Annotated in this window: 97 protein-coding genes, 4 tRNA genes, 6 rRNA genes and 1 riboswitch (2 of these 108 cut by a window edge); of the genes, 30 read left to right on the forward strand and 77 right to left on the reverse strand. The window is 56.9% G+C overall.

What is annotated here, in order from left to right:
* Window positions 1-460, forward strand: the end of a protein-coding gene (locus B9Z42_RS02285) for a tripartite tricarboxylate transporter substrate binding protein (protein ID WP_100131699.1). It extends 515 nt beyond the left edge of the window; the window shows 460 of its 975 coding nt (coding positions 516-975); the start codon falls outside the window, past its left edge; the stop codon is at window positions 458-460.
* Between the two features lie 12 nt (window positions 461-472).
* On the opposite strand, the gene B9Z42_RS02290 is transcribed toward B9Z42_RS02285, so the two are convergent.
* The 10 genes from B9Z42_RS02290 to B9Z42_RS16255 all read right to left on the reverse strand — a co-directional run bounded on the left by B9Z42_RS02290 (window position 473) and on the right by B9Z42_RS16255 (window position 10,749).
* The gene (locus B9Z42_RS02290) at window positions 473-1,081 is read right to left on the reverse strand and encodes a methyltransferase domain-containing protein (RefSeq protein ID WP_100131700.1); all 609 of its coding nucleotides are present in this window, start codon (window positions 1,079-1,081) and stop codon (window positions 473-475) included.
* 22 nt (window positions 1,082-1,103) lie between these two features.
* On the reverse strand, window positions 1,104-1,979 hold the full coding sequence (locus tag B9Z42_RS02295; protein ID WP_100131701.1) for an SAM-dependent methyltransferase: 876 nt from the start codon (window positions 1,977-1,979) through the stop codon (window positions 1,104-1,106).
* 74 nt (window positions 1,980-2,053) lie between these two features.
* Window positions 2,054-2,629: a DUF1415 domain-containing protein gene (locus tag B9Z42_RS02300; RefSeq protein ID WP_233203489.1), complete on the reverse strand. Its 576-nt coding sequence runs from the start codon at window positions 2,627-2,629 to the stop codon at window positions 2,054-2,056.
* The gene (locus B9Z42_RS02305) at window positions 2,619-3,854 is read right to left on the reverse strand and encodes a CynX/NimT family MFS transporter (protein ID WP_100131702.1); all 1,236 of its coding nucleotides are present in this window, start codon (window positions 3,852-3,854) and stop codon (window positions 2,619-2,621) included. Before B9Z42_RS02305 ends, B9Z42_RS02300 begins: the two co-directional genes overlap by 11 nt.
* 8 nt (window positions 3,855-3,862) lie before the next feature.
* On the reverse strand, window positions 3,863-4,996 hold the full coding sequence (locus B9Z42_RS02310) for a deoxyguanosinetriphosphate triphosphohydrolase (protein WP_369806818.1): 1,134 nt from the start codon (window positions 4,994-4,996) through the stop codon (window positions 3,863-3,865).
* Complete coding sequence (gene aroB / locus B9Z42_RS02315; protein ID WP_199171958.1) at window positions 4,993-6,093, reverse strand: 3-dehydroquinate synthase; 1,101 nt, start codon at window positions 6,091-6,093, stop codon at window positions 4,993-4,995. Before aroB ends, B9Z42_RS02310 begins: the two co-directional genes overlap by 4 nt.
* A gap of 18 nt (window positions 6,094-6,111) precedes the next feature.
* Entirely contained in the window at window positions 6,112-6,648 is a 537-nt protein-coding gene (locus B9Z42_RS02320; RefSeq protein WP_100131703.1) for a shikimate kinase, read from the reverse strand.
* Between the two features lie 8 nt (window positions 6,649-6,656).
* The gene (locus B9Z42_RS02325) at window positions 6,657-8,228 is read right to left on the reverse strand and encodes a type IV pilus secretin PilQ (RefSeq protein WP_158235887.1); all 1,572 of its coding nucleotides are present in this window, start codon (window positions 8,226-8,228) and stop codon (window positions 6,657-6,659) included.
* A 251-nt stretch (window positions 8,229-8,479) separates the two neighbouring features.
* Window positions 8,480-9,439, reverse strand: coding sequence for a pilus assembly protein PilP (locus tag B9Z42_RS02330; protein WP_158235888.1), 960 nt, complete (start codon window positions 9,437-9,439; stop codon window positions 8,480-8,482).
* A 74-nt stretch (window positions 9,440-9,513) separates the two neighbouring features.
* The gene (locus B9Z42_RS16255; RefSeq protein ID WP_158235889.1) at window positions 9,514-10,749 is read right to left on the reverse strand and encodes a hypothetical protein; all 1,236 of its coding nucleotides are present in this window, start codon (window positions 10,747-10,749) and stop codon (window positions 9,514-9,516) included.
* A gap of 125 nt (window positions 10,750-10,874) precedes the next feature.
* Here B9Z42_RS16255 and B9Z42_RS02335 point away from each other — a divergent pair, with 125 nt between their 5' ends.
* A complete protein-coding gene (locus B9Z42_RS02335; RefSeq protein WP_100131706.1) occupies window positions 10,875-13,244 on the forward strand; it encodes a penicillin-binding protein 1A in 2,370 nt (789 codons plus the stop codon).
* 73 nt (window positions 13,245-13,317) lie between these two features.
* Here B9Z42_RS02335 and cyaY read toward each other — a convergent pair whose 3' ends face one another.
* Window positions 13,318-13,647 carry an iron donor protein CyaY gene (cyaY, locus tag B9Z42_RS02340; RefSeq protein WP_100131830.1) on the reverse strand — a complete coding sequence of 110 codons (330 nt, stop codon included), beginning with the start codon at window positions 13,645-13,647 and terminating at the stop codon, window positions 13,318-13,320.
* A gap of 13 nt (window positions 13,648-13,660) precedes the next feature.
* On the opposite strand from cyaY, the gene B9Z42_RS02345 reads away from it, so the two are divergent.
* Both B9Z42_RS02345 and lysA read left to right on the forward strand, forming a co-directional pair.
* Complete coding sequence (locus B9Z42_RS02345; protein WP_100131707.1) at window positions 13,661-13,927, forward strand: lipoprotein; 267 nt, start codon at window positions 13,661-13,663, stop codon at window positions 13,925-13,927.
* Window positions 13,928-13,955: 28 nt separating this feature from the next.
* Window positions 13,956-15,233 carry a diaminopimelate decarboxylase gene (gene lysA / locus B9Z42_RS02350; protein ID WP_100131708.1) on the forward strand — a complete coding sequence of 426 codons (1,278 nt, stop codon included), beginning with the start codon at window positions 13,956-13,958 and terminating at the stop codon, window positions 15,231-15,233.
* 46 nt (window positions 15,234-15,279) lie between these two features.
* On the opposite strand, the gene B9Z42_RS02355 is transcribed toward lysA, so the two are convergent.
* The 3 genes from B9Z42_RS02355 to B9Z42_RS02365 all read right to left on the reverse strand — a co-directional run bounded on the left by B9Z42_RS02355 (window position 15,280) and on the right by B9Z42_RS02365 (window position 17,742).
* Window positions 15,280-15,900, reverse strand: a complete 621-nt coding sequence (locus tag B9Z42_RS02355) for a sulfite oxidase heme-binding subunit YedZ (RefSeq protein WP_369806820.1) — start codon at window positions 15,898-15,900, stop codon at window positions 15,280-15,282.
* Window position 15,901: 1 nt separating this feature from the next.
* Window positions 15,902-16,930: a protein-methionine-sulfoxide reductase catalytic subunit MsrP gene (msrP, locus tag B9Z42_RS02360; RefSeq protein ID WP_100131709.1), complete on the reverse strand. Its 1,029-nt coding sequence runs from the start codon at window positions 16,928-16,930 to the stop codon at window positions 15,902-15,904.
* A gap of 182 nt (window positions 16,931-17,112) precedes the next feature.
* The gene (locus B9Z42_RS02365; protein ID WP_100131710.1) at window positions 17,113-17,742 is read right to left on the reverse strand and encodes a cytochrome c; all 630 of its coding nucleotides are present in this window, start codon (window positions 17,740-17,742) and stop codon (window positions 17,113-17,115) included.
* Window positions 17,743-17,958: 216 nt separating this feature from the next.
* On the opposite strand from B9Z42_RS02365, the gene yihA reads away from it, so the two are divergent.
* Both yihA and B9Z42_RS02375 read left to right on the forward strand, forming a co-directional pair.
* Window positions 17,959-18,561, forward strand: a complete 603-nt coding sequence (gene yihA / locus B9Z42_RS02370) for a ribosome biogenesis GTP-binding protein YihA/YsxC (protein ID WP_100131832.1) — start codon at window positions 17,959-17,961, stop codon at window positions 18,559-18,561.
* Window positions 18,558-19,565 (forward strand): alpha/beta fold hydrolase, encoded by a 1,008-nt coding sequence (locus B9Z42_RS02375; RefSeq protein ID WP_100131711.1) that lies wholly within the window; start codon window positions 18,558-18,560, stop codon window positions 19,563-19,565. The genes yihA and B9Z42_RS02375 overlap by 4 nt, the downstream gene beginning before the upstream one ends.
* Window position 19,566: 1 nt before the next feature.
* On the opposite strand, the gene B9Z42_RS02380 is transcribed toward B9Z42_RS02375, so the two are convergent.
* Window positions 19,567-20,433: a lysophospholipid acyltransferase family protein gene (locus tag B9Z42_RS02380; RefSeq protein ID WP_100131712.1), complete on the reverse strand. Its 867-nt coding sequence runs from the start codon at window positions 20,431-20,433 to the stop codon at window positions 19,567-19,569.
* 3 nt (window positions 20,434-20,436) lie between these two features.
* Window positions 20,437-21,303: a lysophospholipid acyltransferase family protein gene (locus B9Z42_RS02385; protein ID WP_369806821.1), complete on the reverse strand. Its 867-nt coding sequence runs from the start codon at window positions 21,301-21,303 to the stop codon at window positions 20,437-20,439.
* Between the two features lie 198 nt (window positions 21,304-21,501).
* On the opposite strand from B9Z42_RS02385, the gene metK reads away from it, so the two are divergent.
* Window positions 21,502-22,686, forward strand: a complete 1,185-nt coding sequence (gene metK, locus B9Z42_RS02390; protein WP_100131713.1) for a methionine adenosyltransferase — start codon at window positions 21,502-21,504, stop codon at window positions 22,684-22,686.
* 68 nt (window positions 22,687-22,754) lie between these two features.
* On the opposite strand, the gene B9Z42_RS02395 is transcribed toward metK, so the two are convergent.
* Window positions 22,755-24,569, reverse strand: coding sequence for an ABC transporter ATP-binding protein/permease (locus tag B9Z42_RS02395; RefSeq protein ID WP_100131714.1), 1,815 nt, complete (start codon window positions 24,567-24,569; stop codon window positions 22,755-22,757).
* A gap of 38 nt (window positions 24,570-24,607) precedes the next feature.
* Between B9Z42_RS02395 and B9Z42_RS02400 the strand changes: the two genes are divergently transcribed.
* Window positions 24,608-25,018 carry an acyl-CoA thioesterase gene (locus B9Z42_RS02400; protein ID WP_100131834.1) on the forward strand — a complete coding sequence of 137 codons (411 nt, stop codon included), beginning with the start codon at window positions 24,608-24,610 and terminating at the stop codon, window positions 25,016-25,018.
* Window positions 25,019-25,021: 3 nt separating this feature from the next.
* Here the strand turns inward: B9Z42_RS02400 and B9Z42_RS02405 are convergent, their stop codons facing one another.
* Genes B9Z42_RS02405 through B9Z42_RS02425 form a run of 5 tightly spaced genes read right to left on the reverse strand, consistent with a single transcriptional unit; the run spans window position 25,022 to window position 29,341 of the window.
* On the reverse strand, window positions 25,022-25,531 hold the full coding sequence (locus B9Z42_RS02405; protein ID WP_100131715.1) for a thioesterase family protein: 510 nt from the start codon (window positions 25,529-25,531) through the stop codon (window positions 25,022-25,024).
* Window positions 25,532-25,557: 26 nt separating this feature from the next.
* Complete coding sequence (locus B9Z42_RS02410; protein WP_100131835.1) at window positions 25,558-26,322, reverse strand: enoyl-CoA hydratase; 765 nt, start codon at window positions 26,320-26,322, stop codon at window positions 25,558-25,560.
* 11 nt (window positions 26,323-26,333) lie between these two features.
* On the reverse strand, window positions 26,334-26,783 hold the full coding sequence (locus B9Z42_RS02415) for a DUF2147 domain-containing protein (RefSeq protein WP_100131716.1): 450 nt from the start codon (window positions 26,781-26,783) through the stop codon (window positions 26,334-26,336).
* A 37-nt stretch (window positions 26,784-26,820) separates the two neighbouring features.
* A complete protein-coding gene (locus B9Z42_RS02420; protein ID WP_100131717.1) occupies window positions 26,821-28,617 on the reverse strand; it encodes an acyl-CoA dehydrogenase C-terminal domain-containing protein in 1,797 nt (598 codons plus the stop codon).
* 10 nt (window positions 28,618-28,627) lie between these two features.
* On the reverse strand, window positions 28,628-29,341 hold the full coding sequence (locus B9Z42_RS02425; protein WP_100131718.1) for a TetR/AcrR family transcriptional regulator: 714 nt from the start codon (window positions 29,339-29,341) through the stop codon (window positions 28,628-28,630).
* A 57-nt stretch (window positions 29,342-29,398) separates the two neighbouring features.
* On the opposite strand from B9Z42_RS02425, the gene B9Z42_RS02430 reads away from it, so the two are divergent.
* Complete coding sequence (locus B9Z42_RS02430) at window positions 29,399-30,076, forward strand: histidine phosphatase family protein (protein WP_100131719.1); 678 nt, start codon at window positions 29,399-29,401, stop codon at window positions 30,074-30,076.
* 38 nt (window positions 30,077-30,114) lie between these two features.
* Here the strand turns inward: B9Z42_RS02430 and ruvB are convergent, their stop codons facing one another.
* Both ruvB and ruvA read right to left on the reverse strand, forming a co-directional pair.
* Window positions 30,115-31,176, reverse strand: a complete 1,062-nt coding sequence (gene ruvB, locus B9Z42_RS02435; RefSeq protein ID WP_100131720.1) for a Holliday junction branch migration DNA helicase RuvB — start codon at window positions 31,174-31,176, stop codon at window positions 30,115-30,117.
* A 3-nt stretch (window positions 31,177-31,179) separates the two neighbouring features.
* Window positions 31,180-31,752, reverse strand: coding sequence for a Holliday junction branch migration protein RuvA (ruvA, locus tag B9Z42_RS02440; RefSeq protein WP_100131721.1), 573 nt, complete (start codon window positions 31,750-31,752; stop codon window positions 31,180-31,182).
* Between the two features lie 27 nt (window positions 31,753-31,779).
* Here ruvA and B9Z42_RS02445 point away from each other — a divergent pair, with 27 nt between their 5' ends.
* Window positions 31,780-32,739 carry a PhoH family protein gene (locus B9Z42_RS02445; protein ID WP_100131722.1) on the forward strand — a complete coding sequence of 320 codons (960 nt, stop codon included), beginning with the start codon at window positions 31,780-31,782 and terminating at the stop codon, window positions 32,737-32,739.
* Between the two features lie 66 nt (window positions 32,740-32,805).
* Entirely contained in the window at window positions 32,806-33,258 is a 453-nt protein-coding gene (ybeY, locus tag B9Z42_RS02450) for an rRNA maturation RNase YbeY (protein WP_100131723.1), read from the forward strand.
* A gap of 69 nt (window positions 33,259-33,327) precedes the next feature.
* On the opposite strand, the gene dbpA is transcribed toward ybeY, so the two are convergent.
* Genes dbpA through tyrS form a run of 4 tightly spaced genes read right to left on the reverse strand, consistent with a single transcriptional unit; the run spans window position 33,328 to window position 37,439 of the window.
* Window positions 33,328-34,740, reverse strand: coding sequence for an ATP-dependent RNA helicase DbpA (dbpA, locus tag B9Z42_RS02455; RefSeq protein ID WP_100131724.1), 1,413 nt, complete (start codon window positions 34,738-34,740; stop codon window positions 33,328-33,330).
* Entirely contained in the window at window positions 34,737-35,183 is a 447-nt protein-coding gene (dtd, locus tag B9Z42_RS02460; protein ID WP_100131725.1) for a D-aminoacyl-tRNA deacylase, read from the reverse strand. Before dtd ends, dbpA begins: the two co-directional genes overlap by 4 nt.
* 34 nt (window positions 35,184-35,217) lie before the next feature.
* On the reverse strand, window positions 35,218-36,171 hold the full coding sequence (locus B9Z42_RS02465; protein ID WP_100131726.1) for a cation diffusion facilitator family transporter: 954 nt from the start codon (window positions 36,169-36,171) through the stop codon (window positions 35,218-35,220).
* A gap of 35 nt (window positions 36,172-36,206) precedes the next feature.
* Entirely contained in the window at window positions 36,207-37,439 is a 1,233-nt protein-coding gene (gene tyrS, locus B9Z42_RS02470) for a tyrosine--tRNA ligase (protein WP_100131727.1), read from the reverse strand.
* A gap of 121 nt (window positions 37,440-37,560) precedes the next feature.
* On the opposite strand from tyrS, the gene B9Z42_RS02475 reads away from it, so the two are divergent.
* Entirely contained in the window at window positions 37,561-38,898 is a 1,338-nt protein-coding gene (locus tag B9Z42_RS02475) for a M23 family metallopeptidase (protein ID WP_233203490.1), read from the forward strand.
* Complete coding sequence (locus B9Z42_RS02480; protein ID WP_100131728.1) at window positions 38,899-40,011, forward strand: anhydro-N-acetylmuramic acid kinase; 1,113 nt, start codon at window positions 38,899-38,901, stop codon at window positions 40,009-40,011.
* Between the two features lie 25 nt (window positions 40,012-40,036).
* Here the strand turns inward: B9Z42_RS02480 and erpA are convergent, their stop codons facing one another.
* The 3 genes from erpA to rplM form a co-directional block, all read right to left on the reverse strand.
* Window positions 40,037-40,402, reverse strand: coding sequence for an iron-sulfur cluster insertion protein ErpA (gene erpA / locus B9Z42_RS02485; RefSeq protein ID WP_100131729.1), 366 nt, complete (start codon window positions 40,400-40,402; stop codon window positions 40,037-40,039).
* 161 nt (window positions 40,403-40,563) lie between these two features.
* Complete coding sequence (rpsI, locus tag B9Z42_RS02490; protein WP_100131730.1) at window positions 40,564-40,956, reverse strand: 30S ribosomal protein S9; 393 nt, start codon at window positions 40,954-40,956, stop codon at window positions 40,564-40,566.
* Between the two features lie 9 nt (window positions 40,957-40,965).
* Complete coding sequence (gene rplM, locus B9Z42_RS02495) at window positions 40,966-41,394, reverse strand: 50S ribosomal protein L13 (protein WP_100131731.1); 429 nt, start codon at window positions 41,392-41,394, stop codon at window positions 40,966-40,968.
* Window positions 41,395-41,604: 210 nt separating this feature from the next.
* Here rplM and B9Z42_RS02500 point away from each other — a divergent pair, with 210 nt between their 5' ends.
* Window positions 41,605-42,492 (forward strand): 23S rRNA (adenine(2030)-N(6))-methyltransferase RlmJ, encoded by an 888-nt coding sequence (locus B9Z42_RS02500; RefSeq protein ID WP_100131837.1) that lies wholly within the window; start codon window positions 41,605-41,607, stop codon window positions 42,490-42,492.
* 11 nt (window positions 42,493-42,503) lie between these two features.
* Here the strand turns inward: B9Z42_RS02500 and B9Z42_RS02505 are convergent, their stop codons facing one another.
* A complete protein-coding gene (locus tag B9Z42_RS02505) occupies window positions 42,504-43,208 on the reverse strand; it encodes a haloacid dehalogenase type II (protein ID WP_369806826.1) in 705 nt (234 codons plus the stop codon).
* Window positions 43,209-43,345: 137 nt separating this feature from the next.
* Here B9Z42_RS02505 and paaA point away from each other — a divergent pair, with 137 nt between their 5' ends.
* Genes paaA through paaE form a run of 5 tightly spaced genes read left to right on the forward strand, consistent with a single transcriptional unit; the run spans window position 43,346 to window position 47,184 of the window.
* A complete protein-coding gene (gene paaA / locus B9Z42_RS02510) occupies window positions 43,346-44,377 on the forward strand; it encodes a 1,2-phenylacetyl-CoA epoxidase subunit PaaA (RefSeq protein ID WP_100131838.1) in 1,032 nt (343 codons plus the stop codon).
* Entirely contained in the window at window positions 44,374-44,679 is a 306-nt protein-coding gene (gene paaB, locus B9Z42_RS02515; protein WP_100131733.1) for a 1,2-phenylacetyl-CoA epoxidase subunit PaaB, read from the forward strand. Before paaA ends, paaB begins: the two co-directional genes overlap by 4 nt.
* Complete coding sequence (paaC, locus tag B9Z42_RS02520) at window positions 44,679-45,461, forward strand: 1,2-phenylacetyl-CoA epoxidase subunit PaaC (protein ID WP_100131734.1); 783 nt, start codon at window positions 44,679-44,681, stop codon at window positions 45,459-45,461. Before paaB ends, paaC begins: the two co-directional genes overlap by 1 nt.
* A gap of 41 nt (window positions 45,462-45,502) precedes the next feature.
* On the forward strand, window positions 45,503-46,075 hold the full coding sequence (gene paaD, locus B9Z42_RS02525; protein WP_100131839.1) for a 1,2-phenylacetyl-CoA epoxidase subunit PaaD: 573 nt from the start codon (window positions 45,503-45,505) through the stop codon (window positions 46,073-46,075).
* A gap of 20 nt (window positions 46,076-46,095) precedes the next feature.
* Window positions 46,096-47,184, forward strand: a complete 1,089-nt coding sequence (gene paaE / locus B9Z42_RS02530) for a 1,2-phenylacetyl-CoA epoxidase subunit PaaE (protein ID WP_100131735.1) — start codon at window positions 46,096-46,098, stop codon at window positions 47,182-47,184.
* A gap of 96 nt (window positions 47,185-47,280) precedes the next feature.
* On the opposite strand, the gene metF is transcribed toward paaE, so the two are convergent.
* From metF to ahcY, 3 genes are read right to left on the reverse strand one after another with little or no spacing between them, the layout of a single operon-like run.
* Window positions 47,281-48,129: a methylenetetrahydrofolate reductase [NAD(P)H] gene (metF, locus tag B9Z42_RS02535; protein ID WP_100131736.1), complete on the reverse strand. Its 849-nt coding sequence runs from the start codon at window positions 48,127-48,129 to the stop codon at window positions 47,281-47,283.
* A gap of 22 nt (window positions 48,130-48,151) precedes the next feature.
* On the reverse strand, window positions 48,152-48,907 hold the full coding sequence (locus B9Z42_RS02540; protein WP_100131737.1) for a TlyA family RNA methyltransferase: 756 nt from the start codon (window positions 48,905-48,907) through the stop codon (window positions 48,152-48,154).
* 27 nt (window positions 48,908-48,934) lie between these two features.
* Window positions 48,935-50,368 carry an adenosylhomocysteinase gene (gene ahcY / locus B9Z42_RS02545; protein ID WP_100131738.1) on the reverse strand — a complete coding sequence of 478 codons (1,434 nt, stop codon included), beginning with the start codon at window positions 50,366-50,368 and terminating at the stop codon, window positions 48,935-48,937.
* Between the two features lie 97 nt (window positions 50,369-50,465).
* Window positions 50,466-50,592, reverse strand: a riboswitch (S-adenosyl-L-homocysteine riboswitch).
* Between the two features lie 62 nt (window positions 50,593-50,654).
* On the opposite strand from ahcY, the gene B9Z42_RS02550 reads away from it, so the two are divergent.
* Window positions 50,655-52,499: an ATP-binding protein gene (locus B9Z42_RS02550; protein ID WP_158235890.1), complete on the forward strand. Its 1,845-nt coding sequence runs from the start codon at window positions 50,655-50,657 to the stop codon at window positions 52,497-52,499.
* A 39-nt stretch (window positions 52,500-52,538) separates the two neighbouring features.
* The gene (locus B9Z42_RS02555; RefSeq protein WP_100131740.1) at window positions 52,539-54,170 is read left to right on the forward strand and encodes a peptide chain release factor 3; all 1,632 of its coding nucleotides are present in this window, start codon (window positions 52,539-52,541) and stop codon (window positions 54,168-54,170) included.
* A 3-nt stretch (window positions 54,171-54,173) separates the two neighbouring features.
* Here the strand turns inward: B9Z42_RS02555 and B9Z42_RS02560 are convergent, their stop codons facing one another.
* From B9Z42_RS02560 to B9Z42_RS02610, 12 genes are all read right to left on the reverse strand, one after another.
* Window positions 54,174-55,385: an MFS transporter gene (locus B9Z42_RS02560; RefSeq protein WP_100131741.1), complete on the reverse strand. Its 1,212-nt coding sequence runs from the start codon at window positions 55,383-55,385 to the stop codon at window positions 54,174-54,176.
* Window positions 55,386-55,387: 2 nt separating this feature from the next.
* Window positions 55,388-61,294, reverse strand: coding sequence for an excinuclease ABC subunit UvrA (locus tag B9Z42_RS02565; protein WP_100131742.1), 5,907 nt, complete (start codon window positions 61,292-61,294; stop codon window positions 55,388-55,390).
* Window positions 61,295-61,449: 155 nt separating this feature from the next.
* Window positions 61,450-61,623 carry a hypothetical protein gene (locus B9Z42_RS16320; RefSeq protein WP_199171960.1) on the reverse strand — a complete coding sequence of 58 codons (174 nt, stop codon included), beginning with the start codon at window positions 61,621-61,623 and terminating at the stop codon, window positions 61,450-61,452.
* A gap of 83 nt (window positions 61,624-61,706) precedes the next feature.
* Complete coding sequence (locus B9Z42_RS02570; RefSeq protein WP_100131743.1) at window positions 61,707-63,470, reverse strand: MFS transporter; 1,764 nt, start codon at window positions 63,468-63,470, stop codon at window positions 61,707-61,709.
* A 265-nt stretch (window positions 63,471-63,735) separates the two neighbouring features.
* Window positions 63,736-64,368 (reverse strand): 2-hydroxychromene-2-carboxylate isomerase, encoded by a 633-nt coding sequence (locus B9Z42_RS02575; RefSeq protein ID WP_100131744.1) that lies wholly within the window; start codon window positions 64,366-64,368, stop codon window positions 63,736-63,738.
* Window positions 64,365-64,634 carry a DUF1289 domain-containing protein gene (locus B9Z42_RS02580; protein ID WP_100131745.1) on the reverse strand — a complete coding sequence of 90 codons (270 nt, stop codon included), beginning with the start codon at window positions 64,632-64,634 and terminating at the stop codon, window positions 64,365-64,367. Before B9Z42_RS02580 ends, B9Z42_RS02575 begins: the two co-directional genes overlap by 4 nt.
* Before the next feature lie 65 nt (window positions 64,635-64,699).
* Entirely contained in the window at window positions 64,700-65,425 is a 726-nt protein-coding gene (locus B9Z42_RS02585) for a DUF4197 domain-containing protein (RefSeq protein ID WP_100131746.1), read from the reverse strand.
* 63 nt (window positions 65,426-65,488) lie between these two features.
* Window positions 65,489-66,400 carry a hydroxymethylglutaryl-CoA lyase gene (locus B9Z42_RS02590; protein WP_100131747.1) on the reverse strand — a complete coding sequence of 304 codons (912 nt, stop codon included), beginning with the start codon at window positions 66,398-66,400 and terminating at the stop codon, window positions 65,489-65,491.
* Between the two features lie 21 nt (window positions 66,401-66,421).
* A complete protein-coding gene (locus tag B9Z42_RS02595; RefSeq protein ID WP_100131748.1) occupies window positions 66,422-67,342 on the reverse strand; it encodes a glyoxylate/hydroxypyruvate reductase A in 921 nt (306 codons plus the stop codon).
* A gap of 4 nt (window positions 67,343-67,346) precedes the next feature.
* Window positions 67,347-69,446, reverse strand: a complete 2,100-nt coding sequence (locus tag B9Z42_RS02600; protein ID WP_100131749.1) for an acetyl/propionyl/methylcrotonyl-CoA carboxylase subunit alpha — start codon at window positions 69,444-69,446, stop codon at window positions 67,347-67,349.
* A gap of 86 nt (window positions 69,447-69,532) precedes the next feature.
* Window positions 69,533-70,327, reverse strand: a complete 795-nt coding sequence (locus B9Z42_RS02605) for an enoyl-CoA hydratase/isomerase family protein (protein ID WP_100131750.1) — start codon at window positions 70,325-70,327, stop codon at window positions 69,533-69,535.
* A 16-nt stretch (window positions 70,328-70,343) separates the two neighbouring features.
* On the reverse strand, window positions 70,344-71,966 hold the full coding sequence (locus B9Z42_RS02610; RefSeq protein ID WP_100131751.1) for a carboxyl transferase domain-containing protein: 1,623 nt from the start codon (window positions 71,964-71,966) through the stop codon (window positions 70,344-70,346).
* A gap of 88 nt (window positions 71,967-72,054) precedes the next feature.
* On the opposite strand from B9Z42_RS02610, the gene B9Z42_RS02615 reads away from it, so the two are divergent.
* Window positions 72,055-73,098: an AraC family transcriptional regulator gene (locus B9Z42_RS02615; protein WP_100131840.1), complete on the forward strand. Its 1,044-nt coding sequence runs from the start codon at window positions 72,055-72,057 to the stop codon at window positions 73,096-73,098.
* Between the two features lie 19 nt (window positions 73,099-73,117).
* On the opposite strand, the gene B9Z42_RS02620 is transcribed toward B9Z42_RS02615, so the two are convergent.
* From B9Z42_RS02620 to B9Z42_RS02705, 18 genes are all read right to left on the reverse strand, one after another.
* A complete protein-coding gene (locus tag B9Z42_RS02620) occupies window positions 73,118-73,774 on the reverse strand; it encodes an HAD family phosphatase (protein ID WP_100131752.1) in 657 nt (218 codons plus the stop codon).
* Between the two features lie 56 nt (window positions 73,775-73,830).
* Window positions 73,831-74,235: a YchJ family protein gene (locus tag B9Z42_RS02625; RefSeq protein WP_100131753.1), complete on the reverse strand. Its 405-nt coding sequence runs from the start codon at window positions 74,233-74,235 to the stop codon at window positions 73,831-73,833.
* A 9-nt stretch (window positions 74,236-74,244) separates the two neighbouring features.
* Window positions 74,245-75,120 carry a plastocyanin/azurin family copper-binding protein gene (locus B9Z42_RS02630; RefSeq protein ID WP_100131754.1) on the reverse strand — a complete coding sequence of 292 codons (876 nt, stop codon included), beginning with the start codon at window positions 75,118-75,120 and terminating at the stop codon, window positions 74,245-74,247.
* A gap of 68 nt (window positions 75,121-75,188) precedes the next feature.
* Window positions 75,189-76,319 carry an acyl-CoA dehydrogenase family protein gene (locus tag B9Z42_RS02635; protein WP_100131755.1) on the reverse strand — a complete coding sequence of 377 codons (1,131 nt, stop codon included), beginning with the start codon at window positions 76,317-76,319 and terminating at the stop codon, window positions 75,189-75,191.
* A 35-nt stretch (window positions 76,320-76,354) separates the two neighbouring features.
* On the reverse strand, window positions 76,355-77,020 hold the full coding sequence (locus tag B9Z42_RS02640) for an SDR family oxidoreductase (RefSeq protein ID WP_100131756.1): 666 nt from the start codon (window positions 77,018-77,020) through the stop codon (window positions 76,355-76,357).
* A gap of 9 nt (window positions 77,021-77,029) precedes the next feature.
* Window positions 77,030-78,223: an acetyl-CoA C-acyltransferase gene (locus B9Z42_RS02645; protein WP_100131757.1), complete on the reverse strand. Its 1,194-nt coding sequence runs from the start codon at window positions 78,221-78,223 to the stop codon at window positions 77,030-77,032.
* A 43-nt stretch (window positions 78,224-78,266) separates the two neighbouring features.
* Window positions 78,267-78,935, reverse strand: a complete 669-nt coding sequence (can, locus tag B9Z42_RS02650; protein ID WP_100131758.1) for a carbonate dehydratase — start codon at window positions 78,933-78,935, stop codon at window positions 78,267-78,269.
* A gap of 29 nt (window positions 78,936-78,964) precedes the next feature.
* Complete coding sequence (locus tag B9Z42_RS02655) at window positions 78,965-80,146, reverse strand: isovaleryl-CoA dehydrogenase (RefSeq protein ID WP_100131759.1); 1,182 nt, start codon at window positions 80,144-80,146, stop codon at window positions 78,965-78,967.
* 19 nt (window positions 80,147-80,165) lie between these two features.
* Window positions 80,166-80,615, reverse strand: a complete 450-nt coding sequence (locus B9Z42_RS02660) for a PaaI family thioesterase (protein ID WP_100131760.1) — start codon at window positions 80,613-80,615, stop codon at window positions 80,166-80,168.
* Complete coding sequence (locus tag B9Z42_RS02665; RefSeq protein WP_100131761.1) at window positions 80,612-81,037, reverse strand: MerR family DNA-binding transcriptional regulator; 426 nt, start codon at window positions 81,035-81,037, stop codon at window positions 80,612-80,614. The genes B9Z42_RS02660 and B9Z42_RS02665 overlap by 4 nt, the downstream gene beginning before the upstream one ends.
* A 63-nt stretch (window positions 81,038-81,100) precedes the next feature.
* On the reverse strand, window positions 81,101-82,003 hold the full coding sequence (locus B9Z42_RS02670) for a M48 family metallopeptidase (protein ID WP_233203492.1): 903 nt from the start codon (window positions 82,001-82,003) through the stop codon (window positions 81,101-81,103).
* A gap of 22 nt (window positions 82,004-82,025) precedes the next feature.
* Window positions 82,026-82,772, reverse strand: a complete 747-nt coding sequence (locus B9Z42_RS02675; RefSeq protein ID WP_100131841.1) for a 1-acyl-sn-glycerol-3-phosphate acyltransferase — start codon at window positions 82,770-82,772, stop codon at window positions 82,026-82,028.
* Window positions 82,772-83,380, reverse strand: a complete 609-nt coding sequence (gene gmhB / locus B9Z42_RS02680) for a D-glycero-beta-D-manno-heptose 1,7-bisphosphate 7-phosphatase (protein ID WP_100131763.1) — start codon at window positions 83,378-83,380, stop codon at window positions 82,772-82,774. Before gmhB ends, B9Z42_RS02675 begins: the two co-directional genes overlap by 1 nt.
* A 41-nt stretch (window positions 83,381-83,421) precedes the next feature.
* Complete coding sequence (gene glyS, locus B9Z42_RS02685) at window positions 83,422-85,575, reverse strand: glycine--tRNA ligase subunit beta (protein WP_100131764.1); 2,154 nt, start codon at window positions 85,573-85,575, stop codon at window positions 83,422-83,424.
* 17 nt (window positions 85,576-85,592) lie between these two features.
* Complete coding sequence (glyQ, locus tag B9Z42_RS02690) at window positions 85,593-86,498, reverse strand: glycine--tRNA ligase subunit alpha (RefSeq protein WP_100131842.1); 906 nt, start codon at window positions 86,496-86,498, stop codon at window positions 85,593-85,595.
* Between the two features lie 64 nt (window positions 86,499-86,562).
* On the reverse strand, window positions 86,563-88,209 hold the full coding sequence (gene lnt, locus B9Z42_RS02695; protein ID WP_100131765.1) for an apolipoprotein N-acyltransferase: 1,647 nt from the start codon (window positions 88,207-88,209) through the stop codon (window positions 86,563-86,565).
* A complete protein-coding gene (locus tag B9Z42_RS02700; protein ID WP_369806822.1) occupies window positions 88,209-88,991 on the reverse strand; it encodes an HlyC/CorC family transporter in 783 nt (260 codons plus the stop codon). Before B9Z42_RS02700 ends, lnt begins: the two co-directional genes overlap by 1 nt.
* A gap of 179 nt (window positions 88,992-89,170) precedes the next feature.
* On the reverse strand, window positions 89,171-89,923 hold the full coding sequence (locus B9Z42_RS02705; protein WP_233203493.1) for a GNAT family N-acetyltransferase: 753 nt from the start codon (window positions 89,921-89,923) through the stop codon (window positions 89,171-89,173).
* Window positions 89,924-90,026: 103 nt separating this feature from the next.
* Between B9Z42_RS02705 and B9Z42_RS02710 the strand changes: the two genes are divergently transcribed.
* Both B9Z42_RS02710 and B9Z42_RS02715 read left to right on the forward strand, forming a co-directional pair.
* A complete protein-coding gene (locus B9Z42_RS02710) occupies window positions 90,027-91,724 on the forward strand; it encodes an AMP-binding protein (protein ID WP_100131767.1) in 1,698 nt (565 codons plus the stop codon).
* A complete protein-coding gene (locus tag B9Z42_RS02715; RefSeq protein WP_100131768.1) occupies window positions 91,721-92,641 on the forward strand; it encodes an MBL fold metallo-hydrolase in 921 nt (306 codons plus the stop codon). The genes B9Z42_RS02710 and B9Z42_RS02715 overlap by 4 nt, the downstream gene beginning before the upstream one ends.
* A 46-nt stretch (window positions 92,642-92,687) precedes the next feature.
* Here the strand turns inward: B9Z42_RS02715 and rrf (B9Z42_RS02720) are convergent.
* The 10 genes from rrf (B9Z42_RS02720) to B9Z42_RS02765 all read right to left on the reverse strand — a co-directional run bounded on the left by rrf (B9Z42_RS02720) (window position 92,688) and on the right by B9Z42_RS02765 (window position 103,651).
* Window positions 92,688-92,800 (reverse strand): 5S ribosomal RNA (gene rrf / locus B9Z42_RS02720).
* Window positions 92,801-92,957: 157 nt separating this feature from the next.
* Window positions 92,958-95,836 (reverse strand): 23S ribosomal RNA (locus B9Z42_RS02725).
* 340 nt (window positions 95,837-96,176) lie between these two features.
* Window positions 96,177-96,252: transfer RNA gene (locus B9Z42_RS02730), tRNA-Ala, on the reverse strand.
* Between the two features lie 24 nt (window positions 96,253-96,276).
* A tRNA-Ile gene (locus B9Z42_RS02735) sits at window positions 96,277-96,353 on the reverse strand.
* A gap of 100 nt (window positions 96,354-96,453) precedes the next feature.
* Window positions 96,454-97,984 (reverse strand): 16S ribosomal RNA (locus B9Z42_RS02740).
* 370 nt (window positions 97,985-98,354) lie between these two features.
* Window positions 98,355-98,467, reverse strand: a 5S ribosomal RNA gene (gene rrf, locus B9Z42_RS02745).
* 157 nt (window positions 98,468-98,624) lie between these two features.
* Window positions 98,625-101,503: ribosomal RNA gene (locus tag B9Z42_RS02750) — 23S ribosomal RNA — on the reverse strand.
* A 340-nt stretch (window positions 101,504-101,843) separates the two neighbouring features.
* Window positions 101,844-101,919: transfer RNA gene (locus B9Z42_RS02755), tRNA-Ala, on the reverse strand.
* Window positions 101,920-101,943: 24 nt separating this feature from the next.
* Window positions 101,944-102,020, reverse strand: a tRNA-Ile gene (locus B9Z42_RS02760).
* A 100-nt stretch (window positions 102,021-102,120) separates the two neighbouring features.
* Window positions 102,121-103,651, reverse strand: a 16S ribosomal RNA gene (locus B9Z42_RS02765).
* Together the 16S, 23S and 5S rRNA genes with 4 tRNA genes alongside form the textbook arrangement of a ribosomal RNA operon.
* A 468-nt stretch (window positions 103,652-104,119) precedes the next feature.
* Between B9Z42_RS02765 and B9Z42_RS02770 the strand changes: the two genes are divergently transcribed.
* Window positions 104,120-106,030 (forward strand): ATP-binding cassette domain-containing protein, encoded by a 1,911-nt coding sequence (locus B9Z42_RS02770; protein ID WP_100131769.1) that lies wholly within the window; start codon window positions 104,120-104,122, stop codon window positions 106,028-106,030.
* A 145-nt stretch (window positions 106,031-106,175) separates the two neighbouring features.
* A complete protein-coding gene (locus B9Z42_RS02775; RefSeq protein WP_100131770.1) occupies window positions 106,176-106,844 on the forward strand; it encodes a histidine phosphatase family protein in 669 nt (222 codons plus the stop codon).
* 24 nt (window positions 106,845-106,868) lie between these two features.
* Here the strand turns inward: B9Z42_RS02775 and B9Z42_RS02780 are convergent, their stop codons facing one another.
* Complete coding sequence (locus B9Z42_RS02780; protein WP_100131844.1) at window positions 106,869-107,705, reverse strand: creatininase family protein; 837 nt, start codon at window positions 107,703-107,705, stop codon at window positions 106,869-106,871.
* Between the two features lie 73 nt (window positions 107,706-107,778).
* On the opposite strand from B9Z42_RS02780, the gene B9Z42_RS02785 reads away from it, so the two are divergent.
* The 3 genes from B9Z42_RS02785 (at window position 107,779) to priA (ending at window position 113,700) form a co-directional block, all read left to right on the forward strand.
* Window positions 107,779-110,073, forward strand: coding sequence for a protein-disulfide reductase DsbD (locus B9Z42_RS02785; protein WP_100131845.1), 2,295 nt, complete (start codon window positions 107,779-107,781; stop codon window positions 110,071-110,073).
* 70 nt (window positions 110,074-110,143) lie between these two features.
* Complete coding sequence (gene hemE, locus B9Z42_RS02790; protein ID WP_369806823.1) at window positions 110,144-111,250, forward strand: uroporphyrinogen decarboxylase; 1,107 nt, start codon at window positions 110,144-110,146, stop codon at window positions 111,248-111,250.
* A gap of 350 nt (window positions 111,251-111,600) precedes the next feature.
* Window positions 111,601-113,700 (forward strand): primosomal protein N', encoded by a 2,100-nt coding sequence (gene priA / locus B9Z42_RS02795; protein WP_100131772.1) that lies wholly within the window; start codon window positions 111,601-111,603, stop codon window positions 113,698-113,700.
* A gap of 2 nt (window positions 113,701-113,702) precedes the next feature.
* Here the strand turns inward: priA and B9Z42_RS02800 are convergent, their stop codons facing one another.
* Entirely contained in the window at window positions 113,703-114,671 is a 969-nt protein-coding gene (locus B9Z42_RS02800; protein ID WP_100131773.1) for an AEC family transporter, read from the reverse strand.
* A gap of 63 nt (window positions 114,672-114,734) precedes the next feature.
* On the opposite strand from B9Z42_RS02800, the gene B9Z42_RS02805 reads away from it, so the two are divergent.
* Window positions 114,735-115,343, forward strand: partial view of an ATP-dependent helicase gene (locus tag B9Z42_RS02805; RefSeq protein ID WP_100131846.1) — the beginning only. 1,479 nt of this gene lie beyond the right edge of the window; 609 of the gene's 2,088 nt are visible here — the first part of the coding sequence; its start codon is at window positions 114,735-114,737; its stop codon lies beyond the right edge, outside the window.

Here is a 115,343-nt window from a genome sequence, read left to right on the forward strand (position 1 = left end):
CAACATGGCCGGTATTCAGCTGACGCATGTGCCCTACAAAAGCGGCCCCGCGGCCATGACCGATTTAATAGGCGGCCAAGTCAACCTCTTCACCGCCGACTTTGCCGTCACCTTGCCGCAAGTCAAAGCGGGGAAGATTCGCGGCTTAGCCGTCACGTCTACCCAACGCTCCAAAGCCATCCCAGAGTTGCCCACCGTCAACGAAGCCCTAGGCCTGAAAGACTACGAGCTGATCGCCTACTTCGCCATCTTTGCGCCTGCAGGCACACCACCCGACATCATTCAAAAACTCAACGCGGCCATCAACAAAGCCGCCACCGACAAGGACATTTTGGAGCGCTTCGCCGCGCTGGGGTTCGAGTCCGCACCTGCCTCGCCCGAGGCACTGGCACAACGCTCTAAAGCTGAAACAGCCAAGTGGGCCAAAGCTATTCGCGACGCGAAGATTGAGGCGCAGTGAGGTAGAAAAAACCTATCGCGCTGGCAGATGCTTCGCCGCCAAAGCGCGCATCGCCTCGTCGGTGAGCGCTGTTTTGGATGCCAGCATCCACAGGTCAAAAACAGCGGGGCGCGCCACCCCCACGGAACGGGCGAAGCCGCAAGCCTGCAAGGTGTTGCCCAACACATCCAAGGTGAAGCCGCAGCGGTGGGCCATGTACAAATTACCGGCGCCCATGGCCCCGCGATGGCCATACAAAATGTCCAACGCCGAGATCGGCCCTGAATCCGATTCGTACAAGGGCGACGCCAACTCACCACGTGCCACGCGTGCACAGACCGACTGCAAATCGGGGCAGGTGATCAGCAGCAAGCCATCGTCTTTGAGCACGCGCACAAATTCAGCCAGCGCCACAGGCACCTCATGTGGGTACAGATGCTCAATGTTGTGGCTCGACACAATCGCATCGACAGAGCCCGAAGGCACGGCCGACATGTCGGTCATGGTGCCCACCAAGTCGGGTTCGACGCTAGTGTCGATGTCCAAGCGCACCTCTTGCCAAGCTTCAAAACCGGCAAAGCCGTGCGCACGTCCTTTGGGGCCACAGCCCACGTTCAGCAATTTCAAGGGTGTTGAACTCATCTCTTGTCTCTCGTCTAAAAACTTAACGCGTCGCTAAGGGATAGCGCTCACCCATCAGCTCAGCCACGCCGAACTCCGTCAGCAAAGCTTGCAGTCGCTCGCCCGCTGCACGCTTTTTTTGGCCCGTGTACTTGGCCAAGATCAACTCGTTTTTCATGCTGTGCTCCCAGCCCACCAGCTCGGTCACGGTCACTTGGTAACCCTGCGATTCCAAGTACAAACAACGCAGCACGTTGGTGAGTTGGCTGCCCACCTCGCGGGTGTGCAGCGGGTGACGCCACAACTCAGCCAGCGGGGTGCGCTGCAAGTTGAGGGCTTTGTTTTGGTTGAGCGCACGCGCCAGTTCGGCTTGGCAGCAAGGCACCAGCACCATGGACTTGGCTTTCTTTTGCAGGCCAAACGCAATGGCATCGTCGGTGGCGGTGTCGCAGGCGTGCAGCGCGGTGACCACGTCGATCTGCTCGGGCAAGGCATCACTTTGGGCTGACTCAGCCACGCTCAGGTTGAGGAAATGCATGCGCTCGAACCCTAGCCGAGCGGCCAGCGCTTGGGATGACTCGACCAACTCGCTGCGCGTCTCAATGCCGTAAATCGCGCCTTGACCCAAAGCCTTGAAGAACAGGTCGTAAATGATAAAACCCAAATACGACTTGCCCGCACCGTGGTCGGCCAAGGTGGGGCCTTGCTCGCTGGTGGGCAGTTCTTTCAGTAGTTTTTCGATGAACTGAAACAGGTGATACACCTGCTTCAACTTGCGACGTGAATCTTGGTTGAGTTTGCCGTCGCGGGTGAGGATGTGCAGTTCTTTAAGCAACTCAATGGACTGGCCGGGGCGCAGGTCGAGCTGAGCGCTTGGGTCTTGAGGCTTGGACGCGGCGGCGGGTTTGTGTTTGGACATGGCGTCATTGTGCCGCGCGTCAGTCGAAAATTCGGAGTAAAAGGCTGCGTCTTGCGCTGAGTGAAAGTAAAAACTTACGCGATGACCCTAGACTGAATCCCCAGCTTAGACCACCCCGCATGCCCCAAGTTATTCAACACCTCAATGTTGCGTTCAAAGATGAGTGACGCATCAGGATAGGCCGCCACCGCTTTGTCGATGCTGGCTTCGCGCAACAAGTGCAGGGTGGGGTATGGGGTGCGGTTGGTGAAGTTCTCGATGTCGTCTTCGGCCGTGCCACCGAATTGGTAGCGCGGGTGAAAGTCGGCCACTTGCAGCACGCCGTCGAGTTCAAGGTCGGACAACACCTCGTCGCAGTCACCAAGGAAGTCGTTGAAGTCTAAGAAGTCGGGCAAGGCGTGGGGAGCGATGAGCAGCGTAGTGTCCAACTTGTCAGGATCGGCCTCGGCCAAGTGCTGCAATTCGTCGCGCAACAGCGCCAGCCAATCGGCAGGGTCGGTAGACAGGCACACACGGTAACGCACCATGTCTTTCACCACCATAGCCTTGGCAAAGGGGCACAGGTTCAAGCCCACCACGGCTTGCAGCAGCCAAGTTTGGGTGTCTTCAATGGCGGTGCGGACCGCCTCCATCGCGTCGTCATCCAACATATTCAGCCTCGTTGCGTTGAACCAAAGCGCGGGCAATACAGTGCGACAGCACCACGCCCGCAGCGCTCAGGCTGACGGTGACAACCCATGTCCATTGCCAACCGCCCACGGCAGCGGCGACCCATGCCACCAACGGCGGGCCTGCAAATTGGCCAAAGGCTGACCATTGCTGCATGTAGCCCACGGTGGTCGACACCGTGCCCTCGCTGGGCGCCAAGCGCACCGCCATCGAGAACAAGGTGCCCGGAATCAAACCACCCACCGCAGAGAACATCACCACGCTGAAAAACCGCCAAGGCATGGGCAGGCCCACGCCTTGCCACTGGGCAAAGGCCCCCATGGCACCGAGGGCCATACAAGCAAACCCAATTTGCAGCAAACGCTGCGGCTGCCAGCCGCGTTGGAGCAAGCGCCCCGACATGATGTTGCCGCTGACGTTGGCCACTGCCACGCACGCGGTCAAGACCCCCGTCAAACGGGCAGTCAGGCCCATCTCGGCGTAGACGGTAGGCAAGAAACCAATCACCGCCATCCATTGCGAGGCGTACACCGCAAAGCTCAACGACACCCACCACGGCCCCGCGCTGCGCAAGGTCAGCGCCAAGCGCTTGGGCCATGCGTTGTCCACGTTGGCGGCTTGCTGCGGGGTTTGTGCAGGCGGTGCCACATCGGGCACGCACCACCAGACAGCCAGCCAGGCCAACAGCGACACGGCGCTCAAACCCCACCACCACACCGACCAACTCAGCGCCGCTATTACCAAGGGCCCCGCCAACAAGGCCAGCGCGTTGCCCATCGGCATATAGGTGCCCCACCAACCCATGCGGCCGTTGAGTTGATCGTTGGCGACTGTGCGGCGAATCAACGCAGGCGCAGGCATCACCACCAGCAAAAAGCCCAAGCCCTCAAAGCCGCGCAACACCAACAAGGTGGTGGCGTCAGGCGCAAAACCACCCGCCAAACTGGCGCATGACAGCAAGAACAAGCCCGTCAACATGCTGCGACGCAAACCCAAACTGTCCGCGCTCAAACCCACCGCCAACCCGAGGGTCATGCTGGCAATTTGCACGGCAGAGAGCAAGAAGCCCGCTTGCACCAAGGTGATGTTCAACGCCGTTTGCAGCACCGGCAACGCGGGCGGCAATTTGCCGATGTGCAGAGCGGCACACACTCCCACCATGACGATGACCCAAGAGGGATGGATGCCAAAACGGGGGTTTGTCATGGCAACGTTCAGGCCGTGAGGCGTGCGTGTTCGCGGGTGGCGAAACGGTCGGTCATGCCCGACAAATAGTCGGCCACGGCACGCGGCAAGTCAAGGCGCTGCGCATAGGCCGAAGGCATTTCTTGCGGTTTGGCCAAGTAGGCAACGAATAACTCACGCACCACCTCGCGGGCCCAATCGGTGGTTTGCATGACCTGCGGATGGCGGTACAAATTGCGAAACAAAAACGACTTGAGCGCCTTGGACTCCTCAAACATCGCCGCACTGAACTGGACCAGAGGCTGGCATTGACGCACGTCCTCCACAGAGTTGGGGGCGTGCTGCGCCAATGCGTCGCGGGTGGTGCGAATCACGTCGTACACCTGATCACTCAGCATGCGGCGAATGGTTTCAAACAACACGCGACGCCCTTGCAGCTGCGGATGCTCGCTCAGCGTTTGCGCGTGGTAACGGGCAAACAGCGGCACGTCTTGCAACTGAGACATGGTCAACAAACCCGAGCGCACGCCGTCATCGATGTCGTGCGCGTTGTAAGCGATGGCGTCGGCCAAGTTGCACAACTGCGCCTCTAGGCTGGGCTGAGTGCCCTTCAAAAAGCGGGCGGCCACACCGTTGGGCTCGTGCGCCTCGATAGCCTGGGCGTTGCGACGGGCGCAGTGTTTCAAGATACCTTCGCGGGTCTCAAAACTCAGGTTCAAACCATTGAAATTTGGGTAGCGCTCTTCCAACTCATCGACCACGCGCAGACTTTGCAGGTTGTGCTCAAAGCCGCCGTAGGGCGTCATGCATTCGTTCAAGGCGTCTTGGCCGGCGTGGCCAAATGGTGTGTGCCCAAGGTCGTGGGCCAAGGCCACGGCCTCCACCAAGTCTTCGTTCAAACCCAGTGCGCGTGCGATGGAACGGCCCAGTTGCGCCACCTCCAAGGAGTGCGTCATGCGCGTGCGAAACAAATCGCCTTCGTGGTTCAAAAACACTTGAGTTTTGTAAACCAATCGCCGAAACGCGGTGGAGTGCACGATGCGGTCGCGGTCCCGCTGATGCGGGTTGCGAAAACTCGCGGCGTGGGCGGGTGCCTCGGGCTCAGCGTGGAGACGCCCACGCGAGCGCTCAGGCTGACAGGCGTAGACGGCTAAATCAGTCAAGCCACGCAGCAATCGTCGATCACCTGCGACACCAAGGCATCAGGCGCACCGCGCACGATGGCACTGCCCGGTTTGTCGATCAGCACAAAGCGGATGTCGCCTGCCTCTGCTTTTTTGTCCACACGCATGTGGTGCAAGTAAACCTCCGCACCCAGCTTGGGGCCCACGGTGGGCAAACCTGCGCGCGCAATGAGCGCAGTGAAACGCGAGACAAACGCCTCATCCACCAAGCCCAAACGTTGCGACAGGTGCGAGGCCATCACCATGCCGCACCCCACGGCTTCACCATGCAACCATTCGCCAAAACCGAGGCCCGCTTCGATAGCGTGGCCAAAGGTGTGGCCAAAATTCAAAATGGCACGAATGCCGCCTTCCCGCTCGTCTTGACTCACCACCCACGCTTTGATTTCGCAGCTGCGCTTGACGGCGTGCGCCAGCGCTTGCGGATCGCGCGCCATCAACGCGTCGAGGTGATCGTCGATCCAATCGAGAAACGTCATGTCCGCGATCGGGCCGTACTTGATGACCTCGGCCAGGCCCGCGCTCATTTCGCGCTGAGGCAAGGTTTGCAAGGTGTCGAGGTCGCAGACCACGCGGTGCGGTTGGTAAAACGCACCGATCATGTTTTTGCCAATGGGATGGTTGATGGCGGTTTTGCCGCCCACCGACGAGTCCACCTGGGCCAGCAAGGTCGTGGGCACTTGCACAAACGGCACGCCACGCATGTAGCAAGCGGCGGCAAAACCAGTCATGTCGCCCACTACGCCGCCGCCCAAAGCGAACAGCACGGTTTTGCGGTCGGCACCTTGGCCCAGCATGGCATCAAAAATGAGGTTGAGTGTTTGCCAATCTTTGTGGCTTTCGCCGTCGGGCAAGACCACGGTGTGCACTTGGCTGTAGCGACTGGCCAACGCTGCGGCCAAACGCTGCGCGTAGAGGGGTCCGACGGTGTCATTGGTGACGATGAAAGCGGCGCTGGCCTTGGGCAAATCGGCCCAAGTACTGGGCGCGTCGAGCAACTGACCGCCAATCAAAATGGGATAACTGCGATCGCCCAAATCAATGGCCACGCGCTCAAGTTGGGAGATGTCTGACATGGGTGCCTTAGGTGAAATTTAAGAAGCAGCAGGCTGCTCAGGCAAATGCCCCGCCAGCTCTAGCTGCGACACGATCATGTTGACCAGCGCGGACACGCTGGGTCGACCGGTTTCGATGACGTAATGCGCGCAGTCTCGGTACAACGGATCGCGCTTTTCAAACAATTCGCGCAAACGCGCTTGCGGGTCGGCCACTTGCAGCAACGGACGATTTTGGTCATTGCGCAAACGGCGAAATACCTCTTCGGGGCTAGAGCGCAAATAAAACACATGGCCATGTTGGCGCAAACGCTCGCGGTTGATAGGCCTTAACACCGAGCCGCCGCCCGTGGACAAGACACCGTGGTGGTTCTGACACAAATCAGCCAACACATCTGATTCGAGGTCACGAAAGCGGTCTTCCCCTTCGCGCTCGAAATACTCGCGCACCGAGCAGCCGAGACGATGCTCAATCGCGTGATCGGAATCCACGAAAGGGAGGCGAAGCCGTCTGGCAAGCTGACGACCCACGGTTGTTTTGCCGGAACCCGGCAGACCCACCAAAACCAACAAAATTTGCTTTCTTAACGTGCAAGTGCACTTTGGACCAACATTTTAGGGGTTATGAACACCAGCAACTCTTGCTTGGCCGAGGCTCGGCGGCGGTTTTTGAACAAGTAACCCAAAACCGGCAAATCGCCTAAGAACGGCACTTTGTACTCGTCGTCTTGCTCGCTGGTTTCGTAAATGCCGCCAATCATCACGGTCCCGCCGTTCTCCACCAACACCTGGGTTTTGACGTGTTTGGTGTCGATGGCAAAACCGGCGGGGGTGATTTGACCCACGTTGTCTTTGGTGATGTCCAAGTCCAACACAATGCCGCCCTCTGGGGTGATTTGCGGCGTGACCTCCAATTTGAGGTTGGCTTTACGAAAGGCCAAGGTGCTCGCGCCACTGCCGGAGGTGACTTGGTAAGGTAACTCGGTGCCTTGCTCAATCACCGCTTTGGCTTGGTCTGCCGTGACCACGCGCGGGCTTGACACCACCTTGCCTTTGCCATCGGCCTCCAAGGCCGACAGCTCTAAATTGAGAAAGCGGTTTTTGGCTGAATTGAAGATCGACACAGCAAAACCTCCGGCGGCAAAGCCGTTCAGGCTCGCCGCAGGTAAGTTGACGAACTGGCCGGTGGTGTCCAAGGCTTTGTCGGCGATGTTGAAGCTGTTGGCTTGCTGCGCCAAGGGATTGGCATTGGCCATCACATTGGCGTTGGTCGGGCCCCACACCGCTTGCGGCCCCGCTTGGCCCAAACCACCCAAACGCACACCCAGGGTTTGGCCAAAGGTGTCGCTGGCTTGCACGATGCGCGCTTCGATCATCACTTGGCGCAAGGGCACGTCAATCTTGGCCAACATTTCGGCCACTTGGGCCAAACGCGCAGCCACATCGGTGACAAACAATTGGTTGGTACGCGGCTCGGCCATCACGCCGCCACGGGCGCTTAGTAGGCGTGGGCTGCTAGTCGGGAACGACAGGCCGCTCATCAAACTGCTGCCTGCAACCGAGGGGTTGCCCCAAGCCGGGGAACCGGCAAAGCCACCAAGGCTAAAACCGCCTAAACCTCCCAAACCTCCCAAACCTCCCAAAGCCCCTAAAGCGCTTGTGCCGTTTGAACCGCTTGAACCGCCATAAGCGCTGCTAGGACTGAAGCTGTTGCCCCACGTTGCAGAAGGAAAAGCGCTGATGGAAGCACTAGCCATGGCGCTGTTGCCTTGTATTTGAGCCATCACATCGACTGCTTTGGCGTAATTCAGCACAAAGCTGCGCGTTTGCAAAGGCTCCAAATTTTGCAAGGCTGCTTGGGTTTCAAACGCCAACTTGTCGCGGGCAGCCACCTCGGCACGAGGCGCCACCCAAATGACGTTCCCTTGGCGGCGCTGACTCAAGCCCTTGGCTTGCACCATGATGTCGAGCACCTGATCCCAAGGCACTTGGTGCAAACGCAGGGTGAGCGAGCCCGTCACGCTGTCGGAAGTGACGATATTGAGCCCCGTGAAGTCGGCCAAGATTTGCAAGGCGGTGCGCACCTCGATGTTTTGAAAATTCAGCGATATGGGTTTGCCGGTGAACGCAGGAACTTCAGGGACGGCGCTGCTCATGGCGCTAAGGGGAGAGCCAATAGAAGCGCTAACGGGGGCGCCAATAGGGGCTGTATTGGCAACACGATTTGGCCCACTCATTTGGGAAATGCTTTGAATGTTGGCTTGCGCCATCGCGCGGGGCAAACTGCCAACCACCAAGATGCCTAGCGCACAGACCAATCCTTTCTGCCAGCCTACTTTCAAACCTCTGTGCGACCTGCTCAGTATTTGCGGTCCGCTTGACGGGCCCCATCTGGTTTGCCTGTGTGTCATTTCGCACCATCCTCCAAAAGCAAGGTCACCTCTCGGGGTTGCCAGACACCTTGCGGGTCACGTGCCAGCTCGCGCAAGGTCAACGTGTCGGCGGCGATGGTTTGCACGCGGCCAAACTCTTGGCCCACGTAATCGCCCACGGCGACGCGGTAAATCGAAGCGTTCGCTAGCGCACTGTTCGCGTCTGACAGGCGTAGCAAAGCCTGCTGAACGCCGTCTTGCGAGATCCGCCCTACGTAGCGCAGTCGTTCACGCGGCAGGGTCTCTAAGTGCGAACGCGGGCGCTGAAGTTCGGGCACGATCCAGCGAGCGTAACTGGGATGTTGTTGAGCATGCAGGCCTTGTCTCTGCTGCCAAGCGCGGGCATCGAGGGGGTCGGCGTGGGCGGCGTCAGCCAAAGGTTGCGAAGGCAGGCCCGCCAGTTGCCAACCCGAAGACCCTGACACGTTGGGTCCAGGCGAACGCTGGGGCATCTGCAACACCACTTGGGCACGCCAACCGCCGCTGGAGTGCGCCTGCAAGTCCAAATTCGACAAGGTGGCCTGCGGCGCAACTTGAGGCAGCTGCGTCCACCACCGCATCCAAGCGGGCCATGCACCTTCCAACTGCACATGTACCGGCACCTGTTGCAAAGAGACAGCTTTCAGCGCGGGCACGGGTACCGCCATCGACCAATCCACCAAAGACAAGACCAAACTTTCGCGCTCTGCCAGTTGGGTCAAGGCTTGTGAGCGCTTTGGCAGATCGCTTGAAAGGTAAGGGACAAGCACCGAGGTTTCTGCGTGGCGTTGGGCCAACTCCTGCGTCAATTGCGCATGGCGTTGCTGCGCGTTGAGAAGGTCGGCCTGCATACGCGTCAAAGTCTGAGCGCGCTCTTGCGCATCCGCCCAGGTGTTCCACGCACTCAGCCACCAAGGTGCCATCAACAGCAAACCGACAACGACGGCGAGTGTCACGCATGCCCTCTGCAAAGCGGCCGGCCACATCCAAGGTTGGCGCGGATTCAGTTGCGCCCAGCCCTGTCCACGCATCAAACACCCGCCTTTAGATCGGCTTCGATTCGAAAATGCCACACCGACAAGCCGGTGGCAGATTGAGGTGCGGTCAATTCCAAATGACGTAACTCGGGCGCTTGGGCCCAAATATTCAAGCCCTTGAGTTGCTGCGCCAAATGCTGCGCTTGAGCCGCGGACAAGGCCTCGCCCTTCACCCACCAATGCGCTTGCTGTTGCTTGACCTCGGACACCCAAAGCCCTTGGCTGTGCTGGGCCAACACGCGACTCCATTGCAGCGTGTGTTGTTGCACGACGGCTTGTCCATGAAGCCATTGCGCGAGCGCTTGGGCCTCGGTCAACACGGTTTGTGCATGTTTTTGGGCGCTGCGCACCTCCTTCAAATCCTGCTCGACGGCAACAATGTCCCCTGTCTCTTCGCTGAGGTTGTTCGCCATTTGTGTCATCCAAAAGACCGCTCCCAACGCCAGAAGCGCCCCAAAGAGCGTGCCAGCAGCGACGCGTTGCAGCCAATGCAAACGCAGCGCCCGCTGCTTCATGGCGCGATAGGGCAAAAAATTAAACCTAGCGCCGTGCCAAGCACCCAAAGCCAAGCCCAGCGCCTCGGCGTATTGCCGCGCTAGACCGGCTTGGGCGGGCGGCAGTTGGGCCAACAACGTCTGGTTGTGCGTGTTCACCTGCACGTCATCACGCGGCATCACCGCCGACAAGCGGATGCCCGCAGCCAAGGCAAACTGCTGCCAAGCGTCCACTCGGGCTCGAGGGGCAGTGGCCCAAGCGTAGGTGCGCTCTTCAAGCGACGTTGGTGTTCCGACTTCGAGGACTGGAATGACGGAGGCGGCTTGGATGACGCCATCTTTTTCGGTGTAATCCCAACTCACCGGCGGGTCATTGGGCGCCGCTTGCAGCTCTGCAGCCATCTGAAAGGCCACATCGTCGGGTTGTAAATCGAAGGGCAAACGCAAGGTGCCACGCACCACGTCAGCCTCAGGAACAGTGACGAACAAACTGTCTAAGCGAAGGTCTCGCCCACGCAACCAATCTTTGAACCAACGCCCTAGAACTTGGGGCTCCACCAACTGGCCTTCCGCCATGCAGTCTTCTGGCAAGGCCAAACGCTCGGCACATGACACGCCATCAGCCGCAAACGCGGTGCCCGTCAACACCACCAGATGGGCAGCGTCGCCCCACACATCCAACCCACCGACTACCCGGGACTGGCTTCGACGATACGGCCAAATCATTCGTGCCATGGCATGTCTCCTGTTTTTTGTGGCCTCAGTTTTAGTGCCTGACTTGGCTCGCGCGTGTTCGCTTGACTTGGCTTATTTGTAATTTGCGCAGGTGGCATGCCACCTTTTTATAATCACTCTTACTTATGTCGACCACCCCTACCCCTGACCGTTCGAAAGAACAAGCCGCTGCCCCCGCAGCGCCACGCTCTTTGGTGCGCAAATTGCTGCTCTGGGGCCTGGGTCTTGCCACCGCTGGCCTGATGACTTTGGCCTTGCTCGTGGGCGTCGCTTTGGCGATGGCCTATCCGCAATTGCCAGACATTTCAGACTTGGCGGACTACCGCCCTAAGCAGTCGATGCGGGTGTATTCGGTGGAAGGCACGCAAATTGGTGAGTTTGGCGAAGAGCGGCGTAACCTCACACCATTCAAAGACATTCCCAAAGTCATGAAGGACGCGGTGCTGGCCATTGAAGACGCACGCTTTTACCAGCACGGCGGCGTGGACTACATCGGTTTGGTTCGCGCGAGTTTGGCCAACTTGGGCCGCGCCAAGAGCCAAGGCGCGTCGACCATCACCATGCAGGTGGCGCGAAACGTTTACCTGTCGTCCGAAAAAACATTCACCCGCAAGATTTACGAAATTTTGTTGACCAGCAAGCTCGAGCACATGCTCAGCAAAGACCAAATTTTTGAAATCTACCTCAACCAGATTTACTTGGGCAACCGCGCTTACGGTTTTGCCGCCGCGTCCGAAGCCTATTTCGGCAAGCCTCTGAAAAACATCAGCATTGCTGAGGCAGCCATGTTGGCCGGCCTGCCCAAAGCACCCTCAGCCTACAACCCCATCGTCAACCCCAAGCGTGCACGCTCACGCCAGCTCTACATCATTGAGCGCATGGAAGAAAACGGGTTCATCAGCAAAGAACAAGCCGTTGCGGCCAAGCAAGAAGAGCTGAAAATTCGCACCGCAATGAGCAGCCTCAACACGCATGCCGACTACGTGTCAGAAATGGCGCGTCAATTGATGTTTGCGCAATACGGCAACGACATCTACACGCGCGGCCTCAACGTCTACACCACCATCCGCGCCAGCGACCAACAAGCGGCGTACTTCGCGCTGCGTCGCGGCATCATGGATTTTGAGCGTCGCCAGCACTACCGCGGCCCCGAGAAGTTCATCACCCTGCCGCCCACTCCCGCCGAGCAAGAAGACGCCATTGACGACGCCTTGATTGACCAAGGCGACAAGGGCGACTTGCTCGCCGCCGTGGTGCTGGAAGCCACGCCCAAAAAGGTGCGTGCCGTACGCCGCAACAGCGAAATGATTGAGATCACCGGCGACGGTCTGCAGCCCGTGCAATCGGGCTTGTCAGACAAAGCCCCGCCCAATATCAAGCTGCGCCCGGGCGCCTTGATTCGCGTGACCAAGACCGTCAAAAACACCTGGGAAATCACCCAATTGCCTGAAGTCGAAGGCGCATTTGTGGCGGTTGACCCCCGCAACGGCGCCATCCACGCCTTGGTCGGCGGCTTTGACTTTGACAAAAACAAGTTCAATCACGTCACCCAAGCGTGGCGTCAACCCGGCTCCAGCTTCAAGCCCTTCATTTACTCGGCTGCCTTGGAAAAAGGTTTCACCCCCGCCACAGTGGTGAACGACGCGCCGCTGTTTTTTGATGCCAGCGTCACCGGCGGCCAGCCGTGGGAGCCCAAAAACTACGACGGCACCTTTGACGGCCCCATGAGCTTGCGACGCGGTTTGGCCAAATCTAAAAACATGGTTTCAATTCGCGTGCTGCAAGCCGTGGGGGCCCAAAACGCGCAAAACTGGATCGGCAACTTCGGCTTCGATCCTGAAAAACACCCGCCTTACTTGACGATGGCCTTGGGCGCCGGCTCGGTCACACCCATGCAAATGGCTGCGGGTTATTCAGTGTTTGCGAATGGTGGCTATCGCGTGAACCCCTTCTTGATCACCAAGGTCACGGATCAAACGGGCAAGGTGCTGTCTGAATTCACGCCACCACCTTTGGACGAGTCGGTGCGCGGTATTGATGCCCGCAACGCCTTTGTGATGACCAGCTTGCTCCAAGAAGTGACGCGCAGCGGCACCGCTGCGCGTGCCCAAGCCACCCTCAAACGCACCGATATTTACGGCAAAACCGGCACCACCAACGACTCCATGGATGCGTGGTTTGCGGGCTATCACCCCACCCTCACCGCTGTGACGTGGATTGGCTACGACACCCCACGCAAATTGGGCGATCGCGAAACCGGCGGCGGCTTGAGCTTGCCCGTTTGGATCAGTTACATGCAACACGCCTTGCAAAATGTCCCCGTGATGGAGCTCACCGCCCCTGAGGGCGTAACCCATGAAGGCGGGGACTGGGCTTACACCGAGTTCAGCCGAGGCGCAGGCGTGAGCAGCTTGGGTCTAGAGAACAAATCAGGTAACAGCGAATTGCCGGCAAACGACGAGAAGAAGAAAATTCTTGATCTGTTCAAAAACTAAAAAAGGAGGCGAAAGCCTCCTTTTTTAATGTGTCACACAGGGAATGCCTGCACCAATGCTGCGTGTGAATTCATCACGCTGTGAAACGCAAGACTTGCCCTGTTTGCACGCTGGCGTCGTCACTCAAACGCTGAAAAAACTCGCCTTGCCCTTTGGTGTCGGCCCACTGTGTGCCATCAAAGCGGAAGTGATACCCCCCCGATCGCGCCGCCAGCCACACCTCATGCAAGGGCTTTTGCAGATTGATGATGATCTGGCTCTTGTTTTCAAAGGTGAGCGTGATCATGCCGCCCACGCGCTGGTTGTCGATGTCGGCCTCGCCGTTGTCGTTGATGCGGTCACAGGCCAATTCCACCGCTTTGAGCAGAAGTTCGGCATGGTCTAAAAATTCGAGATCGGTCATTACAATTTGCGCCATGGGTATTGAGCAAATCATTCTAGTCAGGGCCAGCGCCCTTTGTGCCAACGTGGCCACTGTGGCCATCACGGCAGCGCTGCTGAGCGGTTGCGGCCAAAAAGGCCCGCTGACACTACCCAATGACCCCGAGTTCAAACAACGCGCCACGCTGCCCGAGATCGTGCGTCGTCAATTGCCTGGTAGCCCATCGCCCGCTAGCGCGACCACGCCAGCCGCCAACACCCCACCACCAGTCCCTGCAGCGTCTTCGCCTGCGGGTCGCTGACCCTTTCACGTTTTTCAAGAGCCGTCCGATGACCCACGCCACGCTTGCCGGTGCCCCTTTTGTCGCCCTCCAAAACAACGACCTGTACTTGGAAGGCGTGAAACTTGCCGACTTGGCTCGCACACACGGCACGCCCTTGTTTGTGTATTCGAAAGCTGCCATGCTCAGCGCTCTCGCGGCGTATCAGCGCGGCTTTGCCGGACGTAACGCCCGCATTTGCTACGCCATGAAAGCCAACTCATCGCTGGCCGTGCTGCAAGTATTTGCCCAAGCCGGTTGTGGTTTTGACATCGTCTCAGGCGGCGAGTTAGACCGCGTGGTGGCCGCAGGTGGCGATGTGTCCAAAGTGATTTTTTCTGGCGTGGGCAAAACACGCGCTGAAATGCGCCAAGCCTTAGAAGCAGGCATCGCCTGCTTCAACGTCGAAAGCGATGCCGAACTGGAAGTGTTGAGTGAGGTAGCGCTGAGCTTGGGCAAACGCGCGCCCGTGAGCATTCGCGTCAACCCCAACGTGGACGCCAAAACTCACCCTTATATTTCCACCGGCCTCAAAGGCAACAAATTTGGCGTGGCCCACGAACGTGCGCTGCAAACTTACCAACGCGCCGCCAGCCTGCCCGGCTTGCACGTGACGGGCATTGACTGCCACATTGGCTCGCAAATCACCGAAACCACGCCCTACCTCGACGCCATGGACCGGGTGCTCGACTTGGTACAAGCCATTGAAGCCGCAGGCATTCCCATTCATCACATCGACTTTGGCGGTGGCTTAGGCATCAACTACAACGGCGACACCCCACCCGAAGCCGATGCGCTGTGGGCCCAACTGCTGACCAAGCTCGATGCACGCGGCTACGGCCAACGCCAGCTGATGATTGAGCCAGGCCGTTCACTCGTGGGCAATGCCGGCGTGTGCCTGACCGAGGTGCTGTACCTTAAGCCCGGTGAGCAAAAGAACTTCTGCATCGTTGATGCCGCCATGAACGACTTGCCCCGCCCTGCCATGTACGAGGCGTTTCACCAAATCGTGCCCTTAACCCCGCGTAACGGCGATGCCGTGGTGTACGACGTGGTGGGCCCCATTTGCGAAAGCGGCGACTGGCTAGGCCGTGACCGATCATTGACCGTGCAAACAGGCGACACCTTGGCCGTGCTGTCCACTGGCGCGTATTGCATGGCCATGGCCAGCAACTACAACACGCGGGGCCGTGCCGCCGAAATTTTGGTGGACGGCGACAAGGCACATGTCATTCGCCGTCGCGAGACCTCGGCGGATCAAATGGCGATGGAGTCATTGGTTTCCTAACGGCACGAACTCATACAACCACCTCATCGCGCTTTCAATCAGGGCTTTAGGCTCCGGAGGAGTGGCCCATTGCCCGTCGCAGGCGCCAGCCGAGCAACACCGCCAAGATGCCCGCGTAAACCGCCACTTCCGTGAAATTGTTCTTACCCGCGCGCATCCAAAAAAAGTGCAGCACGGCCAACACCGCTACGCCATAAACCGTTTTGTGCAGGTGCTGCCAACGCTTGGCGCCCAACCTGCGAATGGCGGCGTTGAACGACGTCGAAGCGAGCGGCGTGAGCAACACAAACGCCGTAAAACCTACCAAAATGAAGGGGCGCTTGGCAATGTCGTGCACGATGTCGTCCACCTCGAACCCCATGTCTAGCCAGCTATAGCAAAGCAAGTGCAGCACGACATAAAAGTAGGTGAAAAGCCCCAGCATGCGCCTGAACCGGGCCAATTCGGGTAGCGCCAACTGCACGCGCAAAGGCGTCACGGCGAGGGTGAGGCACAGCAGCCGCAGAGTCCAGTCTCCCGTGGCGCGAATCACATATTCGGCAGGGTTTGCGCCCAGCGCATCGTGGCTCGCGCCCCACACAAGCCACATGAAAGGCAACAAACCCAAAAACCACGCGATAGGCTTGGCGCTGCGATGCCTCAACGCGCTGCGCAACACACCGTTCACCTCAGAAAAATTTCTTCAGATCCATGCCTGCATACAACTGCCCTACTTGGGCTTCGTAGCCATTGAGCATGAGGGTTTTGCGCTTCTTGGCAAAAAGGCCATCTTCGCCAATGCGCCGCTCTGCGGCTTGGCTCCAACGCGGATGATCGACCAACGGGTTGACGTTGGAATAAAACCCGTACTCCTGCGGCGCAGAACGGCCCCAAGAGTTCACGGGCTGCTTCTCGACGAAACGGATTTTGACCAAGCTCTTGGCACTTTTGAAACCGTACTTCCAAGGCACCACCAAACGCACAGGCGCGCCGTTCTGGTTGGGCAGAACCTCGCCATACATGCCAAACGACAGCAGCGTGAGCGGGTGCATGGCCTCGTCCAAGCGCAAGCCCTCCACATACGGCCAATCGAGCACACGCGAGCGCACGCCGGGCATAGTTTTGGGATCGGCCAAGGTGTGAAATTCGATGTATTTCGCATTGCCCAAAGGCTCCACACGTTTGATGAGATCGGCCAACGAATAACCCACCCAAGGGATCACCATCGACCAGCCTTCCACGCATCGCATGCGGTAAATGCGCTCTTCCATGGGGCTGAGTTTGAGCAAATCGTCCAAATCCAAACGGCCGGGCTTTTTCACCAAGCCCTCCACCTCGACCGTCCAAGGCTTGGTCTGCAAGCTGTGTGCGTATTGGGCAGGGTCAGCTTTGTCGGTGCCAAATTCGTAGAAGTTGTTGTACGTGCTGGCATCGGTGTAAGGGGTGATTTTTTCCATCACATTGCCGCCGCTGATGCGGCTGGGGGTGCCGACCAAAGGCGCGAGCTTGCCAGGTCGCGTGCTAGCAGCAACTGCGCCAGTACCTTGGGCCATCGCCTCGCGCCCCGCCCATGCCGCCATCGACGCGCCCGCAGCGCCTGCCGCAATCTGCTTGAGCCAATCACGGCGCTGCAGGTACGCCGATTGCGGCGTGATCTCGCTGCTGACGGCGTGCGTAAAACCTGAATCACTGAGGGGGGTGTAGGCGTTGTGTCGCATGGGTGTGCTGCTTTCTAAAAACTTAAAAAGCATTGTGGGGGAGATAGAACGTTCATGCTGTGGTAAGCCACAAAGGCATCCCAAACAGACGGACTTGCTTTTTAAGGCGGACACATCAGATCGCGTAGGGATGAAAAAAAAGCTGGCAAGCGCCAGCTTTTTCGGGAGTTTGAAAACTCAGATCAACGCAAGCCGGCAACGTAGTCGGCCACAGCTTTGATTTCTCGGTCGTTCAACTTGGCAGCGACTTGGGTCATCTGCAGGTTGTTCTTGCGCACACCGTCGCGGAAGCCGGTCAACTGGGCTGCTGAGTATTCAGCATGCTGGCCCGACAAACGTGGGTACTGAGAGGGGATACCGGCACCGTTGGGGGTATGGCAACCCGCACAAGCTGGAATTTGACGGTCGGCAATGCCACCACGGTAAATACGCTCGCCCAAGGCCACCAACTCTTTATCTTTGGCAAACCCAGCTTTGGCCGTCTTAGAACCCACCCAAGCCGCGATGTTCTTCATGTCGTCTTCTGACAAGGCGGCTGACATGCCACTCATGATGGCGTTGGCACGTTTGCCAGACTTGAACTCTTGGAGTTGTTTGACCAGGTATTCAGGGTGCTGCTGGGCCAACTTGGGGTTGGCAGGTGAACCGGAATTGCCATCAGCGCCGTGACAAGCCGCACACACAGCGGTGTAAGTGGCTTCGCCTTTGACCAAATCGGGTTTGGCAGCTTTCGCGGCTGGCTCACTGGCATGAGCAGAAAAAACGGGGGCTGCCAAAGCGGCAGCGATCAGCAAAGAGGCAAACAGTTTCATATCAATTCTTTGGTAAATGGCGCGCAAAAACGTCGAAAAACTCGACAGATTCTACAATGCCACATGAACTTGCCAGACCCACACGACACCCAAGCCCCTATTGACCTGCCCGAGGTGCCCGTTACAACGGTCTTGGACGAAGAAAAAGAAGCCGAAAAAGCCGCAGCAAAAGCAGCCTATGCCCTGCTCAGCCCCGCTGACCAAGCCAAATATGCCATGGGCTGGTTGCACACGGCGCGTTTTTTGACCACTGCCGCCCAATTGCACCATTTACCCGCTTACGATTTGCCCGAAATAGCCTTTGTAGGCCGCTCCAATGCGGGTAAATCGACCTGCATCAACGTGCTGACCCAGCAAAAGCGCTTGGCCTACGCCTCCAAAACCCCAGGCCGCACCCAGCACATCAACTTGTTTGCCATGGGGCGCAAAGGCCAAACCGATGCCGTGCTGGCCGACTTGCCTGGCTACGGCTACGCCGCGGTGCCCAAACAAGACAAGATCCGCTGGCAGCAGGTGATGGCCAACTATTTGCTCACCCGTGACAACTTGCGCGCCGTGGTGCTGATGTGTGACCCCCGTCACGGCTTGACCGACTTGGACGACATCTTGCTCGACGTCATCCGCCCCCGCGTCGAAGAGGGCCTGAAATTCATGGTGCTCCTCACCAAGTCAGACAAACTCAACCGCGCCGAAGGGGCCAAAGCCCTGTCGATTGCCAAACTGCAAGCCGGTGGTGGCGAAGTACGCCTGTTCTCTGCCCTCAAGAAACAAGGCGTAGACGAAGTTGCGGCCACCCTCTACAACTGGATGCACCCTTGATTCAACACCTCACACACGCTCTGCCACACGGCATCTCTTTGAGTTGCCGTGCAAGTGGCGACTTAGGACGCCCCGTGCTCCTGTTTTTGCACGGGTTTCCCGAGGCCGCGTTTGTGTGGGATGAATTGCTGACGTTTTTTGCGCAACCTGAGCATGGCGGCTACCGCTGCATTGCACCCAACTTGCGTGGCTATGAGCACTCCAGCGCCCCAACCGAGGTAACGGACTACCGCGCCAAACACTTGGTGCAAGACATCGTGGCCTTGGCTGCGATTGAAAGTCCAACCGCACCGTTGGCGGGCCTGATCGCGCACGACTGGGGCGGCGCTGTGGCTTGGAACGTGGCCAACCAACACCCCGATTTGATGCGTCGCTTGGTCATCATCAACTCGCCACATCCGGGCACGTTTTTGCGCGAGCTGCAAAACAGTCGCGAGCAACAGGCTGCCAGCGCTTACATGAACTTTTTAATCCGCCCAGATGCTGAAAAGTTGCTGGCCGAAAACGACTACCGCCGTCTGTGGGAGTTCTTCACCAACATGGGGGCCGCCGACGGCCCTCACGCTTGGCTGAACGACGAGATCAAAGATCAATACCGTGGCGTGTGGCAGCAGGGCTTGACCGGCGCGCTCAACTATTACCGTGCATCGCCTATTCGTCCTGCGCGCCCAGGCGATCCAGCTGCTGCGGCCCTGCATTTGCCCCACAGCATGTTGACTGTGAACGTGCCGACCTGCGTGATCTGGGCCATGCAAGACATGGCCTTGCCCGCGGGCTTGATTGATGGGTTGGACGCCTTTGTGCCTAAGCTCACCTTGCACAAAGTGGCAGACGGCACGCACTGGCTGGTGCATGAACAGCCGGCCTTGGTGGCAAGTTTGTTGGGGGACTTTTTGAACGACGACAAATCAGGTCGCTCAGCCAAAGAGCGCACCGTGACCATCAGCGCGCGTACCCACGACCGCAACAGCACCGGCCGACCAAGCGGCGACCGACGCCGCTGAATCAGTAAATTTCTGGTGCGCCAGCAGGCCTTGTTTTGAAGCGCTTGTGCACCCAAAAATACTGCGCGGGCATGGTGTGGATGAATCCCTCTAAACGCTGGTTCATCAAAGCCGTATCAGCCTCTGCATCGTCGCTCGGGAAATCGGTCCAAGCGGGGTGCACCACCACCTCATACCCCGCATCCGTCATGCGAGTGATGACAGGCACCACCCGCGCACGTCCCAGCTTGGCAAAGCGCGACAGCGAGGGCACGGTGGCAGCCAGCTCACCAAAAAACGGCACAAAAATCGACTCACTGGGTCCAAAGTTCATGTCGGGCAGCAGGTACAGCAGCTCATTTTTTCGCAACGCACTAACGATGGGTTTCACACCATCTTCACGGCGGAACAAACGCACCTTGCCAAAACGTTGACGGCCTTGCGCGACCCAAGCATCTACCGCTGCGTTGGACTGCGGCGTGAAGATGGTGGTGAAGTGCAGCGGCAGACTCAAGGTGAGCCGCGTCCAGCCCACATCCAAGCCCACAAAGTGCGGCGCAAACAGCACCGTAGGCTCGTCCGACGACAAGGCTTGCACATCCCCCGTCAATTGCACCCGCGACTGAATGCAGGCTGCGCTTCGATGCCACAGCCAACTGCGGTCTAACCAGGCTTGTGCGAAGTGGACAAAACTCTGACGGGCCAAGGCCTCGCGCTCTTTGGCACTCCATTGCGGAAAGCAAACGCTCAAATTGGTCAACACCACATGACGACGCGAACGCACCACACCGTAAAGCAAAGCACCCAAGCCTGCGCCAAGGGCACGTAACCACGGCAGCGGCAAATAACCCAGCCCACGCAACAACCACAAACCCAACACACTGAACATCGCTCAGCCTTCCGAACGGGGTTGTTTGTCGCGGGCATAACCCCACAAATACTGCCCTGGCGCATGGCGCACCATGGCCTCAACACCCCGGTTTACCGCAGTCGCAACCGCCTCGGGTGACGCCGTTGCATCATGCAACTCTGGGGCATCAAAGGGGCGCATGTGCATGCAAAAGCCTTGACCAGGTGCCAATCGCTCGCACCACGTCAAGATCACTTGCGCGCCAGTTTGTTGGGCCAATTTGCCCAGCAGCGTCATGGTGTACACATCGCGCCCAAAGAAAGGCGCCCACACGCCTTGGCCCAAGGGCGGGACTTGGTCGGGCAAGATCGCGGTGTAGCCACCTTTGCGCAGGGTGCGAATCAGCGTGCGTACACCAGCGAGCGATGTGGGTGCGGAATCTAAATAAGGACGGGTGCGGGCATTCGCCACCAAAGGCTCCAGCCACGCTTTGCGAGCCGGACGAAACAAGGCCACCAAGGGGCCAAAGCGCGGGCCAAACTTTTCGGCAATCGCTTGCGCACCGATTTCCCAACTGCCCAAATGCGGTGACAAGATGATGGCGCCTTGACCTGCCTGCATCGCCGCTTCAAAGTGCTCGGCACCGTCCCACGTCACCACATCGTTCAAGGTGGCGCTGTGTGGGCGCATCCACACCCAAGGTAACTCAGCCACCATCATGCCGATCGCCGCTACCGCCGGACGCGCATCACGCCATGCAATACCCGCAGCCCGCACATTGGCCTTGAAATGGCGACGGTAGCTTGGCGACGACCACCAAACGACCCAACCCAAACCCGCACCCACGCGCTGCATCAAGGGCAGAGGCAGGCGGGCAAGCCAATGGAAAAGTCGTGTCACGGGGGCCATAGGGCTATTTTTAGCAGGAGTAGAAGTTCAAATAGAATGGAGATTGTCGCCGAGTTACAGAACAACTTGCAGGGCGACAAAGCACTCCGGTGTCGCGGCTAAGAGCAATCTGGGCCACTCTGCTAAAGCGTTCGCTGGGCTCCAAGTTTTCAGGGTCGGCAACGCCGAACAACCCATTGAAAACAAGGAGCTTTTTTCATGTCTCTCGACTATCTCTTCACCTCCGAGTCCGTCTCGGAAGGCCATCCCGACAAAGTCGCGGATCAAATCTCAGACGCCATCCTCGACGCCATCTTTGAGCAAGACCCGCTCTCACGCGTGGCCGCCGAAACGCTGACTAACACCGGCTTGGTCGTCTTGGCGGGCGAGATCACCACACAAGCCAACGTGGACTACATCCAAGTCGCGCGCGACACCATCAAGCGCATCGGCTACGACAACACCGACTACGGCATTGACTACAAAGGCTGTGCGGTTTTGGTGGCTTACGACAAACAGTCCAACGACATCGCCCAAGGTGTGGACCGCGCCTCCGACGACTACCTCAACATCGGCGCGGGTGACCAAGGCCTGATGTTTGGCTACGCCTGCAGCGAAACGCCAGAGCTGATGCCCGCCCCCATTTACTACGCCCACCGTTTGGTCGAGCGTCAAGCCCAGCTGCGCAAAGACGGTCGTTTGCCCTTTTTGCGCCCTGACGCCAAGAGCCAAGTGACCATGCGCTACGTAGACGGTAAGCCCCACAGCATTGACACCGTGGTGTTGTCAACCCAACACAGCCCTGACCAATCACAATCGCCCACCCAAATGAAGGACAGCTTCATTGAGGCGGTGATTGAAGAAATCATCAAGCCCGTGTTGCCCAAAGAGTGGTTGCAAGACACCAAGTATTTGATCAACCCCACAGGCCGGTTCGTCATCGGCGGCCCACAAGGCGACTGCGGCTTGACCGGTCGCAAAATCATTGTGGACACCTACGGCGGCGCTTGCCCCCACGGCGGCGGTGCCTTCTCTGGCAAAGACCCCACCAAGGTGGACCGCTCAGCCGCCTACGCCGCACGCTATGTGGCCAAAAACATCGTGGCGGCAGGCTTGGCCACGAAGTGCCAAATTCAAGTGGCATACGCGATTGGCGTGGCACGCCCAATGAACATCACGGTGAACACCGAAGGCACGGGCGTGATTGCTGACGACAAAATCGCCGCTTTGGTGGCCGAGCACTTTGACCTGCGCCCCAAAGGCATTATTCAAATGCTCGACTTGCTGCGCCCGATCTACAGCAAGACCGCAGCGTACGGCCACTTCGGCCGTGAAGAGCCGGAGTTCACGTGGGAGCGCACGGACAAGGCGGCGTTGCTGAAAGAAGCGGCTGGTTTGAAGTAAGCACCCGGCACGCAGAAATGCAAAGGCCCTTCGTTTTTTGACGAGGGGCCTTTATGCTTTGAAGTCCATCAAGTCTCAGACGACTGCTGCAACGCCCACATCTGCGCATAGCGCCCATTCAGCGCCAACAGCACCCCATGCGAACCGCGCTCCACAATGCGCCCCGCGTCCATCACCAAAATTTCGTGCGCATCGACCACGGTGGACAAACGATGGGCAATGACCAAGGTGGTTTTGTTTTGCGCCGCGCTTTGCAGCTCGGCCTGAATGGCGCGTTCGTTAGCGCTGTCCAGGGCTGAGGTGGCTTCATCAAAAATCACAATCGGTGGGTTCTTCAGCAAGGTGCGGGCAATTGCCACGCGTTGCTTTTCACCGCCCGACAACTTCAGGCCACGCTCGCCCACCATCGTATCGTAGCCCTTAGGGGTGCCAGCGATGAAATCGTGAATGTGTGCGGCGCGTGCTGCTTGCTCCACCTCGGACTCGGTCGCATCGGTGCGGCCATAGGCAATGTTGTAGCGCACGGTGTCGTTGAACAACACGGTGTCTTGCGGCACGATGCCCATGGCACGGCGCACGCTGCCTTGTGTAACTTGGCGAATGTCTTGGCCGTTGATGGTGATCGCGCCCGACCCCACGTCGTAAAAGCGAAACAACAAACGCGCCAAAGTGGACTTGCCAGAGCCCGAAGGCCCCACCACCGCCACCGTTTTGCCGGCAGGGATCTCGAAGCTGATGCCGTGCAAGATCGGCCGTGCAGGTTCGTAGGCGAACACCACTGACTCAAACTTCACCGTGGGCGATCCGCTCAGCAAGAGCGTGGGTGCGTTAGGAGAATCCGCCACTTCACGCTCTTTTTCTAAGAGCGTGAACATGCGGTCTAAGTCCGTCAGGCTTTGTTTGATTTCACGGTACAGCACGCCTAAAAAGTTCAGCGGGATATAGAGCTGAATCATGAAGGCGTTGATCATCACCAAGTCGCCCAAGGTCATGCGGCCTTCGACCACACCTTGCGTAGCACGCCACAGCATGCCCACCAAAGCCACTGCGATGATGAGTTGCTGGCCTGTGTTGAGCACAGACAACGAGGTTTGCGCTTTCAGTCGCGCACGGCGCAAAGCCTCTAGGCTTTTGTCGTAACGCGATGCCTCAAAGGCTTCGTTGTTGAAGTATTTGACGGTTTCGTAATTGAGCAGCGAGTCCACGGCTTTGGTGTGGGCCGCCGAATCAAACTCATTGGCTTGGCGACGGTACTGCGTGCGCCATTCGGTCACGCTGATGGTGAAAACGATGTACAGCACCAACGCCGTCAAGGTGATGCCCGCAAACCACACATCAAACTTCACCGCCAAGATGCCCAGAACCAAAGCCACCTCAATCAAGGTGGGGACCACGCTGTAGAGCGAATACGAAATGAGCGACTCAATGCCGCGCACGCCACGCTCGATGTCGCGTGTCATGCCGCCGGTTTGACGCTCTAGGTGGAAACGCAGGCTCAGACCATGCAAGTGCTGAAACGTCTCCTGCGCAATTTGCCGTGCCGCACCTTGCGTGGCTTTGGCAAACACCAACTCGCGCAGCTCGGTGAAAGCCGACACCGACAAACGCAATGCACCATACACCAGCAACAGCGCCACGGGCACCACCAGCACAGCCTGCGGATCGCCGGGTTTGATGGACATGTCGTCGATCAAGTTCTTCAACAAGATCGGCACACTGACGTTGGCCACCTTGGCACCAACCATGAACGTCAGCGCCGCCAAGACACGCCATTTGTATTGCCACAGATAAGGGAACAGCCGTTTCAGCGTTTCACGATCGGGACGTTGTTTAACGACGGCATCGCCTTGCGACGCTTGAGAGGAGGGGGCGTGATGACGCATGTTGCACAATGACCAAGAGTTATGTTTCGATTGTGCCTATGTCATCACCCGTCAATCCCCACGCCACCCCTTTGCCCACCGACCAAGAGTTGGTGCTCAAAGTGATTCCCATGCCCGCCGACTGCAATGCCAACGGCGATATTTTTGGCGGCTGGGTGATGGCACAAGTCGACTTGGCCGGTGCGGTGCTGCCCGCCCGCTATGTGCGCGGACGCATGGCCACGGTGGCAGTGAACGAGTTCATCTTCAAACAGCCCGTGAAAGTGGGCGACATTTTGAGTTTCTTCTCACGCGTGCAACGCATTGGTAACACCTCGATCACCGTCAGCGTCGAAGTGTTTGCCGAACGCTTTCACACGCAAGGGGAGTACATGAAGGTGACACAAGCCATGGTCACCTACGTCGCGATTGATGAGCAGGGCAAGCCCCGCCAGATCCCCAAACCCTGAGTTTTAGGAGACGATGTAGGCCGCCGCGCCCGTTGACATCAGCGTGCCATCAGGCCCACGAAACTCCATGCGCGACGAGCCCACACGCGAGCCCACGCGCAAGGCATGGGCGTGGATGGTGAAGTGCTCGCCAATGCCGGGGCGCAAATAATCCACCCGCAAATCGATGGTGCCCAGCTTGGTGAAGCGCTGCAGCCGCTGCTCGGGTGCTTCGTTCATGTGCTTGGCGGCCAGAGCCGCCATGACGGCGGCACTGCCAATTGCATCCAACACAGCGCTGATGACGCCGCCGTGGATGCGGTTGTAGCCGTAATGCCCCACCAACTCGGGCTTCATGTCGATGCGTGCCACCACCTCTTCAGGGGTGACGCTCACCAGTTTCAGACCCAAGGTTTTGTTGAAGACGATCTTTTCTTCATAGATCTGGCGAAAGCCTTCTAAGTACTCAGGCTCAAGCACAACTAGAGGTGCTTGAGGCTCAGACAAGGCCGAGCTCTTAGAGAAATGAGGCATGCCAGATGTCTTTCTTGAACAACTTCTCAGAGCTTGGAAAAATCGGGCTTGCGTTTTTCCATAAACGCACCAAAAGCTTCTTTGGCCGCAGGCTCTTGCAACATGCGCCCAAAAGAAGCCCCTTCTTCCGCCATTTGCGCTTTGATTTGCGCAGCTTGACTTTGCTTCATCAAACGCTTGGTCGTCATTAGCGAGGTGATGGGCTTAGCCGCCAATTTGCGGGCCTGTGCTTGGGCATAGCTATTCAATTCCAGCGGTGGCACCACGCGATTGACCAAGCCCACTTCTTGCGCCGCTTCAGCCATGAAAGGCTCGCCCATCAACAATGCTTCAGCAGCACGGTGGTAACCCATCATCTGCGGCACCAACAAGCTGGAAGCTGCTTCGGGGCACAAACCCAAATTCACAAAAGGCATGGAGAACGCGGCGTTGTCACCGGCGTAAACCAAATCGCAATGGAACAACAGCGTGGTACCAATGCCCACGGCTGGGCCTGCCACAGCTGCGATCACGGGCTTGGAGAAAGCCGCGATGTTGCGCAAAAAGCGGAACACCGGCGAATCCTGGCCTGCCGGCGGGTTGTTCAAAAAGTCAGCAATGTCGTTGCCTGCACTGAAGATCGTTTCGTGGCCTTGAAAAACCACCACACGCACAGCAGCGTCTTGCTCGGCTTGCTCAAGGGCATCGGCTAACGCCGCATACATGGCGGAAGTGATGGAGTTCTTTTTGTCAACGCGGTTGAACGTGAGCGTCATCACGCCCTGGTCAATGTGGTTCAAGATATCAGTCATCGATGTCTCCATTAAGGCTGACGCAGCCAAGTTTGTGTCCGGTAGAACGGGCCCATATAGCCTCGCACCTGCAGCTTTTTCCCACCCTCTTTGGGCACCATTTTGACGGTGTAATCTTTGCCGTTTTCAGGGTCTAAGATTTTTCCGCCACCCGCCCACAAGTGCTCGGTCAAAGGCTCAGGCTTCACACCACGGATGATTTCCATACCGATGATGTCTTGACCTTTGCGATCGTCCTTGCAGTCGTCACAAGTTTTTCTGGCGTTCGGATCGTTGCGCAACGACTTGACCACGCGACCACTCAACACACCGCCTTTGTCCACAATTTGGATTTCGGCCTTGGCCTCACCCGTGTTGTCGTCGATGGTGTGCCAAGTGCCCACGGGTGTCATTTGTGCGAAGCAACTGGCTGCGCCCAACAGGGCGAAGCTCAGCAAGCATTTGAATGTGTTGATTGTCATAAGCGTGTGAATTTACAGCATTGTGATGCGGCCAATTTCAGGCAAAGACAGCGTCTGTCTCCATCAGCACAGCAGAGCCCGCGCGAGCTGTGGCCATGAGCGATGCGGTCTCAGGGAACAGTTTGGCAAAGTAAAAGCGCGCCGTTTGCAACTTCGCTTGGTAGAACGTGTCGCGGTTGCCTTCGGCAATTTTTTGCAAAGCCACTTGGGCCATGCGCGCCCAGAAATAGCCAAACACCAAGTGCCCAGCCACGCGCAAATAATCCACCGCAGCGGCGCCCACTTCGTCGGCGTTTTGCATGGCTTTGTAGCCAATCTCGCCCGTGAACTGCGTCATTTGCTGGCCCAACTTGGCCAGTGGGTTGATGAACTCGGCCATGTCTTCGTTGCCCTGCTCGGCCATCACCAGCTCGGTGATGTGTGCGCCAAACTTCTTCAACGTCGCACCTTGGTTGCCCAAGACTTTGCGCCCCAATAAGTCCAAACTTTGGATGGTGTTGGTGCCTTCATAAATCATGTTGATGCGGGCATCGCGCACGTATTGCTCCATGCCCCATTCACGGATAAAGCCGTGGCCACCAAACACTTGCATGCAGGCCGAGGTTGCGGTCCAAGCGTTGTCGGTGATGAAGGCTTTCACGATGGGCGTGAGCAAGGCCACCATCTCCGCCGAGTCGGCACGCACGGCGGCATCGGGGTGGTTCAACTCACGGTCAATCAACAGCGCGCAATACAAGCTGAGTGCACGACCGCCTTCTGCATACGCCTTGGCGGTGAGCAGCATCTTGCGCACATCGGGGTGAACCAAGATGCTGTCTGCGGGCTTGCTGATGTCTTTGGGGCCCGTCAAGCTGCGCGACTGAATGCGGTCTTTGGCATACGCCACCGCGTTTTGATAGGCCACTTCGGTCAAGCCGAGCGATTGCATGCCCACGCCAATGCGCGCAGCGTTCATCATCACAAACATCGCCGCCAAGCCCTTGTTGGGTTGGCCCACCATCGTGCCGACGGCACCCTCTAACACCATCTGTGCGGTCGCGTTGCCGTGAATACCCATCTTGTGCTCTAAGCCGCCACAATAAATGCCGTTGCGCTCACCCAAGCTGCCATCGTCGTTCACGTTGAACTTGGGCACCACAAACAAGCTGATGCCTTTGCTGCCTGCGGGCGCATCGGGCAATCGGGCCAACACCAAGTGAACAATGTTGCTCACCATGTTGTGCTCACCGGCGCTGATGAAAATTTTGTTGCCCGTGATGCGGTACGTACCGTTGGCTTGCGGCTCAGCCTTGGTGCGCAACAACCCAAGGTCGGTGCCGCAATGTGGCTCGGTCAGGCACATGGTGCCCGTCCATTCGCCACTGGTGAGCTTGGGCAAATACAAGGCCTTTTGCGCCTCAGTGCCATGCGCATGCAGGGCTTCGTAAGCACCGTGCGAGAGACCGGGGTACATGGTCCATGCTTGGTTACCGCTGTTGAGCATTTCGTAAAAACACTGATTCACCACGATGGGCAAACCTTGACCGCCATACGCGGGGTCGCAACTCAAGGCAGGCCAGCCGCCTTGCACGTATTGGTCAAACGCAGCTTTGAAGCCATCGGGCGTGCTCACTTCATGCGTGTCACGGTCCAAGGTGCAACCTTGCGCATCGCCAATTTGGTTGAGGGGGAAGATCACTTCAGAGGCGAACTTGCCACCTTCTTCCAGCACCGCAGAAATCGTGTCGGCATCGATCTCAGCATGTTTGGGCATGACTTTAAAGTCGTCGGTGACATGCAGCACGTCGTGCAGCACAAATTGCATATCGCGCAGGGGTGGGGTATAGCTAGGCATGAAAAACTCCTTACTTTTTAACGGGGGTACGGCTGCGCTTGGCTGCCGGTTTGGAAACGGATGGGATTACGGATTCAGGTGCGAGCTGAGGGGTTTGCGCGCCGTAGCGCTGCAAGATATTTTCAAAACCGCGCGAGGTGCGCTCCAACGACTTGGAGGAGCGTAAAAACCTGGCCTCGTATTGCAACGCCAAGATCAAGCCGTGCACTTCAAACACCATTTGCTCGGCATCGATGTCGGTGGCCAAATGACCTTCTTCACAGGCCTGCATGACAGCGCGGTACACCGCCGCCAACCAGGTTTTGACCGAACTGGCCAAGGCATCGCGCACGGGGCCGGGCCGGTCGTCAAACTCAGCGGCGCCGCTGATGTAGAGACAGCCTGTGTCAATTTCAGCGGAGGTTCGCTTGGTCCAATTGGCAAACAATTGGCGCAAGCGCGGCAAACCGCGCTCGGCCTTGAGTGCCGAGTAAAACACCTCGGCTTCAAAGCGTTCGTGGTACTCACGCACCACCGACAGCTGCAGTTCTTCGCGAGAGCCAAAATGGGCAAACACGCCCGACTTGCTCATGCGCGCCACTTCGGCCAAAGCACCGATGCTCAAACCTTCCAAACCGATCTGCGTGGCCAAGCCCAAAGCCGCGTCCACAATGGCGGCTTTGGTTTGCTGGCCCTTTTGCAAGGCGCGGTTTTCAACCAGCGGGGCTTTGTGGGTAACAGTCATGACAGACCACTCAAAAAAGAACGACCGTGCTATTTTGCACGAAATTAAACTCTTCGCATGACATCCACCCGAATACTCGCCATCCGCCACGGAGAAACCACTTGGAACGTGGACACCCGCATCCAAGGTCAGCTGGACATCGACCTCAATGACACGGGTCGCTGGCAAGCCCAACGCGTCGGCCACGCCTTGGCGCAAGAGCCTATTGCCGCGGTGTACAGCAGCGACTTGAAGCGCGCGTTTGACACGGCCTGTGCCATTGCCCAATCGCCTACACGTTTGGCACTCACAAGCCCCCATGCATTGCTAAAGGTGACCGCGCACACCGGATTACGGGAGCGTCACTTTGGCCATCTGCAAGCGCAAACCTGGACTCAAATTGAAACCGGTTGGCCGGATGACGCCAAACTCTGGCGCAGCCGCGACCCGCATTGGTCGCCGGAAGGCGGCGAGTCCTTACTGGCGTTACGCGCACGCATTGCGCAATGTGTGGACGAACTGGCCTGCCAACATGTGGGCGAACAAATCGTGCTGGTGGCGCACGGCGGCGTGATGGACGTGTTGTACCGCTTAGCCACCAACCAAGACACACAAGCCCCACGCACCTGGCATTTGGGCAATGCCGCCATCAACCGCTTGCTGTGGACGCCTCAGGGCTTGAGCTTGGTGGGCTGGGGCGACGTGTCGCACTTTGACGAAAGTGCCACAGGACCTCGCGACGAAACAACAGCCTAATCGGTAAGGCGGCAAACGCCGAACTTCACCTAGGCGTATCAGTCGTCAGACAAGCCCGAGTGCGATTTGGGAGGCGTCACACCCAAATGCCGATAAGCCGCCAAGGTGGCAATGCGACCACGCGGCGTGCGTTGCAAGAAACCTTGCTGAATCAAGAACGGCTCGATCACGTCTTCGATCGTGTCGCGCTCTTCGCCGATACTGGCAGCAATGTTGTCCAAGCCGACGGGACCGCCGTCGAAACGGTGAATCACGGCTTCGAGCAACTTGCGGTCCATCAAATCAAAACCTTGCGGATCGACATCCAACATGGCCAAGGCCTTATTGGCCATGCCTAAGGTGATGCGACCGTTGCCCTTCACATCGGCGTAATCACGCACACGGCGCAGCAAGCGGTTGGCAATACGCGGCGTGCCGCGCGAACGGCGGGCAATCTCAAAGCCACCATCCACATCCATGGGCGTGTTCAACAAACCTGCACTGCGAATGACGATGCGCTGCAACTCTTCGGCGGTGTAAAACTCCAAACGCGACACGATGCCAAAACGGTCCCGCAGCGGGTTGGTCAACATGCCTGCGCGCGTAGTCGCCCCCACCAAGGTGAAAGGCTGCAAATCGAGTTTGATGCTGCGTGCGGCAGGACCTTCACCAATCATGATGTCGATTTGGTAGTCCTCGAGCGCGGGGTACAAAATCTCTTCGACCACAGCCGACAAACGGTGAATTTCGTCGATGAACAGCACATCATTTTTCTCTAAGCCCGTCAGCAAAGCCGCCAAATCTTTGGGCTTTTCCAGCACAGGACCGCTAGTGGAACGAAGGTTCACGCCCAACTCTTGCGCAATGATGTGGCTCAACGTGGTCTTACCCAAACCGGGCGGGCCAAACAGCAACACATGGTCCAAGGCCTCACCGCGCTTACGGGCGGCGCCAATGAAGATCTCCAACTGCTCGCGCACCTTCATCTGGCCCACGTACTCTTGGAGCAGCTTGGGACGCAAAGCGCGTTCAATGGCCTCTTCGTTGGGCGACACAGGCGCGGCAGTCACCATGCGCGCGGGCATGGGCGTGGGGGCGAAGTCGTCGGTTTGAATACTCATGGTTTATTTCGCCAAAGCTTTCAGCGCCAGCTTGATGCCGTCACTCACCCCTACCTCGGCGGGCAGCAACTTGAGGGCTGTAGACGCTTCTTTGTCGCTGTAACCCAGCGCCAGCAAGGCTTGCAAGATGTCGCTTTGGTGATCAGGCGTAGAGAACATATTGGGGCCGAGGTCGACGCCCAATTTGCCTTTGAGCTCGAGCAACAAGCGCTCCGCCGTCTTCTTGCCAATGCCTGGCACTTTGGTGAGGCGGCCTGCGTTTTGGTCAGACACGGCACGCGCCAACTCGTCGGCACTCAACCCGCTCAAGATGCCAAGCGCCATGCGCGGGCCCACGCCTGAAATTTTGATCAGCAAACGAAACGTGGCCCGCTCAGACGCGGTGCCAAAGCCAAACAAAATCTGCGCGTCTTCGCGCACCACAAAGTGCGTCAACAACGACACACGTTCGCCGGTGGCGGGCAAGTTGTAGAAGGTGCTCATGGGCACGTCGACTTCGTAGCCCACGCCATTGCAATCCACCAAAACTTGGGGTGGGTTTTTCTCGCTGAGGATGCCTGTTAATTTGCCTATCATTGGGGGACCTTTTTAGGGATTATCGACTTGATTCTTCGCCACACCTTCACCCCGCACAACAACACCTACCTCTCGCACTTGTGCGGCCCCGTTGACGAACATTTACGCACCATTGAGTTGGCGTTGAACGTCAAAATCGCCCACCGCCACGAGCAGTTCAAAGTGGATGGCCACAAAGCCAAAGCCACCCGCGCCATGGAGGTGCTGCAAGCCCTGTACGAGCGCGCCGAGCGCCCCATTCCAGCCGAACAGGTGCAGCTCATGTTGGCGGGCGATGAGTCCATGGACGAAAACAACAGCCCAGCCCTCAACACCCGCCGCACCGACCTGCGTGCACGCACGCCCAACCAAGCCATGTACTTGGACAACATTGCAGCGCACGACATCACGTTTGGCATTGGCCCTGCCGGCACCGGCAAAACCTATTTGGCGGTGGCCTGCGCGGTGGACGCACTGGAACGCAGCGCGGTGCAACGCATTGTGCTGACCCGCCCCGCCGTGGAAGCGGGCGAAAAGCTCGGCTTCTTACCCGGTGATTTAGGCCAAAAGGTGGACCCATATTTGCGCCCTTTGTACGACGCGCTGTACGACCTGATGGGCTATGACCGCGTGCAAAAAGCCTTCGAGCGCAACGCGATTGAAATTGCGCCCTTGGCCTTCATGCGCGGGCGCACACTGAACAACGCGTTTGTCATCTTGGATGAAGCGCAAAACACCACGCCCGAGCAAATGAAGATGTTCTTGACGCGTGTGGGCTTTGGTGCCAAGGCGGTGGTGACGGGCGACGTCAGCCAAATCGACCTGCCCAAAGGCCAACTCAGCGGCTTGATCGACGCTGAGCGCGTGCTCCGACGGGTGAAAGGTATTTCGATCACGCACTTCACCAGCGCCGACGTGGTGCGTCACCCCTTGGTGGCGCGCATCGTCGATGCGTACGATGCATCGCGCGGCGCCACCACGGGCGCACCGGTCCGCAAACGCTCTTAACTTGCCAAACTACGGGGCCTAAGGCCCCTGCCGTTCAGCCCCTCAGCCCTTCACGCAAATTTCTTCATGGCGCTCAAACACCTTCAACTCTCTTTGCAATTTGGCGACATACCTTACGCAGCGCGTCACCGTGCCGCCCTGCCGCGTCACTTTGTGGCCCGTTGCATCCGCCATGCGCTGGTCGACGATGCGGAAATCACGGTGCGCATTGTCAACGCCGAAGAGGGCCAAGCCCTGAACAGCAGCTACCGCAAAAAAGATTACGCCACCAACGTGCTGACCTTTGACTACGCACAAGAGCCCGTGGTCATGGCGGACTTGGTGTTGTGCGCGCCGGTGGTGGCCAAAGAGGCCAAAGAGCAAGGCAAAACCCTGCAAGCACATTACGCGCACTTGCTGGTGCACGGTGCCTTGCACGCCCAAGGCTGGGACCACGAAACCAGCACGCAAGATGCCGAAGAGATGGAAGCCTACGAGATCGACATCTTGGCGGGTTTGGGGTTCAAAAACCCTTATTAATCTTGAACGGTCGCAAGTCAGACAAGCACGAGGCGGAGGCCCATCGCGCTTAGCACGGCTTAACGCGACTTATCGCCCTGCCGTGTCTTCCAGCAAGCGCACGCGCACGGTCTTGCCTTTGACGCGACCTGCGCTCAAGCGTTTGACGGCCTCACGCGCAATGCTGCGCTCCACGGCCACGTAGGTAGAAAACTCGTTCACGTTGATCTTGCCCACTTGATCTTTGGTAAAACCAGCGTCTCCCGTGAGCGCGCCCAACACGTCGCCCGCGCGGATCTTTTCTTTACGACCACCCACAATTTGCAGCGTCGCCATGGGCGGCTGCAAGACGCCGCCGGCAGCCGGCGTCAAACTGCTCAGCGGGGCCCAGGTGGACTCACGGCCTTGCAGCTGCTCAATCTTGCCCACGCTGCCCATCTCGTCCATGCTGGCGAGCGACAGCGCCAAACCTTCGGCGTCGCCTCGTCCGGTACGGCCAATGCGGTGGATGTGAATTTCTGAATCAGGCGTCACATCGACGTTGATGACGGCTTCTAAATTAGCCACATCCAAGCCGCGCGCGGCCACGTCGGTGGCCACCAACACCGAACAGCTGCGGTTGGCAAATTGCACCAGAACTTGGTCACGTTCGCGTTGCTCCAACTCGCCAAACAAGGCCAAGGCACTAAAGCCTTGGGCTTGCAACACGGCCACCAAATCGCGGCATTGCTGCTTGGTGTTGCAAAACGCCAGCGTGGACTCAGGGCGAAAGTGGTTCAGCAGCAACGACACCGCGTGCAAGCGTTCGCTGTTGGACACTTCGTAAAAGATTTGCTTGATTTTTTGTGCATCGTGCTGCGCCTGCACCTTGACAGTTTGAGGCTCACGCATGAACTGCGCAGACAGCTTGGCAATGCCTTCGGGATACGTGGCCGAAAACAACAAGGTTTGACGGTCCTTGGGGCACTGACGCACCACCTTGGCGATGTCCTCAAAAAAGCCCATGTCCAACATGCGGTCGGCCTCGTCCAGCACCAAGGTTTTCACACCCTGCAAGCTCAACGAGCCGCGCTCCAAGTGGTCCATGATGCGGCCGGGGGTGCCGACCACCACATGCGCGCCGTGCTCAAGGCTGAGCGTTTGGCCGCGCAAGGCTACGCCACCACACAAGGTCACCACTTTGATATTGCCCACAGCACGCGCCAAACGGCGCAGCTCTTGCGTGACTTGGTCGGCTAACTCACGCGTGGGGCACAGCACCAAAGCTTGGGCATCGAATTGCGCAGCGTCGAGCTTTTCGACCAAGGGAATCCCAAATGCGGCGGTCTTGCCGCTGCCGGTGCTGGCTTGCGCGATCAGGTCGCGGCCAGCCAAGGTCAGAGGCAAGCTGGCGGCTTGAATGGGGGTCATCTGGGTGTAGCCCAGCTGGGTGAGGTTGTCTATCGATGCGGCCGCGAGGCTCAAAGCGGCAAAAGAAGAAGCGGTGTTTTTTGAATCGGTCATGCACCGATTATCGTGATCGGGATGGTCACGGGGCCATCGTTGACCAAATAGACTTTCATATCGGCGCCAAAGACACCGGTTTGCACGTTCGCATGCTGCGCTTTGGCTTGGGCCACAAAGGCGTCATACAAACGACGCCCTTCGTCAGAAGGAGCGGCGCTGGTGAAACTGGGACGGGTGCCGCTGCGGGTGTCTGCGGCCAAGGTGAATTGACTCACCACCAGCAAACCGCCCGCCACATCGGTGACGCTGTGGTTCATCTTGCCGGCGTCGTCGTAAAAAACGCGAAGCTTCAAAATTTTGTCGAGCATCTTTTGGCCCACGGCTTCTGTGTCGCCTTTTTCGGCGCACAACAACACCATCAAGCCTTGGCCAATTTCGCCCACTGTTTGGCCGTCGATCACCACGCGGGCCTCACTTACCCGTTGCAACACCGCTTTCATCGTTCCAACAACCTTTGTTTGTGGCTCACGCGATTTAAATTAAATCGCGTGAATCATCGAAGTGCGCTTCGACATCGCCGGGCAAGAGTTGGATCGTGGCGCGCAAGCCGGGCACGGCGCTCATCAAGGCTTGCTCCACGCTGGCACGCAAGGCAGCAGCACGCCCCAACGACCACTCAGCGGGCATGTGCATGTGCATGTCCACAAAGCGGCGTTGCCCGGCTTTACGGGTGGTCACATGGTCAAACCGCACGATGTGCACCGTCTCGCCCGACGCCGCACCACGGCCATCACGACTGTGGGAAAAATCGTGCAATACCTCTTGAATTTGAGCCAGCACATCTGGCTCCACAGCTTCATCCATCAAGCCTTGCGACGCGCTCCAGATGAGGTGCCAGCCTTCTTTCAAAATGTTCAAGGCCACGCCAATCGCGACCACCGCATCCAGCCACAGCCAGCCACTCCAGCTGACCAAGCCAATGCCAATGACCACCCCCGCGGAAGTCCAGACATCGGTGACCAAATGGCGCGCGTCCGCTTCAAGCGCGATGGATCGGTGCGTCTTGGCAGCACGAAACATGACCCACGCCAAACCGCCATTGAGCATCGAACTGACGACCGACAGCGCCAAGCCCAAACCCACTTGCTCCAACGGCTGCGGGTCAAAAATGCGATGGCTGGCAGCCCACACAATGCCCAACGCGGCCACCACGATCAAAATGCCTTCAAAGCCCGACGAAAAGTACTCCGCCTTGTGATGGCCATACGGATGCTCTTCGTCAGCAGGGCGAGCCGCAACGGTCACCATCATCAAACCGAACACCGCGCTGGCCAAGTTGACCAACGACTCCATGGCGTCGGACAGCAAACCCACAGAATCGGTCAGCCACCACGCCAAGGTTTTCAGACCAATAGTGATGCAGGCCACGAACACGGAAACCCACAGCAAAGCTTGGGGGGTCAGACCTTTGGGGAGCGAAGTGTTCACGTCTAAGGATTTGTCATGGTGAAAAACGCCATCGTCTAGCTGAGCGTGACGCGCGCAAACTTGCGCTTGCCCACTTGCACAACAAAGATTCCGGCTTCAAGTTTCAGCCCCTTGTCGCTGACGACGCTGGAATCCACACGTACGCCACCGCCGTCAATCAGGCGGCTGGCCTCGCTGGTGGACGGGGCCAAACCTGCGGCCTTCAGCAAGGCGCCAATCCCCAAAGGCGCCCCGGTGAGCGTGACCTCGGGAATTTCATCGGGCACACCGCCTTTGCTGCGGTTGATGAAGTCTTGCTCTGCCGCTTCTGCGGCTGCTGCGCCGTGAAATCGTGAAGTGATTTCTTTGGCCAAGGCGACTTTGGCGTCTTTGGGATTGCGCCCGCCTTCAATCTCTTTTTTCAGCGCCTCGATGTCCGCCATCGACTTGAACGACAACAAGGTGTACCAGCGCCACATGAGCACGTCAGAAATGGACAACACCTTGGCAAACATGGTGTTGGGCGCTTCACTGATGCCGATGTAGTTGTTCTTGGACTTGGACATTTTTTCAACGCCGTCCAAGCCTTCGAGCAACGGCATGGTCAAGATGCACTGGGCTTCTTGGCCGTACTCGGTTTGCAAATGGCGGCCCATCAACAAGTTGAACTTTTGGTCGGTGCCGCCCAACTCCAAGTCTGACTTCAAAGCCACTGAGTCGTAGCCCTGCATCAGCGGATACAGAAACTCGTGCACGCTGATCGGTGTGTTGGCGTGGAAGCGGTCATGGAAGTCATTGCGCTCCATCATGCGCGCCACGGTGTACTTGGACGCGAGCTGAATCATGCCCATTGAACCCAGCGGGATGGACCACTCGCTGTTGTAGCGAATCTCGGTTTTTGAAGGATCGAGCACCAACGAGGCCTGCTTGTAATACGTCTCGGCGTTCACCTTGATTTGCTCGGGCGTGAGCGGCGGGCGCGTGCTGTTACGGCCGGACGGGTCGCCAATCAAGCTGGTGAAGTCGCCAATCAAAAAGATCACTTGATGACCCAAGTCTTGCAACTGGCGCATCTTGTTCAGCACCACGGTGTGGCCAATGTGAATGTCGGGGGCGGTCGGGTCAAGACCCAGTTTGATGCGCAGTGGTTGGCCCGTGGCCTCAGAGCGGGCCAATTTCTTAAGCCAATCGTCGGCTGGAATCAGCTCTTCGCAGCCGCGCTGAGTGACGGCCAAGGCTTCGCGAGCACGGTCGGTGATAGGGTAAGTATGTACAGAGGCTTGATTCATATGGATTTTTTGATGCACAAGTTATACTCGGCCCTTTGGTGTTTGAGGCTGATTTTAGAGGCCGCAGACCTCGGACATGGGATTTAAGCCCTGCCCCCACCAACAGCTGGAGACCTCACCCTTGCTGCAACTCTTTTTTCAGTGGGCACAACGCCTACAAAGCTTACAAAAAGCGCATCCTCATCGCACGATGGCTGGCTTTGCGCTGAGCCTGTGCATTGTGGGTGGCGGTGCGTTTGCGGTTGGCAATTTGTCGCCCAACGGCAGTGCTTCATCCTTGAACCAAGTGGTGGAAAGCGTGTCCACTTTGTCCTTGCCAAGCGTCGCTACCACCGACCCCGCTTTGATGCTTTTTCGCTCGGACGTCACACGTTCCAGCGACACGGCTGACAGCTTGCTCAGTCGTCTTGGCGTGAGCGACACTGAAGCGAGCGACTATTTGCGTAACGCACGCGTGGCGCGCAGCCAAATTTTGGCGCGCAATGGCCGCTTGGTCACAGTGGAAGGCGATGAGTCACGCAGCCTCAAGCGCTTGACCGTTCGCTGGGCTCCCGATAAGGCCACAGATTTCTCCCGCTGGGTGATGGAACGCACGCCGACTGGCTTTGTCGAGCGCTTGGAAAGCGCCCCCCTTGGCGTGAGCACGCGTCATGCCAATGGCGTGATTCAAAGCTCGCTGTTTGCAGCCACCGATGCGGCCAACATCCCAGACAACGTGGCCAGCCAATTGGCCGATATTTTTGCCGGTGACATTGATTTTCACCGTGCGCTTCGCAAAGGCGATCGGTTTGCGGTGGTTTACGAATCCTTCGAAGCCGATGGTGAAACCTTGCGCTCAGGCCGCGTAGTTTCCGCCGAATTTGTGAACAACGGCAAGACGCACCAAGCGTTTTGGTTTCAAGAAGCCAACGCCAAAGTGGGTGGTTACTTCAACGCTGAAGGCGTCAGCCTGCGACGCTCCTATTTGGCATCGCCTTTGGCGTTTTCTCGAGTCTCCAGCGGCTTCAAAATGCGCTTTCATCCCATTTTGCAAACTTGGCGCGCACACCTAGGCGTTGATTACGCAGCGCCGACGGGCACGCCAGTTCGCAGCGTCGGCCAAGGCGTGGTGGACGTCGCAGGCACGCAAAATGGGTTTGGCAATGTGGTGATCGTCAAGCACGCCAATGGCCACAGCACGGTCTACGCCCATCTGAGTCGTATTGCTGTGAAAGCAGGGCAGCGCGTGACCCAAGGCGAAACCTTGGGTGCCGTCGGCGCCACAGGCTGGGCGACAGGCCCGCACTTGCACTTTGAGTTCCGAGTGAACGGTCAACACAAAGACCCGCTCACGATGGCCCGTCAAAGCGATATGGTGGAAGTGTCTGCAGCGGCTCGCGCCGAGTTCATGCGTCACGCGACGGCTGCCAAGGTTGACCTTGCTGCAGCGGCAAGTGCTCAGCCAAGTCAATCTGAATAAATGTCGTCTTACTTCATCGGCTTGATGTCGGGCACATCGCTCGACGGCGTCGATGGTGTGCTGGTCGATTTCAGCCAAGGGACACCCTGCGTGTTGTCGCACCAAACCCTACCTTTTGACGACGCGCTCAAAGCCGAATTGATGGCCTTGAACACCGCAGGCGTCAACGAACTGCACCGCGCGGCCTTGGCTGCCAATGCCTTGGTTCAGGTGTATGCCCAAGTCGTGACGTCGCTTTTGGCAACCACCGGCCTCACCGCTTCAAACATTCAAGCGATCGGTGCGCACGGACAAACAGTGCGCCATCAACCCGGCCTGTTCGACGGTGTGGGTTACACGCTTCAACTCAACAACCCCTCGCTATTGGCTGAGCTGGCCGGCATCGCCGTCGTGGCCGATTTCCGCAGCCGTGATGTGGCCGCAGGCGGGCAAGGGGCGCCCTTAGTGCCTGTGTTTCATCAAGGTGTGTTTGGCAAAGCGCAACAAACTGTCGCGGTGCTCAACATCGGCGGCATTGCCAATGTGAGCGTGCTGTCGCTTCAGGGTGAGGTCGTCGGTTTTGATTGCGGTCCGGGTAACGCGCTGATGGACTTCTGGTGTCAACACCACACAGGTCAGCCTTACGACAACAACGGCCAATGGGGACGTAGCGGCCAAGTGATCGCACCGTTGCTGCAGGCATTCATGCAAGAACCGTTTTTGCAGCAAGCCCCTCCGAAAAGCACAGGCCGTGATTTGTTTCACCCTGCATGGTTGATGGCCCATCTGACTCGCTTTGATCAAGCGTCACCCGCCGATGTTCAAGCCACGCTGACCGAATTCACCGCACAAGCTTGTGTGAATGATGTGAAGCGACATGCACCTGATGCTTGCGAATTGATCGTCTGTGGTGGCGGCGCACTGAACGGCTTGTTGATGGCGCGTCTCCAAGCGTGTTTACCTGCTTCGTGCCAAGTGGTGTCTTCCGCTGAGCGGGGCATGCCCCCCTTGCAAGTTGAAGCCTGCGCGTTCGCTTGGCTCGCACGTCAAACGGTGCTGGGTTTGCCTGGCAACGCGCCAAAAGTAACGGGCGCCAAAGGCGCCCGCATCTTGGGTGGTATTTTTCCCGCCTGAACTTGCGTCAGGGCGGGTTAGAACATTAGGCCGAAAACGAAGAGCCGCAACCACAGGTTGATGTGGCGTTGGGGTTCTTGATGACGAACTGAGCGCCCTGCAAGTCTTCTTTGTAGTCAATCTCAGCACCCAGCAGATACTGGTAACTCATGGCGTCAATCAGCAAGGACACACCATTCTTGGTCATGGTGGTGTCGTCTTCGTTGGTCACTTCATCAAACGTGAAGCCATACTGAAAACCAGAGCAGCCGCCGCCTTGCACAAATACACGCAACTTCAAATCAGCATTGCCTTCTTCGGCGATCAAATCTGCCACCTTGGCAGCTGCGCTGTCGGTGAAGTTGATCGGTACAGGCATTTCGGTTTCAATGTTTTCGGCAACTGCGCTCATGGGTTTATCTCCAAATTCAATGCCTAAAGTATATCGGTTTACTCGGGAATTAAGCGGCTCCCGCTGAGTACCGCTGCTTGCAACGTGGGTTTAATCACGCAGCGGCCATAAAAAAGCCGCAAGGGCGAACCCATGCGGCTTTTGGCAAAACAGGAAGCGGATTAACGCTTGCTGAACTGCTTGCGGCGGCGAGCAGAGTGCAAGCCAACCTTTTTACGTTCCACTTCGCGCGCATCGCGAGTCACGAAACCGGCTTGTGACAGGACGGGCTTCAAAGCTGCGTCGTAGTCGATCAAAGCGCGGGTAATACCGTGACGCACTGCACCAGCTTGGCCAGACTCACCACCGCCGTGCACGTTGACTTGAATGTCAAACGCTTCGCCGTTGTTGGTCAGCATCAAGGGTTGCTTCGAAATCATGATCGAGGTTTGACGGCCGAAATATGCGGCGATGTCTTTACCGTTGATCGTGATTTTGCCGGAGCCTTTTTTCAGAAACACGCGAGCGACGCTTGATTTGCGACGGCCGGTGCCGTTGTTCCATTCACCAATCATTTCAGCTCCTTAGATGTCCAGCACTTTAGGCTGTTGTGCGGTGTGTGGGTGCTCAGCACCGCCATACACCTTGAGCTTTTTGATCATGGCGTAGCCGAGTGGGCCTTTAGGCAACATGCCTTTGACGGCCTTCTCGAATGCGCGGCCAGGGTGCTTGGCTTGCATGTCACGGAAGTTTGTTGCAGTGATACCGCCGGGGTAACCCGAGTGACGGTAGTACACCTTGTCCAAAGACTTGGTACCCGTGACCTTGAGTTTGGAGGCGTTGATGATGACGATGAAGTCACCTGTATCGACGTGGGGTGTGTAAATGGCTTTGTGTTTGCCGCGTAAACGGAGAGCAACTTCGCTGGCTACTCGTCCGAGCACCTTATCGGTGGCGTCAATCACAAACCACTCATGCACCACGTCAGCGGGTTTTGCGCTGAATGTAGACATAGTTAAATCCTAAAAGGAGAGTTGGTTTGTAGGGCCCTTTTCCACGGTCGGCGTTCTTCTGTTGAGAACCTCTTAGGTGGGATGTGCTTCTTGCGAAACCTCTGCCGCGGGACCACTCAAGCGCTGCAGAGCCATAAATTATACGAAAAATCAAGGACTTAACGCAAGCTTGGCTAAAACCGCCAGAAATGGCGGGTTACCATGCGGCCCATGTTCAGTTATCGCCACGCCTTTCACGCCGGAAACCATGCCGACGTCCTCAAACATTTGACGCTGATCGCGACTTTGAAGCACTTGATGCACAAAGAGCCCGGCATTCAATTTGTAGACACCCACGCCGGCGCGGGCCTCTACCGACTTGATGGTGACTACGCTGAGAAAAGTGGTGAAGCCGCTGACGGCTTATTGAAATTGTTGGCCACCCAAGGTTTAGCCAACGCGCCCGCCTTACAAGATTACCTCGACATGGTGGCCGGCTTCAATTCGGGGGGAAGCACCCGCATCTACCCCGGTTCGCCCTTCATCATGCATCGCTTGCTGCGTTACGAAGCGCGTGACCGCCTCAAGCTGTTCGAGATGCACCCGACCGATCACAAATCGTTGACAGGCAACATTGAGCAACTCAATGCGGGTCGCACGGTCAGCGTGACGCGTGCCGACGGCTTTGAGTCACTCAAAGCCTTGTTGCCGCCGCCCGTGTCGACCAGTGGATCGCGTCGCACCTGTGTGCTGATTGACCCTAGCTACGAAATTAAAAACGATTACTACCGCGTGATCGATTGCATTCAAGACAGTTTGAAGCGTTTTGCCACAGGCACTTACATCGTCTGGTACCCCATCATTCCTCGCCCTGAGGCGCATGATTTGCCACGCAAACTCAAAACCATGTGCACCCAACTCAAGAAGCCTTGGTTGCATGCCACCTTGGCCATTGGTCGTGCCACCGGCGGCGATGACACGGGCTTGAGCGCCAGTGGCATGTTTTTGATCAACCCACCCTACACCTTGAAGCCACTGCTCAACGAAGCCTTGCCCATCGTGGCCAAAGCCTTGGCACGCGGCCCGGGACAAGGCTGGACGGTGGAGTCGGGCGGCTAAACACCCGCTTTTTACGGCGTTGGCTTCAAAAACGCCAAGACGTCAGTCAAATCACGGCCGGTGACGGTGGGTTTGGGCCCAATCGTTTCATGCGGCAAGCTTTGACGATTGACCCACAGGGTCTGAAAGCCAAACCACGTGGCCCCTAGCGCATCCCAGGCGTTGCTCGACACAAACAAAATCTCGTCCAACCGGAATGGCAACACCTGCTGCACCAGCCCGTAGCTTTCGGGTGAGGTCTTGAACTGCCGAACGCTGTCAACCGAAATGATGTAATCCATCAAGGTGGACATGCCCGCATGACTCACCGCCACATTCAGCATGTCGGGGCTACCGTTAGACAAAATGGCAGTCGGAATACCCTGCGCTTTGAGCGTTTCCAGCACACCCACGTTTTCAGGAAATGCGGTCAGATGCGCGTATTGGCGCATCAATGCGCCTTCATTCGCCGCAGACTGGGCCAAATGCAAACGCGCCAAGGTGTACTGCAAAGCGGCACGCGTGACCTCAAAAAACGACTGATAGTGCTTGCTGCCCCCCGTCGCATGCGGATCTGACATGGTGATCAGGCGCGAGTATTCAATCTGCTTGTCTCGCCACAGCATCGAAATGGCGGCGCCTTGACCGGGGTACAAACGTTCAGCCAGCGCCCCAATCGAATACACATCAAACAAGGTGCCGTAGGCATCAAAAACGACGGCTTGAATGGCCATGATGCTGTCCCTTTTTTTAAAACGCACATTGTCGGTTTTTTAGGCTCGGAAAAACCCCTAGCCAATTAACCGACCAGTCGGTCGGCTAATTATCTATACTTCAAACATAGCATCGCATGTCGCCGGTGCAGGAGTGGTTCATGTACACCCAATCGTTCAACGTGTCCGACGCCCCCGATGCGTCAGCACCACAAGGCGCGCAGCTCAAAGCCGTGGCAAAACCCATCAGCGCGTCGCAAGCCGCTTTGCAAGCGTCGTTTGATGTACGCATCGACGCAGATGGCCGCATCGAACCGCAAGACTGGATGCCAGACGCCTACCGCAAAACCTTGGTGCGCCAAATCAGCCAGCACGCACACAGCGAAATCGTGGGCATGCTGCCCGAGGGAAACTGGATCAGCCGCGCCCCCAGCCTCAAACGCAAGACCATCCTGATCGCCAAAGTGCAAGACGAAGCCGGCCACGGCTTGTACCTGTACAGCGCCGCCGAAACCTTGGGCACCAGCCGCGACCAAATGTTCGACGCCCTGCACACCGGCAAAGCCAAATACAGTTCGATCTTCAACTACCCCACGCTCACCTGGGCCGATGTGGGCGTCATCGGTTGGTTGGTCGATGGCGCGGCCATCATGAACCAAATCCCCCTGTGCCGTTGCTCCTACGGCCCTTACGCACGTGCCATGGTGCGGGTGTGCAAAGAGGAAAGCTTCCACCAACGCCAAGGCTACGAAGCGCTGTTGGTGATGATGACCGGCACTGCCGAACAAAAAGCCATGGTGCAAGACGCCGTCAACCGCTGGTGGTGGAAGTGCTTGGCCATGTTCGGACCGCCCGATGCAGAAAGCCCCAACAGCGTGCAAGGCATGCGCTGGGGGATCAAGCGCATCAGCAACGACGATCTGCGTCAAAAGTTTGTGGACGCCACCGTGCCACAAGCCAAAGTGCTGGGCGTCACCCTGCCTGACCCAGACTTGAAGTGGAACGAGGCACGCGGCCACCATGACTACGGCCAAATCGACTGGGACGAATTCTGGGCCACCGTCAACGGCAACGGCCCCTGCAACAAAGAACGGTTGGGCACCCGCGTGAAAGCCTGGAACGACGGTCAATGGGTGCGCGACGCCGCCTTGGCGCACGCCCGCAAACAAAACACCTTGAAGGAGGCCGCATGAGCCAAGCAAGCCCCAAAGCATTGAACGAGTGGCCCCTGTGGGAAGTTTTTGTGCGCAGCAAACAAGGCTTGGAGCACAAGCACTGCGGCAGCCTACACGCCAGTGATGCGCAACACGCGCTGCAAATGGCACGCGACGTGTACACCCGCCGCCAAGAAGGCGTGAGCATTTGGGTGGTGCCTTCCAACGCCATCACCGCCAGCGCCCCTGACGACAAAGCCGAATTCTTCGAACCTGCCAGCGACAAAATTTACCGCCACCCCACTTTCTACGTCATCCCTGACGACGTGGGGCACATGTGATGTCGGCGCATTTGGATTACGTGCTGCACTTGGCCGACAACGCCTTGGTGCTGGGCCAACGCAACGCCGAATGGTGTGGCCACGGCCCCATCTTGGAAGAAGACATTGCCATGGCCAACATCAGCTTGGACCTGATTGGCCAAGCCCGCATGCTTTACCAACACGCGGCTACGCTCAAAGGCGATGGCGCGACCGAAGACAGCTTGGCTTACTTCCGTGACGTGCCAGACTTTCGCAACTACACCTTACTGGAGTTACCGCATCATGCCGCCTTGGTGGGTTACGCCGTGGACAACCGCGACTACGCCGTCACCATCGTGCGCAACTTTTTGTACAGCAGCTTGATGGGTTTGGTGTGGGAAAAACTGCAATCCTCACAAGATACGCACTTGGCCGCCATTGCAGCCAAGTCCATCAAAGAAGTGCGTTATCACTTGCGTCACTCGCACGATTGGCTGGTGCGCTTGGGCGATGGCACCGAGGTGTCGCACGCCAAAACACAAGCGGCGCTGAACCACTTGCTGCCCTATACCCAAGAGTTTTGGTCAGCCAGCGACTTTGAATCACAAGCCGCTTCAGCAGGCATTGGCGTCGACACCGCGACCGTGCGCAACGACTGGCAAACCTTGGTGAGCAACGGCATCGCAGACGCCACCTTGCAGCAGCCCTCCACGGACGGGTTTGTGCACACCGGCAAGCACGGTTTGCATTCCGAACATTTGGGCTTTTTGCTCGCCGAGATGCAAAGCTTGGCACGCGCGCACCCACAAGGCGTGTGGTGAACGCCGCTGCCACATCCGCTTCCATGGCATTGGCTGCAACGATGGGATCTGCGGCATCAGCGCCAAAGAATCCATCATCAACGGCCACACATCGAGCCACGCCGCTCGCACGCATTTGGGCGGCGCTTGACACCTTGACCGACCCCGAAATCCCCGTCATCACCCTGCGTGAAATGGGCATCTTGCGTGATGTGGTGCTGCAAAGCGACGGCAGCTGGACCGTGGTCATCACCCCCACCTACAGCGGCTGCCCCGCCATGGGCCAAATTGAAGATGACGTGCATGCCACATTGGCCAGTTTGGGTGTGAACGCCCGCGTGCAAACCCAATTGGCGCCCGCATGGACCACCGATTGGATGAGCCAAGCCGCGCGCGATAAGCTCCGCGCCTACGGCATCGCCCCACCCGCGCGTTGTGGCGCTACAAGTGACACCGCAGCAGGCTCTACCGTGGTGCAGTTCGCAGCACGCGCAAACAAGCCCGAGGTGGTTCCCTGCCCACAATGCGACTCGCACGACACCACAGAAACCTCTCACTTTGGCTCCACCGCCTGCAAAGCGCTTTACAAGTGCTTGTCATGCATGGAGCCGTTTGATTACTTCAAACCCTATTAATTTTTGAACAGGCCAGTCCCATGTCTGCAGCCCCTCAATTTCATACCCTCTCCGTGTACAGCGTCGATGCGGAGGCCGCAAGTGCGGTTGCACTCAGCTTTCGTATTCCCGATGAGTTGCAAAGCACGTTTGCGTTTGAACCTGGTCAGTTTTTGACCCTGCGCGCCACCATCGACGGCCAAGACGTCCGCCGCAGCTACTCCATCTGCTCGACGCCACAAACCTTGGCACGGGATGGCGTGTTGCAAGTGGGCATTCGCGCAGTTGACGGTGGCCTGTTCTCGAATTGGGCCACCACGCAACTCAAAGCTGGCGACACCTTGCAAGTCATGCCGCCACAAGGCCGCTTTGGCGTGCAACGTCCGCGCGCTTTGCACCGGGTGGGCTTTGCAGCAGGCTCGGGCATCACGCCCATCTTGTCGATCATGGCCAGCACACTGCAAAGTCAAGCTGAATCGAAATTCACCTTGGTCTATGGCAACCGGCACATGGCCAGCGTGATGTTCAACGAAGCGCTGCAGGACCTGAAAGACCGTTACCCCGACCGCTTGACCTTGATCCACATCTTGTCGCGCCAATCCCAAGAAGTGCCCTTGCTGGAAGGCCGCATTGATGGCGACAAAGTTCGCGCCATCATCGCGGCACTGCTGCCCGTGAAAAGCATGGATGAGGTGTTTGTGTGTGGCCCCGAAGCCATGATTGAAGCCACCGAAGCTGCCCTGATTCAGGCGGGCGTTTCTGCCAAACGCGTGCATTCCGAGCGCTTCACGTCCAGCACGCCAGCAACGCCACGCAAGCGCAGCGCCACGCAAACAGACCCGTCAAAAAAAGCGATCCAACTCCGCATCGTCTTGGACGGCAAGCCCTATGACATGACCATGGGCCCCGACGACCATGTGCTGGACGTGGCCCTCAACCACGGCTTGGACTTGCCCTACTCCTGCAAAGGTGGCGTGTGCTGCACCTGTCGCGCCAAGGTGATGGAAGGCCACGTTGAGATGAGCAAAAACTTCACCCTCGAACCGTGGGAAATGGCACAAGGCTTTGTGCTGAGTTGCCAAGCGCGCCCCACCACCAACCAAGTGGTGGTGAGCTTTGACGAGCGCTAAAACCAACAAAAAAGCCAGCACGAGGCTGGCTTGGCAAAGGTCGCGCGGCCTGCCCATTTGACGGCACGCCGACACGAACCCGACATCCATCAGCCATCAAATGGCTGACGTCAAAAGCCCCAAATTCTCACAAATGGCCAACGTCGATGCGCTTTGGTTCATGCTGTAGAAATGCAAGCCTGGCGCCCCGGCGCAGCGCAATTGATCACACAAATCGGTCACCACCTCCAAACCAAAGGCTTTGATAGAAGCCATGTCGTCACCGTAGCCCTGCAGACGCAAACGAATCCAACGTGGAATTTCCGCACCGCATGCATCTGAGAAACGCAGCAACTGAGACGAACTGGTGATGGGCATGATGCCGGGCACGATCGGAATGTGCACACCCAATTTGTCAGCGTCTTCCACAAAACGGAAATACGCATCGCTGTTGTAAAAGTATTGTGTGATGGCCGAATCAGCTCCCGCCTTGACCTTCGTGGCAAAGGCTTGCAAGTCAGCCTCAGCTGATTTGGCTTGTGGGTGAATCTCTGGATAAGCCGCCACTTCAATGCCAAAGTCATCGCCCGTTTCGGCACGGATGAAGGCCACCAAATCGCTGGCGTATTGAAACTCACCGCCTGCGCCATAGCCGCTGGGCAAGTCGCCGCGCAATGCCACCAAGCGCTTGACGCCCATGGCTTTGAATTCGGCCAACTGGTGACGCACGCTGTCGCGCGTGGCGCCGACGCAGGAGAAGTGCGAGGCTGCCATCATGCCTTCACTCAAAATTTCACTCAACGTCGAGATGGTGCCGGCCTGCGTCGAGCCACCAGCGCCAAACGTGACGGAGCAAAACTGCGGCTTGAGTGTGTACAAGGCTTGACGCACCGCGCGCAACTTGTCTGCACCTTCAGGGGTTTTAGGTGGAAAAAACTCAATGCTCAAACTGTTGTTGACCGTCATAGCTGTCTCTCTCATTGGCGCGTCATGCATGACGCGCACCGATCCAAAATTCTTGGTTGCCATCGCCACCGGCAATGGCGCTGGGCCAGTAGCCCAACACCTCTAAGTGCAATGCAACACAGGCCTCGCGCAAACGCGCCTCGACCTGAACATAACTGGCTTGGTCTTTGACCAAGCCGCCTTTGCCAATATCGCTAGGCTGCAGCTCGAACTGCGGCTTCACCAACATCAGCAGCGTCCCACCCTGTTTCAACAAAGGCAGCAACGCAGGTAACACGAGGGTGAGCGAAATGAACGACACATCGCCCACCACCAAATCAAAACCATCACGCGCATCAGGCACCCGTGCATCGCCTGCTTCTAACTCGCGGGCGTTGATGCGTTCTACACACACCACACGCGCATCGTCGCGCAAACGTGGATGTAGCTGACCGTGCCCCACATCCAAACCCACCACTTGCGCAGCGCCTTGCTGCAACAAGCAATCGGTAAAGCCGCCGGTGCTTTGCCCCACATCGAGGCAACGCAGGCCTTGGGCCGTCAGGCCGCTGCTGAGCAGAGCGCCCTCTAGCTTCAAGCCGCCGCGAGACACATAGCGTGCCTCGGCGGTGTCCAGCAAGCGCAGCTCGCTCGGTAATGGCAACTCGTCACCATTCTTGGTGACGAGCTTCCATGGCTTGGTGCCTAAGCGCCACTCGACGCCCGAGGCGATCAACCGCTGCGCTTGAGAGCGCGAAGCGGCCAAGCCACGGTCGAGGAGCAGCTGATCAGCGCGCATCAATGCAATGCAACGAAATGCAAGGGCTTAGTAGCGGTACGTATCGGCTTTGTAAGGGCCGGTCTTTGCCACACCAATGTAGGCGGCTTGCTCGTCGCTCAACACGGTCAGCATGGCGCCAACTTTTTCGAGGTGCAAACGTGCCACTTTTTCGTCGAGGTGCTTAGGCAACACATAGACCTTGCCAGATTCGTATTGGTCTTGCTTGGTGAACAACTCGATCTGAGCGATCGTTTGGTTCGCAAAGCTTGCGCTCATCACAAAGCTGGGGTGGCCGGTGGCGCAACCCAAGTTCACCAGACGGCCTTTAGCCAACAGGGTGATCTTTTTGCCATCGGGGAAGATGACGTGGTCGACTTGCGGCTTGATCTCGTCCCACTGCAGCTTTTCCAGCGAAGCGACGTCGATTTCGTTGTCGAAGTGACCGATGTTGCAAACGATGGCTTCGTCTTTCATGGCGGCCATGTGCTCGTAACGAATCACGTTCTTGTTGCCAGTGGCCGACACGAAGATGTCGCACTTGTCAGCGGCGTATTCCATGGTCACGACTTTGTAGCCTTCCATGGCAGCTTGCAAAGCGTTGATCGGGTCGATCTCTGTCACCCACACTTGGGCGCTCAAAGCGCGCAAGGCTTGTGCCGAGCCCTTGCCCACGTCACCGTAACCGGCCACACAAGCCACTTTGCCAGCGATCATCACGTCGGTGGCGCGCTTGATCGAATCGACCAGAGATTCGCGGCAGCCGTACAGGTTGTCAAACTTGCTCTTGGTGACTGAGTCGTTCACGTTGATGGCGCGGAACATCAAGCTGCCCTTGGCGGCCATCTCGTTCAAGCGCAACACGCCGGTGGTGGTCTCTTCGGTCACGCCAATGATGTGCGCACCTTTGCGGGTGTACCACGTAGGGTCAATGGCCAGTTTGGCCTTGATGGCGTTGAACAAACAGGTTTCTTCTTCGCTGGTGGGGTTTGCGATCAACGACGCATCGGTTTCAGCGCGCTTGCCCAAATGCATCAACAACGTGGCATCGCCGCCGTCGTCCAAGATCATGTTGGGGCCTTCGCCATCGGTGCCTTTGGCGCCGAATTCAAAAATACGGTGGGTGTAGTCCCAGTACTCGGCCAAGGTTTCGCCCTTGGTGGCGAACACAGGAATACCGGCTTCGGCAATCGCTGCCGCAGCGTGGTCTTGGGTAGAGAAAATATTACAAGACGCCCAGCGAACGTCAGCGCCCAAGGCCTTCAAAGTTTCGATCAATACGGCCGTTTGAATGGTCATGTGCAAAGAGCCCGTCACGCGAGCGCCTTGGAGGGGCTGCGCTTTGGCGAATTCTTCGCGGATAGCCATCAAACCGGGCATTTCAGTTTCGGCGACTTTGATTTCTTTGCGGCCCCAAGCGGCCAGAGACATGTCAGCCACGATGTAATCGGCGGCGACGGCGGTTTTAAGAACAGCGTTCATTTGTGAGACTCCAAAAGTTGGCAAAGCCACTTTCAACGCGCAGTAAGCGTCGGGAGTCCAAAACGGGAAATTTCCGCGGAACTCACCTCACGTTGACAGTGGGTGAGCGCGGTTGGAAACGTGAGGCCCAACGCCGCACAAAGCAGCAAAAGAACCTGTGTGTTCGAGCCTCACCTATGCACCACCAGAAATGACGGATACAGGCTGCAGCGCTCCTCGAACCCCATTATTTTAACCCGCGATGCATGAACACTTTAGAATTAAATATAAAAGATTAATACTCAGCATGAACGTCCATCGTCACATCCACATCTTCATCAAACGGCAGCTCGCGTATCACTTACGCCAAAGTAGAAACGTGTACTTTGTCTGGTTTTTGATGTCCTCCATGGTCAGCTTACTAGGCCTCATGCCTTGGCTATATTGGCTCGGCAACATCGCAAGCGCCAGCTCTTGCGCCGCAGCCGTCGCGTGCATGCTGGTCGCAATGCTGGTGTGGCGCCACGGGGGAGGCTTGAAATGGGGCTGCTTGATTTATCAAGTCACACTCATGGCTTTGGTGCTGTTCAATGCGGCCATCACAGGGGGCGTCGCGTCGCCTGTTTTGACCTGGCTGACCATCATCCCTTTGCTGCCGCTCTTCATGGGCTTTCGTGTGGGTTCCTTGTTGGCCATGGTGGCTTCCATGGTGAGCGTGATCGCGCTGTACATTTTGCAAAGCCGTGGCTGGTTGCCCCAGCTCGACACGCAGTTTGCCTTGCAATCGCTGAGCGACAGCACACCGCTCGCGGACAACGCGTGGCAGCCCCTGTCCTTTGGAGCGGGCATGTTCATTCTCATGCTGTTGGCCCAACTCGCCTTGGTGCAAATTTATGACACCGCCAACGAGCAACACCTGCGGCGCCTGCGTCAAACCAACGCACGGCTCGAAAACCTGTCCACCAACCTGAAAGTGGCCAGCGCACACAAAGACCAATTTTTAGCCATGGTGAGTCACGAAATGCGCACGCCCTTGAACGCGGTCATGGGCTATTTGGGGCTGTTGTCTTCCGACGCACAGCTGCCAGAACCCGCCGGCCAGTACGTCAAAGGTGCGCACAACTCTGCTGCGCACTTGGTCACGGTGATCAACGACCTGCTGGATTTTTCGCAAATTCAACAAGGTAAATTGGTTCTGAACTTGCAGCCCGTCAACCTGCGCGACATGCTGACCAGCACACACCAAACCCTGTCCCCACGCGCCGATCAATTGGGCGTGACGTACCCCCTCGACATCGACGCCAACGTCCCCCAGTGGGCCTTGGTGGATGCACATCGACTGGCTCAAATTATTTTGAATTTGTTAGGCAACGCCTTGAAGTTCACGTCTCGAGGCCAAGTGCGCATGCACATCGGCTTTGAAACGACACCTGACAACCTCAAACTCGGCCAGTTGATCCTGCGGGTCGAAGACACGGGCACTGGCATGCCTGAATCAGCCCTCGAAAACATCTTCAAACCCTTTGTGCAGCTCAAAATCAGCGACAACGACTTGAAGGCTGGCAACGCCTTGCACGGCAACGGTTTGGGCTTGGCCATCACGCGCAGCTTGGTGCAGAGCCACAAAGGCAGCATCAGCGTTGAAAGCGCCCTCGGCGTGGGCAGTGCGTTCACCGTCAAATTGCCCATCGACGTGGCCGAGCCCCCCATGGCACGTCGCCCCATTGACCCCAGCAGCGCCAACCCCATTGAGCTCGACATTTTGGTGGTCGACGACCACGTCACCAACCGATTGGTGGCCACCGCCAGCATCAAACGCGGCCTGCCCAATGCCTTGATTGATCACGCCATCAACGGCAACGATGCCTTGACCAAAATGCGTGAACACCGCTACGACCTCGTGTTGATGGACTTGATCATGCCGGACATCTCGGGCACCGAGGTGGTTCGCCGCATTCGCGACGATGCCGACCATCCTTACCGCGACGTGCCCGTCATTGCCCTCACCGCCAATGTGGCCGAAGACGCCGTCAAAGAGTGCTTGGCGCTCGGCTTTCGAGAAGTTCTGCCCAAGCCCTTTGACCGATACATCTTGGTGCAAGCCATTCTGACCCACGCCCAGCCTCAGAGCGCACAGCCCCGAGCGCTATGATTCTGCCCTTTGACATGACGTGCTTACACGCACCGCCCCATGAGCTCTTTTCTGAACGAAGTGCGCCGTCGCCGCACCTTTGCCATCATTTCTCACCCCGATGCGGGTAAAACCACGCTGACCGAAAAGCTGCTGCTGTTCTCGGGTGCGATTCAAATCGCGGGCGCCGTCAAGGGCCGCAAAGCCAGCCGCCACGCCACCTCGGACTGGATGGAGATTGAAAAGCAACGCGGTATTTCGGTGGCCTCGTCTGTGATGCAGATGCTCTATCGCGAGCACGTCATCAACCTGCTCGACACCCCCGGCCATAAAGACTTCTCGGAAGACACCTACCGCGTGCTCACCGCCGTGGACTCGGCATTGATGGTGATTGACGCGGCCAACGGTGTGGAAGCGCAAACCCGCCGCTTGATTGAGGTGTGCCGTCAGCGCGACACGCCCATCATCACGTTTGTGAACAAGATGGACCGCGAAGTGCGCGACCCCCTCGACATCTTGGACGAAGTCGAACGTGAACTCGGCATGCCTTGCGTGCCCATGACTTGGCCTGTGGGCCAAGGGAAGTTGTTCGGCGGCATCATCAACTTGCGCACGCAAGCCATGACCGTTTTTGATTCAGGCTCTGAGCGTTTACCGCAAGACTTTGAAACCCACCCCTTGAGCGACCAAGCCCAGTTGGCCGAGCGGTTTGGTTTGGAATGGGCCTCTGCCATGGAAAGCATGGAGCTGGCCACCGGCGCATCGCCCCAATTCGATAAAGAAGCCTTCTTGGCAGGCAAACAAACCCCCGTGTTCTTTGGCTCGGGTGTGAACAACTTTGGTGTGATGGAAGTGCTCGACGCTTTGGTCGACCTCGCGCCCTCGCCTCGCCCTCGTTTGAGCCACTTGGTGGTGAACAAGCAAGCAGAAGAAAAAATCATTCAGCCCGAGGACGTTGGGTTCGCTGGCGTGGTGTTCAAAGTGCAAGCCAACATGGACGCCAATCACCGCGACCGCATCGCGTTTGTGCGCGTGGCCTCGGGCAAGTTCACCCCCGGCATGAAACTCAAAGTGCAACGCACCGCCAAAGAGCTGCGCCCCACCAGCGTGGTGACCTTCATGTCGCAACGCCGCGAAGCGGTGGAAGAGGCCTACGCTGGCGACATCATCGGCTTCACCACCCACGGTGGTGTGCAGTTGGGTGACACCATCACCGACGGGCCCGCCTTGCAATTCACAGGCTTGCCATTCTTCGCGCCCGAGTTGTTCATGACGGTGATTTTGAAAAACCCATTGCGCACCAAGCAACTGCAACAAGGCCTAGACCAGCTGGGTGAAGAAGGCGCGATTCAAGTCTTCAAACCCGAAGCCGGCGGTGCCATGCTGCTAGGCGCTGTGGGCCAGCTGCAGTTTGAAGTGGTGCAACACCGCTTGAAAGCCGAATACGACTGCGATGTGAAGCTAGAGAGCTGCCAATACACCGGCGCGCGTTGGATCACTGCGGACACACCTGCAGAGCTGCGTGAGTTCAACTACGCCTACCCGCAGCGCATGGCGTTGGATGCGGCCAACACCTTGGCGTATTTGTGCACGTCACCGTATGACGTGCGCTTGGCGCAAGAGCGTTTTCCAAAAATTCATTTCCATCCGCTGCGGGAGCATGCGGGGTTGGCTTTGTCTACGGCGGGGTGATCGCTATTGCATGCGGTCTCTGCGCGCCAAGGTTGGAAACAGTTTTATCCATGAAGCCGCGACCAACACGGTGCCCACACCGCCGCTGACCACCGACACCACAGGCCCCCAAAGCGCGGCCACTGCGCCCGACTCAAACTCACCGAGTTGATTCGATGCACCGATGAAAATCGAATTAACCGCCGCCACGCGTCCGCGAATTTCATCGGGCGTTTGAAGCTGCATCAAGGTCAAGCGCGTCACGACGCTGATGTTGTCTGCCGCGCCCGTCACGGCTAAAGCGAGCAAGGACAGGCCAAAGTGATCCGACAAGCCAAACACCACCGTCGCCACACCAAAAACGGCCACAGAACCTAGCAAGCTGTAGCCTACATGGCGGCGCAGCGGCCAACGCAGCATGGCAAACGACATCAGCAACGCGCCAACTGCAGGTGCGGCGCGAAGCAGGCCTAAGCCTTCGGGGCCGGTGTGCAAGATATCTCGCGCGTAGATGGGCAACAAGGCCGTGGCACCGCCCAACAAGACGGCGAACAAGTCCAGCGACGTGGCGCCCAACAAAATTTTGTTCCGCCACACAAAGGTCACGCCGGCCATGGCCGAGGTCCAAGACACGGCCTCTTGCGTGGCGTGATGCACGTAGCGCACGGTCAAAGTGAGCGCGCTCGACAGCAGCATCATGGCCACGCAGGCGGCATACACCGTCAACGCGCCGTGTGCGTACAACAGACCACCAAGCGCAGGCCCGCCGATGATGCCGGCCTGTAAGGTGCTGGAACTCAAGGCCACGCCACGCTGCAGCAAGTGGGTGGGCAACAAGGTGGGGGTGAGTGCTTGTTGCGCAGGCATTTGAAAAGCCCGCGTGCTGCCCAACACCACCGACAAAGCCAAGATCAAATCTCGGCTGACAAACTCACCCAGCGTGGCCCACACCAACACAGTCGACACCGTGGCCTGAATGGCCACACACGCCGCAAACAAACGGCCACGGTGCACGCGGTCGGCGACATGCCCCGCAGGCAAGGTCAACACCAAAGCGGGTACGAACTGAAAGAGCCCCACCAAGCCTAAATCCCACGCGCTGCCGGTGAGGTCGTACATGTGCCACGCCACCGCCACCATCAACATTTGATTGGCGGTGATCACCAAAAAGCGTGCGCCCATGAAACGCACAAAGCTACGATGCGTCAGCAAGTTTTTTAGCGTGGGCGTGGGCATGGTCAAACCCGCGCCAGCACGGGTTTGAGCGCAACACCCGTGTGGGTGCCCTGCGCGACCACCGCTTCGGGCGTGTCGGCCGCGACGATCAAGCCGCCGCCGTTGCCGCCTTCGGGGCCGAGGTCGATGATCCAGTCGGCTTCGGCAATCACGTCAAGGTCGTGCTCAATCACCACCACGCTGTGGCCGGCATCCACCAAACGGTGCAACACGCGAATGAGTTTGTCCACGTCGGCCATGTGCAGACCCACTGTGGGTTCGTCCAACACATAGAGCGTGTGCGGGGCTTTGTTGCCACGGCGCGTCACGTCGTCGCGCACCTTGCTTAGCTCGGTCACCAGCTTGATGCGCTGCGCTTCGCCGCCGCTGAGCGTGGGTGAAGGTTGGCCCAAGGTGAGGTAGCCCAAACCAACGTCTTTGAGCAATTGCAACGGGTGCGCAATATTGGGCATGGTGGCGAAAAAGTCAACCGCCTCGTCGACTTCCATTTGCAACACATCGCCAATGCTTTTGCCGCGCCAGCTCACCGCCAAGGTTTCGGGGTTGAAGCGTGCGCCGTGACAGGTTTCGCACGGCACTTTCACGTCCGGCAGAAAGCTCATCTCAATGGTGCGCAGGCCTTGGCCTTCGCAGGTGTGGCAACGGCCTTCACCGGTGTTGAAGCTGAAGCGCCCTGCGCCGTAGCCACGGGCTTTGGCTTCGAGCGTTTCTGCAAACAGTTTGCGAATCGTGTCCCAAAAACCAATGTAGGTTGCGGGGCAGCTGCGCGGAGTTTTACCAATCGGTGTTTGGTCGACTTCCAACACACGATCGATGGTTTGGTAACCATCCAAGCCTGTGCAGGCCACCCAGGCAGGGTGCTTGCCTTCCTCATCGAGTTTGCGGCCCGCTTGCGTGGAGCGCTGCGCCACCGCTGCGGCCACGTTGTGCAGCAGCACATCGCGCGCGAGCGTGGATTTGCCCGAGCCCGACACGCCCGTCACCGCCACCAAACGCTTGAGGGGGACGTCCACACTCACGTCGTTCAGGTTGTGCAGCGAGGCGCCTTCGAGAGACAGCCAGTTCAGTTCTGCATTGGCAACATCGCGCCGCACCTGCAAGGGATGCCGCATCGCGTGCAACAAGTAGCGCCCCGTTTGCGAATCCGCTTGGTCGGTGATGTCTTTCACCGATCCCTCGCCCATCAAACGCCCACCGCGCTTGCCCGCGCTCGGCCCAATGTCGATGATGTGGTCGGCGCGGCGAATGGTGTCTTCGTCGTGCTCCACCACCACCAGCGTGTTGCCTTTATCGCTGAGCAAATGCAGCGCGTTCAACAAAATTTGGTTGTCTCGCGCATGCAAGCCAATGGTCGGCTCGTCCAATACGTAACAGACGCCTTGCAAGTTACTACCCAGCTGCGCAGCCAAGCGAATGCGTTGCGCTTCACCACCGCTGAGCGTGGGTGCGCCACGGTCGAGCGTGAGGTAGTTCAAGCCCACTTGTTCTAAGAACTCCAACCGGCTCTTGATCTCTGGCAACAGGTCGCGTGCGATGTCTGCCTCGCGACCACTCAACGTCAGGGTCTCGGCCCACTTGCGAATGTCGGTCACGCTCAAGCGCGCGATGTCGGTGATGCCCACGCCTGCAAACTTCACGGCACGCGCGGTGGCATTCAAACGGGTGCCCTCGCAGCTGGGGCAGGCAGTGTCGGCCAAGTCGTCCACATCGGGCTCGGCGAAGGTTTGCTCTCTTCCCTTGTTTTGGCCTTTGTCTTTGTCATCGCGCACCGAATCGTCCAGCACCTTGCGCTGGTCTTTGTCCAGTTTCACGCCCGTGCCCACACAGTCAGGGCACCAGCCGTGTTTGCTGTTGTACGAGAACAAGCGCGGGTCCAGCTCGGTGTACGAGGTATCACACACCGGGCAAGCGCGTTTGGTGGAATACACATCCAAGCGGCCAATGCTGTTGGTCTCGGTGCCCGCCGCCATCGCTTCGCGCAAACCGTCGAGCTGACTCAACACATGCACCACGCCCTTGCCGTGCTCCAGCGCCGTCGCCAAAGCAGCGCGTAAGGCGGGTTCGTTCTGAGCAGAGACTTCAAGACTGGCCACAGGCAACTCAATGGTGTGCTCTTTGAAACGGTCCAAACGCGGAAAGCCCGTGGTCGGCAAGAAGTGCCCGTCCACACGCAAATGGGTGTAGCCACGCGGACGCGCCCAATCGGCCAACTCGGTGTAGACACCTTTGCGGTTCATCACCAACGGGCTCAGCACACCAATGTGCTGCCCCTTGAACTCGCGCATCAGCTGCGCGGCAATACGATCAGGCGTTTGCGGCTGCACAGCAGCGCCGTCGTGGATGCAATGCTGCGTGCCCAACTTCACATACAACAAACGCAAGAAATGCCACACCTCCGTCGTCGTGCCCACCGTGGACTTGCGGCCACCGCGACTCAAGCGCTGCTCAATCGCCACCGTCGGCGGAATGCCATACACAGCATCCACCTCAGGACGCCCTGCGGGCTGCACAATGCTGCGGGCGTAAGCATTCAAGCTCTCCAAGTAACGACGCTGCCCTTCGTTGAACAAAATGTCAAACGCCAACGTCGACTTGCCTGACCCCGACACCCCCGTGATGACGTTGAACTTGCCGCGAGGAATGTTCACACTCAAGCTCTTGAGGTTGTGCTCTTTCGCGTTGATGATTTGAATAGCGCCAGCATCGCTAGAAGCATGTCGCAAGCCACTCACCGCTGCTGGAGCAGTCGGTGTGCCGGGCAACGATGTTGAGCCTGCGTCTGAGGCGCCCGGCATACCGGCTGTTCCAGCAGCAGCGCCAGCAAAACGAAGCGAACCTTCAGCCGCAAGAAGCCCCACAGAAGCCTTAGCCACCGCATAAATCGACCCCATAGACTCCGCATACTCACGCAGCGCCAGCCCCGTGTGCGAGGTCGGGTGCAGACGCACTACCTCAGGCGGACCTTCGGCCACCAGCAAACCACCCGCCTCACCGCCTTCAGGCCCAAGGTCGATCAACCAATCGCTGGCACGGATCACGTCAAGGTTGTGCTCAATCACGATGAGCGAGTTGCCGTCTTCGAGCAAGCGGCGCATGGCGCGCATGAGCTTGGCGATGTCGTCAAAGTGCAGGCCCGTGGTGGGCTCGTCGAACATGAACAACACGCCCTTTTTGGCCAAGGCTTGGCGGCTGGATGTTTTGGCTTTGGCCGCTTCGGCCAAGAAACCCGCCAGCTTCAATCGCTGCGCTTCACCGCCACTCAAGGTGGGGACGGGTTGGCCGAGTTTGACGTAGTCAAGGCCGACATCGACGATGGGTTGAAGTGTGCGCACCACTTCGCGGTCGTTGGCAAAAATCTCCAGCGCCTCCCCCACTGTCAACTCAAGCACGTCAGCCACGTTCAAGACTCTTCGCGTCGCGACTGCGGGTGCAGCGTCTTGCTCGTCTTCGCTTCGCTCAGAATGTCGCTGCGCCGCTGCCCCCGCAGCCGCGCCGCGAAGTTCGCGCTCGATGGTGATTTCAAGAATTTCTGGCCGGTAACGTTTGCCGTTGCAGTCTTGGCAGCGCAAATATACGTCGCTCAAAAACTGCATTTCCACATGCTCAAAGCCCGAGCCGCCGCAGGTGGCGCAGCGGCCATCGCCACTGTTGAAACTGAACTTCGAGGCGGTGTAGCCGCGCTGTTTCGACATGGGGGCGACGGCAAAAATTTCGCGCACCGCATCCCACGCGCCCACGTAGCTGGCGGGGTTGGAGCGCGCCGTTTTGCCGATGGGCGATTGGTCCACAAACACCACGTCGCTCAAATGGTCTGCACCGAGCAAACGGTCGTGTGCGCCCGGGGTTTCGGTGGCGCGACCGAAGTGGCGCATCAAGGCGGGGGTCAACACGTCTTGGATGAGCGTGGATTTACCCGAGCCACTCACGCCCGTGATGCAGACCAAGCGCTGCAAAGGAAACTCAATGCTCAGGTTTTGCAGGTTGTGCTCGCGCGCGCCTTCCAAAATCAAACGAGGTGTGCTGTCGGTGACCAAGCGCTTGAGGCCTAAGCCAATGCTTTTGCGCGCGCCCAAATAAGCGCCGGTCAAGGTGTCGGCCGATTTCAAATCTTCGGTGGTGCCGTCAAACACAATCTGCCCGCCCTTAACACCAGGGCCTGGCCCCATGTCGATGATGCGGTCAGCGCACAGCATGACGGCCGGGTCATGCTCCACCACCACCAAGGTGTTGCCCGCATCGCGCAGACGCAGCATGGCTTGGTTGATGCGGTTCATGTCACGCGGATGCAAGCCAATGCTGGGCTCATCCAGCACAAACAAAGTGTTCACCAACGAAGTGCCCAAGGCTGTGGTGAGGTTGATGCGCTGCACCTCGCCGCCGCTGAGCGTGCGGCTTTGACGGTCGAGCGTGAGGTAGCCAATGCCCACGTCGCTGAGGTACTTCATGCGCGTGCGAATTTCATCCATCAGCAAGTGCAGCGCTTGTGCATCGGCCCCCGCCACGTCGACTTCGGTGGCGTTGAAAAAGCGGTGCAGTTTGTCGATGGGCAGCAGCATCAAGTCGTGCAGGCACAGGCCCGGCATGGCTTCGAGTTGCTCGCGGGTCCACTGCACGCCTTGGGGCATGAAGCGCTTGGCGGGCGGCAACACGGCGTCGGCATTTTCTTTGCTGCCAATGCGCCACAGCAAGCTGTCGGTTTTGAGTCGCGCACCCGCGCACACGCCGCATGGGGTGTAGCTGCGGTACTTCGAGAGCAGCACCCGGATGTGCATCTTGTACGACTTGCTCTCCAAATATTCAAAGAACCGTTTCACGCCATACCACTGGTGATTCCATTTGCCTTTCCACAGCGGCGAGCCGTGAATGACCCAATCTTTTTGCTCTTGGGTCAGCTTGGTCCAAGGCGTGTCGCGCGGAATGCCTTCGGCTTCGGCGTGGCGCATCAAGTCGTCTTGGGTTTCGGCCCAAGCGGGCGTTTGAATCGTTTTGATGGCGCCCGCACGCAAGGTGAGTTTCTCGTTGGGGATGACCAAGCCGTAGTCCACCCCAATCACGCGTCCAAAGCCGCGACAAGTCTCACACGCGCCCACTGCCGAGTTGAACGAGAACATCGACGGTATGGGGTCGCTGTAGCGCAAGTCGCTGTCGGGGCAATGCAGGCCGGTGGAGAAGCGCCACAGTTCGGGCGTGGACTCAGCGTCCAAAGACCAATACACATTCAAGCGACCGCCACCGCGTTTGATGGCCAACTCAATCGCCTCCAACACGCGCGCCTGTTCGGTGTTACCCAACTTAAACCGGTCCGCCACCACATCGAGCAACTTGCGCGGGCCTGTGGGTGTGGCCACTTCGCGCTCGGCATGCACGCGGGTGAAGCCACTGGCGCTCAGCCACTGCTCAACTTCGGCGGCCGTGGTGTTGGCTGGCAACTCCACGGGGAAAGTCATGATCAAGCGCGGGTCTTGCGCTTGGGCGGCACAACGGCGTTGCAGTTCGGCGTAAATGGTTTGCGGCGTGTCGTGCTGCACGGCTTGCGCGGTTTGACGGTCAAATAACTGGCCAGCACGGGCGATCATCAACTTCAGGTGATCGTTCAGCTCGGTCATCGTGCCCACCGTGGAGCGCGAGCTGCGCACAGGGTTGGTTTGGTCAATCGCAATCGCGGGGGGCACGCCCTCTACTTTGTCAACGGCAGGGCGGTCCATGCGGTCTAGGAACTGACGGGCGTAGGCGCTGAAGGTCTCTACATAACGGCGTTGGCCTTCTGCATACAAGGTGTCAAACACCAAACTCGATTTGCCCGAGCCGCTAGGGCCGGTGACTACGGTGAGTTCGCAGGTGCGAATGTCGAGGTCTAAGTTTTTGAGGTTGTGTTGGCGTGCGCCACGGATGCGGATAGTGCCTGACATGGCGGGGCCTTTGGAAGTGTGGCGAATATTCTAGAGATTCGCGCAGGCCCGCATCCGTATCGGGGCATTGACATCCTTAAGCATTCAATCGTGACGTACCAAGCAAAACGCCACGGACCAGCCGTGGCGTTTTGCTTGCGAGAAGAAACAACAGCTTACTTGGCAGCAGAGGCGTCAGCCGATGCCGGACCAGAAGCCGCTTCAGCAGGAGCATGCACGGCATCAGCGCCATGCTTCTCGCCACTCATGTCCAAGCTGTCGCCACCTTGCATGATCACAAACATGGCCAAGCCCGCAAAGATCACAAAGCCCACAAAAATTTTCAACATATTAAATCTCCGAAATCAGTAAAAAGCCCTCCACCAGGGAGGGCTTGAATGTAGCACCCAGGTCACCCTAGGAAGCTTACAAATTAGTCGTTGGCGTAGATGTCCACGTCTTTGGTTTCTTTGATGAACAAGCCACCGATCACGACGGTTGCGCCGGCGATGATGATCGGATACCACAAGCCGTTGTACATGTTGCCGGTCTGGGCCACGATCGCGAAAGCGGTTGTGGGCATCAAACCACCAAACCAGCCGTTACCGATGTGGTAAGGCAAGGACATGGATGTGTAACGGATGCGAGTGGGGAACATCTCAACCAACATGGCGGCGATAGGACCGTAGACCATAGTCACCAACAACACCAAGTAAGTGAGGATGATGACAACGGTGACTTTGTCGAACTTGGCCATGTCAGCTTTGGCGGGGTAGTTAGCGGCCTTCAAAGCAGCGCCCAAGTTGGAAGCCAGCAAGGTCGTACCGGCGGTCTTCTCGTTGCTCAGGTCTTTGACAGACTTGGTGGCAGCTTCGATGGCCTTGGCATCTTTGGGTTCAGCAGCGTTCAGAGCAGCCAACTTTTCCTCAGCCTTGGCCTTGGCAGCAGCGATGTCTTCAGCAGAGTACTTGACGTTGACCACGGTCTCGCCCACTTTGATCACTGCAGGGGTGCCCGCAGGCGCTGCAATGTTTTCGTAGGAAACCGAAGCACCAGCCAAACGTTGTTTAGCGATGTCGCAAGAAGAAGTGAACTTCTTGGTACCTGTGGGGTTGAACTGGAACGAGCACTCGGCTGGATCGGCAGTCACCGTGACCTTGGCCGACTGCTGAGCAGCGTACAGGTCAGGGTTGGCTGCTTTGGTCAGCGCTTCGAAAACCGGGAAGTAAGTGACCACGGCCAACAAGCAACCAGCCAAGATCAGTGGTTTACGACCGATTTTGTCCGACAGCGTGCCGAAGATCACGAAGAACGGTGTGCCGATGATCAAAGAGATCGCGACCATGATGTTGGCGGTGGCGCCGTCCACTTTCAACGCTTGTGTCAAGAAGAACAAAGCGTAGAACTGACCGGAATACCAAACCACAGCCTGGCCCATGACCAAGCCGAACAAGGCCAAGATCACGATTTTCAGGTTTTTCCACTGGCCGAAAGATTCGGACAGAGGCGCTTTGGAAGTCTTGCCTTCGGCTTTCATTTTCACGAAAGCAGGTGATTCGTTCATGCTCAAACGGATGTACACCGAGATGATCAGCATGATCACAGAGACCAGGAACGGAACGCGCCAGCCCCAATCAGCAAAAGCTTCTTCGCCGATGATGGTCCGTGTGCCCAAGATCACCATCAGTGACAGGAACAAGCCCAATGTCGCTGTGGTCTGGATCCAGGCGGTGTAGGCACCACGCTGGCCCGCTGGGGCATGCTCAGCCACATAAGTGGCGGCACCACCGTACTCACCACCCAAAGCCAAACCTTGCAGCAAGCGCAGGCAGATCAGGATGACGGGAGCGGCCACGCCAATGCTGGCATAGTTGGGCAAAACGCCCACGATGAAGGTCGACACACCCATGATCAGGATGGTGACCAAGAAGGTGTACTTGCGGCCGATCATGTCGCCCAAGCGGCCGAAGAAGATCGCGCCGAAAGGACGCACGATGAAACCGGCAGCAAACGCCAGCAAAGCGAAGATGAAAGCAGAGCCTTCGTCCAAGCCGCTGAAGAATTGCTTGGCAATGATCGCTGCCAATGAACCGTACAGATAAAAGTCATACCATTCGAAAACGGTACCCAAAGAAGAGGCGAAGATCACCTTCTTCTCTTCACCCGTCATCGGGCGATTTGCAGCTGCTGTTGCCATGTGTTGTGTCTCCTTAGACGATTAACTTCAATGCCCTGACTGAGCATTGCGCCGCGCAACTATCAGCGGAATAGCTGACCCAATTCTGACGTCATGGACAAACAGGAAGTCCAGCATCTGAGCTTTTCCCCAAAAGTTAGTAATAACCCTTTGAGGTAATTTCCCATCATGGAAAAAGCATGCGTTGGATCAAGTAATTTAGAAATTCGTGTTAAAAAATTCAGGGTAATTCCTGAGCAATATTTTTAAACCGCCCTCGCGCAGATCAACGCTTAACGCCGGCTTGGACATTGGCAACAGAACCCCAAGCGTTGTCAAACCACGGATCCTCGTCCAGGTAAGCACGCATCATGGGCAAAGCGTCCAAGCCCCAAAACAGCTTGTCGTCGACGCAGAACGTAGGCACACCAAACGCCCCACGCGCAAGAGCCTCATCGGTGTTGGCTTTGAGCTGGGCTTTCACCTCGGGAGCGTCCATGGCGCGTGCAGGATTGAGCTGCTGGACCAACGCTGGCAAACGCGACGCATCATCGGCGGCCATGCCGCCTTGCCACACATGGCGAAATACGGTTTCGCACACCCAACGGTTGGGCGCGCCATCTGTGCTGCATGCCAGCGCCAGACGCAGCAAAGCCAAGGGGTTGAAGGGGTGCGCCGCCGGCATGTCAAAACGCACACCCAATTGACGGGCTTGCCACAGCACTTGCCGATACGTCCACTCCCGTTTGCCTGCGATCTCGGCAGGCCCTAATTGCCCGTGGTGCTTGAGCATGCCGGCAAACAGCACGGGCTTGTAAACCACGTGGTGGCTCACCCCCATCAAAGCAGACGGCAGGGCCTCGAATGCCAAGTAGGCATACGGCGAAATAAAATCAAGGTAGCAGGTGATGGTTTTCATGGCGCGACCATCGACGAAATGCGAGCAGCAATGCGCCCCCACACCCCTCGTCTGTTCGCTTCAGACGATTGGCCCCAGGCCCCAATTTCATCCAAGGTGCGCCAGCAGCCTTCGCAAACTTGGGTGTCGTCGCTCATGCGGCACACCGAAATGCAAGGGGACGGAACCGGCCCTGCATCGCGCAAGACCTTCTGTGCATAGGCCAACAAATTCAGCGCAACGGCTGAAGGGCCTTGAGGTTTGGGGGTAAGTTCACTGCCGCACATGGAACTATTGTGAAGCAATCACAGCGTCCCATGTGTCCCATGAGGAATTAACCCTGAAGAAGGATTTACCGAGCTGCGCCAAATACTTTTGACAACAACGCACTACCGGCAGCCGCTGGGTTTTGGCGTAATTTTTTTTCTTCTTCGGCAATCATCGCAAACAGGCCATCCAATGATTTTCCGGTCACGTATTGCTGCACGCTGGCATTCTCTTTGTTGACCACGCCAAGGCTGGCGGCCTTGCCTGCTACGTCGTTATAAAGGGCTGCAGCGCCTACTTTTTCAGTCGCTTGGGTCACGGCGGGCAAAAATCTCACGGCCATAGGTTCGCGCGTTTTGGTTGAAAAGAATGTCGTGGCCGAGGTGTCGCCGCCCATCAAAATCGACTTGGCATCGCTCAACGACATCGATTGAATAGCGCCCACCAACAGGTCTTTCGACAAGGGGATGGCCGACTCCGCCGCGCGGTTCATAGACACCACCAACTCATCCATCTTTTGCCCCAAACCCATGCGTTTGAGCAACTTAGCAGCGTCATTCAAATAGCCAGGCAAGCCAATACGGACTTTCTCGTTGCCCATAAACCCGTCTGGTTTGGCCAACAAGTTCACCGCAGCTTGTGCCCCTTTTTCTAACGCGGCCTTGATGCCTAGCCCCGCGTCTTTGTCGGTCAAATCGGCCAAGCTCAGCGCATGCGCCTGGGTGTAAGCCAACGTCAACAAGGCGGCGAAGCTTACGGTCACGTGGCGATTGAATTGGCGGCGGGTGGGTTGAACGCGTGAGATTGGCATAAAGCTCCTGAGGGTTGAGTGTCCGAAGGAGCGAGTCTAGCGCCAGATTTGAAGCTGAAAGTGTTAAGAATTGTTGCGTTTGCTGATCACGGCGCGTGCGACGCGTGAGCCTGATGGTCGGCCTAAAAAATCGCTGATGAATGCGCCCGCATCAATCAGCGCATCGAGGTCTATGCCGGTCTCAATGCCCATGCCATGCAACATGTACACCACGTCTTCGGTGGCCACGTTGCCCGTGGCGCCTTTGGCGTACGGGCAGCCGCCCAATCCCGCCACCGACGACTGAAAGTTCCAAACGCCCATCTGCAAGGCCGCCAAGGTGTTGGACAGCGCCTGCCCATACGTGTCATGGAAATGCCCCGACACATGGGCCACCTCGAAGTGCTGGAGCGTGGCCTCGATGGCCTCTTGCACCTTGAGCGGTGTGCCAACACCAATCGTATCGGCCACGTCCACGCGTTGCACACCAATACTTTTCATCAATCCGGCCAGATAGGCCACGCGCTCGGGCGCGATGTCGCCTTCATAAGGGCAACCCACCGTGCAACTCATCGCACCACGAACAGCAATGCCCGCAGCCAAGGCTGCTTCAACGACCGGCGCAAAACGTTCGATGCTCTCAGCGATCGAGCAATTGATGTTCTTTTGGCTGAAGGCCTCGCTGGCTGCGCCGAACACCACGATCTCGTCGGGCTTAGATGTCACCGACGCCTGAAAGCCTTGCAGATTGGGCGTGAGCACCGAGTAGCGCACGTTAGGCAAACGCGTGATGCCCGCCATCACCTCGGCGTTGTCTGCCATCTGCGGCACCCACTTGGGCGACACAAAACTGGTGACTTCAATCTCGCACAACCCCGCCGCTTGCAAGCGATGCACCAGCTCGATCTTGACCGCGGCTGGCACCGGTTGCTTTTCGTTTTGCAGGCCGTCGCGAGGGCCGACATCGATGAGTTGGACGCGAGAAGGCAAGTTCATGGTTGTCATCGTTTTTAAAAATCAATAGCCCGTGCGCGGGTCGACCACGCCAGAAATGGTTTGCCCTTGTTCAAGCGCCAGCATCTTGTTCACAATTTGTGCCGCGCTTTCATCCCGCAAGGTACGCGCCGAGGTATGCGGCGTGACGGTGATTTTGGGATGCGTCCAAAACGCATGACCAGCGGGCAGCGGCTCAGTGCGAAACACATCCAAGGTGGCACCGGCCAAATGGCCGCTGTCGAGCAAAGCCAACAAATCTTCTTCCACCAGATGCCGACCACGCGCCACGTTGATCACATAGGCATGCGGCGGCAGCTGCGACAAAGTGGCTTGGTTCAACACGTTTTCGGTCTCGGGCGTGAGCGGCAACAAATTGACCAACACACGGCTGCTGGACAAGAACGCGTTCAATTGCTGCGCGCCCGCAAAGCACTGCACGCCCGGCAATTGTTTGGCGCTGCGGCTCCAGCCATTCACCGGAAATTCAAAGGCTTGCAAGGTCTTGGCCACGCGGGCACCCAACACCCCCAAGCCCATCACGCCCACCGAAAAATCGGTCCGCAGGTTGGGCTTGCGGTACGACCACTTGCCCTCACGCACATCGCGCTCGTACGCGTCGAACTCGCGAAAATGACGAATCACCGCATGGCTCACGTACTCGGCCATTTGCACGGACATGCCCGCATCATCCAAGCGCACGACTTGAAGCGTGGGTGGCAAGCGCAGCTGCAACAAGGCGTCGACGCCGGCACCAATATTGAACAAGGTCTTGAGGCCAACTTGTTCATCGATGAAGGATTGCGGCGGAGCCCACACCACCGCATGGTCAGCCACAGGGCTACCAGGCTGCCACACCGACACGTCCGCTTGCGGCAGAAACGCGCGCAAGCTGTCCACCCAAGGTTCGGGTTTGATGTTCGTAAGGCAGATGGTGATTTTCATGCGGTCAATCGGTTTTGAGTTTGAGCAACTCCGCGCCTTCTGCCACTTGGTCGCCGGGTGCGTACAGCAACTCCAGCACTTCGCCATCGGCGGGCGCGGCCATGGTGTGTTCCATTTTCATCGCTTCCATCATAGCGAGCGGCTGGCCGGCTTTGACTTTGTCACCTACGTTTACCGAGAAAGACACCACCTTGCCGGGCATGGGTGCCGTCAGGCGTCCACCCGCTTCTTGCACCTCGCCCGCATGGGCCAACGCGTCGACCACGGTGATGCGTGTCGCACCCTGCGGAGCAAACACATGGGCCACATCGTCGCCACCTTCCACATGCATGAACACCTGCACGCGGGCTTGTTGATCGGCAAACGCAATGGCCAACTGATCGCCCTCGGCACGCCATGTCAGGGCGCCGGCAACGGGTTGAGGCAAAGGTGTGCCAACAGTCTCAATAGCGGCATGGGCGGAAGGTGCATGCACCACAGCCTCCATCGCGAGCTGTGTGGTGCCATCGTGGCCATACGTCAACAGCGCGGTTTGCGCTTGGCCGTGAAACACAAACCCAAAGCGACGCGTCGCCACGCCATAAGCACGCCAGCCATCGCGACGGCTGAATGGGTCGTTGCCAGTCAACGCAGCTTCACGTTGCAAGGTGCTGGCCACCACAGCGGCAGTGGTCAAAGCTAAGCCCAAAGGTTCTTGGCCAAACAAGGCTTTGTCTTCGCGCTGAATGAGCGCCGTGTCGAGCTTGGCCCTGGCGAAGGAATCGGTTTGGATGACGCGACGCAAGAACTGCACATTGGTGGTCAAGCCCACGATGCGCGTTTGCGCCAAGGCCTCGTCTAAACGTGCCAGCGCTTGCTCGCGCGCGTCGCCATGCACGATGAGCTTAGCCACCATGGAGTCGTAAAACGGGCTGATGCTGTCGCCTTCACGCACGCCGTCGTCGATGCGCACAGACAGGCCTGTGTGGCTGGTGTTCGGAATCTCAAAACTGCTGCACGCAGGCTTGCGGTACACCGACAAAGTCCCGGTCGCAGGCAAGAAGTTGTTATCGGGGTTCTCGGCGCAAATACGCGCTTCGATGGCATGGCCTTGAATGCGCAATTGGTCTTGACGCAAAGGCAAGGGCTCGCCGCTGGCGACGCGCAATTGCCATTCCACCAAGTCGAGCCCTGTGATGGCTTCGGTCACGGGGTGTTCTACCTGCAAGCGGGTGTTCATCTCCATGAAGAAAAACTTCATCGACTCGGGGCTGTCATAACCCGTTTGCTCGACGATGAACTCCACCGTTCCCGCGCCCACGTAGTTGACGGCTTTGGCTGCGGCTACGGCGGCTTCGCCCATTTGTTTGCGCAACGCTTCAGTCATGCCAGGCGCAGGGGCTTCTTCCAACACTTTTTGGTGGCGGCGTTGCACTGAACAGTCGCGCTCGAACAAATACACGCAGTTACCGTGTGTATCGCCAAACACTTGGATTTCGATGTGACGAGGGCGCTGCACATACTTCTCGACCAACACCGCGTCATCGCCAAAGCTGTTGATGGCTTCGCGTTTGCAGCTGGCCAAAGCCTCGGCAAAGTCAGCCGTCTTTTCAACAATACGCATGCCCTTGCCACCGCCGCCCGCACTGGCTTTGATGAGGACGGGGTAGCCCATGTGGTCGGCTTCGCGCTGCAACAAAGCAGGGTCTTGGTCAGCGCCGTGGTAACCGGGAACCAAAGGCACGCCCGCTTTTTCCATCAACTGCTTGGACGCCGCTTTGAGGCCCATGGCCTGAATGGCCGAAGCGGGGGGGCCAATGAAGACCAAGCCGGCGGCGGCGCAGGCTTTGGCGAAGTCTTCGTTCTCGCTCAAGAAACCGTAGCCAGGGTGCACGGCTTGGGCGCCCGTGTCTTGCGCGGCTTGCAAGATGCGCTCCCAGCGCAGGTAACTGTCTTTGGGGGCGCTGCCACCAATATGAACGGCTTCGTCACACACCTGCACGTGTTTGGCTTGCGCGTCTGCGTCTGAATACACGGCCACCGTTTTGATGCCCAATTTGCGCGCGGTCGCTGCCACACGGCAGGCGATTTCGCCACGGTTGGCGATGAGGATTTTTTGAAACATGACGGGTTGTCTTTCTGAGTTCAAGGCGAGGCGTGAATGGCGATGCGTGAATGGCGATGGGTAAGTCGACGGCGGGCGAAACCGCGTCAGAGCAGCCAGTTGGGTTTGCGTTTTTGCAAGAACGATTGCACGCCTTCTTTGCCTTGTGCACTGGCACGAATATCGGCAATACCCGCCACGGTGTGGGCCACGAGGGCATCATCAATCTCGCGCTCGGCCACGTGTTGCACCAAGCGCTTACAGGCACGCACGGCGTTGGGGCTGGCACTGCCCAAGGCGCTGGTGAGCTCGGCTACTTTGGCGTCTAACGCGTCGGCCGTGACCACCTCGTGGACCAAGCCTGTGCGGTGCGCTTCGGCAGCGCTGAAACGCTCAGCCGTCAAAAAGTAACGGTGCGAGGCACGCGCGCCCATGGCACGAATCACGTAGGGGCTGATGGTGGCGGGGATGAGGCCCAGCTTGACCTCGCTCAAACAGTAGGTAGCCGTGTCCACACTCACCGCCATGTCGCAAGCGGCAACTAGCCCTAAGCCCCCCGCAAACACATCGCCCTGCACGCGGGCGATGGTGGGCTTGGGGCAGTCGTAAATAGCGCGCAGCATCGTAGCGAGTTGACCTGCGTCGGCGAGATTTTCGTCGCGCGTGTAGTCGGCCATGCGGCGCATCCAGTTCAGATCGGCGCCAGCGCAAAACGCGGGGCCGAGAGCGGCCAACACCACGCAGCGCACGTCAATCGCTTGACCGGCTTCGAGGAAAGCGGTCTTCAATTCTGAAATGACTTCATCATTGAACGCGTTGCGCACATCGGGGCGGTTGAGCGTGATGGTGCGCACGCCCGCTTGGGTAGCAACAGACAGGGCTGAAGGGTTGGTGGTTGTCATAAAAATGCCTCTTGCATCACATGCGGAACAAACCAAATTTGGTGTCTGGAATCGGCGCATTCAACGATGCACTCAGGCCCAGCGCCAGCACACGCCGCGTGTCGGCGGGGTCGATCACGCCGTCGTCCCACAAGCGGGCGGTGGCGAAATAGGGGTGACCTTGTTCTTCGTACTGTTGGCGAATGGGGTCTTTGAACGCTTGTTCGTCTTCAGCGCTCCAAGCCGCCTCGCCTTTGAGCCCCGATTTAGCTTCCATGCCGTCGCGCTTGACCGTGGCCAACACGCTGGCCGCTTGCTCACCGCCCATGACGGAGATGCGTGCGTTCGGCCACATCCACAAAAAGCGTGGGCTGAACGCGCGGCCGCACATGCCGTAATTGCCCGCACCAAAACTGCCGCCAATGATGATGGTGAACTTGGGCACAGCCGCAGTGGCCACCGCCGTGACCATCTTTGCGCCGTTGCGCGCAATGCCTTCGTTTTCGTACTTGCGACCCACCATAAAGCCGGTGATGTTTTGCAAAAACACCAAGGGAATTTTTCGCTGGCAGCACAGCTCGATAAAGTGCGCGCCTTTCAAAGCAGACTCGCTGAACAAGATGCCGTTGTTGGCAATGATGCCAACCGGCATGCCTTCGATGCGCGCAAAGCCGCACACCAACGTGGTGCCAAAGCGGGCTTTGAATTCGTCAAACTCCGAGCCGTCCACGATGCGCGCAATGATCTCGCGCACATCAAACGGCTTGCGCGTGTCAGCAGGGATGACGCCATACAACTCTTGCGCATCAAACTTCGGTGGCACGGGCGCATGCGTTGCGATGTTGGGTTGTTTTTGAGCGTTCAAGTTTTTCACGGTCTGACGTGCCAGCGCCAACGCGTGCACATCGTTTTGTGCCAAGTGGTCGGCAACGCCAGACAGACGGGTGTGCACATCGCCACCGCCGAGGTCTTCTGCCGTCACCACTTCGCCAGTCGCAGCCTTCACCAAGGGCGGGCCACCCAAGAAGATGGTGCCTTGATTTTTAACGATGATGGTTTCGTCGCTCATCGCGGGCACATACGCGCCGCCTGCGGTGCAACTGCCCATCACCACCGCGATTTGCGCAATGCCTTGCGCGCTCATGTTGGCTTGGTTGAAGAAGATGCGGCCAAAGTGGTCGCGATCGGGGAACACCTCGTCTTGGTTGGGCAAGTTGGCACCGCCCGAGTCGACCAAGTAAATGCACGGCAAGTTGTTTTGCTGCGCGATCTCTTGCGCGCGCAAATGCTTCTTCACCGTGAGCGGGTAGTAAGTGCCGCCCTTCACCGTGGCGTCGTTGCACACGATCATGCAGTCCACACCGCTGACGCGGCCAATGCCAACGATCAAGCCAGCACACGGCGCGTCGTTGTTGTACATGTTGAGCGCAGCGAGCGGTGCCACCTCTAAAAATGGCGTGCCGGGGTCGAGCAGCATTTGCACGCGGTCACGGGGCAAGAGTTTGCCGCGTGCAGTGTGTTTGGCGCGAGCAGCCTCGCCGCCACCGACGGCAATTTTTTCGAGATGCGCTTTGAGGTCATCCACCACGGTGCGCATGGCGGCAGCGTTGGCTGCGAAATCTCCGGAGCGGGGGTTCAATTGGGTGTGCAAAACAGTCATGCGTGGGTCCTTTGCGTGTGAGCGTAAAGCGAACCGGCACGCAGAGCGTGTCAGCATGGTTGCAAATCCTGCCACAATTCGACCCAACATGGTTAACCCTAGCCGCCCACTCACCCCCTCGCCGACTCAGGGCCGAGCCGAGACGCCGATTGCTTTTATTCAAACCATAGCCGCCGCTTATGCACAACGCGGCGTAGGCATGGAGAGCGCCTTGGCAAAGGCACAAATCGAGCCATCGTTGCTGCTGCAGAACAACGCGCGCGTGACCGCCATGCAGATGGAACTGATCTCAGGCATTGCCATGCAAGAGCTGGACGATGAAGGCTTGGGCTGGTTCAGCCGACGCCTGCCTTGGGGCAGCTATGGGCTATTGGTGAGGGCCTCGCTCACGTCGACCACGCTGGGTTTGGCGCTGGCCCGCTGGTGCAGACACCACGGCTTACTGACGGACGACATTCACCTGCACCTCAGCGAACACGACGGTGTGGCCACCTTGCAATTGGACGAGGCGCACGACTTGGGCGGCTTTCGTGAATTCTGTGTGGTGTCTGTGTTGCGCAATGCCTTGGGCGTGGCGTGTTGGTTGACCGACTCACGCATTCCCCTGCAAGCCACCCGCCTGCGCTTTGCCGCGCCCGCCCACCAAGACAGCTACCGCGTGTTGTTTGACGGTCCCACCACATTCAACGCGACTGTCAACAGTTTGCAGTTCGATGCTGGCTATCTGGCCTTGCCCGTGCGCCGCGACGAAGCCGCCCTGCAACACATGCTGCAACGCGCACTGCTGCTGACCGTGCGCCCTTACCGACGCGACCGCTTGTTGGTCGAAAAAGTGCGCCAAACCCTGGCCCAGCACCCAGAACATGGCCGCAACGCCGAGGACTTGGCCGCGTGGCTCAACATGTCGGCACGCACGCTGCACCGGCAGCTGAAAGAAGAAGGGGCCTCGTTGCAAGCGCTCAAAGACGCCGTGCGCCGCGATGTCGCCATGGATTTGTTGCTGCGCACACAACGCCCTGTCAAACAAATTGCCGAGGCGGCGGGATTTCAAAACGAGAAAAGTTTTATTCGTGCATTCAAAGGCTGGACAGGCACCTCACCAGACGCGTTTCGACAACAAGGCCCTCGCTGATCGAAAGCAACGCTGTCGATCACGCGGCAGTGAACAGCGCGGGCAACTCGCTCATACAAGTGAACACGTGGATAGCACCAGCGGCACGCAAAGCATCGGCCTGCCCGTGGGCGGCATAGCCCCACACCGTGGCACCCGCGGCCACGCCAGCGGTCACGCCAACCGGTGTGTCTTCAACCGCCAGGCAACGCTTGGGATCTTTGCCCAAATGCGCGGCAGCGGCCAAATACACATCGGGTGCGGGTTTGGTCTGCGGCACCTCGTGGCCACTGAAGATGCGGCCATCAAAGAAGTGGAACAAGCCCACTTTGCCCAGCATCAAATTGATCTTGAATCGGTCTGCACCAGACGCACAAGCGATCTGACCTTGGCAAGCATCGAAGACGTGTTGCACGGCGGCGTGAATGTGCGGGATGGCCGTGATTTCGGTCTCTAAACGCAGATTGCGTCGGCGGTAAAACTCGTCCATGAAGGCATCTGTCAACGGCTGGCCCGTGTTCGCCTCGATCAAGTCGCGGCGGTTGCGCACAGTGTGGCCCACAAAGTGCGCCATGCACTCTTGCAAGGTCAGAGTCCAGCCCGCTTCTTGCAACATGTCACGCAAGGAACCACAGGTGATGGCTTCGCTGTCGACCAGCACGCCATCGCAATCAAACAACACAGCTTCGAATTTCATGCGCTGATTATCGCGACCTGAACTGGCGTAGAAAAGCAGCGTCCGCCCACGACGCGCTAGAGCACATCGCCATCTACATAGAACCAACGGCCGTCTTCACGCACAAAGCGACTGCGCTCATGCATGCGCACGGCACCGCTGGGCAATCGGTAACGGGCGACAAAGGTCACCTCGGCCGTGAGGTCGCCGGTCATGCGGTGGTCGCGCACCTCAAGGCCCAACCATTTCGCATCTCCATCAAAGTCCAGCGACGCAGGTCGGGTGCTGGTGTGCCATGTTGCCAACAAATAGTCAGCGCGCTGATGCACAAAAGCGCTGTAACGGGATCGCATCAAGCACTCAGCATTTGGGGCCAGCGCCACGTCGACGTGGTCGACAAAGGCACCGCAGCAGGCGGTGTAGGCAATAGGGCGGCGCTTTGCATCGGTGCGCCCACAGGGGCAAGCGGTCACGGCGGTCATGCGGGGCTTTTAAGGCAAGACCGAAATGGTGCCGCGCATGCCGGCCTCGTAATGGCCGGGCTCAAAGCACGCGATGTGCAAAACGCCAGCATCGGTGAAGGTCCACACCAGTTCGCCCTTGGCACCGGCAGCTAAGCTCAACGCGTTACTGCCATGGTGGTTGTGGCTGCTGTTGGGTTTTTTCATGTCTTCAGCATGGGCTTGCAACTCGGCTTCTGTGCCGATGATGAACTCATGACGCACTTTGCCAGCATTCACCAGTTGGATACGAACGGTTTCGCCCGAGGTGGCTTGCCAGTTGGCGGGGGTGAAGCGCATGTCATCGCTCAAGGTGACCGTCACGTTGCGCGTGGGGGCATCTGCAACCGAGCTGCTGTGCGCATGTGCGTCTTGCTTTTGCGCAGAGGCTTGACCATGGGTGTGACCGTGGCCATCATCCGCGTGCCCCACCCACTGTGTCCACGCCACAGCCGAACCCACAGAGACAACGGCGACGGAAAACAAGGCATAGGTGATGAGGCGATTGACCGACATGCGCGTACGCCAATCCATGTAGTACATGGCCAGCAAGCTCAAGGCGAAGCCCAAGGGCACGACCCACACACTGCGGTCGGGTGAATCTGGGAAATGCTGCAAGCCACCGGTGAAAAAACCCAAGCCCACCGACGACACAATGCCCATGCCCAACACATCGGCCCAGTTCAAACGCTGGTCATGGTGCAAGCGCATTTCTAGCCATGAACCGAGCAGATAAAAACACACGCCAAACGCAGCAGTGATGAGGGAGCGTGACTCGCTGAACATGCCGTGGTTGACTGCGCCCGCAATGAAGCTGATGCCGCCGTATTTCAGCAAGGTGGCGGTGTGGGTGGTGGCGAAGGACATAGACGACTCCGTGTTCAAACTCCCGCCATTGTCCAGCACACAGCGCCAGCTTTGGCTGACACGGGGTTTTAAGCCAAGGCGCGTTGGATGATGATTTTTTGCACGTCGCTGGTGCCTTCGTAAATTTGGCACACGCGCACATCGCGGTAGATGCGCTCCACAGGGAAGTCGCTCACCACGCCGTAGCCACCCAAAGTTTGAATGGCCACGCTGCAGACCTGCTCTGCCATTTCGCTGGCAAAGAGCTTGGCCATAGCGGCTTCTTTCAAACAAGGCAACCCTGCGTCACGCAAAGCAGCGGCGTGGTACATCAATTGGCGCGCGGCTTCGAGCTGCGTGGCGCAATCGGCCAAGCGAAAGCCCACCGCTTGGTGGTTGAAGATGGCGGTGCCAAAGCTCACGCGTTCTTTGCTGTATTGCAACGCGGCTTCAAACGCGCTGCGCGCCATGCCAATGCTTTGAGCCGCGATGCCGATGCGACCGCCCTCCAAAGCAGACAGCGCAATTTTGTAGCCCTCGCCTTCTGCGCCAATCAAGTTTTCAGCAGGAATGCGGCAGTTGTCAAAGTTGATTTGTGCGGTGTCGCTGCTGTGCTGACCCAGCTTGTCTTCGAGGCGCGCCACGTTGTAGCCAGGTGCGTTGGTGGGCACGATGAAAGCGCTCATCCCTTTTTTGCCTGCGCCTCTGTCGGTCACGGCGATGACGATGGCCACATGGCCGTTTTTGCCACTGGTGATGAATTGCTTCACGCCGTTGATGACGTATTCGTCGCCTTCTTTGGTAGCCGTGGTGCGCAGTGCTGAGGCGTCAGAGCCCACGTGTGGCTCGGTCAAACAGAATGCGCCGAGCATGTTGCCTTGCGCCAGCTCGGTGAGCCATTGCTTCTTTTGGGCGTCGTTGCCGTAGCGCATGAGAATGGCGTTGACGGGGCAGTTGGTCACACTGATCGCGGTGCTGGTGCCGCCATCGCCTGCGGCGATTTCTTCCAAAACCAAAGCGAGGGTGAGGTAGTCCAAACCCGCGCCACCCAAGTCTTCGGGCACACAAATGCCATACGCACCGAGTGCAGCCAAACCTTTGTGCACGTCGTGCGGGAAAGTGTGGTCTTTGTCCCACTTCGCGGCATTAGGCCAAAGCTCTTTTTGGGCAAAGTCGCGTACGGCGTCGCGGATCATGGTTTGGTCAGGCGTGAGCAACATGGGGATTTAAAAATAAAGAAAACAAGAATCGAAGATCACCATGGAATGGTGCTGCCGTCGTGCGATAAAAACTGACCGCATTGCGCGGCGGTGAGTTGCGACAAAGTGCGACGGATGTGCGTCACGCTGTCTTTTGTGGTCAGAGGGGCACTCACGCCACCCATCTCGGTTTGCACCCAACCTGGGTGCAGGGCCACCAAGCGCGCGCGAGGGTAGGCAGGCTGCGAAGTGCGCACGACCATATTGAGCGCGGCCTTGCTGATGCGGTACAGCGCCGCATCGCTGCTGCGCGTGCCTTGCAAGCTGCCCATCACGCTGCTGATACAAGCCAACACACCGTCGGCGGCCTCCACCATGGGGGCGATTTGTGGGATGGCCATCATGGCACCCATGACGTTGGTGTGCATCACGCGATCAAACGTGTCTTGTGTGGGCGGCGTGTGGGCACTGGCGCGGTCCATCACGCCCGCAACAAACAGGGCCACGTCGAGCTTTTCCCCATCGAGGAGCCACGCCAAAGACGTGACACTGACGGGTTTGGCCACATCCACGCGCAAGCACTGAGCGCCCAATGCTTGCACGCGGTCACGCCCCGCATCGTCACGTGCCGTGGCAATCACGCGCCAGCCGTCCGTCATGTATTGGCGAACCAGCTCTAACCCGATGCCCCGTGACGCGCCAATGATGAGTGCAGTCGACATGCTTGAACCTTAGACCAATTCCAGCGCGACGGCCGTGCCTTCGCCGCCACCGATACACAGTGTGGCCAAGCCTTTTTTCAGGCCACGTGCTTTGAGCGCATGGATCAGCGTGACCATGATGCGCGCGCCCGATGCGCCGATGGGGTGACCCAAGGCACAAGCGCCGCCGTTGACATTGACTTTGTCGTGCGACACGTTGAGTTCTTTCATGAGGGCCATGGGAACGACAGCAAAGGCTTCGTTCACTTCCCACAAGTCCACATCAGCCACCGACCAACCTGCTTTGGCCAACGCTTTTTGTGTGGCGCCAACGGGTGCCGTGGCAAACCACTCGGGCTCTTGGGCATGCGTGGCGTGGCTAACGATGCGTGCCAAAGGTGCGCAGCCCAATTTCTTCGCGGTGCTTTCGCGCATCAACACAATGGCAGCTGCGCCATCGTTGATGGACGAGCTCGACGCGGCAGTGATGGTGCCGTCTTTTTTGAAGGCGGGTTTGAGCGAGGTGATTTTGTCGAGCTTGACTTTGCCGGGGCCTTCGTCAATCGACACCACGGTCTCGCCAGTGCGGGTCTTGACCGTGACTGGGGTGATCTCTGCAGCAAAAGCGCCCGACTCTGTGGCGGCTTTTGCGCGTTGCACGCTGGCGGTGGCAAACGCGTCTTGCTCGGCGCGTGTGAAGCTGTATTTGGCGGCACAGTCTTCACCGAAGGTGCCCATGCTGCGACCCGCTTCATAAGCGTCTTCCAAACCATCGAGCATCATGTGGTCAAACAAACGATCGTGGCCCAAGCGGTAACCGCCGCGACCTTTGAGCATGAGGTAGGGGGCGTTGGTCATGCTTTCCATGCCGCCAGCCACCAACACGTCGTGGGTCCCAGCGACCAGCATGTCGTGCGCGAACATCGCAGCGCGCATGCCTGAGCCACACATTTTGGACAGGGTCACTGCGCCAGCGCTTTTTGGCAAACCGCCCTTGAAACCGGCTTGACGCGCAGGGGCTTGACCTTGGCCGGCCATCAAGCAGTTGCCAAACAACACTTCGGTCACTAGCTCTGGGGTGAATTGCGAGTTCAGGGCAGCGCGATCCACAGCGGCCTTGATGGCTGCGCCTCCGAGGTCGTGCGCGGCCAAGCTTGAGAAGTCGCCTTGAAAGCTGCCCATAGGTGTGCGGGCAGCACTGACGATGACGATGGGGTCGGACATGAAGTTCTCCAAAATAAAAAGAAAATGCCACGCCCCTGAGGGGTTACGCGGCAGGAAGCATGCCACCACGTGGGTAGCGTTTGAAAGCGCGACGAAACACGTCGACCACTTCGTCGCCGTGACTCATGCTGACGCCTAGGTCTTTGACCAAGCCATCATCCAAGCCATAAATCCAGCCATGAACCGTCACTTTTTGACCACGACCCCAAGCGTCTTGCATGACGTTGGACAAAGCCACGTTGCCCACTTGCTCAATCACGTTCATCTCGCACATGACCGCTTCAAGTTCAGCTTGTGGCAAATGGTTCAAACGTTGACGATGGCGCAAACGCACGTCTTGCACATGACGCAACCAGTTGTCGGCCAAACCCACGCGTGTGCCACGCGTGGCTGCCAACACGCCACCACAACCGTAGTGACCCACCACCATGATGTGTTCGACCTTGAGCGCATCGACTGCATATTGGATGACCGACAAGGCGTTCAAATCGGAGTGCACCACCACGTTGGCTACGTTGCGATGCACAAACACTTCGCCCGGATCGAGGCCCGTGATTTGGTTGGCAGGCACGCGACTGTCGGAGCAGCCAATCCACAAGTACTTCGGGTTTTGCTGGTTGGCGAGGCGTGAGAAATACGCAGGATTCTCTTGAACCATGCGGGCCGCCCATGCGCGGTTGTTATCGAAAAGGTGTTGAAGTGATTGACTCATGCGTCGATTGTCGCAGTGCGGCTAAAGGCTCAACAGGTCTCAGCGAACAACTCACGGCCAATCAACATGCGGCGAATTTCGCTAGTGCCCGCACCAATTTCGTACAGCTTGGCATCGCGCCACAAACGGCCCAAGGGGTATTCGTTGATGTAGCCATTGCCACCAAAAATCTGCACCCCTTCACCGGCCATCCACGTGGCTTTTTCAGCAGTCCACAAAATGACGGACGCACAGTCTTTGCGCACCTGGCGCACGTGCTCAGTACCCAGCAAATCTAAGTTTTTCGCTACGGTGTAGGCAAAGCTGCGACCGGCCTGGAGCACGGTGTACATGTCGGCCACTTTGCCTTGGATGAGCTGGAATTCACCAATGCTTTGGCCAAACTGCTTGCGATCGTGGATGTACGGAATGACGTTGTCCATCACCGATTGCATGATGCCCAGAGGGCCGCCAGACAACACAGCGCGCTCGTAGTCCAAGCCGCTCATCAGCACTTTGGCGCCCATGTTGAGGCCGCCCAAAATGTTCTCAGCGGGCACTTCGACATTGTGGAACACCAGCTCGCCGGTGTGACTGCCGCGCATGCCTAACTTGTCGAGCTTTTGCGCGACGCTGAAACCCTTCATGCCCTTCTCGATCAAGAAGGCTGTTACGCCGCGCGCGCCCAGCTCAGGCTCTGTTTTTGCGTAGACAACAAGCGTGTCGGCATCAGGGCCGTTGGTGATCCACATCTTGCTGCCATTGAGTACGTAGTAGCCGCCTTTGTCCTCTGCTTTCAGCTTCATACTGATGACGTCAGAACCCGCACCAGGCTCGGACATGGCCAGCGCACCGACGTGCTCGCCGCTGATAAGTTTGGGCAGGTACTTGGCACGTTGCGCTTCGGTGCCGTTGCGCTTGATTTGGTTCACGCACAAGTTGCTGTGCGCACCGTAGCTCAGGCCCACGCTGGCCGAGGTGCGAGAGATCTCTTCCATCGCAATCATGTGCGCGAGGTAGCCCATGTTGGCGCCGCCGTACTCTTCGCCCACGGTGATGCCCAACACGCCCAAGTCGCCCATCTTGCGCCACAGGTCCATGGGGAATTGGTCGTTGCGGTCAATCTCGGCGGCGCGCGGGGCGATCTCGGCTTGGGCGAATTCACGCACAGCGTCGCGCAGCGCGTCGATGTCTTCACCGAGTTGAAAATTCAGTCCAGGTAAGTTATTCATGAAGGTCTCCTTGTGTGTCTCAGTAACTTTGTTTGACGGTGGCCAAGGTTTGCTGCATCAAGGCGCAAGGCGACTCACCGCCGTCGTCGTTCAGATGCACGACCTCGGCCGTGGTGATGATGAGCCGTTTACCTGCGCGAACCACATGGCCACGTGCACGCAACTCGCCGCCTTGAAACGCGGCCAAAAAGTTGATCTTGTATTCGACAGTGGTCACTTCTTGCCCTTGAGCGGCCATGGTCAGACCGGCGTAGCCTGCAGCAATGTCGGCCAAAGCGCCCATCGCGCCGCCGTGGTAGCCACCTTGCTGCTGGGTCACACGCTCGGAGTAGGGCAAAGCGATTTCGACCTCACCGGGCGCGACCGACACCAAACGAGCGCCGAGGTGGCGCATCATGCCTTGACGCACAAAGCTGGCTTCGATACGGGCGTGCAACTCGGGGTGCGCCACACGAGGTGTCGTGCTCATGCTTTCGCCGTCTTGCTCGTTGGGGCTACGCTCGCCGCGCCTTGCTTGGCGAGCAGGTGGCGCGCCTCTTTTTCATGCACCTTGACTTCGTCAAGGTTGGCTTGAATTTCGGCCATCTGCTCTTCAAGCTGGCGTTTGTGATCGGCCAGCACCACCAGAAACTTTTGCAACTGTGGGCCCGTGTCGCGTGGGCTGTCGTACATGTCGATCAGGTCTTTGGCCTCGGTCAGCGACAAGCCCAAACGCTTGGCGCGCAAGGTGAGTTTCAAACGTGTTCGGTCGCGGTGGCTGTAGATGCGGTTGCGCCCCCCGGGGCCGGAGCGTTCGGGCTGCAGCAAGCCCATATCTTCGTAAAAACGGATGGCCCGGGTAGTGAGATCGAACTCACGTGCCAAGTCGCTGATGGAATAGGTGGTGGCCATTTTGTGTTTACGTTTACGTAAACGTCAATTATGACGGGAAAATTCAGCCGCGCAAAAAACGTCTCAATGCCAAAGCGGCAACGCCTCACTTTTCAGCACCCGACGACGTTCGGCGTAATCGGGCATGACCGTTTTCACTGTGTCCCAAAAACGCGGACTGTGGTCCATCACCCGCAAATGGCTCAGCTCATGCGCGACCACATAGTCAATGACATCGAGTTTGTGGTGGACCAATCGCCAGTTGAGACGAATGGCGCCGCTCGAACTCGCACTGCCCCACCGCGTCGCCGCGCTGCTGAGCGATAGGCGCTGCCACTGCACATTCAACAATGGCGCAAAGTGGTGCAAGCGCTCGGTGAACAAGGCTTTGGCTTGACGCATGAGCCAGGCCTGAACGGCATCGCGAATTTGCTCGGGCGTGGCGTGAAGCGGCAGGGCCAAGCGCAAGGTGTGCGGTGACAAGTCGTGCAGCGCGGGTTCAAATTGCGCGCTGTTCTTTTTCAAAGCGCTGCCGGAATCCAGCACGACTTTCAATTGCCCGCCCAGATAAGGCACCACCACACCATCGCACCACACGATGCGCTGCGCTCCCATTTGCGCATGGCGTTCACCCATTTCAATCAGCTTGCGGGAAATCCATTCGGCTTTTTGACGTAATGCAGACTCCACCTCACCCACCGTTACCCACGTGGGCGCACTGACCTCCAGCCCATCAGGCCCCACCACCATGCCAATGGTGCGGCGTTTGCCACGGCGAAAGGCATAGGCCACATCCGTGGTGCCCAGCAAAATCCGACGCGTCGCGCGCGGGTGGGTGAACTGCGCTTTGGGCAGCACTTGCGCCAAGGGTTCAGCAGGTTGGTGCGGCCCTTGCAAAAGCGGCTGTTGCGGCGTAAGAGCAGGCACATGCACAGGTGGCGCAGCATGGCTTGGCGGCGCCTCAAATAAATCAAGCACGAGTTGCATGAAGCGGCTCATGCGTGTCGCCTCACGACTTGGCGACGTAGGCCTCAGGATCGAGGCGACGCATTTCAGACTCAATCCAGTGTTCGACTTCGCGGGTTAGCTCATCCGCTTCGCGGCCCACGCTGTCAATAGGCGCACCGATTGACACGTCCACCACACCTGGAAACTTGATGAAGGCCTTGCGCGGCCAGCATTTGGCTGAGGTAACGGCAATGGGGATCACAGGGGCACCCGTGGCAATGGCCAAACGGGCACCACCACTCTTGTAGTTACCGCGCTCGCCACGCGGTATGCGCGTGCCTTCGGGAAACATGATGACCCATGTGCCTTGCGCTAACAGCTTTTGCCCCTGCTCCACCACCTTGCCAAAAGCCTTGGCGCGTTGACTGCGGTCGATGTGGATCATGTCCAGCAAGCCAATGGCCCAGCCAAAAAACGGCACGTACAACAACTCACGTTTGAACACGTAAGCCAAAGCATGCGGCATGATCGCCGGCATCAAAAACGTCTCGTAGGTAGACTGGTGCTTGACCAACAAAATAGCGGGGCTGGTCGCACCATCAGGCAAATTTTCTTGACCTTGAATGCGGTAGCGCACGCCCATGATCACGCGAGCCGCTTGAATGCTCAGGTTGAGCCAATATGCGGCGATGGCGTAACGTTTGTCCGCGCGCAGTCCAACAGCCGCAGCCAAGACAATCAGCAACGCAAAGGGAATGACGGTAACGAACATGAACGCCATGTGCACGGTCGATCGAATCATGGCCATCATGCGTGAGCTCCTGTTGGATGCGGGGCTTTATACCCTGCGTTGACCTTGGTCTCGGGTTGAACCAACAGCCAATCGACAAAGGCCTTTAAGTCGTCATGCGCGCGCGTGTTGTGTGGAAAGTCAGCGGGCAATGTTTGACCACGCAACTTTTGGCCTTTTCCCGTGTAGACCAAGTGCGGTGTACAACCCGCCGCTGCACCGGCTTGTAAGTCACGCAAGCTGTCGCCCACGGTATGCACGCCGGTCAACTCCATGCCGTAACGCTCGCCAATTTGCTCAAACAAACCCGGCGCCGGTTTGCGGCACTGGCAGGTTTCATCGGGGCTGTGTGGACAATAAAAAACGGCGTCTATGCGTCCACCTGCAGACCCCAAAAGCTTGTGCATTTTGGCGTGCATGGCGTTGAGTGCGGCCACGTCAAACAAACCGCGACCCAAGCCCGATTGGTTAGATGCCACCACCACATGCCAGCCCGCGTGGTTGAGTCGGGCAATCGCCTCAAGTGCCCCCGGCAAGGGCAACCATTCATCGGCGGACTTGACGTAATCGTCGCTGTCTTGGTTGATGGTGCCGTCGCGGTCGAGGATGACGAGTTTGGTGATCATGCGGTATGCGTCTGGTGCTTCAGGCTGTCATTAAACACGGTTTAAGTCGCCAAGCACGACAAGTCGGCCACACGGTTCATGGCGAGATGCAAGCTTTTGAGGAGTCCTTGGCGGTTGAGGCGCAAGTCCATCTCTTCGGCGTTGACCATGACGTCATCAAAGAACGCGTCCACAGGGGAGCGCAAGTTGGCCAAGGTTTGCAGCGAGGCCGTGTAGTCGCCCGCGTTGAACTGCGCCTCGGACTCAGGCAACAACTTTTGCATCGCGGCGTACAGCGCTTGTTCGGCGTCCTCTTTGAACAAGGCGGCGTTGACATGCGCGTCCACCTCGCCTGCTTTTTTCAGCACGTTACCGATGCGTTTGTTGGCTGCCGCTAAAGCGGGGCTTTCAGGCAGCGCGGCAAAGGCGCGCACAGCGGTCAGACGCTTGGCCACATCGCTCAAGCGCTGTGGACGCAGCGCCAGCACGGCCTCCACCTCTTGCGCGGAATAGCCTTGCTCACGCAAGCCGCCTGAGAGGCGGTCGTAAATGAACGAGGTCAAAGCTGCTGCGGGTTCTGTGATCTTGTCGCCGAATGCGGGAATGGCTTGTGCAATCAACGCATCCAAGCCCACATCCAAATTGGCTTCGCTCAACATGCGCACCACGCCCAGCGCGTGACGGCGCAAAGCGAACGGGTCTTTGTCGCCGGTGGGCAAGTTGCCAATGCCAAACATGCCCACCAAGGTCTCTAATTTGTCGGCCAAAGCGACCACCACACCCACCGTGTTGCGTGGCAATACGTCGCCAGCGAAGCGGGGTTTGTAGTGGTCTTCGATGGCTTGCGCCACCTCTTCGCCCAATCCATCATGACGGGCGTAGTAGCCGCCCATGATGCCTTGCAATTCGGGGAATTCGCCCACCATGTCAGTCAGCAAATCGGTTTTGGCCAGTTGCGCGGTGGTGTCAACGGCTGACACAAACGCTGCATTTTTGGCGTCCGGCAACAAAGCGGCAATGCCTTTGGCGATGGCGCGCACGCGGTCGGTGCGCTCACCTTGGGTGCCCAGTTTGTTGTGATACACCACCTTGGCCAAGCCCTCCACGCGCGAAGCGAGTGTTTTTTTGCGGTCTTGGTCAAAGAAGAATTTGGCATCGGCCAAACGAGGACGCACCACGCGCTCGTTGCCACCAATCACGGCGGAGGCATCATCAGGTGTGATGTTGCTGACCACCAAGAATTTATGGGTCAGCTTGCCTGCTGCGTCGAGCAGCGGGAAGTATTTTTGATTGGCCTTCATTGTAAGGATGAGGCACTCTTGCGGCACGTCTAAGAATTGTTTTTCGAACTCGCACACCAACACGTTGGGGCGTTCGACCAGTGCTGTGACTTCATCAAGCAAAGCAGCATCTTCGATGGGCCGGAGCGCGCCGTGCGACTTCAAGTCCTCACCATCGCCAATTTTGGCAGCGGCGGCTTCGAGTTGGCGTGCAATTTCAGCGCGACGCTCTGTGAAGCTGGCAATGACTGCGCCGTCTCTGGCAAGCGTGTCAGCGTAGACGTCGGCATTGGCCAACACGACGGGTGACACACGGGCTTCAAAGCGGTGACCTTGTGTGCTGTTGCCCGCGGTCAAGCCCAAAGCTTTGACAGGCACCACGGTGCTGCCATGCAAGGCCACCAAGCTGTGCGCAGGTCGAACAAAGTTGACGCTGCTCCAGCCGGGTAACTCGCAATCGGTTTCGAGCTGGTAGCTCATCACTTTGGGAATCGGCAATTTGGCAATGGCTTCGCTCAAAGCTTTTTGCAGGCCATCGACCAAGCTCGCACCTTTGACGATGCTGTCGTAAAACAAGGCCTCTGCCTTGCCATCGGGTGCACGTTTGAGTTGTGCCACCGCCTCGGGGCCCGCGCCTAAGGCTTGCAGCTTTTTCAGCAGGGCGGGTGTGGCGTTGCCATTCGCATCCAGCCCCACGTTGACAGGCATGAGTTTTTGTTGCACGGCTTTGTCAGCAGCCAAGGCAGACACTTCGGTGATGTGTGCGGCCAACCGGCGTGGTGATGCATAGGCGGTGACCGCTGAATCGGCAGCCGTCAAGCCTTGGGCTTTGAGTTGCTCAAACAGCACATCAGAGAACGCAAGCCCAAGCTTTTCCAAGACTTTGGGAGGCAACTCTTCCACGAAGAGTTCGATGAGTAGGTTGTGTGTCGTCATGTTCTTGTGTCCTAAGCTCAAGCGGCCTTCTTCGGCATTTGGTCAACCCATTCCCGCGGGGCCATGGGAAAGCCCAAACGCTCGCGGCTCTCGTAATAGCTTTGCGCCACAGCGCGTGCCAAGTTACGGATGCGGCCGATGTAGGCGGCACGCTCAGTCACGCTGATGGCACCACGCGCGTCCAACATGTTGAAGGTGTGTGCGGCTTTGAGCACTTGCTCATAGGCAGGTAAAGCGAGCTGCGCGCCCATCAAATGTTGCGCTTGTTTTTCGTGCGCACCAAAGGCGGTGAACAAGAACTCAGCGTCGCTGTGCTCGAAGTTGTAGGTGGACTGCTCGACTTCGTTTTGTTTGTAAACGTCGCCATACGTCAGACCGTCGGTCCATTGCAGGTTGTAGACGTTGTCCACGCCTTGCAGGTACATGGCCAAGCGCTCTAGGCCATAGGTGATTTCGCCAGTGATGGGTTTGCAGTCGATGCCGCCGACTTGCTGGAAGTAAGTGAACTGCGTGACTTCCATGCCGTTCAACCAAACTTCCCAACCCAGGCCCCAGGCGCCCAAGGTTGGGTTTTCCCAATCGTCTTCGACGAAACGAATGTCGTTTTTCTTAAGATCAAAGCCGAGGGCTTCCAATGAGCCCAAGTACAGCTCCAAGATGTTGCTGGGCGCGGGCTTTAACACCACTTGGTATTGGTAGTAGTGTTGCAAGCGGTTGGGGTTCTCGCCGTAGCGTCCGTCTTTGGGACGGCGGCTGGGTTGTACATAAGCCGCCTTCCATGGCTCTGGGCCTAAGGCGCGCAAGAACGTCGCGGTGTGCGAGGTGCCTGCACCGACCTCCATGTCAATGGGTTGCAACAAGGCGCAGCCTTGCTCGGCCCAATAGGACTGGAGTTTGAGAATGATTTGTTGAAAAGTCAGCATAAAACCCATGCCAACATGGCGTTGGCGAAAAGGAACAGGTCAAGACGCCTGCAAACCCTTGATTTTACGGGCCGAAATAGCGTTTGCCTTGCCTGGCACGTGATCCTAGCCAAGACACAAACGCCAACACGGTGAAAGCCAAGGCCACCAAAGGCCAAAGCCCCCAGGCGGAGACCCAACGCGAATAAAACGTCACCGGTCCATGAATTCCTTGAACCTCCCCATTCAAGGCCCCTTGCACGCCGCTGGGCAGCCTCTGGGTGACCACACCCTGGGCATTGATGATGGCTGTTGCCCCGGTGTTTGTGGCCCTCAACATGGGACGGCCTAACTCCATCGCTCTCATACGGGAAATATTCAGATGTTGGTCAATGGCCACCGTATCGCCAAACCAAGCGATGTTGCTTAGATTGACCAAAATAGTAGGCGCTTGCTCGGGGTTCGCAAAGCTTTTGGCCAACTCCTCACCAAACAAATCTTCATAGCAAATGTTGGGGGCAATCCGCTCGCCCTTCCAAGCGAACAAGGGCTGAACCACCGCCCCGCGGGAAAAATCGCCCATGGGCATGTTCATCAGGCGTACAAACCATTGAAACATCGGGGGCACAAACTCGCCAAACGGCACCAAATGGTGCTTGTCGTATCGATACAGCTCGCCCGTCACGTGAGGTTGCAGGGCCAAGACTGAATTGGTGTAGCGCCGGGGCGAACGAGCGTTCAACGCGTCCTCCTGAAGCGTTGGAGCATCTAACGGCATACCAACGAGCGCAGCTTGTTGCCTTTGTGTGAAGTGCTGCTGCAAGTCTTGCCAATATCCGTCAGGCAACTGCCTTGGCAAAAGCGGCAAGGCAGTTTCTGGTGTGACGACCAAATCGGCCCGACTTGTCAACAATGCTTGGCGGTAATCCGTCAGCGCCTTGCTCACACCGGATCCGAACTTCAGGTCTTGGGGCACATTACCTTGCAACAAGGTGACGCGCAAAGGGGGTGAAACCTCAGCCTGTTTTGCAAGGGGTATGGGATTCAAACTCGTTACGCCAACAACGGTAACAACACAAGCCAGTAACCCACCCGTCAAGCGACTGCGCCACGCATACTTTGTACGTTGACCTTGAGCGCCTAGCAACATTGCCACAAACGCTGCCATCGCACTCAGTCCATACACGCCAAACCACGATGCCCAGGTCTGCAAAATGCCATCCACGTGGGCATAGCCAATTGCCCCCCATGGCAGCCCCGTGAAGAAAGTACCTCGGCCCATTTCTGCCAGCATCCAAACAACGGCAAACGTACTGGCTTTGCTCAAAACACCGAGTTGACGCACTTGAATTGACCGGTAGACCCAAGCTGCAGCACCATAAAAACAGGCCAAGCTGGCAGAAAGTGCCCACACCGCAGCACCTGCTAAGAGTGCATGCATGCCTCCATAGGTATTCATGGAAATGAAGAGCCACCAAAGGCATCCAACCAGCCATGCACTGCCAAACCACCAGATAGACCAAAACGCATCTTTGGGTTCATCGCACCGGTCTAAGCATGCGGCTGCCAATGACAAACTCAAGATCTGTAACCAACCCAATGACACACCTTGGCTGTCTCCTGACAAGGGCCAGGCCAGTGACAAGGCTTGCAACAAGCCAGCGATGATCAGTCCTAAGATGAACCACACACGAGGGAAAGAGCCTCGGTGCGCGTTTGGGCGGCGTCTCATCAGTCGTCTTGAGTGCGCGACTGGACGGGCGAGGGGTAAACCTTGAACCACTTCACAGCACCGGCTTTGGTGTGCATCACCTCGAAGCGCTGCTCGTCAACATCCAAGAATTCACCGCGCCGTGGTACATGCCCCATGGCATGGGCAATAAAGCCGCCAATGGTGTCAAACTTGTTGTCACCATTGGCGGTGTCCTCGTCCATTTTGAACGTGATGGAGAACGCTTCAGCCACCCGCTGCAAATCCGTGTCCCCGCTGACACGGAAGGTGCGGTCAGCCAGGGAAAAAATATCACCCGCATCATCTTCTTGGTCAAACTCGTCCTCGATCTCCCCCACGATTTGCTCCAGCACATCCTCAATGGTGATGAGTCCAGCAATACGGCCAAACTCGTCCACGACCAAGGCCATGTGATTACGGGTGTTGCGAAATTCACGCAACAGATCGTTCAAGCCCTTGCTTTCGGGCACAAAGACAGGGGGACGCAGCAAGGTGCGCAAGTTAAGCGCAGGGGAGCGCTGAAGTTTGAGCAAATCTTTGGCCAGCAAAATGCCGACGATGTTGTCTCGCTCGCCTTCAAAAACGGGGAAGCGCGAGTGCGCAGTGTCGATGACTTGATGCATGCAGACATCAATGGCTTCATCGATGTTGATCAAATCCATGCGTGGTGCCGCCACCATGACCTCACCCGCGGTTGAATCAGCCATGCGGAGCACGCCTTCGAGCATGATGCGGCTCTCGGGACCAATGACTTGGTTATCTTCTGCGTCGGAAAAGGCCACCAAAAGCTCTTCGCGAGAGTCAGGACCGGGATGGAGGAACTCGCGAAAACGCTGCCAATAAGTGCGTTTATCTGTCGAGTCTGATGCACATAAATTCGGGGGTATCACATGATTGTGGCGCCAGGCCACGGAGTCAAACAAGCCTTAAGCATAGCCCAAGCAGGGCAGCTGGTGGCTGACTATTCAGCGGATTGGTGGCGCCCTGCGCGCACACCTTGTCGGATTTCTTCGACTTTAGACAAAAAGTCCCAGAACCTCTTGGCATCTTCTTTGATGCTGTAGTTTGTTTTCGCAAATTGATCAACGACCAATTCTGTGACGCGGCTGTCTAAATCTCGTTTGGGCAGGCTTAAAAAAGCTTCCGTTTCTGAACCGTCTCGCACGACGGTTGCACCGTTTTTTCGAGCAATGCGAATCATGCGTGCGTTTTCACTCAACGCATGGATGTAAATTTCATAGATTTTTTCGTTACGTGCGTGCATGACGGCGCGAGTGAACAACCGAGCGCCGTAGCCGCGGCCTCTGGCGTATGCTTGGACGGACACACCAAATTCCGCACTTGATTTTCTGCCCGGCGCTTTCATGATGGCCAAATGGGCCATCGCCACAATGTGCAATTTACGGGTGAAGATGCCGTAAATTTCGTCGCGATCAAACTTTAATCCAGAGGCATAACGAAGCACTTGTTCGTCATTGGCCGTATAACCAAACCGCAGGTAGCGGTCATGCTCAGACAAGCCCAGCAAATGTCGTTTGATGCCTGGTAGATGAGAGGCCTTCAATGGACAAATGGGGATCACACCACCCTCGCTCTCTGTTTTGAGTGGCTTTAAAAAACCCAAGTCCGAAAGCATCGACCCACGAACTTTCAAAGCGGCTTGGGTCAGGACTTGGACAAACTTCATCCTTCCATAATAAGGGTTTTCCCTCATCCGAGCAAGAGTAATTTCAAGAGCAAACCTTGATGTCTGCCGAGGGACATTCCCAATGGTGTTTGGTGGTCTTAGGACTCAAAATGGTTCCAAGGAGAAGTGAATGAATAAACCTTGGTTGAAGTCTTACCCAGAGGGTGTGCCGCATGAGGTTCATCCTGAGCAATTTAAATCGGTTGGTGAATTTTTAGAGACGTCATTCAAGAAAAATGCATCAGCACCCTTTTCGGTGTGCATGGACCATTGGATGACGTATGCAGAAGTGGACCAAACTTCAGCAGCATTAGGCGCCTGGCTACAAAATTTAGGTCTAGAACCTGGTTCTCGGGTGGCCATCATGCTGCCTAATTTGCCCCAATTCGCAGTAACGATGTCTGCGATCCTTCGCGCTGGCTTTGTGTGTGTGAATGTGAACCCTCTCTACACAGCGAGAGAGTTGCAGCACCAGTTGAAAGACTCAGGCGCCACCACGATCGTCCTATTAGAGAATTTTGCAAAAACCCTGCAAGAAGTGATTGACGAAACACCGATTCAAAATGTTGTTTTAACTTCTTTGGGAGATATGCTAGGTTTTTGGAAAGGCCGTTGGCTCACTTTCGCTGCCCGTCACCTTGCCAGTATGGTTCCGGCTTTCAAGATCACACGATCATCGCCAAACGGTGGTAAGCGTGTCATCGTGCCCTTCACCCAAGTACTTGCTGATGGCTCTCGTTTAACTCTGAAACCAGCGCAAACAAACCTCAATTCGACCGCGTTTCTTCAATACACCGGCGGTACGACAGGTTTATCGAAGGGTGCCGTTCTTACACATGGAAATATTATTTCTGCTGTTTTACAGGCTGAAATGTGGTTCACACCCGCGCTCAAACGCATTCCTGATATTCGCCAAGTGAACTCGATCGCTGCTTTACCGCTTTATCATATTTTTGCGTTAACGCTGTCCCTGCTTTCCATTCGTTGGGGCGCGCACATGACACTGATACCCAATCCAAGGGACATCAATAAATTTGTGGACGTCCTAAAGAAGCGCCCCTTCCATCTGCTGCCCGCAGTCAACACCTTGTTCAATGCTCTGTTGCAGCACCCACACTTCAGCAGTCTGGACTTTTCAAATTTGTGCGTTTCGCAAGCGGGTGGCATGGCTGCTTCAGTTGGCACGGCCAAGCGTTGGCAAGAAGTGACCAATTGCGCCATGGTTGAAGGTTGGGGTATGTCGGAAACCTGTGCGATAGGAACCAATAACCTGATCAACACCACAGAATTTAGCGGCAACATAGGCCTACCTCTGCCCGGTATTGATATTGCCATCAAAGACGACGCTGGACACAGCTTACCGATTGGGCAAACTGGTGAAATCTGTATCAAAGGTCCAAATGTCATGACTGGTTATTACAACCAAGTTGAAGAAACGGCAAAGGCTTTCACAGAAGATGGCTTCATGCGAACCGGTGACATTGGCATCATGAATGAACAAGGCTTCACACAAATTGTCGATCGTAAGAAAGATATGATTTTGGTCAGCGGTTTTAATGTGTTTCCGAATGAGCTAGAGAATGTCATTTCTCTTTGCCCTGGCGTCGTTGAATGTGCTGCTGTCGGAATACCTGACGAGAAGCAGGGTGAAGCCATCAAAGTTTTTGTTGTTCGAAGTGATGTCACATTGACCGAAGATGACATTTCAAGCTATTGCCGCGAAAACTTAACGGGCTACAAGCAACCCAAATACGTTGAATTCAGGGATGAATTACCAAAGACTAACGTGGGTAAGGTTTTAAGACGTGAACTTCGATCTAATAAATGACCGAACCAATTAATCTTCCCCAGGGTGTAACCTTTTTGGAGCGTGGTTGGCTTTCTTCAAACAATGTACTGCTACATGATGCTAAACAAGCGGTTTTAATTGATTCAGGTTATTGGATCCACGCCGAACAAACTGCTTCCCTTGTTAAGTCTATCTTAGGGGAACAGCCACTTGACATGATCATTAATACCCATTTACACAGCGATCATTGCGGTGGAAATTATCAATTGCAATCTATATATCCAAAAGTCAAAACACGCATACCACCTGGACATTATGAATTTGTTAAACAATGGAACCCTGAAGTATTAACTTACACCCCTACTGGTCAGCATTGTCCTCAATTCCATGCAGACTCCACAATTCAATCAGGCGACACAATTAAATTATCTAACGGTGAATGGCAAGTCTATTCAGCACCTGGTCATGATCCGCATTCTGTCATCTTATTTTGTCATGCAGAAGGGATCCTTATTTCAGCAGATACGCTCTGGGAAAGGGGGTTTGGTGTTGTTTTCCCTGAACTTGAAGGAATCTCGGCTTTTGATGAAGTTGCTTCGACACTGGATTTAATTGAATCGCTACGCCCGACGCTTGTTCTTCCAGGACACGGTAAGGCATTCAAAGATGTAGATAAGGCCCTCGCTTACGCTAGAACACGAGTAAACGGGTTTATCAGCAATCCTGAGAAGCATGCGATTTATGCAGCAAAAGTTCTTTTAAAGTTTAAATTACTTGAGTTACAAACAATAGAACTAGAGAAATTTTATGAATGGGCAAACAGCTGCTCATATTTTCATGAGCTCTACAAACGTTTCGAAAACCCTAGCTTTGAAAACTGGACCCAGCAGATGTGTGAATCACTGGTGGAATCGGGCGTTGCTGTACGCGCGGGGGATAAATTAGTTAACTTATAAAACAAAAAGCCCCACTCACTGAGCGGGGCTTCTTGCGGCTGTAACAGCCTGACGATGTCCTACTTTCACACGGGAACCCGCACTATCATCGGCGCTAAGTCGTTTCACTGTCCTGTTCGGGATGGGAAGGAGTGGTACCAACTTGCTATGGTCATCAGGCATAACTTGTTGTCACCCTGAACCGGTCAACGCCAAAGGCGCGCCACTTCAAGGCAACGAATTCATAGAGCAAATCAGCTTTGGTTTATTTTAATTGCGTCACTTGGCATAACTTCCTTGATCACAATGAACCCGTTAAGGTCACGATCAAAGTTATAGGGTCAAGTCGCACGAGCAATTAGTATCAGTTAGCTTAACGCATTACTGCGCTTCCACACCTGACCTATCAACGTCCTGGTCTTGAACGACTCTTTAGGGGGCTCAAGGCCCCGGCAGATCTCATCTTGAAACGAGTTTCCCGCTTAGATGCTTTCAGCGGTTATCTCTTCCACACATAGCTACTCGGCAATGCCACTGGCGTGACAACCGATACACCAGAGGTGTGTCCACTCCGGTCCTCTCGTACTAGGAGCAGGCTTCCTCAAATCTGCAGCGCCCACGGAAGATAGGGACCAAACTGTCTCACGACGTTTTAAACCCAGCTCACGTACCTCTTTAAATGGCGAACAGCCATACCCTTGGGACCGGCTACAGCCCCAGGATGAGATGAGCCGACATCGAGGTGCCAAACACCGCCGTCGATATGAACTCTTGGGCGGTATCAGCCTGTTATCCCCAGAGTACCTTTTATCCGTTGAGCGATGGCCCTTCCATACAGAACCACCGGATCACTATGTCCTACTTTCGTATCTGCTCGACTTGTCAGTCTCGCAGTTAAGCACGCTTATGCCATTGCACTATCATCACGATGTCCGACCGTAACTAGCGTACCTTCGAACTCCTCCGTTACGCTTTGGGAGGAGACCGCCCCAGTCAAACTGCCTACCATGCACTGTCCCCGATCCAGATAATGGACCTAGGTTAGAACCTCAAACACACCAGGGTGGTATTTCAACGTTGGCTCCACCGAAACTAGCGTTCCGGCTTCAAAGCCTCCCACCTATCCTACACAGATCTGTTCAAAGTCCAATACAAAGCTACAGTAAAGGTTCATGGGGTCTTTCCGTCTTTCCGCGGGGAGATTGCATCATCACAAACATTTCAACTTCGCTGAGTCTCAGGAGGAGACAGTGTGGCCATCGTTACGCCATTCGTGCAGGTCGGAACTTACCCGACAAGGAATTTCGCTACCTTAGGACCGTTATAGTTACGGCCGCCGTTTACTGGGACTTCAATCAAGAGCTTGCACCCCATCATTTAATCTTCCAGCACCGGGCAGGCGTCACACCCTATACGTCCACTTTCGTGTTTGCAGAGTGCTGTGTTTTTATTAAACAGTCGCAGCCACCGATTCTCTGAGGCCTCATTCTGCTCCCCTTGTTCAGGTTCACATACTAAAGGCACACCTTCTTCCGAAGTTACGGTGTCAATTTGCCGAGTTCCTTCTCCTGAGTTCTCTCAAGCGCCTTAGAATACTCATCTCGCGCACCAGTGTCGGTTTGCGGTACGGTCGTGTGTAGCTGAAGCTTAGTGGCTTTTCCTGGAAGCAGGGTATCACTCACTTCGGATGCAAGCATCCTCGTTATCACCCCTCATCTAAGCCCGGCGGATTTACCTACCAGGCACGACTACAGGCTTGAACAGACATATCCAACAGTCTGCTGAGCTAACCTTCTCCGTCCCCACATCGCACTACACATCGGTACAGGAATATTTACCTGTTTCCCATCAACTACGCATCTCTGCCTCGCCTTAGGGGCCGACTCACTCTACGCCGATGAACGTTGCGTAGAAAACCTTGCGCTTACGGCGAGGGGGCTTTTCACCCCCTTTAACGCTACTCATGTCAGCATTCGCACTTCTGATACCTCCAGCACGCTTTACAACGCACCTTCACAGGCTTACAGAACGCTCTCCTACCACTTGCAATAAATTGCAAATCCGCAGCTTCGGTAACTGGCTTAGCCCCGTTACATCTTCCGCGCAGGACGACTCGATCAGTGAGCTATTACGCTTTCTTTAAATGATGGCTGCTTCTAAGCCAACATCCTGACTGTTTTAGCCTTCCCACTTCGTTTCCCACTTAGCCAATTTTAGGGACCTTAGCTGGCGGTCTGGGTTGTTTCCCTCTTGAGTCCGGACGTTAGCACCCGGTGCTCTGTCTCCCAAGCTGTACTCGTCGGTATTCGGAGTTTGCATTGGTTTGGTAAGTCGCCATGACCCCCTAGCCAAAACAGTGCTCTACCCCCGACGGTAATACTTGAGGCACTACCTAAATAGTTTTCGGAGAGAACCAGCTATTTCCAAGTTTGTTTAGCCTTTCACCCCTATCCACAGGTCATCCGCTAATTTTGCAACATTAGTCGGTTCGGACCTCCAGTACCTGTTACGGCACCTTCATCCTGCCCATGGATAGATCACTTGGTTTCGGGTCTACACCCAGCGACTAATTCGCCCTATTCGGACTCGATTTCTCTACGGCTTCCCTATTCGGTTAACCTTGCCACTGAATGTAAGTCGCTGACCCATTATACAAAAGGTACGCAGTCACCCTTGCGGGCTCCTACTTTTTGTAAGCATACGGTTTCAGGATCTATTTCACTCCCCTCCCGGGGTTCTTTTCGCCTTTCCCTCACGGTACTAGTTCACTATCGGTCAATGATGAGTATTTAGCCTTGGAGGATGGTCCCCCCATATTCAGACAGGATTACACGTGTCCCGCCCTACTTGTCGTTAGCTTAGTATCACACAGGTCTTTTCACGTACGGGACTATCACCCCCTATAGTTAACCTTTCCAGGTTATTCCGTTAAGTCTTGTGCTATCACTAACAGGCTCTTCCGATTTCGCTCGCCACTACTTTCGGAATCTCGGTTGATGTCTTTTCCTCGAGCTACTGAGATGTTTCAGTTCACCCGGTTCGCCTCGCATAGCTATGTATTCACTATGCGATACCCCTTTCAGGGTAGGTTTCCCCATTCAGAAATCTCCGGATCAAAGCTAATTTGCCAGCTCCCCGAAGCTTATCGCAGGCTATCACGTCTTTCGTCGCCTATCATTGCCAAGGCATCCACCATATGCTCTTAGTCACTTGACCCTATAACTTTGACACCTCTTTCAAGATCAAAGCTATTTCAAGGACTGTCTTGACAGGTCTCTCACCTGTCGCGTTATGCCGTAATATGAATAATCCTTCAATATCGCTATTAAAGAACATTCGTCATTACTTGAAATCCAAACCAAAGTTCGAATATTCGTTTTGACGCAATCAAAATTGTTGCTGGCGGCACGGTCTGCACTAAACCTTTACGAATGTGCAGTTTCCACCAGCAACGCTGATTTAACTCTATGAATTTTTAATGAACAGCCTAGTTAATCAATCAATATCGATCAACAACAAAGAAGCCTCTTACGAAGCTTCTTTGTTGTTGAATGAATGGTGGAGGATGACGGGATCGAACCGACGACCCCCTGCTTGCAAAGCAGGTGCTCTCCCAGCTGAGCTAATCCCCCATTAATACAATCACTTAGACGTGATGGTGGGTCTGGTTGGAATCGAACCAACGACCCCTGCGTTATCAACACAGTGCTCTAACCAACTGAGCTACAGACCCAAGCCGGTCGCGACCCTCTCGGCAAACCCGAGACACATCGACGACAACCTTCAAAACAACCGATAAGTGTGGACGTTCAATTTAGATTGCAGTTTTCCAGAAAGGAGGTGATCCAGCCGCACCTTCCGATACGGCTACCTTGTTACGACTTCACCCCAGTCACGAACCCTGCCGTGGTAATCGCCCTCCTTACGGTTAGGCTAACTACTTCTGGCAGAACCCGCTCCCATGGTGTGACGGGCGGTGTGTACAAGACCCGGGAACGTATTCACCGTGACATTCTGATCCACGATTACTAGCGATTCCGACTTCACGCAGTCGAGTTGCAGACTGCGATCCGGACTACGACTGGTTTTACGGGATTAGCTCCCCCTCGCGGGTTGGCAACCCTTTGTACCAGCCATTGTATGACGTGTGTAGCCCCACCTATAAGGGCCATGAGGACTTGACGTCATCCCCACCTTCCTCCGGTTTGTCACCGGCAGTCTCATTAGAGTGCCCAACTAAATGTAGCAACTAATGACAAGGGTTGCGCTCGTTGCGGGACTTAACCCAACATCTCACGACACGAGCTGACGACAGCCATGCAGCACCTGTGTTATGGCTCTCTTTCGAGCACGCCTCTATCTCTAAAGGCTTCCATACATGTCAAAGGTGGGTAAGGTTTTTCGCGTTGCATCGAATTAAACCACATCATCCACCGCTTGTGCGGGTCCCCGTCAATTCCTTTGAGTTTCAACCTTGCGGCCGTACTCCCCAGGCGGTCAACTTCACGCGTTAGCTTCGTTACTGAGTCAGTGAAGACCCAACAACCAGTTGACATCGTTTAGGGCGTGGACTACCAGGGTATCTAATCCTGTTTGCTCCCCACGCTTTCGTGCATGAGCGTCAGTGCAGGCCCAGGGGATTGCCTTCGCCATCGGTGTTCCTCCGCATATCTACGCATTTCACTGCTACACGCGGAATTCCATCCCCCTCTGCCGCACTCCAGCTATACAGTCACAAATGCAGTTCCCAGGTTGAGCCCGGGGATTTCACATCTGTCTTATATAACCGCCTGCGCACGCTTTACGCCCAGTAATTCCGATTAACGCTCGCACCCTACGTATTACCGCGGCTGCTGGCACGTAGTTAGCCGGTGCTTATTCTTACGGTACCGTCATGAGCCCCTCGTATTAAGAGAAACCTTTTCGTTCCGTACAAAAGCAGTTTACAACCCGAAGGCCTTCGTCCTGCACGCGGAATGGCTGGATCAGACTTTCGTCCATTGTCCAAAATTCCCCACTGCTGCCTCCCGTAGGAGTCTGGACCGTGTCTCAGTTCCAGTGTGGCTGGTCGTCCTCTCAGACCAGCTACAGATCGTTGGCTTGGTGAGCCTTTACCTCACCAACTACCTAATCTGATATCGGCCGCTCCAATCGCGCGAGGTCTTGCGATCCCCCGCTTTCATCCATAGATCGTATGCGGTATTAGCGTAATTTTCACTACGTTATCCCCCACGACTGGGCACGTTCCGATATATTACTCACCCGTTCGCCACTCTCAAGGGGTTGCCCCCTCTACCGTTCGACTTGCATGTGTAAAGCATTCCGCCAGCGTTCAATCTGAGCCAGGATCAAACTCTATAGTTCGATCTTGATTTTTTTCGGTCTTTCGACCAACTCATAAATTGGAATCGACGTGATTTTCTTTGACGAAATTCACATCTTTTTTACTTCATGAGCGTTTGTTAGCTAATTAAAGCTAAGTTCCTAAAGAACTTGGCAATCACCATCAAACGCCCACGCTTATCGGCTGTATGTTTTTAATGAACCACTTAATCTCTTAAGACAACTCGCTGCGATCAGCGAAGCCTGCCAGTATAGCACAGTAATGTGCAAACTTGCAATGTGTTTTGAGATTCTTCAACAAAGAATCTCAAAACACACCTGCAGCATGAGCCACAGGGTGCAGAGAACAAAAAGCCCCACTCACTGAGCGGGGCTTCTTGCGGCTGTAACAGCCTGACGATGTCCTACTTTCACACGGGAACCCGCACTATCATCGGCGCTAAGTCGTTTCACTGTCCTGTTCGGGATGGGAAGGAGTGGTACCAACTTGCTATGGTCATCAGGCATAACTTGTTGTCACCCTGAACCGGTCAACGCCAAAGGCGCGCCACTTCAAGGCAACGAATTCATAGAGCAAATCAGCTTTGGTTTATTTTAATTGCGTCACTTGGCATAACTTCCTTGATCACAATGAACCCGTTAAGGTCACGATCAAAGTTATAGGGTCAAGTCGCACGAGCAATTAGTATCAGTTAGCTTAACGCATTACTGCGCTTCCACACCTGACCTATCAACGTCCTGGTCTTGAACGACTCTTTAGGGGGCTCAAGGCCCCGGCAGATCTCATCTTGAAACGAGTTTCCCGCTTAGATGCTTTCAGCGGTTATCTCTTCCACACATAGCTACTCGGCAATGCCACTGGCGTGACAACCGATACACCAGAGGTGTGTCCACTCCGGTCCTCTCGTACTAGGAGCAGGCTTCCTCAAATCTGCAGCGCCCACGGAAGATAGGGACCAAACTGTCTCACGACGTTTTAAACCCAGCTCACGTACCTCTTTAAATGGCGAACAGCCATACCCTTGGGACCGGCTACAGCCCCAGGATGAGATGAGCCGACATCGAGGTGCCAAACACCGCCGTCGATATGAACTCTTGGGCGGTATCAGCCTGTTATCCCCAGAGTACCTTTTATCCGTTGAGCGATGGCCCTTCCATACAGAACCACCGGATCACTATGTCCTACTTTCGTATCTGCTCGACTTGTCAGTCTCGCAGTTAAGCACGCTTATGCCATTGCACTATCATCACGATGTCCGACCGTAACTAGCGTACCTTCGAACTCCTCCGTTACGCTTTGGGAGGAGACCGCCCCAGTCAAACTGCCTACCATGCACTGTCCCCGATCCAGATAATGGACCTAGGTTAGAACCTCAAACACACCAGGGTGGTATTTCAACGTTGGCTCCACCGAAACTAGCGTTCCGGCTTCAAAGCCTCCCACCTATCCTACACAGATCTGTTCAAAGTCCAATACAAAGCTACAGTAAAGGTTCATGGGGTCTTTCCGTCTTTCCGCGGGGAGATTGCATCATCACAAACATTTCAACTTCGCTGAGTCTCAGGAGGAGACAGTGTGGCCATCGTTACGCCATTCGTGCAGGTCGGAACTTACCCGACAAGGAATTTCGCTACCTTAGGACCGTTATAGTTACGGCCGCCGTTTACTGGGACTTCAATCAAGAGCTTGCACCCCATCATTTAATCTTCCAGCACCGGGCAGGCGTCACACCCTATACGTCCACTTTCGTGTTTGCAGAGTGCTGTGTTTTTATTAAACAGTCGCAGCCACCGATTCTCTGAGGCCTCATTCTGCTCCCCTTGTTCAGGTTCACATACTAAAGGCACACCTTCTTCCGAAGTTACGGTGTCAATTTGCCGAGTTCCTTCTCCTGAGTTCTCTCAAGCGCCTTAGAATACTCATCTCGCGCACCAGTGTCGGTTTGCGGTACGGTCGTGTGTAGCTGAAGCTTAGTGGCTTTTCCTGGAAGCAGGGTATCACTCACTTCGGATGCAAGCATCCTCGTTATCACCCCTCATCTAAGCCCGGCGGATTTACCTACCAGGCACGACTACAGGCTTGAACAGACATATCCAACAGTCTGCTGAGCTAACCTTCTCCGTCCCCACATCGCACTACACATCGGTACAGGAATATTTACCTGTTTCCCATCAACTACGCATCTCTGCCTCGCCTTAGGGGCCGACTCACTCTACGCCGATGAACGTTGCGTAGAAAACCTTGCGCTTACGGCGAGGGGGCTTTTCACCCCCTTTAACGCTACTCATGTCAGCATTCGCACTTCTGATACCTCCAGCACGCTTTACAACGCACCTTCACAGGCTTACAGAACGCTCTCCTACCACTTGCAATAAATTGCAAATCCGCAGCTTCGGTAACTGGCTTAGCCCCGTTACATCTTCCGCGCAGGACGACTCGATCAGTGAGCTATTACGCTTTCTTTAAATGATGGCTGCTTCTAAGCCAACATCCTGACTGTTTTAGCCTTCCCACTTCGTTTCCCACTTAGCCAATTTTAGGGACCTTAGCTGGCGGTCTGGGTTGTTTCCCTCTTGAGTCCGGACGTTAGCACCCGGTGCTCTGTCTCCCAAGCTGTACTCGTCGGTATTCGGAGTTTGCATTGGTTTGGTAAGTCGCCATGACCCCCTAGCCAAAACAGTGCTCTACCCCCGACGGTAATACTTGAGGCACTACCTAAATAGTTTTCGGAGAGAACCAGCTATTTCCAAGTTTGTTTAGCCTTTCACCCCTATCCACAGGTCATCCGCTAATTTTGCAACATTAGTCGGTTCGGACCTCCAGTACCTGTTACGGCACCTTCATCCTGCCCATGGATAGATCACTTGGTTTCGGGTCTACACCCAGCGACTAATTCGCCCTATTCGGACTCGATTTCTCTACGGCTTCCCTATTCGGTTAACCTTGCCACTGAATGTAAGTCGCTGACCCATTATACAAAAGGTACGCAGTCACCCTTGCGGGCTCCTACTTTTTGTAAGCATACGGTTTCAGGATCTATTTCACTCCCCTCCCGGGGTTCTTTTCGCCTTTCCCTCACGGTACTAGTTCACTATCGGTCAATGATGAGTATTTAGCCTTGGAGGATGGTCCCCCCATATTCAGACAGGATTACACGTGTCCCGCCCTACTTGTCGTTAGCTTAGTATCACACAGGTCTTTTCACGTACGGGACTATCACCCCCTATAGTTAACCTTTCCAGGTTATTCCGTTAAGTCTTGTGCTATCACTAACAGGCTCTTCCGATTTCGCTCGCCACTACTTTCGGAATCTCGGTTGATGTCTTTTCCTCGAGCTACTGAGATGTTTCAGTTCACCCGGTTCGCCTCGCATAGCTATGTATTCACTATGCGATACCCCTTTCAGGGTAGGTTTCCCCATTCAGAAATCTCCGGATCAAAGCTAATTTGCCAGCTCCCCGAAGCTTATCGCAGGCTATCACGTCTTTCGTCGCCTATCATTGCCAAGGCATCCACCATATGCTCTTAGTCACTTGACCCTATAACTTTGACACCTCTTTCAAGATCAAAGCTATTTCAAGGACTGTCTTGACAGGTCTCTCACCTGTCGCGTTATGCCGTAATATGAATAATCCTTCAATATCGCTATTAAAGAACATTCGTCATTACTTGAAATCCAAACCAAAGTTCGAATATTCGTTTTGACGCAATCAAAATTGTTGCTGGCGGCACGGTCTGCACTAAACCTTTACGAATGTGCAGTTTCCACCAGCAACGCTGATTTAACTCTATGAATTTTTAATGAACAGCCTAGTTAATCAATCAATATCGATCAACAACAAAGAAGCCTCTTACGAAGCTTCTTTGTTGTTGAATGAATGGTGGAGGATGACGGGATCGAACCGACGACCCCCTGCTTGCAAAGCAGGTGCTCTCCCAGCTGAGCTAATCCCCCATTAATACAATCACTTAGACGTGATGGTGGGTCTGGTTGGAATCGAACCAACGACCCCTGCGTTATCAACACAGTGCTCTAACCAACTGAGCTACAGACCCAAGCCGGTCGCGACCCTCTCGGCAAACCCGAGACACATCGACGACAACCTTCAAAACAACCGATAAGTGTGGACGTTCAATTTAGATTGCAGTTTTCCAGAAAGGAGGTGATCCAGCCGCACCTTCCGATACGGCTACCTTGTTACGACTTCACCCCAGTCACGAACCCTGCCGTGGTAATCGCCCTCCTTACGGTTAGGCTAACTACTTCTGGCAGAACCCGCTCCCATGGTGTGACGGGCGGTGTGTACAAGACCCGGGAACGTATTCACCGTGACATTCTGATCCACGATTACTAGCGATTCCGACTTCACGCAGTCGAGTTGCAGACTGCGATCCGGACTACGACTGGTTTTACGGGATTAGCTCCCCCTCGCGGGTTGGCAACCCTTTGTACCAGCCATTGTATGACGTGTGTAGCCCCACCTATAAGGGCCATGAGGACTTGACGTCATCCCCACCTTCCTCCGGTTTGTCACCGGCAGTCTCATTAGAGTGCCCAACTAAATGTAGCAACTAATGACAAGGGTTGCGCTCGTTGCGGGACTTAACCCAACATCTCACGACACGAGCTGACGACAGCCATGCAGCACCTGTGTTATGGCTCTCTTTCGAGCACGCCTCTATCTCTAAAGGCTTCCATACATGTCAAAGGTGGGTAAGGTTTTTCGCGTTGCATCGAATTAAACCACATCATCCACCGCTTGTGCGGGTCCCCGTCAATTCCTTTGAGTTTCAACCTTGCGGCCGTACTCCCCAGGCGGTCAACTTCACGCGTTAGCTTCGTTACTGAGTCAGTGAAGACCCAACAACCAGTTGACATCGTTTAGGGCGTGGACTACCAGGGTATCTAATCCTGTTTGCTCCCCACGCTTTCGTGCATGAGCGTCAGTGCAGGCCCAGGGGATTGCCTTCGCCATCGGTGTTCCTCCGCATATCTACGCATTTCACTGCTACACGCGGAATTCCATCCCCCTCTGCCGCACTCCAGCTATACAGTCACAAATGCAGTTCCCAGGTTGAGCCCGGGGATTTCACATCTGTCTTATATAACCGCCTGCGCACGCTTTACGCCCAGTAATTCCGATTAACGCTCGCACCCTACGTATTACCGCGGCTGCTGGCACGTAGTTAGCCGGTGCTTATTCTTACGGTACCGTCATGAGCCCCTCGTATTAAGAGAAACCTTTTCGTTCCGTACAAAAGCAGTTTACAACCCGAAGGCCTTCGTCCTGCACGCGGAATGGCTGGATCAGACTTTCGTCCATTGTCCAAAATTCCCCACTGCTGCCTCCCGTAGGAGTCTGGACCGTGTCTCAGTTCCAGTGTGGCTGGTCGTCCTCTCAGACCAGCTACAGATCGTTGGCTTGGTGAGCCTTTACCTCACCAACTACCTAATCTGATATCGGCCGCTCCAATCGCGCGAGGTCTTGCGATCCCCCGCTTTCATCCATAGATCGTATGCGGTATTAGCGTAATTTTCACTACGTTATCCCCCACGACTGGGCACGTTCCGATATATTACTCACCCGTTCGCCACTCTCAAGGGGTTGCCCCCTCTACCGTTCGACTTGCATGTGTAAAGCATTCCGCCAGCGTTCAATCTGAGCCAGGATCAAACTCTATAGTTCGATCTTGATTTTTTTCGGTCTTTCGACCAACTCATAAATTGGAATCGACGTGATTTTCTTTGACGAAATTCACATCTTTTTTACTTCATGAGCGTTTGTTAGCTAATTAAAGCTAAGTTCCTAAAGAACTTGGCAATCACCATCAAACGCCCACGCTTATCGGCTGTATGTTTTTAATGAACCACTTAATCTCTTAAGACAACTCGCTGCGATCAGCGAAGCCTTGCAGTATACATCGGATTTTTGAACATTTCGAAGAAATTTTAAAAAATCTTTCAACCGCCTTCTCTAACGTGTTTCTGGTAAACCCTAAACATTGCTCATTAGCGAAGCCTGCCAGTATAGCATCATCATTCCCATTCGCACAACCCATTTTCAAAAAACTTACACAGACGTGGTTTTAGCCTCCTGCTCCCCTCTCTTCAACCCGTAACTAGAAGATGACAGGGTCCACCTTGATAATGCGTCATGTCTTTAATCACACTACAGAACGCCCAACTCGCTTTTGGGCACGTCGCTCTCTTAGATCATGCAGAGTTTTCCCTTGAAATTGCTGAGCGAGTGGGCCTGATTGGCCGCAATGGGGCAGGCAAATCCTCTCTACTACGCATACTAGGCGGCATTGAGAAGCCTGATGATGGCGACTTGCGCGTACAACAAGGGCTGCGTGTTACCTATGTCGCCCAAGAGCCGCAGCTCGACAGCAATGCCTCGGTGTTTGAGTCTGTCAGTGCAGGCTTAGCACGCATCATTCACCTGATTGAACAGTACTGCGCTGGCGAGGGAGACCTCACAGCCATGCAAAACGAAATTGAAATGTTTGATGGCTGGAACTGGGAACAACGCGTGCAAGAAACCTTGCACCGCTTGCACCTTGACCCTGATGCACGCATCAACGCCCTCTCAGGCGGAACACTCAAACGCGTGGCGTTGGCTCAAGCACTCGTCACATCTCCAGACGTTCTTTTACTAGATGAACCCACCAACCACTTGGACCTCGACAGCATTGAGTGGCTGGAGCAACTCTTGATCGACTTCAAGGGCAGCATCATCACCATCACGCATGACCGCTCCTTCTTAGACAAGGTTGCCACGCGCATCGTCGAGTTAGACCGTGGCCATTTGCTGACCTACCCCGGTAACTTCTCGCAATACCAATTGCAAAAGGAAGAACAAGCCGCACAAGAAGCCGTCATCAACGCCAAGGCCGACAAACTACTGGCTGGCGAAGAGGTTTGGATTCGCAAAGGCGTGGAAGCCCGCCGCACACGCAGCCAAAGCCGCATTGGTCGACTCGAAGCCTTACGCGCCCAGCGCGAAGCACGCCGCGATGCTGTGGGCCGTGTCAAGCTCGACGTGGCCAGCGGCGCTCCCACAGGCAAGATCGTGGCCGAACTCACCGAGGTGGACAAAGCCTTCGGCGGCAAAGTTATCACCAAGAACTTCTCCGCCACTTTCTTGCGCGGCGACAAGATTGGTCTGATCGGGCCCAACGGCGCCGGCAAATCCACCTTGCTGAAAATGATTCTGGGCGAGCTCGAAGCTGACAGCGGAAAGATTCGCCAAGGCGCCAACTTGCAAGTGGCGTACTTTGACCAAATGCGCAATGGCTTGGACATGGATGCTTCTCTGGAAGACTTCATCAGCCCCGGCAGTGAATGGATTGAAATCGGCACCCAACGCAAGCACGTCAAAAGCTACTTGGACGACTTCTTGTTCTCCCCCGCGCGCGCCACATCGCCCGTTCGCTCGCTGTCGGGTGGCGAACGCAACCGTTTGCTGCTGGCTCGCTTGTTTGCCCGTCCAGCCAACGTGCTGGTGCTGGACGAACCCACCAACGACTTGGACATCGACACACTCGAGTTGCTGGAAGAACTGCTGCAAAACTACAACGGCACCGTGTTCATCGTCAGCCATGACCGTACCTTTCTTGACAACGTGGCCACCAGCACCTTGGTGTTTGAAGCCACCGACGACAACCCCGGCTTCTGGCGCGAGTACGAAGGCGGCGTCCAGGATTGGCTCATCCAGTCGGAACGGGCTCGAAGCATGGCTGCCTCGGGAAAATCTAACGCGTCCAGCGCCAACAAAACGCCAGAGCCCGCCAAACCAACGCAAGTGGCAGCACCCGTTGCCAGCAGCCAAAGCGCCAAACCAAAAAAACTCAGTTACAAAGAACAGCGCGAACTCGATGCCTTGCCTGAATTGATCGCCTCTCTAGAAACCGAACAGAAGCACACCCAAGTAGCGCTCTCGGACAACAGCCTGTACGCCAGCGATCCCGCCCAAATCGCCCAACTGCATGCGCGTGATACAGAGATTGAAACGGCCCTTATGGCGGCTCTCGAACGCTGGGAAACCCTCTCTGCTTCGAGTTAAGCAACGTCGAGCGCCGCTTCTTGTGCGCCCGTTCAATCCTCGCCCAAACCGTTGCCTGCATCCAAGGTGACAGCAGGTCTCGGCGGGGACTCTTCTTCCAAAGCAGTGTCGACAAAATCGTGGCAAACAACTACCGACACATGCCATGGGACAGCTCTATCTCGTGCGACACGGCCAAGCATCTTTGGGCGCCGCAGACTACGACCAACTCAGCCCTTTGGGCGAACAGCAAAGCCAACGCTTAGGCGAACACTGGCGCGCGCAAGGTTTGCAATTTGACACGGTCATCTGCGGCACCTTGAAGCGTCATGCCCAAACTTTGGCAGGCATTCAACAAGGCTTGGGCACCAACCACACACCCCTTCTGTGGCCGGGGTTGAATGAGTACGACAGCGAGGCCGTCATTCGCACCGTGCACACAGGTGCATTGGTCAAGCCCACCACCCAAGAAGGCTATCGCGATCACTTTCGCTTGCTACGCGATGGCTTGACGCAATGGATGGCGGGCGTCGTCAGCCCGCAAGGCATGCCCACCTACGAGGAGTTCGTCAGAGGCGTGACCTCTGCACTCGACCACGTTCGACAAAACACACAAGGACATGTGTTGCTGGTCTCCAGCGGTGGGCCCATCGCCACAGCGGTTGGCCATGTGTTGCGGCTGAGCCCTGAAACCAGCATTGAGCTCAATCTGCGTATTCGCAACAGCGCGGTGAGCGAATTCAGCTTCAACCCCAAACGCCACAGCCTGGTCGCGTTCAACAGCATCACCCATCTAGAAACCCCCAGTCACAAAGACTGGATCACCTACGCTTAGAGGCCCCACAAAAACGCCTGCGCACTAAACGCGCACTGTGCTTAACGGCAAGACCACCAGCTCTTTGAGCAGCAACGCCAACTGCTCGCCAGCACTGTGCACCAGCGCCTCGCCCTTGAGGGCGGTGGCACCGGCGGCGTCTCCTGCGGCACCCTGCGGGTTGTAGTCTTGCATGTGCCAGCCCAGCTTGGCGCTTTTGCCATTGCCCAAAATGGCATAGTGCTTGGCGCGGTCTTGCGAGGTGGACGAGAAGTTTTGCGCTGCCGACATGGTCACGCGCTCCGGGGAAAGCGCCAGCATCATCGACGTTTCGATGTCACCCGCATGGATACCAAACCGATGCTCGTCCGTAGAGAACTGGTCCATCACCGAAGAATCGATTGGCAAGTTGTACCAACTGCTGCTGTAAACAATCAAGCCATGCTGTGCACGCAACTCGCGCGCCACCACATCCATCAGCCCCACATTGCCGCCGTGCGCATTGAACATCAGCAACTTCTTAACCCCTGCGCGCGCCACAGACGCGCCGATATCGCACCACACTTGAATCAAGGTTTGCGGCGACAGATGCAAAGTGCCCGCAAACGCGGTGTGCTCGGTGCTCAAGCCCAGTGTTTGTGTGGGCAACACCAACACGGGATCTGCAACATCCAAATGCGTCAAAGCGGCCTTCACCACACCCTCGACCAACACGGTATCCACCGATAAGGGCAAATGCGGCCCGTGCTGCTCGGTCGCACCCAAAGGCAACACGGCGACAGTTCTGCTCGGATCAAGCGCCGAAAAGTCTCGGGTATTGAGCTCGGCCCAAAAGTGCGATGCCAAGGGCTGGTGTGTGGGTGTGCTGGTGTGCGCCGTCATGAACCGCATCTTACTTTCACCCCATGGCTTGGCATCAGGGCGCAACAAGCCGCAGCTGGGTAACATCTGGCGCATGCTTCAATTTGTTTCTCGCCTGCTGACCGTTGCCCGCCCTCACCGGGCCCTCGCTCGCTTGAAAGCCATGTTGCCCCATGCGCTGACCACCATGCTTTGTCTCGCATGGGCATTTGCCGTGCCCAGTTATGGACAAACCCTGGCCAGTTCGGTGGTCACCACGCCCCAGCTGCGCGCCGAACTCTTGGCCCACGCACCGCAAGGCGTGCAAGCTGGCCAGCCGCTTTGGGTAGGTTTACAACTCACCCACCAGCCTGATTGGCACACGTATTGGCGCAACCCGGGTGACTCAGGTTTGCCCACGCAAATTGAACTCAACTTACCCGCTGGCATCACCGCAGGCGAGATCCAATGGCCGCTGCCGCACAAGCTCAAAGCAGGCAACCTGACCAATTACGGCTTTGAGAAAACCGTCTTGCTGGCTGTGCCTCTCACCGTATCCAGCCAATTCAAACCCAACGCATCCCAAACGCTTGACATTCAGGCACGCGCCAGTTGGCTGGTGTGCCGCCTCGAATGCATTCCGCAAGAGGGGGACTTTGCCTTACGCATTCCTATCAACAGCAGTTACGCCACCCATGCGCCCTCATTTGACGCGTTGATGGCAGAGCAGCCTCAATCGCTACCCAGCTTCAGGGCCCGCAGCCACTTTGAGGCGCAGCGTTTGGTGCTGGAAGTCAGTGGCTTGCCCGTGTCACTGCAGGGCAAAACGCTGAACGTGTTTCCAAACGCAGCCGAATTGGTAGCGTCTGCCACTGACCAGCATCCAAGAGCCCAACAAGCCTGGCGGGACGATGTCTGGACCGTTGAATTGCCGCTGAGCGGCCTACGTCTCAACGACCCCAAACAATTCGATTTTTTACTCACTGGGGGTGAAGGCAAGGCGCGTCTAGGCTTTCTCGTTTCAGCCCCCGTCACACAGGCTTGGCCTGCCGTCTCGGATTTACCAAGTACCGAAACGCTCGCCGTCGGCGGTACCACTGAAAAGGCCATCGGAGCTGACAGCGTGTCGAGCGCCGAGGGCGTTGCTGGTTTCGCCTTGGCCCTGGTCGGCGCGTTCATCGGCGGACTCATCCTCAACCTCATGCCTTGCGTGCTGCCCGTCTTGGCCATCAAATTGCTGGGGTTTGCACAGCACAGCCACGCACATCGGGCACACCGTGTTGCCGGTTTGGCCTACACCGCAGGCGTGGTGCTGAGTTTCTTGGCACTGGGCGCTGGCGTGTTGGCCTTGCGTGCCGCAGGCGAGCAACTGGGCTGGGGTTTTCAGCTGCAGTCACCGTGGGTGGTGAGTGTGCTGGCGGCTTTCTTCACGCTGATCGCGCTGAATTTGTTCGGCCTGTTTGATTTTGGGCAAATCTTGCCCTCACGCGTCGCCAGTTTTCAACACCAACGCCCCGTCATGGACGCTGCACTCTCTGGTGTTTTGGCGGTCGCCGTCGCATCCCCTTGCACAGCCCCCTTCATGGGCGCCTCGTTGGGACTGGCGATGATCTTACCCACTTGGCAAGCCCTCACCATTTTTGCTGCCATGGGCTTGGGGCTCGCAGCGCCTTATTTGCTGGCCAGCTTCGTGCCAGCGTTGGCGCGCCTGCTGCCCAAACCAGGCGCTTGGATGGTCACGCTGCGCCAACTCTTGGCTTTCCCCATGCTCGCCACCGTGGTGTGGCTGCTGTGGGTGCTGGGCCAACAAACCAGCTTGGACGCGGCCATGTTTGCGCTGGGCGGCCTGCTGGTGCTGGCGGCCTTCATCTGGGCCCTGAAGCAACACACCTTTGCCGCACGGGGTTTGGCCGGATTACTTGCCGCTGCCTTGGTTTGGGGCGCGCTGAGCTTTGCTGACGAACTGAAAGCGCCAGCGAACAGTGCAACACCAACAAGCACCTCCCCCACCAACACCAACGATCCACAGGGACTCACCACGCTTTGGCAGCCATGGTCCGAATCCGCCGTGGCACAGAGCTTGAACCAAGGTCGCCCCGTGTTTGTGGACTTCACGGCCGCGTGGTGCGTCACGTGCCAAATCAACAAAAAATCCACGCTGTCCAGCAGCGCCGTGATGGCCGACTTTGCCGCCCACCAAGTCACCCTTTTGCGCGCCGACTGGACGCGTCGCGACCCTGCCATCACAGCCGCACTTACTGCCTTGGGCCGCAGCGGCGTTCCGGTGTACGTGCTGTATGCGCCTGGCAAGGATCCGCTGGTGCTCTCGGAGTTGCTGAGCGTGCGCAAAATGCACGAAGCACTCGCCACCTTGCCTGCCGCCAACCCAGTCAGTCCTGCGCCAAAATGAAATTAACGTTCTCCACCCTCGGGAATGCCGCAGCATCCCACCCAGCAGCCGATTCGGCCACAATATGACCATGTTTGCACCACTCCAAAACGACACCTTTTTGCGCGCTTGCATGCGCCAAGCCACTGACCACACCCCCGTTTGGCTGATGCGCCAAGCAGGTCGCTATTTGCCCGAGTACTGCGCCACGCGCGCCAAGGCTGGCAGTTTCATGGGCTTGGCCACCAACACCGACTTCGCCACCGAAGTCACCTTGCAGCCGCTCGAGCGCTACCCGCTCGATGCCGCCATTTTGTTCAGCGACATCTTGACCGTGCCCGACGCCATGGGCTTGGGCTTGAGTTTTGCGCAAGGCGAAGGCCCCAAGTTTGCGAAAAACGTGCGTGACGAAGCCGCCGTGAATGAGTTGGCCGTGCCCGACATGGCCAAGCTGCGTTATGTGTTTGACGCTGTCACCTCCATCCGCAAAGCTTTGAATGGCCGAGTGCCGTTGATTGGCTTCTCAGGCAGCCCTTGGACTTTGGCGTGCTACATGGTCGAAGGCGCGGGCTCAGACGACTACCGCCAAGTCAAAAGCCTGATGTACAGCCGCCCCGACCTGATGCACCGCATTTTGAAAATCAACGCCGACGCGGTCGCCCTGTACCTCAACACCCAAATCGAAGCCGGCGCTCAAGCGGTGATGATTTTTGACAGCTGGGGCGGTGTGCTGGCCGATGGCATGTTCCAACAGTTCAGCCTGGCCTACACCAAGCGTGTGCTGGCGCAACTCAAACGCTCGCAAGATGGCGCCGTCATTCCCCGCTTGGTTTTCACCAAAGGGGGTGGCTTGTGGCTGCCCGAAATGGCGGACCTCGACTGCGAAGTGCTGGGCGTGGACTGGACGGTCAACTTGACCACAGCACGCGCGCAAGTGGGCGGTACTGTCGGCGGAACTGGCAAAGCGTTGCAAGGCAACTTAGACCCCAACTCGCTGTTCGCCCCTGCAAACGCCATTGCGGCCGAAGCCCGACGCGTGTTGGACGCTTTTGGCAAGCCCCACACTGACAAGACCACAACCGGCCCCACACAAATTTTCAACTTAGGTCACGGCATCAGCCAATTTACGCCGCCTGAGAACGTCGGTGTGTTGGTCGAGACGGTGCACAGCCACTCCCGTGCCTTGCGTCAAAACTGAGCCCAAAACTCAGGGGATTTTGACGCCTGGTGCACAAAAGTTTTACTCGCACCTGTGACTTATGCACAAAAAAGCTGCTCCCGTGCACCAACATGAAGTTTTATAAACATCATTTAAAAAACTTCTTTAAAAATCGTAACTCCTTGATTTATATAGGTTTCTGAAGCTGCTTTTTTTTCGTGCAATTTATCCAAAGCCTGTATTCATGGGCCTTTGCGATGCCCTGAGGTGAGATATCAACAAAGTTATCCACAGAAAACTTGAACTTGCCCTGAACTTGTTTTAAATCAACGACTTAAAGCGTTTTCTCCCAAAACACCTGAACAAAGTATCCCAACTACCCCCTTGACATGTCGCATCCAACCTCAGTGATGGTTCACACCCCCGCGCACAGCGGCCTAAGTGGGGCACTCACCTACGAGAGCGATATCGTCCTCGATCCCGGCACTTTGGTACGTGTCCCACTGGGCAGCCGTGAATTGCTTGGCGTGGTTTGGGGAGATGCGCCACCTGTTGACCCCGCAGCACAAGCGCCCCTGCAACTGCGCGCCATCGCCAGCGTGCTTGAAGGCCTCGCCCCCTTGAGTGCGCATTGGCGGCAGTTGGTCCAGTTTGCAGCCCGCTATTACCAGCGCAGTGCGGGTGAAGTGGCTTTGGCATCTTTGCCTAGCCAATTGCGTGATCTCAGTGCCGAGCAATGGGCGCGTCGCTTGATGCGCAAACCCAAGCCACCTCTTGCCAATGATGCGCCTCTGCAAGCTATCCCCAAGCCCACTGACGAACAAGCCCACGTGCTGGCGGAAATTGGTGCGCAAAAAGGCCCGTTCTTGTTGTTTGGCAACACAGGCAGCGGCAAAACCGAGGTGTATTTGCGTGCGGCTCAAGCTTTGTTAGAACGCGACCCACACGCGCAAATTTTGGTGATGGTGCCCGAAATCAACCTCACCCCCCAGCTGGAGGAACGCTTTCGCGCCCGCTTCGCGCCGCAGTGGGGGCCCGAGTGCTTGGTGGCCATGCACAGCAGCCTCACCCCCGCGCAGCGCCTGAAAAACTGGCTGGCTGCGCACAGCGGCGAAGCGCGCATTGTGTTGGGCACGCGCATGGCCGTGTTTGCGTCGATGCCGCATTTGCAGCTCATCGTGGTCGATGAAGAACACGACCCCAGCTACAAACAGCAAGAGGGCGCGCGTTACTCGGCCCGCGACTTGGCCATCTACCGCGGGCAGCTCGAAGGTGCCAAAGTGATTTTGGGTTCGGCAACGCCTTCATTGGAGAGCTGGCATCACAGTCGCCCCGCCACCACCTCTGAGCCCGCAGGCCGCTACATGCGCTTGGCGATGCCCTCACGCGTGGGCCAAGGTGCGTTGCCTTTGGTGCGCCGCGTGGACATGAACCGTCAGCCCTACAAAACGGTGTTCTCCAACCACCTGCTCGACGCCATGCGTGAGCGCCTGACACGTGGCGAACAAATCTTGGTGTTGCTCAACCGCCGTGGCTACGCTCCCGTGCTCCATTGCAACGACTGCGGCTGGAAAAGCGAATGCCCGCATTGCAGTGCCTTTCGTGTGTTCCACAAACTCGACCGCACCCTGCGCTGCCACCACTGCGGCTTCACGCAGCCGGTACCGCGAGCGTGTCCGACTTGCGGCAACTTAGACATCAGCCCCTTGGGGCGCGGCACCGAACAACTCGAAGAGCACTTGGCCGATCTGTTAGCCGATGTATGCCGGCCTGACGGCGAGCCCATCCGCATCGCCCGCATCGACGCCGACAGCACGCGCCTCAAAGGCGAGCTCGAGCGCCAGCTGGCCGAAGTGCACGCAGGCGCGGTGGACGTTCTGGTGGGCACGCAGATGATTGCCAAGGGCCATGATTTCAGGCGCGTCACGTTGGTGGCCGCGCTCAACACCGACGGTGCTTTGTTCTCCAGCGACTTCCGTGCACCTGAGCGTTTGTTCAGCTTGCTCATGCAAGCCGCAGGTCGTGCGGGACGCGACGCCAACATGCAGTTGGTCAGCCCGTGTGAAATGTGGGTGCAAAGCCACCACCCGCTGCACCCACTCTTCGAAGCGCTCAAGCAACACGACTACCCCGCTTTTGCCGAGCAGCAGCTCAAAGAACGCGAGCAAGCCACCTTGCCGCCCTTCAGCTTCCAAGCCTTGGTCCGTGCAGAGGCGCGCAACCAAGAAGCCGCACAAGACTTTTTAAACGCCGCACGCGATGCAGGCGCGGCATTGGCCGATGAACTATTGGTGGACTTGTACCCAGCCGTACCCATGACCATTCAGCGCGTGGCCAACATCGAGCGCGCACAGATGTTGATTGAGTGCACCTCGCGCAAAGCGCTGCAACATTTCTTGGCCCATTGGCAGGCCGATTTGCACGCCATGCGCAGCGCGCATCGGCAGGTGATTCGCTGGGCGGTGGACGTCGACCCACTGGCTATTTAATGTCAGGGGTGCAGAATCGCCACAGCGCCTGAAAAGGTAAAAAATGCAGCAGCAGTGGTGACCAAAATAATCCGGGCAATACGTCCCGTGTCCGCCTCAAAGCGCTCCGACAGCAGCGCCACATTGCTCGCACTGGGCAAGGCCGCCACCAACACCACCACCATCAGCGTGAAACGATCCATCGTGTAGCCCAGCTGGTTCACGGTGATTAACACCAGCAACACCAAGACCGGATGCAACACCAACTTGATAAAAACCACAGGCACGTAGTCGCGCCACACAATGGGCGCATGCCCAGTTTCTTTCACACGGATTTGAGAACGCGCCAGCACAGCACCAATCGTGAACAAGGCCACGGGCGATGCGGCATCGGCCAGCAAACCCACGGTCTTGGCAAATGGCCCCATCAATTGATAGCCCAGCGCAGACGACAACGCGCCCAAACTGATGGCCCAAGGCATGGGGTTGATCAACACGCCTTTGAGAGCGCTTTTGGCCGCTCGCGCCGCCCCGTGTTCATCCGCACCATCTAAGCGAGACAAGGCAATGCACAGGGAGGCGGTGAACACCAAGTCCACCACGATGGTCACGATGGCTGGCCCTGCTGCGCCCGTACCCAACAAGGCCACCAACAAGGGCACCCCCATGAAGCCAGTGTTGGGAAAAGCGCCCACCAAGGCGCCAAACGCGGCATCGTTCCAGCCAATACGACGGTTCAAACTCACCGCGACCAAAAACGCCACCATCAGCAAGGCGCACAGCAAATACGCCACAAACAAGGTGGGGTCGAGCAACTGCACGATGGGTGTGCTCTCGCCAAATCGGTAGAGCATGCAAGGCAGCGCAAAGTACAGCACAAAACCATTCAAACCTGGAATGGCCTCGAGGGGCAACATGCGCCGATGCCCAGCCACAAAGCCTGCCAAGATGAGCGCGAAGAAAGGGAAAGTAACAAGAAGAATATTCAGCACACGGGTATTTTGCCTTGAAGCCCGACCGGTATCATGGTCGGCTCCAACACAACCGTCCCTCGAATGTCCGCTGGCCTGAATCTCGCGCAACAAGAAGCCGTCAATTTCTTGCACGGTCCTTGTTTGGTGTTGGCGGGCGCAGGCTCGGGCAAAACGCGGGTGATCACACACAAGATTGGCCGCCTGATTCAAGCGGGCTGCGAGCCGGACCGTATCGCGGCCATCACCTTTACCAACAAAGCCGCCACCGAGATGCGCGAACGCGCCAAGGACTTGATCGGCCGCGCCGCCAAAGACGTGCTGATTTGCACCTTCCACGCGTTGGGCGTGCGCATGCTGCGCCAAGACGGCGGCGTGATGGGCCTGAAACCCCAGTTCAGCATCATGGACAGCTCGGACGTGACGGGCATCTTGAAAGACGCCGGTGGCACCTCCGACGCCGCCACAGCGCGCACCTGGCAATGGACCATCAGCCTCTGGAAAAACATGGGCCTCAACTCAGCCCAAGCGATGGCCATCGCCAAAGACGACAACGAACGCATCATTGCCAAGATCATGGCGCGCTACGAAGAGCGTTTGAGCGCTTACCAAAGTGTGGACTTTGACGACCTGATCGGCATGCCGCTGAAACTTCTGCAAGAGCACGAAGAAGTGCGCCTCAAATGGCAAGCC

Source organism: Limnohabitans sp. B9-3, from assembly GCF_002778325.1.
GTDB lineage: Bacteria > Pseudomonadota > Gammaproteobacteria > Burkholderiales > Burkholderiaceae_C > Limnohabitans > Limnohabitans kasalickyi.

Excerpts from the sequence above, each read along its gene's own strand:
- B9Z42_RS02780 (WP_100131844.1), bottom strand. The coding sequence starts at position 107,705 with ATGACGGCGCACACCAGCACACCCACACACCAGCCCTTGGCATCGCAC.
- B9Z42_RS02590 (WP_100131747.1), bottom strand. The coding sequence starts at position 66,400 with ATGAACTTGCCTTCTCGCGTCCAACTCATCGATGTCGGCCCTCGCGAC.
- B9Z42_RS02625 (WP_100131753.1), bottom strand. The coding sequence starts at position 74,235 with ATGACCGCCGTGACCGCTTGCCCCTGTGGGCGCACCGATGCAAAGCGC.
- paaA (WP_100131838.1), top strand. The coding sequence starts at position 43,346 with ATGTACACCCAATCGTTCAACGTGTCCGACGCCCCCGATGCGTCAGCA.
- hemE (WP_369806823.1), top strand. The coding sequence starts at position 110,144 with ATGTTTGCACCACTCCAAAACGACACCTTTTTGCGCGCTTGCATGCGC.
- tyrS (WP_100131727.1), bottom strand. The coding sequence starts at position 37,439 with ATGAATCAAGCCTCTGTACATACTTACCCTATCACCGACCGTGCTCGC.
- B9Z42_RS02305 (WP_100131702.1), bottom strand. The coding sequence starts at position 3,854 with ATGACAAACCCCCGTTTTGGCATCCATCCCTCTTGGGTCATCGTCATG.
- B9Z42_RS16320 (WP_199171960.1), bottom strand. The coding sequence starts at position 61,623 with ATGTTGAAAATTTTTGTGGGCTTTGTGATCTTTGCGGGCTTGGCCATG.
- B9Z42_RS02635 (WP_100131755.1), bottom strand. The coding sequence starts at position 76,319 with ATGTTGCTCACGCCTGACCAAACCATGATCCGCGACGCCGTACGCGAC.
- B9Z42_RS02385 (WP_369806821.1), bottom strand. The coding sequence starts at position 21,303 with ATGGCCCCCGTGACACGACTTTTCCATTGGCTTGCCCGCCTGCCTCTG.
- msrP (WP_100131709.1), bottom strand. The coding sequence starts at position 16,930 with ATGCGACACAACGCCTACACCCCCCTCAGTGATTCAGGTTTTACGCAC.
- B9Z42_RS02710 (WP_100131767.1), top strand. The coding sequence starts at position 90,027 with ATGAATAAACCTTGGTTGAAGTCTTACCCAGAGGGTGTGCCGCATGAG.
- B9Z42_RS02600 (WP_100131749.1), bottom strand. The coding sequence starts at position 69,446 with ATGTTTCAAAAAATCCTCATCGCCAACCGTGGCGAAATCGCCTGCCGT.
- B9Z42_RS02335 (WP_100131706.1), top strand. The coding sequence starts at position 10,875 with ATGTCGACCACCCCTACCCCTGACCGTTCGAAAGAACAAGCCGCTGCC.
- rpsI (WP_100131730.1), bottom strand. The coding sequence starts at position 40,956 with ATGATTGGTGAATGGAACAACGGCACCGGCCGTCGCAAATCAAGCGTC.
- lysA (WP_100131708.1), top strand. The coding sequence starts at position 13,956 with ATGACCCACGCCACGCTTGCCGGTGCCCCTTTTGTCGCCCTCCAAAAC.
- B9Z42_RS02405 (WP_100131715.1), bottom strand. The coding sequence starts at position 25,531 with ATGCCTCATTTCTCTAAGAGCTCGGCCTTGTCTGAGCCTCAAGCACCT.
- can (WP_100131758.1), bottom strand. The coding sequence starts at position 78,935 with ATGAGTCAATCACTTCAACACCTTTTCGATAACAACCGCGCATGGGCG.
- glyS (WP_100131764.1), bottom strand. The coding sequence starts at position 85,575 with ATGACGACACACAACCTACTCATCGAACTCTTCGTGGAAGAGTTGCCT.
- B9Z42_RS02295 (WP_100131701.1), bottom strand. The coding sequence starts at position 1,979 with ATGTCCAAACACAAACCCGCCGCCGCGTCCAAGCCTCAAGACCCAAGC.
- B9Z42_RS02660 (WP_100131760.1), bottom strand. The coding sequence starts at position 80,615 with ATGAGCACGACACCTCGTGTGGCGCACCCCGAGTTGCACGCCCGTATC.
- B9Z42_RS02480 (WP_100131728.1), top strand. The coding sequence starts at position 38,899 with ATGTCGTCTTACTTCATCGGCTTGATGTCGGGCACATCGCTCGACGGC.
- B9Z42_RS02395 (WP_100131714.1), bottom strand. The coding sequence starts at position 24,569 with ATGCGTCATCACGCCCCCTCCTCTCAAGCGTCGCAAGGCGATGCCGTC.
- metF (WP_100131736.1), bottom strand. The coding sequence starts at position 48,129 with ATGACGGTCAACAACAGTTTGAGCATTGAGTTTTTTCCACCTAAAACC.
- B9Z42_RS02620 (WP_100131752.1), bottom strand. The coding sequence starts at position 73,774 with ATGAAATTCGAAGCTGTGTTGTTTGATTGCGATGGCGTGCTGGTCGAC.
- B9Z42_RS02605 (WP_100131750.1), bottom strand. The coding sequence starts at position 70,327 with ATGACAACCACCAACCCTTCAGCCCTGTCTGTTGCTACCCAAGCGGGC.
- paaD (WP_100131839.1), top strand. The coding sequence starts at position 45,503 with ATGGGATCTGCGGCATCAGCGCCAAAGAATCCATCATCAACGGCCACA.
- B9Z42_RS02380 (WP_100131712.1), bottom strand. The coding sequence starts at position 20,433 with ATGTTCAGTGTGTTGGGTTTGTGGTTGTTGCGTGGGCTGGGTTATTTG.
- B9Z42_RS02610 (WP_100131751.1), bottom strand. The coding sequence starts at position 71,966 with ATGACTGTTTTGCACACCCAATTGAACCCCCGCTCCGGAGATTTCGCA.
- B9Z42_RS02640 (WP_100131756.1), bottom strand. The coding sequence starts at position 77,020 with ATGTCGACTGCACTCATCATTGGCGCGTCACGGGGCATCGGGTTAGAG.
- B9Z42_RS02500 (WP_100131837.1), top strand. The coding sequence starts at position 41,605 with ATGTTCAGTTATCGCCACGCCTTTCACGCCGGAAACCATGCCGACGTC.
- rplM (WP_100131731.1), bottom strand. The coding sequence starts at position 41,394 with ATGTCTACATTCAGCGCAAAACCCGCTGACGTGGTGCATGAGTGGTTT.
- B9Z42_RS02775 (WP_100131770.1), top strand. The coding sequence starts at position 106,176 with ATGGGACAGCTCTATCTCGTGCGACACGGCCAAGCATCTTTGGGCGCC.
- B9Z42_RS02770 (WP_100131769.1), top strand. The coding sequence starts at position 104,120 with ATGTCTTTAATCACACTACAGAACGCCCAACTCGCTTTTGGGCACGTC.
- B9Z42_RS02715 (WP_100131768.1), top strand. The coding sequence starts at position 91,721 with ATGACCGAACCAATTAATCTTCCCCAGGGTGTAACCTTTTTGGAGCGT.
- B9Z42_RS02670 (WP_233203492.1), bottom strand. The coding sequence starts at position 82,003 with ATGCAACTCGTGCTTGATTTATTTGAGGCGCCGCCAAGCCATGCTGCG.
- metK (WP_100131713.1), top strand. The coding sequence starts at position 21,502 with ATGTCTCTCGACTATCTCTTCACCTCCGAGTCCGTCTCGGAAGGCCAT.
- paaC (WP_100131734.1), top strand. The coding sequence starts at position 44,679 with ATGTCGGCGCATTTGGATTACGTGCTGCACTTGGCCGACAACGCCTTG.
- gmhB (WP_100131763.1), bottom strand. The coding sequence starts at position 83,380 with ATGATCACCAAACTCGTCATCCTCGACCGCGACGGCACCATCAACCAA.
- B9Z42_RS02365 (WP_100131710.1), bottom strand. The coding sequence starts at position 17,742 with ATGAAACTGTTTGCCTCTTTGCTGATCGCTGCCGCTTTGGCAGCCCCC.
- ruvA (WP_100131721.1), bottom strand. The coding sequence starts at position 31,752 with ATGATAGGCAAATTAACAGGCATCCTCAGCGAGAAAAACCCACCCCAA.
- B9Z42_RS02420 (WP_100131717.1), bottom strand. The coding sequence starts at position 28,617 with ATGCCTAGCTATACCCCACCCCTGCGCGATATGCAATTTGTGCTGCAC.
- B9Z42_RS02705 (WP_233203493.1), bottom strand. The coding sequence starts at position 89,923 with ATGAGGGAAAACCCTTATTATGGAAGGATGAAGTTTGTCCAAGTCCTG.
- B9Z42_RS02430 (WP_100131719.1), top strand. The coding sequence starts at position 29,399 with ATGACATCCACCCGAATACTCGCCATCCGCCACGGAGAAACCACTTGG.
- B9Z42_RS02575 (WP_100131744.1), bottom strand. The coding sequence starts at position 64,368 with ATGAAAACCATCACCTGCTACCTTGATTTTATTTCGCCGTATGCCTAC.
- B9Z42_RS02290 (WP_100131700.1), bottom strand. The coding sequence starts at position 1,081 with ATGAGTTCAACACCCTTGAAATTGCTGAACGTGGGCTGTGGCCCCAAA.
- B9Z42_RS02555 (WP_100131740.1), top strand. The coding sequence starts at position 52,539 with ATGAGCTCTTTTCTGAACGAAGTGCGCCGTCGCCGCACCTTTGCCATC.
- priA (WP_100131772.1), top strand. The coding sequence starts at position 111,601 with ATGTCGCATCCAACCTCAGTGATGGTTCACACCCCCGCGCACAGCGGC.
- B9Z42_RS02570 (WP_100131743.1), bottom strand. The coding sequence starts at position 63,470 with ATGGCAACAGCAGCTGCAAATCGCCCGATGACGGGTGAAGAGAAGAAG.
- B9Z42_RS02565 (WP_100131742.1), bottom strand. The coding sequence starts at position 61,294 with ATGTCAGGCACTATCCGCATCCGTGGCGCACGCCAACACAACCTCAAA.
- B9Z42_RS02675 (WP_100131841.1), bottom strand. The coding sequence starts at position 82,772 with ATGGCCATGATTCGATCGACCGTGCACATGGCGTTCATGTTCGTTACC.
- B9Z42_RS02550 (WP_158235890.1), top strand. The coding sequence starts at position 50,655 with ATGAACGTCCATCGTCACATCCACATCTTCATCAAACGGCAGCTCGCG.
- ybeY (WP_100131723.1), top strand. The coding sequence starts at position 32,806 with ATGGCGCTCAAACACCTTCAACTCTCTTTGCAATTTGGCGACATACCT.
- B9Z42_RS02585 (WP_100131746.1), bottom strand. The coding sequence starts at position 65,425 with ATGCCAATCTCACGCGTTCAACCCACCCGCCGCCAATTCAATCGCCAC.
- B9Z42_RS02785 (WP_100131845.1), top strand. The coding sequence starts at position 107,779 with ATGCTTCAATTTGTTTCTCGCCTGCTGACCGTTGCCCGCCCTCACCGG.
- paaB (WP_100131733.1), top strand. The coding sequence starts at position 44,374 with ATGAGCCAAGCAAGCCCCAAAGCATTGAACGAGTGGCCCCTGTGGGAA.
- B9Z42_RS02300 (WP_233203489.1), bottom strand. The coding sequence starts at position 2,629 with ATGTTGGATGACGACGCGATGGAGGCGGTCCGCACCGCCATTGAAGAC.
- dtd (WP_100131725.1), bottom strand. The coding sequence starts at position 35,183 with ATGAAAGCGGTGTTGCAACGGGTAAGTGAGGCCCGCGTGGTGATCGAC.
- B9Z42_RS02655 (WP_100131759.1), bottom strand. The coding sequence starts at position 80,146 with ATGAATAACTTACCTGGACTGAATTTTCAACTCGGTGAAGACATCGAC.
- B9Z42_RS02645 (WP_100131757.1), bottom strand. The coding sequence starts at position 78,223 with ATGTCCGACCCCATCGTCATCGTCAGTGCTGCCCGCACACCTATGGGC.
- erpA (WP_100131729.1), bottom strand. The coding sequence starts at position 40,402 with ATGAGCGCAGTTGCCGAAAACATTGAAACCGAAATGCCTGTACCGATC.
- cyaY (WP_100131830.1), bottom strand. The coding sequence starts at position 13,647 with ATGACCGATCTCGAATTTTTAGACCATGCCGAACTTCTGCTCAAAGCG.
- B9Z42_RS16255 (WP_158235889.1), bottom strand. The coding sequence starts at position 10,749 with ATGGCACGAATGATTTGGCCGTATCGTCGAAGCCAGTCCCGGGTAGTC.
- B9Z42_RS02345 (WP_100131707.1), top strand. The coding sequence starts at position 13,661 with ATGGGTATTGAGCAAATCATTCTAGTCAGGGCCAGCGCCCTTTGTGCC.
- B9Z42_RS02595 (WP_100131748.1), bottom strand. The coding sequence starts at position 67,342 with ATGAAAATCACCATCTGCCTTACGAACATCAAACCCGAACCTTGGGTG.
- B9Z42_RS02425 (WP_100131718.1), bottom strand. The coding sequence starts at position 29,341 with ATGACTGTTACCCACAAAGCCCCGCTGGTTGAAAACCGCGCCTTGCAA.
- B9Z42_RS02630 (WP_100131754.1), bottom strand. The coding sequence starts at position 75,120 with ATGTCCTTCGCCACCACCCACACCGCCACCTTGCTGAAATACGGCGGC.
- dbpA (WP_100131724.1), bottom strand. The coding sequence starts at position 34,740 with ATGACCGATTCAAAAAACACCGCTTCTTCTTTTGCCGCTTTGAGCCTC.
- lnt (WP_100131765.1), bottom strand. The coding sequence starts at position 88,209 with ATGAGACGCCGCCCAAACGCGCACCGAGGCTCTTTCCCTCGTGTGTGG.
- B9Z42_RS02580 (WP_100131745.1), bottom strand. The coding sequence starts at position 64,634 with ATGTGCGGCAGTGAACTTACCCCCAAACCTCAAGGCCCTTCAGCCGTT.
- yihA (WP_100131832.1), top strand. The coding sequence starts at position 17,959 with ATGGGCTGGTTGCACACGGCGCGTTTTTTGACCACTGCCGCCCAATTG.
- glyQ (WP_100131842.1), bottom strand. The coding sequence starts at position 86,498 with ATGCTGACTTTTCAACAAATCATTCTCAAACTCCAGTCCTATTGGGCC.
- ruvB (WP_100131720.1), bottom strand. The coding sequence starts at position 31,176 with ATGAGTATTCAAACCGACGACTTCGCCCCCACGCCCATGCCCGCGCGC.
- B9Z42_RS02560 (WP_100131741.1), bottom strand. The coding sequence starts at position 55,385 with ATGCCCACGCCCACGCTAAAAAACTTGCTGACGCATCGTAGCTTTGTG.
- aroB (WP_199171958.1), bottom strand. The coding sequence starts at position 6,093 with ATGTCAGACATCTCCCAACTTGAGCGCGTGGCCATTGATTTGGGCGAT.
- B9Z42_RS02540 (WP_100131737.1), bottom strand. The coding sequence starts at position 48,907 with ATGCGCGCTGATCAGCTGCTCCTCGACCGTGGCTTGGCCGCTTCGCGC.
- B9Z42_RS02325 (WP_158235887.1), bottom strand. The coding sequence starts at position 8,228 with ATGAGCAGCGCCGTCCCTGAAGTTCCTGCGTTCACCGGCAAACCCATA.
- B9Z42_RS02665 (WP_100131761.1), bottom strand. The coding sequence starts at position 81,037 with ATGGCCACCACCTATTCCATCAGCGACTTGGCACGTGAGTTCGATCTC.
- B9Z42_RS02615 (WP_100131840.1), top strand. The coding sequence starts at position 72,055 with ATGGTTAACCCTAGCCGCCCACTCACCCCCTCGCCGACTCAGGGCCGA.
- paaE (WP_100131735.1), top strand. The coding sequence starts at position 46,096 with ATGTCTGCAGCCCCTCAATTTCATACCCTCTCCGTGTACAGCGTCGAT.
- B9Z42_RS02410 (WP_100131835.1), bottom strand. The coding sequence starts at position 26,322 with ATGACTGATATCTTGAACCACATTGACCAGGGCGTGATGACGCTCACG.
- B9Z42_RS02400 (WP_100131834.1), top strand. The coding sequence starts at position 24,608 with ATGTCATCACCCGTCAATCCCCACGCCACCCCTTTGCCCACCGACCAA.
- ahcY (WP_100131738.1), bottom strand. The coding sequence starts at position 50,368 with ATGAACGCTGTTCTTAAAACCGCCGTCGCCGCCGATTACATCGTGGCT.
- B9Z42_RS02415 (WP_100131716.1), bottom strand. The coding sequence starts at position 26,783 with ATGACAATCAACACATTCAAATGCTTGCTGAGCTTCGCCCTGTTGGGC.